Source organism: Novosphingobium album (ex Liu et al. 2023) (assembly GCF_029076845.1).
Taxonomy (GTDB): Bacteria; Pseudomonadota; Alphaproteobacteria; order Sphingomonadales; family Sphingomonadaceae; genus Novosphingobium.
In genome coordinates this window covers 338824-422945 of record NZ_JARESE010000001.1, presented here as the reverse complement: position 1 = coordinate 422945, position 84122 = coordinate 338824, and the positions used below count along the sequence as shown (strand labels likewise).

The window sequence follows — 84122 nt, the reverse complement described above, 5'->3', positions numbered from 1 at the left end:
GGCGCGGCCACCTATCGGCCATCAAAATTGACGCCGACCGGACTCCGTAATCGTCGCGCTACAGCAGCATCATCCACATGCCGCGCACGTATTCGCGGGCGTGGCCCCAGTCGCGCTTGGCGGAAAGGTTGCCGAGATAGAGCCGCTCCTGCCGGCCGAGCCTGATCGCGGCGGCGGCGCGGGTGATCTTGCGGGTCACGAAAGTCTCTCCCCGCAGCGGGCTTTCGTGATTGAACAGGATGCCGTTGGACGCATGCATCCCGTAAGCCTCGCGGTAGTTCACCACGATCCAGTAGGCATAGAGCTTGGCGGCGGCGTAAGGCGAACGCGGATAGAACGGCGTGGTCTCGCGCTGGGGCACTTCCTGGACGAGGCCGTAGAGCTCCGAGGTCGAGGCCTGGTAGAACCGGCAGGTCTTTTCCATCCCGAGAATGCGAATCGCCTCCAGGATGCGCAACGTGCCGATGCCATCGGCGTTGGCGGTGTATTCGGGGGTTTCGAAGCTGACCTGGACGTGGCTCTGCGCCGCGAGGTTATAAATCTCGCAAGGCCGTGTTTCCTGCACAATGCGAATCAGGTTTGTCGAGTCGGTCAAGTCTCCATAATGGAGGTGGAACCGCGCGCCCTCGCGGTGCGGATCCTCGTAGATATGCTCGATACGGCCGGTATTGAACGAGGAGGAGCGGCGCTTCAGGCCATGGACCTCATAGCCCTTTTCCAGCAGCAATTCGGCAAGATAGGCCCCGTCCTGTCCGGTCGCGCCGGTGATCAATGCAACTTTGGGTGATGACATCGCCGATCCGATTTCGCTGTTTCGCCTTGCCTTATCGCTCGACCTCGCCGCATTGCAAGCCGGACTTGCTGCGCTGCACCACGCGCGGGGCACATTCCCGCCCGCCGCGGAATTTTCCCGGGCCAATGGGGCAGTCCGGGCATCAGCCGCGACAAATGTTGCAGCGCATTATAATGGTGGTTGATTTTCACGCGATCTTAGGCGATAAGACGTACCAGCAAATTCGATCCAAATCGGAACAGATTAGCGGCGTTACCCACGGCGCAGTCCACGGAGTAGACGATGAAGAGATTTTCCAAAGCTCTCCTCGCCGCAGCGGCGTTGACGACCACAGTAGCGCCGATCGTGGCGAAGGCAGCAGACGTTCGCCCCGCCGATGCCCGCGTTTCCGTCAGCCCGGCAACGATTTCAGCCGCTCCCGAAGGAGTTCGCGCCAATGCCCGGGTCGATGCCTCGCAACAGAGCGAGATTGTCGGCATTCCGCTGGCTGCCCTGATCGCCTCGATCATCGCCGCGCTCGTCGCGCTCGGCATCATCCTGGACGACAACAAGAGCCCCTGAGCATCGCCTGATCGATGCCGGTTGAAGGAGAGCAGGCGAATCGCCTGCTCTTTTTTTTGCCTTTCCCCCATGTCGCGGCGTGTGATTCGCGGTTCCTTGCGTTGGTGGCCTGCGGCCGGGCGGTAAGTGGGGCTGAGCGATTCCGGTACAACCGGCTTTCCTACACTAACCGATATGGTTATATGATTCGACCTCTCTAACCAGGAGGTTGTCTTGAGCGAACCGACTCCCATTCTCGCACCCGGGCAGTTCGTCCCGATCGGCGCCTTGTCATTCGGGGCATTGGGCGGCCCGGCCACCGAAGTCACGCCCGGTACGCCGCTGCCTGTCGGCAGCGTCCTGCCCCCCGCCGCCAGCGCGCCGGTAGCCGGCACGACCTCCGCATCGCAAGTCGCCGGGCCTTTCATTCCCGAGCTGGGCCGGCCCGTCATCCTTGCCCTTTCCGGCGACTGGAGCGGCGCGGTGACGCTGCTGCGCTCGACCGACGAGGGCGAGACCACCCTTCCCGCGACGCTGGCCGGAGACGCGCTGGTATGGCGCGGCAACGCCCAGGAGGCCATCTGGCTCGAGACCGAATCGGGCGCGAGCCTCTGGCTCGACGTGGCTTTGACCGGTGGGGCCCTTTCCTATCGGATCGGGCAATGAACGGCGGGCTCGATATCGCGGCGCGTGGCCTGGCCGCCCGCGCCCTGCGCGCCTCGCGAGTCGCCATCGAGGCGATCGCGCCGCCGCCCGAAGCGGGCATCGTGCCGAGCGCCACGCCGCTCGTCTCGGGCAAGGCCCCGGCCTCGTCGCTCGTCACAGTCTATGTGAACGGCATCGCCAGCGGGACAGCCGCGGCCAGCCCGGATGGCACGTGGGCGCTGCAACTGCCCAGGCAGCTCAACGGCGACTACACGCTCGTCGCGCGCGCTGTTCCCGCATCGGACGTGCTGGCCGTCACGATCAACGACCCATTGCAGCCCCTGACCGACTATCTCGGCCGCGCCGCCCTGTTCGACATGAACCATGCGCGCGGCATCTACTGGACGGATGGCGCAGGGCACGCCGATGGCGCCGACCTGCTCGACGCGGTCGGCGCCAGCGTTTCGGGCATCACGGCGGCGTTCGGCGGGGTGGAGGATGGCGACAGCCCTCACGAGTATTTCCCCAACCCGACATTCGATGCGCTGCCGACGCTGGCCAGCGGCCTGGGCTTCACCGCATCGGCGGTGGCCGGGGAACTCAACATCGTCGCATCGGGTGCCACCAACGGTTACGTCAGCTATGCCCACGCCGGCTACAAGGGCCGCGCGTTCAAGATGACCGCGACCGCCCGGCGCGGCACGATCACGGTCAACCCGCCCGCTTTCGCGCATACGCTGCAAGGCGCCACGCTGGGGGGCAACCTCACGTCCACGGCGGTGTTCGGCGCTTCGGCCGCAACCCTGACGATCTTCGGCTCCGGCGCGGTGACGGGCAGCAGCTATTGGGGCGTGCGCGGCACCAATGCGGGCGACGGCACCTGCTATGTCGACGACTGGACGCTGCGCGAGGTCATGCCGCTGGCCGGATGGGGTGACTGGGCGGACGGGAACAGCGCGGCGGCCGCGCCGGGATGGTCCTGCCTGTTCGACGGCGTGCTGCCGGCGCCGCCGGGCAGCGGCAACGTCGTGCTGGCGCAGGCCGACTCGGGCAGCGAGAACAACCGCATCCTGCTGCGCCTGTCGAGCACCGGCAACCTGCAGCTGATCGTGGTCTACAACGCCGCCGTGCAGACCCCGGCGGTGCAACTGCTGCGCGCGGGCGTGGCGGGCGGCGAGCACGTGCGCGTGGCCTTCGGCATCACGCAGGCCACCAACGATTTCTCCGAAGGACTGACCGTGTCGATCAACGGCGAGCCGCGCCAGGAATACAGCGCCGTCAACCTCAGCGTGCCGGGGGTCTCGCACGTGCGCATCGGCCGCGACAGCGCGGGCACTTCGGTGTTCACCGGCACGATCAACCAGGTGGCGTTCCTCAAGGGCCGCGCGCCGGGCGACTGGTGCGAGTTCGCCTCGCGGCTCGACGATACGCCGGTGGTGACGGGCGGCGACAGCTATGTGAACGGGGCCAACGGCGTCTCGCTCAAGGCGTCGCTGGCCAGCGCGGCCGGCCTGAAGGTGATCGATATCGGCGCGGGCGGGACGACGCTGGCGCAGCAGGTGGCGCGCTATCAGGCCAAGCCCTATCTCGCGCCGCTGCGGTTCGTGCACTGGGACGGTTCGGACAACGGCTTTTCCAGCATCACCGCCGATATCGCCAATTACCAGGCGCTGGCCGACGCGCAGGGCGGCACGGGCCGGTTCGTGTTCCTGGCGCCGGTGGCGGTGCCGAACCCGGCCGCCGCGAGCAACCCGACGCCCGGCGCGCAGTCGATCCGCTGCGCCGACCGCCATGACGCGATGCTGGCGGCGTTCGGCGCGGCCCACGTGTTCGATCCGCTGCCGGCCCTGCAGGCGCTCTCGACCGGCGGCGCCGACGACCTGAACGACGTGGCCGCCGGGCTGGTGCCGCGATCGTGCCTGTTCGACGCAAGCAACGGGCAGGTGCACCTGAGCGGTACGGCGATGGACGCGGTGGCGGCCGCGCTGGTCGCCAGCGGCAAGATCGCGGCGCTGTGATGTTCAGACTACAGCAGGGCGGTCGCTGCTAGCCGGTCACTTGCCCGATCAGCCGGAGGCCGCGTAACCGGGATGCCAGAATGACACTGCAACGGATCGGTCTTGTCGCGTTGGCCGCAACGGCGGTGGTTTCCGCCGCCTACGCCGCGCACAACGCGCGCGAGCAGCCCTCCGTGGCCCGGCGCACCGCGCTGCGTATGCCGACATTGTCGGGGCAGGCCAGCGGGCCTGCCTCGACCTTCGTCCGGCGGGAAAGCCCGGACGAGGCCTTCGCGTTCCGCACCGCGACGCCCGGATCGCAGGCACGGCCAGTAATCGCGCATTACTTTCCGCCCTTTCCGATCACGATCGGCGGGCGCGGGCCAGGACGCGATTATTACGAGGTCCACTACCTGAAGCCCGAGGGCGAGAACGGAAAGTTCGCGCGGGGGGGCGGCTTCCTGCGCGAACGGCCGCTGCCGGGACCGCCGGCGAAGGAACAGTCGAAAGCCGACTTCCGCATCGAAGTGGCGCGCGCCGCCCGGATCGGGATCGATGCTTTCGGGGTCGACCTGCTGCAACTGGGCGGCAAGTCGGGGGGGACGGTGCGCGGCCTGCTCGACGCCGCCGCCACGACCGACCCGCGCTTTCGCATCGCGATCGAACCCGACATGATGGCGCTGAAGACAGCGACACTTGAGGAACTGGTCGCATACCTGACCCGTCTGGCCAAACATCCCGCGGCGATGCGCACCGCCGACGGGCGGCTCGTCATCATGCCTTTCGCCGCCGATGCGCGCGACGCCGCCTTCTGGACAGGCTTTGCCCAGGCCATGGCGAAGGCGGGGGAGCCGATCGCGCTGATACCCGATTTCGTCGATTCGCGATCCTCGGCCGCGCTCGCGGGCATTTCCGCCGCCGGGGCGACCTGGGGATCGCGCGCGAAGAGCGCCGGTGACGGACAGCGCGGCTTCGCGGCGAGCGTGCTGCGGCAGGGCTATCCCGCCTGGGTGGCGACCGCCGCGCCGCAGGACATGCGGCCCAAGAGCCTGGTCGCGCAGGAAGCGCAGGGCAGCCTCTCCTTCGCCGGCAGCCTGCGTGCCGCGATCGACGGCGGCGCCGCCGCCCTGCATCTCGTGACCTGGAACGATTACAGCGAGGGTTCGGAACTGGCACCGTCGAGCGCCACGCGCTTCGGCTATTACGACCTTGCCGCCTATTACATAGCGTGGTTCAAGCAGGGGGCGCCTCCGGCCATTCGCCGTGACGGCTTCGTCGGCCTGCACCGCCGGCAGCTGTTCCGCCCGGCCGACACCAGCCGGGGCGCCGCATGGCAAGTGCGCGGCGATCGCTCCGTCGACCTGGTCGAGATGACGGCCTTCCTGACCGCGCCGGCAGAGCTTGTCATCACCACTGGCGGCAATACCTATCGCCAGGCGGTGAGCGGCGGCTTGCAGCGCGTGACCGCGCCCGCTGGCGCCGGCCCGGTCAAGATGGCGATCGAGCGCGGCGGCCGGACGATCACGGCTTGCAACAGCCCCTGGACGATCGAGGCCGCGCCCGATCGCCACGATCCGCTCTACGCGGGCTTTTCCAGCCTGCGCGGCTGTCACTGACGCGGCGTCAGGCCGCGCCTGCGTTGCCCTTCGGCGGTGTATCGTCAGGCGCGGAACGCATCACGCGCGGCTTGAGGAACCGTGCGGGATTGCCCGAATAGACGCTCCAGGGCTCGATATCGCGCATGGCGACGCAGCGGGCGCCAAGCACCGCGCCATCCCCCACCGTCACGCCCGGCCCGACGAAAGCCTCGGCCGCGATCCAGGCGCGCGCGCCAATATGGATCGGCCGCGTCACGAGCTGGAAATAGGGGTCGGCAATGTCATGCGTGCCGGCGCACAAGTGCGCGCCCTGCGAGACGACGGTGTAGTCGCCGATGCTGATCGGCCCCTGGCAATAGACCGTGACGCCCGGTCCGATACAGACGAAATCGCCGACCGTCAGGTTGCGCGGATGCCAGACCCGCGCACCTGCATAGATCCGCGTGCCCTTGCCCACCCGCGCCCCGAAGCAACGGAGCACAAAAGCGCGCCAGCCCCGGAGCGGCGGGGGCGTCCATGCGGCGAGCAGGGTCCAGGCGACCATCCAGACCAGCCGGAACACGCGGTTGCCCAGCGAAAAGCTGGCTCCGCCGCGATGCTGACCCGTGCTGCGGGCGTCAAGAACGCTCATCCCCTGCTGCCTTTCACGCTGGCGGCCAGCTCGCGATAGAACGCGATCCAGCGCGCGGCGACCACTTCGGTGGAAAAGTGCCCGCTCGCAAGCCCACGCGCGGCACGGGCCCTGACCGCCCATTCGGCTTCCGGCAGATCCATCGCCACCCGCAGCCCCTCGGCGATCTCGTCCGGCCGCGCGCCGATGCGGATCGCGGCCCCGGCGGCAAAGCCTTCGGGCAAATGGCTCGCCTCGGTCATGATCGTCGGCACGCCGGCGGCCCAGGCCTCGAGGATGGCCATGGGCAGGCCTTCGCTGTGCGAGGGCAGGATCACGCAGCGGGCCGCGCGCAGCAGCCGCTCCTTGTCATCGCCGAAGACCGGGCCCAGGAACGTCATGCCCTCGGCCTCGGGCGCCGCGCCCAGGGCCGCGCGCAAGGCGGCGACATCGCTGTCCGCGCCCCAGCCGGCGATCACCAGCTTCCAGCCGCGCTTTCCCGCGCCCGCCTCGCGCCAGGCTTCGACCAGCGCAAGGATGTTCTTCTTGGGATGGATGCGGCCGATCGAGAGCACCGTGGGCGGGGAAAGCGGCAAGCCGGCCGCTTCGGGTATGGCGATGCCGTTGGGAATGACCGTGATCGCCTCGCGGCCGGTCGCGCTGGCGATATCGCCTGCTTCCGCCCCGGTCAGGGCGTGGAACGCGCTGGCCGCGCGCCAGCTCCCGCGTTCGAACCATGCCCTTGCCAGCGCCTTCTTCGCGCGCCCGCGCCCGACGATCCACGGATCGAGCATCCCGTGCGGAGAAATCACATAGGGCCGCCCGGTCCGGTCCGCCCATCGCGCGCCATCGGCCGAAAGATGCGTCCAGATCCCGTGGAGGTGCAGCAGGTCGAGGTCGGCGGCCCGCAGCGCGCGGCCGACCCCCGATCCCCAGCCCAGCGCGGCCGGCCCCAGCACCGGCACGGTGGTGATGGCGATCCCGTCGAACCGCGCGCGATCGCGCTCGTCATCGGGATGGGCGAGCGCAAAGACGTGCGGTGTCATCCCCCGCTCGCGCAGCATCGCCGCGTGCGTCGCCACGGCTTCGAACACGCCGCCATTGGCGCGATTGGCCCACGCGGTCAGCAGGCCGACGCGCATGTCAGGATTGACGCTGGGCGCGGCGGCCGGTCTGCGGAAGCGGTCGCGCGAAGTCCCTGCGGCGATGTCGCAGGAGCAGCTTTTCGGGACTGCGCAGCCCCAGGGTGATGATGGCGCCGACACCTGCCGAGAAGACGACGATCGGCGGAACGATGCCCAGCAACGTGCCGCGCATGAGGATGACCCCGAAGGCCACGACGACGCCGGCGATCAGGCGCGCGCGCGGTCCCGCGTCCCAGTTGCGATTGATCCATCCGTCAAGGCGGGCAATGCCGAAACCCAGGAGGAGCGACAGGGCGGCCGCGCCGTAGATGCCGAAATCGACGTAGAACTCGCTCGGCAACGGCTGCGAGATATTATTGAATTCAAAGCCGGCCGCTTTCGAGGTTATCGCGCCGGTCGGCTCGCCCTTCTCGCTCCAGATGCTGCGCGGAACAAAGAAAAGCGCCGCGGAGATGATCTGCCGGCCGTTCGTCGTGCCTTTCGAATCGTGGTAGATGATCGCGTTCTGGATCGATTGCAGGCCGTCGAAATCGCCCGATTCGAGATAGCTGGTGTAGGACTGCTGCAACGAGCCCGCGCTGCCTTCGCTCACATGCCGCGTCAGCGAATCGACATAAGGCATGGCGAACAGGGCGCCGAACACGAAGGCGACCGTCAGCACGGTTCGCGCCATCGCGCCGCGCAGGTTGTACGTCTGCACCACGAAGAACAGGACGATCCCGAACAGCGCGAAGCGCGCCAGCGCCAGGGGGAAGTTGGTGACAAAGAAGAATGGCGTGTTCAGCAGCAGGAAGTAAAGCGCGATACCGGCCTTTCGCGCCCGCAGGAACAGGATGTAGCAATAGGCGAACGAGACGAAGGTGACGATGCGGGGCAGCGTGACGAGCAGCCCGACCGCGGCCTTGCTGCCCCCGCCCCCACCCGTCTCACCGCGCAGGCCGAACGCGCCGCCGAAGCCGACCGTGGCAAGGAACACCCCCGTCGCCGCGACGGCCGCCACAGTGAAGGCGATCAGCAGCACCTTGTTCGGAAAGATGATCTCGCGTCCGATAAGCTTGGGCGCCCTGCCCATCCGCTGGGATTGATCGCCGATCATGTAGCCGATCATCAGCGAAATGATGAATACCGAGATCAGGCCTGCGGCGCGCAGGCGGATATCCTCGGGATAATGCATCCCGTAAAAGGGAAAGGTGTTGTTCGACCCGTGATGGTAGCCGGGCAGGATCAAGTAGATCGTGAGATAGATCATCACCATCTGCAGTGCCAGATGCATGCGCGCCGATGTCGAGGCCAGGAACAGGATCAGGCTGGCCGCGATGAATTCAAAGGCCAGCAAGCGCACCGAGGCGTCCGGCCCGAAGATGACATCCTCGCGCGCGGTGGTGATGGTCAGAAGCAGGACCGCGATCGCCACCGTGAGCAGGGCACCCGCCAGCGCTGCGAGCGGCCGGTTGCTCACCCCGCTCGCCAGCGCCTGCCGCTGCAGCGCGCCGCGCCTTTTCGCGACCGCGGAAACACGGGCCATCAGGTCGTCTCCCTGCCACGCAAAGCCTGCGCCGGCCTGAACAGCAGGCCGGCCAGAAAACCGAACATCACCATCATCGTGATCGCGCGCAGGGGATAATCGACCAGGCTGTGCGCCATTATCAGCACGATGCCGAAGCCCGCCGCCAGCGCCATCCGCCGCATCTCGCCCGAAAGGCCGGCAACCGCCTTGAGGCGCAGCAGGAACAAGGCGATGAAAACCGCCACCAGCGCGATGGCCGCGATCCCGCCTTCGATGGCGAGTTCCAGGTAATCGTTGTGCGCGTGATTGACCCGGTATTCGTCGATCGCGCCCAGCCGCTCCTGCGTCGCATAGACCGAGGGGAAGGTTCCGATGCCGGTTCCCGCCGGCCAGAACCGCCGGGCCGTATAGACCACGTCGGGCCAGAACTGCAGCCGGGCATCCTGCCCGAAGGTGAAGCGATCAAGCACCTGGCGCGCCACGGGATTGAGCGACAGGAACACCACCAGCGCGAACATCACCGCGAAGGCGCCCCCGGCGGCGTGGCGCCAGTTCACCTTGAGGCCGATGTTCCCGCGCCCGATGAGGAGGAACAGAACAGGGAACGAGACCAGCAGGAGCAGCAGGCCAGCGCGGGAAGCAGCGATCAGGATGCCGGCGGCCAGCCCCAGCAGCAGGGCATAGCGCAGCACTTCCAGCGCCGGTTCCTCGCGCCGTCCGCGCACGAAGATCGCCGCGGTCGCCAGCACGAGAACGACGAGCATGAACAGCGAATGATGGTTGCGGTTGGCGAAGAAGCCGGTCGCCGCCAGCCGGTGCGGGGTATCGTAGATTTCCGCGAAAGTACCGCTGCTGGCCACTTGCAGCCCGCCCACGACGAAGGCGAGCATGGCCATGGCGATCCAGGCCGTCAGCGCGCGGCGGCGCCAGCGCGCCGAGCAGCGCAGCGTCACCGCGAAAGCGGCGATGCCCGGCACCAGCGAAAGCGCCGAGATGATCGTCTGGTCGGGATCGAGAGTAAGCGGCAGATAGCCCTGCGGCCCGGCCTGGGCGCGAATGTCATTGGCCAGCTCGCGCCCCGGCAGGCCCGCGGCGAAGCCGGCGGGCAAGGGCAGCAGTTGCGCGAGCGGCAGCAGGAACGCCAATGCCGCGAGCACCAGCCAGGCCCGCGCCGCCGGATCGATCCGCCATTGGCCGCCGGTCGCGACGAGCAGGGCGATCACCACGAAGCCGGCAAACTGGCACGCGGCATCGAGGTGGGGAAGCGCCGACGCGCCGCCGCCGCCGATCAGGACGGCAAGGACGATCAGCGCGATGGCCGACCACCCGACCAGGGCTTCGTTGGGGGCACGCGAATCGGTGTCCCTCGAACTCACCCGATCCAGCCCGGCAAGTAGAACAGATTGCGGAAGAACTTCCACGTCTTGCCGAGGAAACTGCCTTGGTCGGCGTCGCGAATCAGGCCGGTCACGACGAACTGCTGCAGCACGAAAGTGGCGCCGAGGCCGCTGTACGTAACGTATTTGCGATCCCCCTTGATCGTCACCAGGTCGGGATTGCCCAGATGGTGGCCAATCGCATCCTCCCCCTCGCCGATGCCGATGCCATAGAGCTCAGGACAGCTGTTGGGCTCGGCGGTCGCGCTGAAGCAGGATATGCGGCTGACGCTGCGGTCGCCCGAGAACATCACCGAGAAGGTCGCGCCCGCCTCGACCGGGTAGGTCCACGTCGCGTTGGCCTGATCGATCCGGGCCGGGGCACCGAGCGCGTAGCGCACATCCGCCTCGGTGTCGGAAACGCCGACCACGCCGTAGGCATTTACCCGGAAGTACCACTCCACCAGCGATACGACCAGGTAGAGGCCGACCAGCACCGCGATCAAGGCCTTGACATTCCGCCCCGTTATGAACCCTTTCAGCGAACGCCGCAAACGCGGCCACGTGCCCGTGGGTTTGCTGGGGGTACGCACTCTCTGGCGAACTTTCATACCTCGGTATTGCGCTCCCTATCGCCAAAAATACTCCGCGCAGCCGGTACCGCTTTGAGCCTTGCTGGACTACCTTCGCTCTTGCACAACGGATGTCGAACGGGCAAGAGCAAACCAGCTGAACATTCCGATTTGGAGATAACGGAGCTTGATCCTAAAGCAAAAAACGATGCTGGTTAGCCGTTTACTTTGGGCAAGCGCACTAGCGGCTTTCCTGAGTGGATGTGGCGCGACGCAGCATCCGGATCTCCCGCTCGGCACTGACATGGCCGAGACGTTTCCGGTCCCCACGCTTGCGCAGGCGATGGCGCAGCTTCGCCTCAAGCCTTATGATACCGTTATCGTCAGGGTCTATCAGGAACCCCAGCTCGGCGTCGAGAACGGGACCATTGATGCGGCCGGAAATCTGGTGGTGCCCATCCTGGGCGAAGTCCCGGCGGCGGGCCGCTCTCCGTACGAACTCTCGCAGGACATCGCAGGGCGCCTGGGCGCCAACCTGCTGCGCCATCCCAACGTGACGGTGGAACGCACCGGCGGCCTGCTCGACCGGGTGACGGTGACGGGCGCGGTCAAGAATCCCGGTGTCTACACGGTGAAGGGCCCCGCAACCCTCGTCGATGTCCTGGCGCTGGCGGAAGGGACCACCAACGTGGCGCGGCGCAGCGACGTGGCCATCATCCGCCAGGTCGACGGGCGGCGCGCCGGCGCGATCTTCGATCTGGCGGCGATCGAGCGCGGCGAGGCTGACGATCCCGCAGTGCTGCCAGCCGACAAGATCGTGGTGGGAACGTCCGCCATTCGTCAGGGCTACAGGGATCTGCTCACGGCAACTCCGCTGATCGGCATCGCGTTCAGGTATTTCTAGATAATGGGGGACGCCATCAACCAGATGAACCCGGGCAAGGCCGCGATCCTTCCCGACGAGATCGAGATCGCCGATCAGTCGCGTCTCGATCTGCGGCGGATGTGGGCGGCGGTCTACCGAAACCGGCTGATGATCATCGCCACGATCGCCATCAGCCTGCTCATCGGCCTGCTCGTGACGATGTTCACGACGCCTATCTATCAGGCTTACGCCACCATCCAGATCGACCCGCGCAACGCGCAGGTACTGAGCAAGAGCGCCGACGTCGAGCCCGACATCGATGGCGGCACGGCGGCGGAAGAGCGCTTCCTCAAGACGGCGGTGGACGTCATTCGCAGCCGGGCGCTGGCCGAACGCGTCGCCGAGAGCCTCAAGCTCTACACCAGCAACACCTTCTTCCAGTCGATGCAGATGCCCGAACCCGCCGCCAACCCCAGCGGACTCGCCGGCGTCAGCGAACAGCGCCGGCGCGCCGTTCTGTCGGCGCTGATGTCCTCGCTCGAGGTCCAGCCAAGTCGCGAATCGCGCATCGTCTCGCTGAACGTCTCGAGCCCCGACAACCGCCTCGCGACCGAGATCGCCAATGCCTATGCGCAGAACGCGATCTCGTACAATCTGCAGCAGAAGGTCGAGGTGACGGCCTACGCCCGCAAGTTCCTCGAGGAGGAACTGGCGACCGCCAAGCTGCGCCTCGAGGATTCGGAACGCGCCGCCATCGCCTATGCCCGCGAGGCCGGCCTGCTCGATCTCAACATCACCAAGGCCTCCGACAAGACCAGCAACAGCACGGCGCAATCGCTGGTCAGCGGCAACCTGCTGGCAATCAACGAAGCCCTGAGCGCCGCCACCGGACAACGCATCGCCGCGCAGGAACGCTATGTCGCGGCACGCACCAGCCCGACGAGTTCGCTGCCCGAAGTACAGGGCAACCCGACGGTCCAGTCGCTCATCCGCGACCGTGCCGCCCTGCAGGCCAACTATGCGCAGATGGCGGAACGCCGCCAGAGCGAGTTCCCCGAAATGCGCCAGATCCGCGCGCAGATCGGCGAGCTGGACTCGCAGATCGCCCAGATCTCCAAGGGAATCGTCGGCGGGCTCAAGCAGAACTACGATTTCGCCGTAAGGCAGGAAGACGAGCTGCGCGGCCAGCTCAATGCCTTGCGCTCGACCGCTCTTTCCGAGCAGGAACGCAGCGTGCGGTACAACATCCTGCGGCGCGACGCGGATACCAACCGCTCGCTCTACGATTCGCTGCTCCAGCGCTATCGCGAAGTCAGCACGGTCGCGGGCATGAGCGCGGCCAACGTCGTCCTGCTGGACAGTGCCCAGGTTCCCACCGCGCCGATTTCCCCCCGACCGCTGATCAACCTGCTGGTGGCCCTGCTCGCCGGCACGGCGATCGCGGTGGCGCTTGTCTATCTGCGCGAGACCTTCGACGACGCGGTCCGTTCGCCCGAGGAAGTCGAGGAGAAGCTGGGCACCCAGTTCCTCGGCGCCATTCCCAAGCTGCAGGACGACGAGACGCCCTTCGAACAGCTCGACGATCGCCTCTCGGCCTTCAGCGAGAGCTATCTGGCCTTGCGATCGGTGCTCAGCTTCTCGACCGCCGAGGGCTTGCCCAAAGTCATCCTGTGCACCAGCAGCCTTCCCTCGGAAGGTAAATCGACCACCGCCATCGCCTTGGCCCGCAGCTTCGCCGCCATCGGCAAGAAGACGCTGCTGATCGATGGCGACTTGCGCAAGCCGACCGTCCACTTCGCGCTCGAACTCCCGCGCGAACCTGGCTTCAGCAACGTAATCGTCGACCGTGACACATTCGCGCAGGCGGTACACACCGAAATCCGGCCCAACCTCGACGTGCTGACCTGCGGCACCATGCCGCCCAACCCGGCGGAACTGTTCGGCGGCGAACTGGTCGCCGGCACGATCGACCTGGTGGCGGACAAGTATGACGTGGTCATTCTCGACGGACCGCCGGTCATGGGCCTTGCCGACGGGCCGCTGCTGGCCTCGATCGCCGATGGCACGCTGCTGGTGGTCGAAGCCGGGCGTGGCCACCGCGGCCAGACCAAGGTCGCCATCCGGCGCCTGCGCGCGAACAACGCGCGCATCATCGGCGCGGTCCTTACCAAGTTCGACGCCAGGCAGAGCGGCTACGGCTATTCGTACGAATACAGCTACGCCTATACATATCATTATGGCCATCAGGCCAAGGAGAGAGCCAGGTCCTTCTGGCCCTGGTCCAAGAACCGGAAGTAATGCGGCCGCGGCCCCTTACCCTGACGCGGGTCGGCTTCGCGATCGGGCTGCTTGTCGCGGGGGGATTTGGCTGCCTCCAGGCCTTCTCGACGACGATCATCCGCTACAACCCCGCCGCCGTGCTGGTGATGGGGCGCAAGGATACGCCGACCGGCCGATCCGCCACGGCGCAGATGGCACTGCTCATCGGCCAGCCGGGCACGGCGATCGCGCTGGCCCGCGCCAGTCTGGCGGCACGCCCGCTCGATCCGGCGACGCTGCGCACGCTGGCACTCGCGCAGTTGCGCGGCGGCGCGGTCGACGACGCAGCCCGGACCCTCACCCTGGCCTCGCAGCTCGGCTGGCGCGATCGGGCGATGCAGAAGCTGCTGCTGGGCTTCGCCTTGCGCGCGGGCGATGTCAACGCGGCGGCGATCCGCATCGACGCGCTGGCGCGGCAGAAGATCGACCCCGCCGGAACGGTCGCCGCGATGCGAGCCATGCTGCTTCTGCCAGGGGCCGCCGAAGCGCTCGCGCAGCGGCTTGCCGAGCGGCCGGCGTGGCGCATCGATTTCCTGCGGGCGACCGATGACCTTCCCCAGCAGGCCTATGCGCCCTGGATGGCGATGCTGGCCGAGCTGGCCCGGCTCCACGCTCCCGCCGCGCCAGAAGAGATCAATGTCTTCGAGCGCACGCTGATCGCCAAGAGCCAGCCCACCCTGGCCATCACCGCGTCACGCCGTTTCGGCACGCTGGGTTCGCCGTCACCGTCGGGCCTGGAGCGGGTGTTTCAGGGGCTGGATCTTTCGCCTTTCGTCTGGGCTGTCAGCCCCGGCCGCGAGGGTTCGGTCACGCAGGAGCGCCCCGGCGCGATTACGGTGACGAGCCAGGGCCAGAACCGGCAGGCGCTCATCAGCCGCATCTTCCCCATCGCGCCCGGCGAGCATGTGCTCAAGATGCGCGTCACCGATCAGGCGGGCGATGCCGACCGCGCGTTCGCATGGAGCGTCAAATGCCTGTCGGCGAGCGGCGAACTCCCCACCCGGATTCGCTCGCAGCCCGTGCCCGACGGTAACATGGCGCAGATCGCGTTCACCGTCCCGTCCGACTGCACGGCGGCAAGCGTCACGCTGATCGCCCTTCCCGGACAATTGCCCCGACAATATTCCGCGACCATTTCCGACCTGCGTATCGACTAGCCGTCGGCCTTGTCCTCAACGAACGTCGCCAATGAACGGAAAGATTGTGCCCTTCGTCTACGCCAGCCTGCCATCGCGGCACGACTTTGGCCTGATCCGGCTTGGCGGAGCAGGCTTGGGCAATTGCTTCTTCGTCTATTTCGCCGCCTTTGTCATGGCACGGAAACTCGGCCGGCCGCTGGTCGCGCCCGAATGGTCGCATCTGCGCCTCGCGGCGATGCTGCGCGGCGTGCGGGACTTGCGCCGTTACGGACTGCTGCTGCGCGCCGCGCCCGACGAATGGACCGGCGAGGCCCGCCTGCGGGCATTGCTGCGGTTGCTGCGCCCGCACGAGACAGTGGCGACCGGGCCCGCGATCACGCGGGAAGCGATGGCCGAGGGACCGCTCAGAGTGGTCCTGGGCGATTATACCTTTGACGGCCTCGGTGCCCATCGTGATGCCATCCGCGCCCGCTTGATCGAGATCTCGCGATCGCCGCGCCCGATGCCGCGATGGGGCAGTGAAGGCTATGCGGCGGTTCATGTCCGGCTGGGCGACTTCTTCCCGCCGTCCGAGGACCCGAACGAACGCGACGATTTCAATCGTCGTATCGCCTTCGACTGGTACCGGGGCGCGATCGCGGGTGTGCGCCGCCGCCGGCCTGACATGCCCATCCGGCTCTATTCCGACGGCAGCGACGGCGAGCTTGCGCCCCTGCTCGATCTGCCGGGCATCTCGGTCCGACGCGGGCCGGACGCCCTTTCGGACCTTATCGGCCTCGCCAGCGCGTCGCTGCTGATCGGTTCCAACTCCACCTTTTCGCGCTGGGCGGCATTCCTGGGTGATATGCCCTCGATATGGCGCGCACCGCCCGGCGGCGGCGAGAGCCCGGTTTCCCGGGACACGCCCCTGCTGGTGATCGACAACGATTTCGGCCGGATCAAGGGCCTGCCGCCCGGTCCGCCATGCTGACGGCCGCGCGCGCGCGATCGCCATCGCACCGCACCAAGGCGCAGTTCTCGCTGGCGCTGAACTTCCTGTCGCGCGCGCCTTCGTTCCTCGGCCTGCTGTTCTTCATCCCGCTCATCCACGAGGGACTGGGCGACGCGCGCTATGGCGAGCTGATGGCGGCGATGGCGCTGGGCGGCCTGGCCTCGGTACTGTTCAGCGGCGGCAACATCCTCGGACGGCGCCGGATCGGCGAAGCCATGCTGCAGGCACGGCACGAGCAGGAAGCCCGCGCCTTCCGCACGCTGGCCCGCGCCTCGCTGCTGGCCGCCCTGACCGGCGCGGTCGCGGCGGCGGCCTATGCGGTGTGGGAAGATCGGGGCACGCTGTTCTTCGCCATTGCCATGCTGCCGATCATCAATGGGCTCACCGGCGCGATGGACGAGGCACGGGCGGCGTACAACGAACACTACTTCACCGCCGGGGCGCAGATCTGTTTCCAGATCCTGGCCTATGCCCTCGGGCTCGGCATCGGCTGGGTATCGCGCAATCCGCTGGCGGCGGCCCTGGTCATGATCGGCCCCGGCATTTTCGCCAGCCTGCTGACCGGGGCCTTCCTGCTGATCCGGCGGCCCTACCTGCTCCACGGCTCGGCGCCACCGGCCTGGAGAGCACTGGGCGAAGGCCTGCCGATCGGCCTGATCGATGGCCTCGTGATGATGGCGGTCAATTTCTCGGTGGTCATGGTGCAGACCGACCTGCCGCCCGAGGCCGGGGCCTGGTATGTCACGATCGTGCGCCTGTTCATGATCGCGCTGGCGCCGGTCCTGCTGACGCTCGTGCCGCTGACCAGCTACATCCGGGGAATCTGGGACCAGCACCATGCCAGCCGGCAATCGCGGATCATGACGGCCTGGCTGGCCGTCTCGCTGCTCTACGGCACGGCGACGGCGCTGGCGCTCTGGCTGGCCAATACCTTCTATGTCGATCGAGCGATGGGTGTCGCGGCACCCATGAGCCAGTTGCAGGCCCTGCCGATCTACGCGGGGCTCGGCGCGGTGGTGGTGTTCAAGTGCTTCTCCGGCCTGAGCTACATGGTCTTGGGCCCGCGCCGCCTCAACCTGGCGCTCGGCGTCACGCTCACCGTATCGCTTGCCGCCGCGATCCTCGGGCATGTCTGGCACGGCGTCCTCGCCGCCGTTCAGTCGGGTGGCGCCGCCTTCGCCATCGGCCTTCCCCTGGCGATCCTGGCGGTCCACTCGCGCGGCGCCGAGGATACCGCACCCGAGCGCTGATGCCCGAGTATACGGCGGGGCCGGTGCGTATCAGGGAATCGAACCCTGGAGCCCCAACAACTCCAGCACCGCATCGGCGAACCGGGCGGAATCGGCATCGTGCGCGCGGTCGTGCGAACCTTCCACGAAACGACGCCACAGCGCTTCGTCGGTGTCGAGCGCGTGCATCGCCAGCGCCCAGGCGTGGATGTCGTCGCAGTTGAGAATGAAGCCGTTGACGTAGTTGGCGATCAGCAGGTCCTTGGCACCGACATTGTCGCCGGCGATGATCGGCAGGCCCAGCGCCAGCGCCTCGTTCACCACCAGCCCCCACTGCTCCTCGCTGCTGGGCAACACGAGACACAGCGCGCCGGCCATCTCGCGCGCGACGACTTCCTGCGAGACCGAACCGAGCAGGACGACGCGATCGGCGATGCCCAGATCGCGGATCTCCGCCGCCAGCGTCTCGCGCAAGGGCCCATCACCACAGATACGCAACGCGCGGTGCGTCCGGGGCATCGCGGCGAATGCGCGCAGGGCGGTCTGGATATTTTTCTTGGGCACCATGCGCGCCACGATGAGGAACGGACGCTCCCGCCAGGGCGGGGCCACGCCCTGAGCCAGCGTGCGCATCCGCTCGATCGAAAGCGTATCGTAGCCGACCGCGATCGGCCGCCGTTTCAGCCCGAGAAAGCGCATGTAGGCGACCGCCCGCGCGCCGGACGCGAAGCCCGCGCGATAAGGCATGAGCAGGAACCGCTTGAGCAGTTCCAGCCGCAAGTGACGCGGCTTGTCGTCGAACTTGGAATCGAGCATGATCACCGGCGCGCGCCCTTTGAGCGCTTGCCAGACAGCCAGCGCGAAGCGCGCGGGATGCTCATAGCCGGCCACGAAAAGCTGATCGATGCCGGCCCGCCGGATCGCCGCGTTCAGGGCGAACGCGGTGGCCAGTTCGCCCACGTCCTCCGCCAACTTGCCGGGGAACAGGGTGATGCGCGACACCTGGTCGCTCGGCCGGCATTCGGGCCAGTCATAGACCCGACTGCGGGTGGTGATCTCGATAATGCTGACCCGGCCCCTCTCGCCCAGCGCGCACGCGACGGCTTCGGCGCGATCCATGTGGTAGTCGCCGCTTTGGTCCCACAGAAAGGCGACATGGCACGGGCGCGAGGTCATGCACGCTGCCCCCGCTTGCCGGCCAGGGCGACGAGGTCCGCCTCGAACCGGCTGAGAATCGCATCCGCGCTCCAGCGTTCGCGCGCGCGCAGCACCGCTTCGCGCCCCATCGCCTCGCGCCGCGCCGGATCGTCGGCCAGCGCGGCGATCGCCGCCGCCAGGGCCGCGGCATCGCCAGGCTCGGTGGCGATGCCGCAGCCGGCGATCTCCTCGGCGATGCCGGTGCCCGCGGCCGCCGTGGCGATCACCGGGCGGCCCGAGGCGAGCATGTTGCACAGCTTGGAAGGCAGCACGAGATCGGCCGCTTCGGGCCGTTGCGGCAAGAGGTGGAGATCGGCGCAGGCCAGCATCGCGGCAAGATGCTCGCGCGGCTGCAGGTCATGGAACTCGATGTTGCCGAGGCCCTCGGCCGATCGCACCAGTTGCTCGCGATTGGGCCCCTCGCCGCAAACGACAAAGGCGATGTCCGCGCGCTCGCGCAGCAGCCGCGCGGCATCGACGATGATGTCGATCCCCTGCTTGTTGGCGATATTGCCCGAATAGAGCGCGACGATCCGGTCCCCCAGCCCCCAGTCGCGCCGGTAATCGGGCGCGGAAGCGAGCGGCGGCGCGGGCGGATCGGACCAGTTGCGCAGTTCCGACACCCGGTCCGCGGGAACGGCCTTGTCCACCAGCCGCGCGCACATCTGCGGCGAGATGCTGCTGGCATGGTCGAAGCGCCGGAAAATGCTGCGCTCGACCGCCGCGCCGGTCCGCGCGAGCAGGCTTCCCTTGCCGAGCAGATCAGTCGCCAGCGCGGCCTCCAGCTCGAAATCCTGCACATGCACCCACGATCGCGCCCGACACGAGCGCGCCGCCAGCACCGCGACCGGCGCCGCCATCAGCGAGGGCGCCACCGCGACGACCGCATCGAACCGCCCGCGCATCCGTTCGCGCAAGGCGGCAAGGCCACTGGTGAGCAGGAAGCTGACATGGTGCACAAGGCGCTTGAGGCCGCTGGGGCTGGCCGGCACATAAAGCGGGCACCGCACCACCCGCACGCCGCCCTCGCGGCTAACGCGCCATCCGCCGCGCCATTCGCGATCGACCCGCCAGCCAGGGTAATAGGGCTTGGCCGCGATCACCGTAACCTCGTGCCCCCGGGCCGCCAGCGACTGCGCCATTTGTGCCGAATATGGACCAATTCCAATGGGCTCGGGAGCATAATTGATAGTTAAGACGGCAATCCGCACGTCGGCTCCTGCACAATAAATCCATAACGGATATAGCTGTAGCGCAGCATGGAAGGACCGCAAGATGCCGCAAGCGCGATATTGCGCTGCAACAGCGTTGTCTTGCCGGTATGGGATAGGTATGTTTCCGCGAGTCCAGCGTCTCGCCGGATCGACGCACCTCAGGAGATTTCGTGGTCAAGTCGGTCGTAATCCAGCGCGTCGTCCCACACTATCGCGTTCCCGTTTTCCGCAAATTGCACGAGGAGCTGGGCTGGCAGGTCGCCTGCGCGAACGTCGGACCGTCGCATGGCCTGAATTGCGCCTTGCCCAAGGACCACGCCTGGCTGACCGGGTTCGATTTCCAGCGGCAGAAAAGCAACGAGTATCGGGCGAAAGTGCCGCTGGCCCAGATCTTGCGGGAAACCGGCGCGGAAGCGCTGGTGTGCGAATTCTCGCTGCAGCTTTCGAGCACGTGGCGGCTGGCGCTGGGCGGCGCGGCGATTCCCTTCGCCTTCTGGTCGCAAGGCTGGAATCGCGAGCGGGGGTTCGAACGGCTGAAGGACCGCATCGTCCAGAAGACGCGGCTGCTGCTGCTCGGCCGCGCCGACGCCCAGCTCGTCTACAGCGAGGAAAGCGCCCGGTACCTGAACCGGGAACTGGGCGCAAAGATGCCGGTCTTCGTGGCCCGCAACACGCTGGCGATGGACGAGATGCCCGGCCGCGCGATCGATGCCAGCCCGGTGGATCCGCTGGCGCCGCATATCGTCAGCGTCGGCCGGCTGACGCCCGAAAAGCATGTCCCCCGCGTGATCGAGGCGTTCCTCAGGCTGCGCGCCAGCTTTCCCGGCGCGCGCATGACCGTGGTGGGCGACGGGCCGGACCGGCCGGCGGTGGAAGCAGCCGCCACACCCGGCGGCGAGGCGGTGACGCTGCGCGGCGCGGTCTACGATGAGGACGAGATCGCCAAGGTGTTCCAGAGCGCGAGCCTGCTGGTAATCGGCGGCAGCGTGGGCCTCAGCGTCAATCACGCGCTGGCCTATGGCGTCCCGGTGATGATCTTCGACGATGCCTTCGCCAACCATCACCACCCGGAACATGCCTATGTCATCGAAGGGACCACGGGCTTCCGGGTCCGGGACACCGGCGTCGATGGCCTGGCGGCGGCGATGCGCCAGGCGCTGGCCCCGCCCGGCCCGCGCGCCGCACTGAAGGAGAAGCTGAGCGCCTATGTCGAGCACGAATTGAGCATGGATCGCATGATCGACGGATTTCGCGGGCTGGACGAGCATTTCGCCCGGACGCTCAAGAAGCCGCGAGCCTAGCATCGCTTTCAGCTCGGCGCCCGCCGGTGCAAGGATTCCGATAATGCCCGAGATACCCTTCGTGGACACCAGCGAGGCCATCCCCCTGACGATCCTCCTGTCGCTTGCCCCGCCCGACGGGACCACGCGCTATGTCGATCAGGTGACCGCCGCCGCGCCGCCGCAGGTCAGCTTCCGCTTCTTCTCCTGGCGGGAGGCGCTGTTCGGCCGGTACGACGCCTTCCATGTCCACTGGCCCGAGTTCCTGATCCGCGACGGCCATCCGGCCCGGCGCATGGCGCGGCTGGCGCTGTTCCGCCTTCTGCTGGCACGCCTGCGGCTGCGCGGCGCGGCGCTGGTGCGAACGCTGCACAACCTGCACCCGCACGAACCGGGCGACGCCTTCGAACAGCGCAGCCTCGAGCGGTGCGACCGCCATACCGATCTGTTCATCCGGCTCAATGCCGCGACCCCGCTCGAGGGGAAGACCGGGGTCACGATCCTGCACGGCCACTATCGCGGGCGCTATCGCGGGGTGGAGGGGCTGGCGTTCGAGCCCGGCCGCATCCTCTATTTCGGGCTCATCAAGCCGTACAAGGGCGTCGAGCGCCTGCTGGAGGTGTTTCGCGGCATGTCCGACGCCGATCTGCGCCTGCGCGTCGTCGGCAAGCCGAGCGGCAGCTTGCGCGAACTGGTCGAAGGGCAGTGCCGGGATGACCCGCGCATCACCGCGCGGCTCGAATTCGTGCCCGACGACGTGCTCGCGCAGGAAGTGTGCGGGGCCGAACTGGTCGTGCTGCCGTACCGGGAAATGCACAATTCGGGCGCGATCCTCGTCGCGCTATCGCTCGACCGGCCGGTACTGGTGCCCCGGTCGCCAAGCAACGCGATGCTGGCCGCCGAGGTCGGCCCGGGATGGATCAACATGTTCGAAGGCGAACTGACGTCAGACATCCTGCGCGATTGCCTGGCCCGCGTGCGCGACACGCCGCGCGCCGCGCGCCCAAGGCTGGAAGGGCGCGACTGGAGCGTGGTGGGAGACCTCCACTACAAGGCCTACCGTACCGCGATCGCGTTGCGGCGCCAGGAGGCGGCATGTCCGGCATGACACCGAACTTGCGCGCTTGCCGGCCATCGCGATGACCGGCGCCGCCCCGCACGGCCTGCTGCCGGCCGACCTGCTCGTCCCCGATGTGTGGAAGAGCGCGGAACCTACTTATGTGTTCAACCCCTGCATCGTCGCGGTCGATGCGCGGATCTTTGCGTTCTACCGCGTGGTGCGGGCAGACCTCGGCCGCAGGATAGCCGCCTGCGTCATCGATCCGCTGACGCGGCAACCGCTGCCGGGATCGGCCACGCCCTTTTCCGACGCGATCGGGGCGGACAGCGACTGGTATGCCGACCCGCGCGTCTATACCATCGGCGGCGAGATCCTTGTCTATTGGAACACCGGCTTCGCGAACGAGGGCGAGAACGATCAGTTCCTGATCCGCGTCGACTGCGATCGCCTCGCGCCCGCCGGCAAGCCCATCCGCATCGAGATCGACGGCCCGCGCCAGAAGATCGAGAAGAACTGGATCCTGTTCGAACAGGGCGGCAGCCTCTTCGCGATCTATTCCATCGCGCCGCATCGCGTTCTGAAGCTCCGGCACTGGCACGAAGACCGGATGATCTTCGCCGACTTCGCGACGACTTACTGGAACTCGCACCCGATCAGCGATCGCTTCGGCCTGCCCCGGGGCGGTGCGCAGCCGGTACAGCGCGGCGACAAGCTCTATCATTTCTGCCACGCTTCGCTCCGGCGCCCGACCGGCTCGGTCTACGTCGCCCAATGCTACGAGTTCGAGGCCGAGCCGCCCTTCGCCATCCGCCGCTTCACGCTCGAGCCGCTGCAATTGCCCAATCCGCTGGGCGAACGCTTCACGCTTCCCAAGCTCAATCCGAAAGTCAGATCCGTGGTCTATCCCGCCGGCAACCTGCCGCTCGACGGGGACCAAGTGCTCCTGTCCTACGGTCTCAACGATGAGGCCTGCGCGCTGGCGCCAGTACCCTTCGCCGATCTCGACCGGCAACTGTGCCCGGTCAGCGCGGTGAACGGTATGCGCTGGCGATCCGAGGACCGGCTGATCGACTTGTGGGAACGAACCAGCCGACGCTTCCCCGCGCTCGGGCGGGTGCGGCCGGCACGATGAGCGAGGCTCCTCCCGCCTCCGTCGGCCAGGCCGTCACGCGCGGCGCGGGCTGGATGATCTCGGCCACCGTCATCGGCCGCTCGATCGACGCGCTCAACATCATGATCCTGGCGCGGTTCCTGATGCCGAAGGATTTCGGCCTGGTCGCGCTGGCCACCACGCTGTTCACGATCCTGACGATCATCACCGAGTTGCAGATTTCCAACGCGCTGCTGATCATCAAGAACAGCGAGAAGGACCACTACGATACCGCCTTCACCCTGTCCGTGCTGCGCGCGCTGCTGGTGGTCGTGGGCCTGACCTTGGGCGGCTTCGTGCTGAGCACGATCTACCACGATTCGCGCCTGCAGTGGATTTGCCTCGCCTTGTGCCTCTCGCCGCTGGCCGGCGCGTTCCAGAGCCCGCGCTATGTCCTGATGTCCCGCAAGCTGCAGTTTTCCAGGATCGCGGGCATCGAGATGTCGAGCAAGGTCGCGGGCTTCATCGCCACCGTGACCACCGCCTTCCTGACGCACAGCTATTGGGCGATCGTCGTCGGGCCGATCGTCGGGTCGGTGACGCTGAGCGCGATCGTCGGCGCGATGCTGCCGTTCCGGCCGCGCTTCACGATCGTGCGCTGGCGCGAGTTGCTGAGTTTCTCGGTTTGGACCAACCTCATCTCGATCACGACGACGCTGTCGGGGCGGCTCGACAACTTCTTCGTCGCCGGGATCCTGAGCCGGACGATCCTGGGCTATTACACACTGGGCGATACGCTGGCGAACATCCTCTACAGCGCCATCCTCAATCCCCTGCAGCGCGTGCTGTTTCCCGGCTTCTGGCAGCTCGTCCACGCGCCCGAGCGGCTGAGCGCCGCCTTTGCGCGCAGCCAGCAGATGCTGGCGATGCTGGTGCTGCCCACCGGCGTCGGCCTGGCGCTGGTGGCCGATCCGCTGATCGCGCTGATGCTGGGGCCGAAATGGCACGTCGCGGCAACCGTGGTGCAGTTCGTCAGCCCGATTTTCGCGCTGCAATCGATGATCGCGCCGATCAACGCGGTGCTGCTGGCGATGGGCAAGCAGAAGATCCTGTTCTTCCGGTCGCTGACCGTGCTCTTCGTCAGGCTGCCACTGATCCTGGCGGGCTTGTATTTCTGGGGGCTGTATGGGTTTTTGTGCATGAGAGTGTTCAGCGGCGGATTTGTCGTGGTGCTGCTCAATTCCACGCTCGTAGCGCGGTTCCTCGGCATTTCGATTGCCGCGCAATTCCGCATGATCTCGCGCTCGGTCGTCTCGGTCATCGCCATGGCCGCCGCCTGCATCGCGCTGCGCGGCGCCATGGGGACCGGGCATTCGCCGCAGATCCTCGTGCTTCAGCTGGGATCGATCGTGACGCTGGGGGTCTGCGTGTTCTTCGCCAGCCATTTCGGGCTCTGGCTGGCGAGCGGTCGGCCCAAGGGGCCCGAGACGGAAGTGCACACGCTGCTTTCCGCCTTGCGTTCCAGGTTGAGGACGCAGCCCAGATGACCACGTTCACCCTGGGCTATCACAAGTCGGCGATCGGCAATGTCGGTGATGATCTCAATCCCTGGCTGATTGAAAGGATGCTGCCCGACCTCCGCTTTGGGGAATCGGGATCGGTGCTGCTGTGCATCGGCTCGATCCTGGTTTCGGAAAAATGGGATGGGTTCGATCGCAAGCTGGTGCTCGGCACCGGCGCCCGCTCGAAGGCGCGGGTGCCGGCGCTCGATGAAAGCTGGGATATCCGCTTCGTGCGTGGACCGCGTTCGGTCGAGGCGCTCGGTGCGGGCGAGGCGATCTCTGATCCTGCGCTGCTGCTGGCGCGCTATGTGCGGCCCTCGCCCAATCGCAAGGGCATCGGCATCGTCCCCTATTTTCGCACCAACCATGCGCTGTGGCGAGTCATCGCCGCGCAGCTCGGCGCGCGGCTGATCTCGCCCCGGATGCCGGTCGAGCCGTTCCTCGAGGCGCTCAATTCATGCGAGCGGGTGTTCTGCGAGGCGATGCACGGCTCGATCTTCGCCGATGCGCTGCGCATCCCCTGGCGGCCGGTCACCTTCCGCAACGTGCGCAACGAGGGCGAGACCCACCACTTCAAGTGGAGCGACTGGGTCGGCTCGGTCGAGCTGGACTTCGATCCGGTGGTCCAGCCGATCGACCGGATGAAGGACTGGCCGCAGGCAGGCCTCTGGGGCAAGGCGAGCACCGGCTGGAACTGGCTGCAATGCAGCCGCGAACTGGCCGGCCGGCTGAAACGGGAACTGCGCGAAGATGCGTTCCAGCGCAGCGCCGACAGCGTTTTCGAGGATCGGATCGAGCGGATGGCCGCCGTCTTCCGGCAAGTGAACGAGGAATTTCGTTGATCCGGCCCACCGGCTGACCCGGCGCCGCCCGCCTCACGCCCCGGCGATGCGCGCCACTTCGCGCTCGACGGCGCGAACCGCCTCGCGCGCCTTGTCGCAGGCCGCGACGAGTTCGACCCGCCGCGCGAACTGCCGCTCCAGCAGGGCGACGCGCGCCTCGACATCCGGGCCGCTCGCGGTCTGGGCGGAGCCCGGAAAGCCGATCGCGTCGAAATGCCGGCCGATCTTCTCTTCCTCGCGGTCGAGCAGGCAGAGCGGCACCGCGCCTTCGGTCGCGGCGATGATGAGCACATGCAGCCGGTCGCTCACCGCCATGGCGGTGCGGCGGTAGAGCGCGCGCAGCGCGTCCTCGGTGGCGACGAAATCACCTTCCACCCACGGCGCCAGCGTGCCGCCCAGCCTGGCCGCGAGCATCTCGCAGCGCGGCATGTCGCGGGCGACCTGGCAGACCACGGCGATGCCAAGCTCGCGACGCTGCGCGAACAGGCGCAAGGCTTCCAGCCATTCCTCCGAGGGTTCGGGCCGGTCGATCCGCAGCGAGACGACCAGCTGGTCGCGCGGGCCATCGCCCTGTTCCGCGCCGGGCGTGCCATCGCCGAAGGCCCAGTCGGGCATCACTTGCCCGATCTTCATTTCCCGCGCCGTGCGCACGTCGCGCCAGCCGACCAGCGCATAGGGCGCGAATGCCAGACGCAGCGCCAGGCGCCGCCACGGGTTCGCCGGACTGCGGGCACCGACGCCCAGCACGAAGCTCGCCCCGCCGCGCCGGGCGATGCGGCGAAGCGTGAGCGAATGGAGCAGATCGCGGCCGAGCCGACGCCCTGTCAGCACCAGTTCGCCCGGCTTCTGGAAGTAGAGGATCCGCTCCCGGCCGAGGGCCGAGCGCAGCGCCGAGTTCCAGGCTTCGGCATCGGTCTGGACGTCATCGCGCTCGCCGTCGACCACCGCGCCCACATAGGGCGCGTCGAGAGTGTGGGAGACGATGTGCAGCTTGCCGAGCCCGCGCAGCGCCTTCAGCATGGAGCGGTGAAGCACGACATCGCCGAGGTTGTCGTGCTGCCCGGCAATGCTCACGAATATCTTGCTCATTCGAAATTTCCGCTAGTTTGCAACGCCCGGCCCGGTCGCAAGCCGAGACGGAGCGCGGTCGTGACCTCCCGCCCGGATGCGGCGCAAGGACACCGCGAGCCGGGCAATCGCGCCTTCGTTCCCGTCCGGTTGATCCGATAAACCAATCTGATCTGGATGTTTCAACGCCGATATGGATATATTCTTCGGCGGGATTGTCGCGCGGAATTTTGCGTCGCAGCAAAATTTGTCGGCAATCGCTGCGCGGCGGGATCGCCCGTACGCAAGGGGCGGGAGCGAAGAGACGATGGCAAGCGAACCGGCCCGCGATGGGGGCGGGCAGACGGGGTCGTGCGAATGACGCAGGAGCGAACGAGGCGCGACGATATCCAGGGCCTGCGCGCCATCGCGGTGGTGTCGGTGCTGCTGTTCCACGCCTTGCCCCGGACCTTCCCCGGCGGATTCATCGGCGTCGACGTGTTCTTCGTGATTTCGGGCTACCTCATCACCGGGATCATCCATCGCGAGGCGATGGAAGGCCGGTTTTCCTTCGCGAACTTCTACAGCCGCCGCATCCGCAGGATTTTCCCGGCGCTGTTCGCCATGCTCGTTCCCACGCTGGCCGTGGGTATCGCCATCCTCTCGCCCGACGAGTTGCAGGCGCTGGCGCGATCGACGATCGCGGCGATCTTTTCGGTGTCCAACATCTATTTCTGGAGAACCTCGGGCTATTTCGCGACGGCGGCCGATTTCCTGCCGCTGCTGCATACCTGGTCGCTCGGCGTGGAGGAGCAGTTCTACATCTTCCTGCCCGTGGTGGTGCTGGCCGTCGTCCGCTTCGCGAGGGGCTACGCCGGATGGATCTTCGCCGCCGCCTTCGTCGCCTCGCTGGCGCTTTCGCAAGCGGTGCTGCACGTATCCGCCAGCGCTTCGTATTTCCTGCTTCCGACGCGCAGCTTCGAATTGCTGGCGGGATCGATCCTGGCGGTTGCGCGGCTGCCGCTGCCGTCATCGCCCCATGCACGCAACGCGATGGGCCTGGCCGGCATTGCTCTGATGATCGGGCCCGTCTTCGCCTTTTCCGAAGCGACGCCGTTTCCCGGCCTCAACGCGCTGTACCCCACGATCGGCGCCGCGCTCGTCCTCCATGCCGGCTCGGGCGCCGGCCGGCCATGGGCCTCGCGGCTGATCTCGACGTCGGGCTTCCGCTTCTTCGGCGATATCTCCTATTCGCTCTACCTGTGGCATTGGCCGATCCTGGCCTATCTGCGCGTGCTGTACGGCAACCACCTGCCTTCCCCGCTGGCCGGCGCCGCGCTGATGGGCGCGACTGCGCTTGCGTTTCTGTCATACCGGTTCATCGAGCAGCCGATCCTGCGCTGGCGCGCCGGTCCGTTCCCGTTCGTCCGCGCCGGGGCGCTGGCGATGGCTTGCGGCAGTCTCGCGGTCGTTCCCATTCTTCTGGCGAAGGGCTTTCCCGCGCGGTTCCCAGCACGGAGCCTGGCGCTGTTCGATACGGTCAACGATCACAATCCGGTGCGCGCGCGGTGCCACAACGATGGCGGCGCGCCCAGGCCCTATGCGCGCAACTGCATCTTCGGCGATCAGGGCAATGACCGGCTGATCGCCGTCTGGGGTGACAGTCACGGCGCCGAGCTGGCCTATGCGCTCGGCCAGCAATCGCGCGAACTGGGCCGCAACGTGATCGAGGTCACCGCATCCAATTGCCCGCCAGCGCTCGATTACCGGCCGGCCGACCGACCGAACTGCATCGCCCACAACCGCGCCGCGCTCGACGCGATCATCGCCGATTCGCGGGTCGATACCGTGATCCTCGCCGCCAACGGCATCAGCTACGACGACGATCCCGACGGCTTCCGGCAAGGGTTCGAGGCAGCGATGACGAAGCTGCGCGATGCCGACAAGACGCTGTTGGTGGTCACCCAGTTTCCCTGGTTCCAGGCCGATCCTCCCATAGCGCTGGGCTATGCGGCGGCGCGGGGGGAGGAACTGGACGGGTTCGGCCGGCCGCTCGCGGAATACGAGAGCGGCGCCTCGCAATGGAACCGCGACCTTGCCGACATGGCCGCGAGGACCGGCGCGCGGCTTGTCTCGACGACCGACGCCCTGTGTCCGGGCGGCTTTTGCCCGATGCACCGGGAGGGGGTCGGCGCGCTCTATTTCAACAAGAACCACGTCAGCCTGCGCGGAGCGCGCCAACTGACGAGCCGGCTCGTGCCGCTGCTGCGCTCCGCCGACGATCAGGGCACGGGCAACGGCCACACTCTCGCCGCCGGATCGAACCCGTTGCGTTGAACCCGTCCGCCATGCGCGCGGCCGCCGCGGTTCGCGGGCGCGCGCGTCAGGAAGCGAGCGGCACGGGCGGCGGCGAGGGCTCGGCGGGCGTCGACGGCCCCGGCAAGCGCTGCGCGAGGCGCTGACCAAGCTTGATCCCGGCCCGCTCAACCGTGAAATACATCAGGATGCTGAGCGGGATGGCGATGAGGATCGCCGCGAACTGGATGACCACCATCGACCATTGCGTCACTGCAAAACCCGTCATGATCGCGCTGGCGAGCGCGATCTGCACCGGGCGGTGGACCAGATAGAGCGAATAGCTGGCCTCGCCCAGCAGCTGGAACGGCCGCGTGGTGGTGAAGAAGCGAAAGATCGCCCCCGTAACCGGGGCATTGCGTTGCCAGAGCATGTACGAAAAGAACACCGCCCACAACGCGATCGGCAAGGGTTCGGGAATGACGAGCATCACCGCCATCGCGATCGGCACGCCGACCAGCAGCGGAGAGAGCGAAAGCCGCGACAGCCGCTCGAAGCCCAGGCGCGAGACAATTCCCACGATGAACCAAGGCGTGGATGCCGCCAGCGAGGACTGGATATCGTAATGGCCCAGCAAACCCAGTTCATAGGCCGCGAAGGCGCCCAGAGCGATCGCCACGACCAACAGCGTCTGCCACGGCTTGCGGAACGCCGCGATCACCAGCGGGGCGACGAGATAGAACTGCCATTCGAGCGAGATGCTCCACGCGGCCGGCACGAAAGTCATCGCCGCGCGGTTGAGGACGGCATCGGGCACCGCGCCATGCATCATGATGCCGTGCAGCAAGAAGTGAGGCCAGAAGTTCCGGTCCATCTCCCCCCTGATCTCGACGATCTGCGCCGAATACCGGGCCCATGACGGGGACGACCAGGGCACGTTGCGTACGATCCACGCCCAGTCGTCCCAGATGAAATATCCCGCCGTCAGGCACAGGACATAGGCCGGGTAGAGGCGGAAGAACCGGCGGACGATGTAACGCGGATAGGTTTCGCGCTTGACCAGCAGCAGGTTGGTGATGACGAACCCGCTGATGATGATGAAGACCATCACGGCGGAATGCCCGTTGAGGAGGACTTTCAGGATCGCGTTGGACTTGTCGAGGAAGCCGGCAAGCTGAAGCCCGTGACCGACCGCCACCCACAGCGCGAGATATATCCGCAGCCCAACGATCTCGTTGAAAAACATCGGCTTCGAAGCGATCATCGGCCACCCTCCCCAGGCAGATCCACGCGCGCGGTAACGGCGTGGAGGTTCTGCCGCATCACCGCGAGCACGCGCTCGACCATGTGAGCGGCAGTGAAGTGTGCCAGCGCGTGGGCTCGGGCCTGCGCGCTCATGTCCGGCCAGCGCGGGCGATCGGCCAGCACGCGTTCAAGCGCGGCGGTGAATGCTTCCAGGTCCGGCGAGGGGATCAGCCAGCCGGTCTTCCCGTCGACCACCGTCTCGGCGGGCCCGCCGGCGCGATGCGCCAGCACCGGCTTGCCCAGCATCATGCCCTCGATCACCGACAGGCCGAACGGTTCGGGATCGAGCCGCGAATTGGCCACGATATCGCTGACCTGATAGAAGCCGAGCATGTCGTTCTGCTCGCCCATCAGGTGAATCCGGTCGGCGATGCCGTGGGCGGCGGCCTCTTCGCGCAGCTTCGCGACATAAGGCGTGTCCATCGGGCCGCCGCACAGCAGCAGGTGCACGTCCCGCGCCTTTCCGCCCAGCGTGGCGATGGCGCGCAGCATCTGCAACTGGCCCTTGTTCTCCACCATCCGGGCGAACAGGCCGATCACCACCGCCTCGTCGGGTATGCCCAACCCGGCGCGGGTGCGGTTGCCGTCCAGCGCAGGGTCGAACTCGGCCGGATCGATGCCGAGATGGCAGACGTGGCGCTGAAAGGCGCCGGGGCCGAGCGACGCATCGGTGAAGCGGCTGTTCGCCAGCGGGACCAGGTTGCCATGGCGAAACAGCGCGCGATAAAGGCGCTTGTTGAGATCGAGCGGATAGCCCGAGTTGATCTCGTTCGGGACCATCCAGAACGCTTTCACCCCGGTCATCCGCGCGGCGGCCGAGGCGGCGAGGGTTTCCAAAGGGCTGCACAGCAGGATCGCCTCGCTCCCGGTCTCCCGCACGCAGCGCGCCAGCCGGCGAGCGGCGGCGATCTGCGCCCCGCCCCGCGATCCGATCCCGACGAGCTTGCCCAATCCGCCTCCGCTCACGCTTCTGGGTGGCCCTTCGGCAAAGACCGTCGCCGGCCATTGCCGCTGCTTCAGCACATCGGCGAGGCGCCCCGTACCGCTGAGCGCCGCGAAGTGCACCGCGACCCCGCGCGCGGCCAGGCCCTCGGCCATCGCGACAAGGCATCTGCGGATGCCGTAACCTTCGGTGCCGGTTGCGAAAACAGTGATCCGCTCGGGTCTCAGCCGTTCAAATTCCATGCGACCCTTGTGCCTGTCTGTCTGCCCGCCGGCTCCGGTCGGCGGGGTGACGCTAGTCCCTGCTCGGCTCGCCACCCTTGCCGAGACGGCGCAATTCTTGAAGCTGCACCTGAAACACCTTGATATCGACCACGGCGATCCTCGCCTTGCGGCGCAAGTCCAGATCGGACAGGGCCAGCCGCTTCATGCGCGCCGCCAGTTCGATGGCGAGCTTGCGCTTCCAGCCTCCCATCGAAACCTCGGCATATTTCTGCCACCGGCCGCCCATGGTGCGCCTTTCCTTCTGGAACAGTTCCGCGCGCGTGCCCCTGGCGGGATGCTGGACCACGGCCTGCGGGGCGAAGACGACCTTGCGCGATTGGCCAATGCGGTTGGCCAGTTCGGAATCCGCAGTCGATTTCAGGCTACTGTCGAATCCTCCGCGTTCCTCCAGCACCGCCCGGGGGCTGAGCCAGTTCGCCGTCATGCAGCCATTGGCGCTGGTCATGCGCTGCTGGTTGAGCGCGTGCAGGCGCTCGTAATCGGCGACCAGCGGGTCCGCGTCGGCCCCCGACTGGAAAAGGCGGATGTCCCCTCCGGCCACGCCCGCGTCGGGATGCTGGAGCAGCGTGGCTATCCCCTTCTCCAGCCAGTCGGGCTCGGGAATGCAGTCGGAATCGGTGAACGCGACATAAGGCGCGGTCCCATGCCGGATGCCGGCATTGCGCGCGCTGTAGGAGCCGGGCGCGGGCTCGCTGAGCAGTGTCGCCCAGGCGAACCCGCGCACCACGTCGGGCGTGTGGTCGGTCGATCCGTTGTCGACCACAAGCACGTTCATGAGCTCGCGCGGGTAAGTCTGCCTGCCGATCGCCTCCAGGCAAACGCGGATATCATCGGGCCGGTTCCAGACCGGAATGATCACGTCGACGGGGGGAAGCGCGTCCCCGTTCAGCATGGGTTACCCGATGCCGCAACCAGAGCGCCTTGCGGCTCCGTGATGGTATCGGTCCACCGGAACTCCAGGCGCGCCGTCATCCCGGAACGCCGTGCGAAAGCCGCGACGGCAGCCGCGAACCGATGGTCACAATGCGAGAATCGCGCGGGCTTTTTCATCCGATATGGACCATACCCAGTCAGGGCGCCGGGGCCAAGGCCCCACGTCGGGCGATCGCGATCCGCGCGCCGACCGGGGGCCGGATTCCCGCCCGGATCAACGCCATGGCGGCGGCGGCGGCCGCGACGATCTCCTTGCCGCCCGGTCCTATCTGTGTTTCTAGAACGGGCGACCCGTCAGATTTATACCTCCGCTTGGGCAAAAATGTAACCTAGATGGAAATCCCCTATGTCTTGTCCGGCGCGGCCGTCGGCTTCCTGGTAGGGCTGACGGGCGTGGGCGGCGGATCGCTCATGGCCCCCATCCTCATCATCCTGTTCGGCTATACCCCGGCGCTCGCGGTTGGCACGGACCTGTGGTTCGCCGCTATCACCAAGCTGGTGGGCGGCACTTTGCACGGCCGGATCGGCACGCCGAGCTGGCAAGTCGTGCGGCGGCTGGCGCTGGGCAGCGTTCCGGCGGCGGTGCTGACGCTGCTGTGGCTGGGCCTGTTCCACGGCGGCCGGCTGGAAGCGGGCATGCTGATGCGCATACTGGGCGCGGCGCTGGTGGCCACGGCCTGCATCACGCCGATGAAAGAGCGGCTGAGCGGCCCGCTCAAGCAGTTGCGCGTTCGCATCGGGCCCCGGTTCCGCTCGCACCAGCTGGTCGTGACGGTCGTGGGCGGTGCCCTTGTCGGCTGCCTCGTCACGCTGACCTCGGTGGGCGCGGGCGCGCTGGTCGCCGTTTTCCTCATGCTGGTGTATCCGCTGCGGATGGACGGCAAGACACTGGTTGGCACCGACATCATCCATGCCATCCCGCTGGCGCTCGTCGCCGCGATCGGACATTCCTGGCTGGGCAATGTCGACTGGTCGCTGCTGGGCAACCTGATCGCCGGCTCCATTCCGGGCGTCACGCTCGGGACTTTGGCGACGGGCCGGATCAAGGACACCGCGATCCGGCTGTGCCTTGCGATCATGCTGGCGATTTCCGGGATCAAGCTGCTGTGGGGCTAGGCCGCGCGAAAAAGCCTTTCCTTCGCGCCCGCGCTAAGGCAGCGCGCGGCGAGGATCGCCCACCGGCGGTTGATTCGTCCCAGCGGCGGTTTCGCGCCCGGCCCAACCCGAACTGTTCGAAGTGGTGTTCATGACCGATAAAGTCCCCGTCCTCGTAACCGGCGGCGCCGGCTATATCGGCAGCCATGCCGTGCTCGCGCTGGTCGATAGCGGCTGGCCGGTCTGCGTGATCGACAACCTTTCCACCGGCTTCCGCTTCGCCATTCCCGAAGGCGTGCCGCTGTACGAAGGCGATATCGAGGATGGCGCACTGCTCGCCCGCATCTTCGCCGAGCGGGGCTGCCGCGCGGTGATGCACTTCGCCGGGTCGATCATCGTGCCCGAATCGGTCGAGAACCCGCTGAAATACTATCACAACAACACCGCCAAGAGCCGCGCGCTGATCGCGGCGGCGGTGACGGCGGGCGTGCCGCATTTCATCTTCAGTTCCACGGCGGCGACTTACGGCATTCCCGAAGTCTCCCCCGTGACCGAGGACAGCCCGAAGATCCCGATCAATCCCTACGGCATGTCCAAGCTGATGACCGAGACGATGCTGGCCGATACCGCCCGCGCCCATCCGTTCAACTACTGCGCGCTGCGCTATTTCAACGTGGCCGGCGCCGATCCGCAGGCGCGCACCGGGCAATCGACCGCGGGCGCGACGCATCTCATCAAGGTCGCAGTGGAAGCCGCGCTGGGCAAGCGCGATCATGTCAGCGTCTTCGGCACCGATTACGCCACGCCTGACGGCACCGGCGTGCGCGACTATATCCACGTTTCCGATCTCGCCGCCGCACATGTGCTCGCGCTGGAAGCCCTGATCGCCGAGCCGGCGCGTTCGCTGACGATGAACTGCGGCTATGGGCGCGGCTTCTCGGTGCTCGAAGTGCTCGACGCGGTCGACCGCGTGACCAACCACACGATCGAGCGCCGGCTGGAAGGGCGCCGCGCGGGCGATCCCGATTCGCTGATCTCGGACAATCGCCGGATCAAGGCGACGCTGCCGTGGGAACCCCGCTATGCTGATCTCGACACCATCGTCGGCCACGCGCTCGCCTGGGAACGGCGCCTCTCGGAGATTCGCGGCTGAGCCGATCGCCGCCGCCGATGAAGTCTTTGCTTTTGCCCGGCCGCTCTGACAAGCATGGCCGCCCGGCAACGCATTGCGAGACAGGCCCATGACGATCACGCGCGAGGCGGTGCTGGCGATCATTGCCGAGGAATCGCGCATCCCGCTGGAAAAGCTCGCGCCCGAGGCGACGCTGATCGACCTCGACATCGGCTCGATCGACATCGCCAGCGCCGTGTTCGAGATCGAGGAGCGGTTCGGCGTCACGATCGAGCCTGACGCCATTTCGCGCGATTTCACGCTGGGCCAGTTCGTCGATCACGTCATGAGCCTCGCGCCGGGATGAACCGCAAGGTCGTCGTCACCGGCACGGGCTGCGTCAGCGGGCTGGGCGTGGGGACCGCGGCCAACTGGACGCGCGCCGTGACGGGCCAGGGCGCGATCCGGCCGATCGAGCGGGTGATCTGGCAGGATGAGCCTGACTTCACCATCCGGGGCATGGCCGCCTGGATCGCGCCGGAGATGCTCGCGGCCGCGATGCCGGCCCGTGACTTGCGCAAGCTGGGCCTGCTCGACGATTTCTCGCGCTTCGCGCTGATCGCGGCCGATGAAGCCGTGCGCATGGCCGGGATCGACGGCCATCCCGCGCTGGCCGAGCGGACCGCGGTGGTGATCGGCTGCGGCAGCAATGGCAACGCGCTGGTCGATGCCGCGTTCGAACGGCTCTATGCGCGCAAGACGCGGCGGTTCCATCCGCAGACGATTCCGGCCTCGATGATCTCGGTCCCGGCCAGCCACGTCGCGATGATGCTGGGCGTGCACGGGCCGACGCTGGTGCTGGCCAGTGCCTGCGCCTCGTCCTCGCACGCGCTGGGCGAGGCGATGCGCATGGTGCGCGAAGGCCGCGTCGATGTGGCGATCGCCGGCGGGACCGAGGCTTGCATCACGCTGGGAGCGTGGTTCGCGTGGAATTCGCTGGGGGTGCTGGCGCCCGATACCTGCCGCCCGTTCTCGACCGGCCGCAAGGGCATGGTGCTGGGCGAAGGCGCGGCGATGCTGGTGCTGGAAAGCGAGGCGCACGCGCTGGCGCGCGGCGCGACGATCCTGGGCGAGCTGGCCGGCTATGGCGCGACATCGGATGCCGGCCAGATGACCGCGCCCGACCAGCGCACGGTCGAAGCCGCGATCCGGCTGGCGCTGGCCGACGCCGGCATCGGCGCCGAAACGCCCGCGCTGGTTTCCGCCCACGGCACCGGCACCGAATTGAACGATGCCTGCGAGGCGGCGGCGCTGCGCGCGGTCTATGGCGATCGGATGGCGGACAACCTGGTGATCGCCACCAAGTCCGCGCATGGCCACCTGATCGGCGCCTCGGGCGCGCTGCAATTCGCGCTGGGCCTGCGCGCGCTGGCCGAGGGCAGGGCCCCGCCGGTGCTGGGCCACGTCGCCGCCGATCCGGCCTGCGCCATCCCCCTCGCGCTCGCCCCCACGCCGATCGCGCACGACGTGCTGGTGGCGAACGCCTTCGCCTTCGGCGGGCTCAACGCGGTGCTGGTGGGCCGGCGGTATTGAGAGATTGTTGGGAAATGCGCCTATCAGCGCATTTCCAACCAACTTCTCAGGCGCCCGCGTCCTGCACCACGCGGCGGCGGGCGCGGTCGATCACGAAGCGGCGCGGCGCGGCGGGATCGTGCGATTGCCAGCACAGGCCCGGCGCGTGCTGGTCCTGCCAATGCGCGTCGGTCTTGGGGGTGCCGTCCAGCGTCAGCCAGATGCCGTCTTCGGGAAAGATGCGGAACCAGTCGAGATGCGCGGCGCGGAAGGCGGCAAGCTGGGCGACATGGTCTTCCAGCGCCCGGTCGCGCCCTTCCCAATCGACCCAGCCGATCGCGTTGTCCTGCGCATAGGCGTTGTTGTTGCCTTGCTGGCTGCGGCCGAACTCGTCCCCGGCGGTCAGCATGATCGTCCCGGTCGAGGCGAACAGCGTGCCCAGCAACGCGCGCAAGTCCGCGCCGCGCGCCGCCAGCACCGCCGGATCGTCGCTCGGCCCCTCGACGCCGTTGTTCCACGAGAAGTTCTCGCCGTGCCCGTCGCGGTTGTCCTCGCCATTGGCCCAGTTGTGCCGCTGGGTATAGGACACCGTATCGGCGAGCGTGAAACCGTCATGCGCGGCGAGGAAATTGACCGTGCGGCAATTTTCCGGCACGCACTGGGGGCCGAACACGTCGGACGATCCAGCCATGCGCGTGGCCAGCATGTCGATCCCGCCATCGCCCCGCCAGAAGCGGCGCACGTCGTCGCGATAGCGGTCGTTCCATTCCAGCCAGTTCGCGGGGAACCGGCCCAGCTGATAGCCGCCCGGGCCGATATCCCACGGCTCGGCGATCATCACCCGGTCGGCCAGCAGCGGATCGGCGGCGATCTCGGCAAAGATCGGCGCGTCGGCGGCAAAGCCCGGCTCGCGCGCGAGCACGGTCGCCAGGTCGAAGCGGAACCCGTCGATGCCGCATTGCGCCACGAAATGCCGCAGGCTCGCCAGCGTCAGGCGGCGCACGGCGGGATTGGCGAAATCGAGCGTGTTGCCCGTGCCGGTATCGTTGATCAGCGAGCCGTCGGGCGCGCGGGCATAGGCGGCATCGTCCAGCCCGCGCAGCGAGATCACGCCGCCCTGCAAGTCGCTTTCACCACTGTGGTTGAACACCAGATCGAGGATCACGCCGATCCCTTCGGCGTGGAGCGCCGCCACCGTCTCGCGCAGCTCGGCGACGCCGCCGGGGCACAGCCCCGGATCAAGCGCCATCATCGCCACCGGGTTATAGCCCCAGGCATTGACCAGCCCGAGCGGCAGCAAGTGCCGCTCATCAATCCAGGCGACGATCGGCATCAGCTCGATCGCGGTGACGTGCAGCTTCCTGAAATGGGCCAGCACCGCCGGGTGACGCAGCGCCGCGATCGTGCCGCGCTGGCTGGCCGGCACGGCGGGATGGAGCATGGTGAACGCGCGGACATTGAGTTCATAGACCAGCCCGGCGCGGGCAAAGCGCGGCGGCCGCGCGGCCAGCGGCGGGCGCGGCGCGGGCACGATCGCCCTGGGCACGATGTCAGCGGTATCCTCACCGAAAGTGGCCAGGCGCGGGCTCTGGACGAAGCGGCGGTCCAGCTCCACGGCATAAGGATCGACCAGCAGCTTCGCCGGATCGAACCAGCGGCCGGCCTCCGGCGCCCATTCGCCCGCCGCGCGATAGCCATACCGCGCGCCGGACAAGTCCCCCGGCCATTCCAGTACCCAATCGGCCCCGTCGCGCGCCATGGCGTGGCGCGTTTCGGCCGGGCCATCGAACACACAGAGCCAGAGCATGTCGGCCAGCGGCGCGCGTACCGCGAAGCGCGTGACACCGCCCTCGACCCTTGCCCCCAGCGGCAAGCTCATGCGGCAAGCGACCGATAGAGATCGGCATAGGCCCTGCCGCTGGCGGCCCAGGAAAAATCGCACTTCATGCCGTTGCGTTGCAGCCGTTCCCATTCGCCCGGCTGCCAGTACAACGCGACCGTGCGGTTCAGCGCGGCGGCCAGGCTATCATAGCTGACCGCGCCGTGCTGCACGCCGGTGGCGACGCCGGCCGCCAGCGCGGCCGGATTGGCGTCGATCACCGTATCGGCCAGCCCGCCGGTGCGCGCCACCACCGGCACGCAGCCATAAGCCAGGCCGTAAAGCTGGGTCAGCCCGCAAGGCTCGAACCGCGAAGGCACCAGGATCGCATCGCCACCGCCCTGCATCCGGTGCGAGAGATCCTCGTCATAGCCGATGCGCACGGCGATGCGCCCCGGATGGCGCGCCGCCGCTTCGTGCAGCCCCTGCTCGATACGCGGATCGCCCGAGCCGAGCAGCGCCAGCCGCCCACCGATGCCGACCAGATGATCGAGCACTTCGAGCAGGACATCCATGCCCTTCTGCCAGGTCAGCCGGCTGATCACGACGAAGAGCGGGCCGTCATCGTGATCGAGCCCGAATACGGTTTCGATCGCGCGCTTGTTGGCCGCGCGGCGCGGCAGCGTGCGCGGGGTGTAGTGCCGGGCCAGCGCGGGATCGGTCGCGGGGTTCCACAGCGCGGTGTCGATGCCGTTCAGGATGCCCACGACATCGTGGCCGCGCGCCCGGATCAGCCCTTCCAGGCCCATGCCGAACTCGCCGCTGCGGATTTCCGCCGCGTAAGTCGGGCTGACGGTGGTGATCTTGCCGGCCGATGTCAGCCCGGCCTTCAGCATCCCGACGCCGCCGTGATATTCGACCCCATCGACCGACCATGCCTCGTGCGGCAGGCCGAGCCAGGGGAAGATGCTGGCATGGCAATAGCCCTGGAAGGCCATGTTGTGCACGGTCTGCACGCTGGGCACCGCCTGGCCGCCTTCGGGCGGGGCATAGCGCAAGTAGGCGGGCGCCAGCGCCGCCTGCCAGTCATGCGCGTGCAGCACGTCGAACGCCTTGCGCTTCACCGCGCCGCCGGCGATGTCGGCCGCCGCCCGGCTGAACGCGGCGAAGCGGCGCCAGTTGTCGCCCCAGTCATGCCCGGTGGAATCGCTGTAAGGCTGGCCGCCGCGCGCGAAGAAGCCCGGCGCGTCCAGCACCAGCAGCGGATGATCGCCGATCCGGCCGGCCAGCAGCCGCGCCGGCTCGCCCAGCAGCGCCGGCCAGGTGTGGATCGCCCGGACCTTGCCCAGCGACTGCATGACCGCCGGATAGCCCGGCAGCAGCGTCGTCATCTCCACGCCGTGGCCGGAAACCGCCGCGGGCAAGGCGCCCGCCACGTCGGCCAGCCCCCCGGTCTTGACCAGGGGAACGGCTTCCGACGCGACCGAAAGGACTTTCAGCGCCATGGCTCAGTTCGACAAACGGTCGATCATCGGCTTGGTGATCAGGCAGATGCCATTGTCGGTGCGGCGGAAACGGATCGCGTCAAGCTCCGGGTCTTCGCCCACCACCAGCCCTTCGGGGATGCGCACGCCCGAATCGATGATCACGCGGGACAGGCGCGCGTGGCGGCCGATGTTGCAATACGGCAGGATCACGCCTTCGTTGACGCTGGAATAGCTGCCCATCTTGACGCCGGTGAACAGCAGGCTGCGCCGCGCGGTCGCGCCCGAGACGATGCAGTCGTTCGAGATCAGCGAAGAGATCGCCGATCCGCGCCGGCCATCCTCGTCATGCACGAACTTGGCCGGGGCGGAGACCACCGCATCGGACCAGATCGGCCATTCGCGATCGTAGAGATCGAGCTTGGGCACGGTGTCGGTCAGGTCCAGGTTGGCTTCGAAATAGGCATCGATCGTGCCGACATCGCGCCAGTATTCCTCGATCTCCTCGGCGGCGCGGATGCAACTGTCGGTAAAGCGGTGGGCCTGCGCCTTGCCGTGCTTGACCAGATAGGGGATGATATCCCCGCCGAAGTCCCGCTTGGAAGCGGGATCGGCGGCGTCGCGCCGCAGCTGATCGAACAGGAACTGCGTCTCGAACACGTAGATGCCCATCGAGGCGAGGGCCTTGTCGGGATCGCCCGGGATGCCCGGAGGGTTCTTGGGCTTTTCCACGAACGAGGTGATCCGGTCCTTGCCATCGACCGCCATCACCCCGAACCCGCTGGCTTCCTTGCGCGGCACGACCAGGCAGCCGACCGTGACGTCAGCCCCCGAATCGACGTGCTGGCGCAGCATCAGCTCGTAATCCATCTTGTAGACATGGTCGCCCGCCAGGATGACCATGTACTTGGGGGCGTGGGCCTGGATGATGTCGATGTTCTGATAGACCGCGTCGGCCGTGCCTTCGTACCACAGCAGCTCGGAAATGCGCTGCGAGGCCGGCAGGATGTCGAAGCTCTCGTTGCGTTCGGGGCGCATGAAGTTCCACGCGCGCTGCATGTGCCGGATCAGCGAATGCGCCTTGTACTGCGTGGCGACACCGATGCGGCGAATGCCCGAATTGATCGCGTTCGACAGCGCGAAATCGATGATCCGCGCCTTGCCGCCGAAATAGACCGCGGGCTTGGCGCGGTTGTCGGTCAGTTCCTTGAGGCGACTGCCGCGCCCGCCGGCCAGCACATAGGCCATGGCTTCGCGTGCGAGCGGTTGACCGATATGGCTTCTCATCCCGGAATCTCCTGCATCAGCCCGCGTACTCCAGCATGATCGTCGCGAGCGGTGGCAAGGTTACATCCGCTCCGCCATGAATTGCATTGACCTGCCCCAAGTTCCCGTGTCCTCCGCCGCCATAGACTTGCGCGTCGCTGTTCAGCACTTCGCGCCAGGGGCCATCGTGGGGCAGCGGCACGCGGTAATGCGAGCGCAGCGCCGGCGTCATGTTGGCGATCACCGCGATCGGCGCCGCGCCGGGCGCCTTGCGCAGCCAGGCGAAGACCGAGTTCTCCGCATCGTCGACGATCAGCCAGGCAAAACCCTCGCCCTCGCAATCGCGGGCGTGGAGCGCGGGCCGGTCGCGATAGATCCGGTTGAGATCGCGCACCAGGTTGCGGATGCCTTCGTGCGCCGGGGCATCGCGCAGGCCCCAGTCGAGCGCGCGTTCCTCGCTCCATTCGCGGCGCTGGGCGAATTCCTGGCCCATGAACAGCAGCTTCTTGCCGGGATAGCCCCACATCATGGCATAGTAAGCGCGCAAGTTGGCGAACTGTTGCCAGTCGTCCCCGCTCATCTTGCCGAGCAGCGACCCCTTGCCGTGGACCACTTCATCATGGCTGAGCGGCAGGACGAAATTCTCGCTGAAGGCGTACATCAGCCCGAAAGTGATATCGTCATGGTGGAAGCGGCGATGCACCGGATCGCGGCTCATGTACTTCAGCGTATCGTGCATGAAGCCCATGTTCCACTTGAAGCCGAAGCCCAGCCCGCCTTCGTGCGCGGGCAAGGTCACGCCCGGCCAGGCGGTCGATTCCTCGGCAATGGTCATGAAGCCGGGATGCGTGCCATAGACCGCGCGATTGGTGGCGCGCAGGAATTCCACCGCTTCCCAGTTCTCGCGCCCGCCTTCGGGATTGGGAATCCAGTCGCCCGGCTCGCGCGAATAGTCGCGGTAGAGCATCGAGGCGACGGCATCGACCCGCAGGCCGTCGACATGGTACTGCTCGGCCCAGAACAGCGCGTTGTTGACCAGGAAGCTCGACACCTCGCGCCGCCCGAAATTGTAGATCAGCGTGTTCCAGTCCGGGTGGAAGCCCAGGCGCGGGTCTTCGTGCTCGTACAGCGCGGTGCCGTCGAAGCGGACCAGGCCATGCTCGTCGGTGGGAAAGTGCGCCGGCACCCAGTCGATCAGCACGCCGATGCCCGCGCGATGCGCCCCGTCGACGAAGCGGGCGAAGCCGGCCGGCTCGCCAAAGCGCGCGGAAGGCGCGAACAGGCCCGTGGTCTGATAACCCCACGAAGGATCGTAGGGATGCTCCGACACCGGCAGGAACTCGATATGGGTGAAGCCCATGTCGACGACATAGGGGATGAGCTGGTCGGCCAGATCGTCCCACGAGAGGAACCAGTTGAAGCGGTCGCGCTGCCACGATCCGGCGTGGACCTCATAGATCGAGATCGGCGCGCGGCGCGGATCGATCGAGGCCCAGTGCGCGCGGTGCGCGGCATCGCCCCAGTCCAGCTTGCCGGGCTGCACCGTCATCGAGGCGGTCTTGGGCCGCAGTTCCGAGGCGAACGCGAAAGGATCGGCCTTCAGCGGCCGCACCACGCCGTCGGCGCCGACGATGTGGTACTTGTAGGCCCGGTAATCGGCGATATCGGGAATGAAGATTTCCCACACGCCGATGTCCTTGCGGTTGCGCATCGGGTGGCGGCGCGAATCCCAGTCGTTGAAATCGCCGACCAGGCTGACGAGCCGCGCGTTGGGCGCCCAGACCGCGAAATGCACCCCGCTGGCGCCCTCATGCCGGATCAGGTGCGCGCCCAGCTTGTCGAAAAGGCGAAAGTGGGTGCCTTGCGCGATCAGCAGATCGTCGACCGGCCCCAGCACCGGGCCGAAGCTGTAGGGATCGGTGACGAGCCAGTCATAGCCGCCGGCCGAGCAGCGGTAGCGCACCGCCTGCGGCTTTCCGGGAAGGGCGCCTTCGAACAGGCCGCGCGGATCGACCTGTTCGAGCTGCCCCAGGAACTGGCCGTCAAGCGCGAAGGCCTCTACCTGCTCGGCGCCCGGCAGGATGGCGCGGGCAAAGCTGCCCTTGGGCGCCGGATGCATACCGAGCAGCGAGAACGGATCCGCATGGGTTCCATCGAGGAGAGCTTCAATCGCACTTGCCGGTGGCTTCACATGACTTTCCAGATGTCTCGCGCGTATTCGGCGATCGTCCGGTCGGACGAGAACCAGCCGACATTGGCGATATTGCGGATCGCCGATTCGCGCCAGCCGGCCCCGTCTTCCCAACGCGTATCGACCGCGCGCTGGGCAGCGGCGTAGCTGTCGAAATCGGCCGCGACCATGAACCAGTCGTGATCGTAGATGCCGCCCATCAGGCCGGTGTAGCGATCGGGATCGTCGGGCGAGAACACGCCGGTGGCGATCGCCGAAAGCGCCTGGCCCAGTTCGCGCGAGCTTTCGATGATCTCGCGCGGGTCATAGCCGTCGGCGCGGCGCGCGGCCACTTCCTCGGCGGTGAGGCCGAAGATGAAGATGTTGTCGTCACCCACCCGGTCCTTGATCTCGATATTGGCGCCATCGAGCGTGCCGATGGTGAGCGCGCCGTTCAGCGCGAACTTCATGTTGCCGGTGCCCGAGGCTTCCATGCCCGCGGTCGAGATCTGTTCGGACAGGTCCGCCGCCGGAATGATCCTTTCGGCATAGCTGACATTGTAGTTGGGCACGAACACCACCTTGAGCAGGCCGCCGACCGAAGGATCCGAATTCACGCGCCTAGCGATGTCGTTCGCCAGTTTTATGACAAGCTTGGCGTTGTGATAGCTGGGCGCCGCCTTGCCACCGAAGATCTTTACGCGCGGCACCCAGTCGCGCTCGGGATGACTACGGATCTGATCGTAAAGCGCCACGGTCTCGATCAGGTTGAGCAGCTGGCGCTTGTATTCGTGGATGCGCTTGATCTGCACGTCGAACAGGGCATCGGGATCGAGCCGGATGCCCATCGTCTTCTTGATGTGATCGGCCAGCGCCACCTTGTTGGCGCGCTTGACTTCGGCCACCCGCTCACCCAGCGCGGCATCGCCCGCCAGCGCGTTCAGCGCCGAGAGCTTTTCCGCATCGTCCAGGAAGCCGTCGCCGATCGCGTCCTTGATGATCGCGGTCAGCCCCGGATTGCACTGCTGCAGCCAGCGGCGCGGCGTGACGCCGTTGGTCTTGTTGTTGATCCGCGCGGGATAGAGCTTGTGCAGCTCGGCGAAGACCGTGACTTTCATCAGGTCGGTATGCAGCGCGGCCACGCCGTTGACGCTGTGCGCACCGGCGAAGGCCAGGTTGGCCATGCGCACGCGCCGCTCGCCGCTTTCCTCGATCAGCGAGATCTTGGCGATCGCGGCATCGTCCAGCCCGGCCTTGCGCGCCTCGCGCAGGACGCGGCTGTTGATCGCGTAGATGATCTGCATGTGGCGCGGCAACATGCGCTCGAACAGCGGCAGCGGCCAGGATTCCAGCGCTTCGGGCAGCAGCGTGTGGTTGGTGTAGCTGATCGTGCGCTGCGTCACCGCCCAGGCCTCGTTGAATTCGAGGCCATGGACATCGACCAGCAGCCGCATCAGCTCGGCCACCGCGACCGAGGGGTGCGTGTCGTTGAGCTGGATCGCCGCCTTGTCGGGCAAGGTGCGCACATCGCCATCGTATTGCACATGGCGGCGCACGATGTCCTGGATCGAGGCGGCGGAGAAGAAATACTCCTGCCGCAGCCGCAGCTCCTGCCCGGCCGCGTTCGAATCGGCCGGATAGAGCACGCGCACCAGGCTGTCGGCGCGCACCTGATCGGCCAGCGCGCCGATGTGATCGCCCGCGTTGAAGGCATCGAGCTTGATCGGATCGAGCGCGGCGGCGGTCCACAGCCGCAGCGTGTTCACCCGCTTGCCGCGCCAGCCGACCACCGGGGTATCGACCGCGATCGCCTCTACCTCCTCGGCCGGTTCCCAAACCACGCCGTCCCCTTCCGCGATCACCTCGCCGCCGAAGCCGATGCGGTAGGAGCTTTCCAGCCGCTCGAACTCCCAGGGATTGCCGTGGGCCAGCCAGTTCTCGGGCAGCTCGACCTGCCAGCCATCGTCGATGCGCTGGCGGAACATGCCGTTCACATAGCGGATGCCATAGCCATAGGCCGGGATGTCCAGCGTCGCGAGGCTTTCCATGAAGCAGGCGGCCAGCCGGCCCAGGCCACCGTTGCCCAGCGCGGCGTCAGGCTCCATCTCTTCCAGCGCGGCCAGATCGAGGCCCTGCGCGCGCAGCGCGTTCTCCATGTCCCTGGTCATGCCCATGTTCGACAGCGCATCGCGCAGCAGCCGGCCGATGAGGAATTCCATCGAAAGATAGTAAACCCGCTTGCCGCCTTCGTCGTACGTGCGGCGGGTCGATTCCATCCAGCGGTCGATGATCGCGTCGCGCAGCGCGAGGATCGTGGCGGTATACCAGTCATGCGTCTTGGCGGCGCGTTCGTCCTTGCCGACGCGGTGGCGCAGGACATCGACGATATGTTCGTCCATGGAAAGGGGACTGGCGGTCTTGATCTGGGTTGCCACGGGCGAACTCCTTCAACGCGCCGTGAGTGGAGCGCCCACTCGGCCGGCTATGGTTAACCGCCTCCCAGAGCCGGTCCGGTACCATTCGGGAACATGGCGTGACAATCGCCCGCCCCCGCAGGCAGAGAGACCTTGAAGCTCCTCCTCCACCCCCATCGCTAGCACAGACCGCCCTTGCGGCAATAGCGATTGTGCAGTGCGAAAGAAAAATCGCCCGGGAGGATAATAAAGCCACTGACGGGCCGGCGCCCTGGCCTTGCGGCATCGTCGGCGCGCGTCGCGAAGCCGGCTTGCCTGCCTCTGCCGGCGATCGCGCTTGCCTGTGGCGACAGGCGGTGGCGATCGCATCGGCCCGGCGGTAATCGGGGCGGAAGACCGGACCGAAGGAGATGCCCGGATGAGCGCAAGCCAGATGAGCGCAAGAGTGATGAGCGCAAGAGTGACGCGAAGCGACAGCGAGGGCCTGTGCACGCTCATGCTGAACCGGCCGGACAAGCGCAACGCGCTCGACCGGCGCGCGTTCGAGGAACTCGACGCGCATTGCGCCGCGCTCGAAGGGGAGACCGCAACGATCGGCTGCGTGGTGCTGCGCGGCAAGGGCCCGGTGTTCTGCGCCGGCGCGGACATCGCCGAGCTTGGCCCCGGCTTCACCGACAGCGCTTTCCGGCCGCACGTGATCGAGCGGCTCGCGCGGCTGCCCCAGCCGGTGATCGCGGCCGTGCATGGGCTGTGCTTCACCGGCGGGCTGGAACTGGCGCTGGCGGCCGACCTGATCGTTGCCGAGCGCGGCGCGCGCTTTGCCGACACCCACGGCAAGTGGGGGCTGGTCGGCGCCTGGGGCATGACGCAGCGCCTGCCGCGCCGCGTCGGCCTGGCCACGGCCAAGCGCCTGATGTTCACCGCCAGCCCGATCGACGCCGGGGAAGCCGCCACGATCGGGCTGGTCGACGTGCTGGCCGAGGAAGGCGGGCTGGATGCCGCGGTCGCTACGCTGACGGGCGATATCCTGGCCAATTCATGGCACACCAATATCGCGACCAAGCGCCTGCTTGGCGAGACCGACGGCCTGCCGCTGGCCGAGGGCCTGGCGCATGAACACTATCGCTATCCCGGTTTCGCGCCGGACCATGCCGAACGGATCGCCGCGTTCAGCCGCAGATAGGAACGCGACTGGCGGCACATGGCGGCACCGGCCCGCAGCGCCTTGCCCGACACATTCCGCCCCCTTACCAGGAGGTGCGCCCCGCCATCAGCAGCCGCACGACCTCGGCGCCGAACTCGCGGCGTTCGGCGCCCGAAACCGCGCGCATGGACACCACCGCCTCGGAGAAGAAGCCGCGCAGCGCCATGACGAAGACCGATGCGACACTTTCGGGCTTGCCGCAGGCAATGCCGTCGCGCTCGGCGCAATAGGCGATGTAATCGGTGATCGCGCCAATCGATTGCCGGCGCAATTCGGAGGAAATCCGGGTCAGTTCGGGAAAGCGCGCGCCCTCGCTGTGGAGCAGCTTGTCGAACAGCACCCAGTCCCTGGCCAGCGCCGTTGCCAGCGCCCGGTCGGCGAAGCTTTCCAGCGCTTCGCCCAGCGGCGTGTCACGCTCGCACTCCAGCAGCGCGGGCAGCGCGGGATAGCTGCGCTCGACAATGTAGCCCAGCAGCGCGCGGAACAGATCTTCCTTCGAGGAAAACCGCGCATAAAGCGTGGTCTTCGACATGCCCGCCGCCTCGACGATGTCCGCCATCGACGTGCCCGCATAGCCATGGGCAAGGAACTGGTCCGCCGCGGCGGCGAACAGCTCCCGTTCGATTTCCACGACTTCGCTGGCTTTCGGCCGCCCGCGCGAACGCCGGGAAGACGGCGTCGCGCGCCGGCCTCGCCGGCCGGCGCCACGCTGATCCTCGACACTCAACCCGTATACTCCCGATCCGGTGAGGCGACCCAGATCTCCTTGCAGCGCGGCTTGTCGGCGAAAGGACGGCAAGGCCATGCTGCATGGCGAAAGCAGCATCGTGGCTTTGCCGCCGGATGGCAATAGGCAGGCCACGTCTGTGGAAAATAACTTGCTGAGATGCCGGACAAAGCCGGCCGATCGGCCCGGCGATCGGGCGCCTAGCGATCCTCTTCCCAGGTGCAGTCCTTCTGCTCGATGCCGAGCCGTTCGACGACCTGGCGGATGCCGATGATGTCGAACAGCACTTCGCCATCGGCGATGCGCTGGCGGAAGGTCACTTCCTTGGCCGCCCGCGCCTCGGCATTCTCCACCGCCAGCCGCAGCAGCGCGCGCGGGATCACCAACACCCCGTCGCCATCGCCGCAGATGATGTCCCCCGGCTCGACCAGCACGCCATCGACCACCACCGGCACGTTGACCGCCGCCGGCCCATTCTTCTCGGGGTGTTCGACCGAGATCGCGGTGGCCCAGACCGGATAGCCCAGCTCGCGGATCGCGTCGGTATCGCGCGTCGCGCCATGGACCACGGTGCCGGCCACGCCTTTCTTCACCGCGAAATTGCAGGCGACATCGCCCCACAGCGCGCCCTGGTGCCCGCCGCCGTTGGTCAGCACCAGCACGTCGCCCGCCCCGGCGACGTTGAGCGCGGCGTGGATCGCCAGGTTGTCGCCCGGATAGTTGAACGCGGTCACGGCCGAGCCGCAGACCTTCTGCCCCGGCGCGATCGGCCGCATCGCCGGGCTCATCAGGCACATGCGGCCCGCGACCGCGCCCAGCCCCTCGTGCAGATCGGCGATGCCGAATTGCGCGGCGCGCGCGATCAGATCCGGGTCGCTGCGCGGAATCCGGCTGTAGATGACCGATTGGGTGGGAATCATGCAAGGGCCTCCGGGTTGAGCAGCGTGGCGGGGGTTTCGCCCCGGCTGACGGTTTCGATCACTTGCGCGACGTGCAGCGCCATGTGCTTCATCCCCGCCTCGGTCACGCCGGCGACGTGGGGCGAAAGGATTGCGTTGGGCAGCGCGAACAGCGGATGGTCGGCCGGCGGCGGCTCGCTTTCGAACACGTCGATGCCCGCGCCGCCGATGCTGCGCGCCTTCAGCGCCTCGACCAGCGCCGCCTCGTTGACGATGCCGCCGCGCGAGCAGTTCACCAGGATCGCCTTGGCGTGCATTTGCGCCAGTTCGGCCGCGCCGATCAGGTTTCGCGTGCCCTCGGTCAGCGGGGTGTGGATCGAGATGACGTCGCGCTTCAGGATATCGGCGAGCGCCATCGGCTCGACCCCGGCGGCGCGGATGTCCGCATCGGCCAGCATGGGATCGTAGGCCGCCACTTCCGCGCCGAAGCCCGCGCCGCAGATCGTGGCGACGCAGCGCGCGATGCGGCCGAAGCCGATCAGGCCCACTTTGGCGCCGGTCAGGTCGCCCAGGCGGATGCCCCAGCGCTCGTTCCAGCGGTCCTCGCGCACCAGCGCGTCCATCTCGCGCACTTGCCGCAGCAGCGCCAGCATCAGCGCCACCGCGCCTTCGGCGACGGCGGTGGAATTGTTGCCGCCTGGCGTATTGGCCACGATCACGCCGCGCCGGGTGGCGGCCGGAATGTCGATATTGTCCACCCCGGCGCCGTGCTTCACGATCGCCTTGAGGCCGGGCATCCGGGCGAACAGGTCATCGCCGATGTCGCTGGTGCGGATGACGATCACGCTCGTATCCGCAAGGCGCGGATCATCGCGCCAGCCCTCTGCCCCGATCACGTCATGCGCGGCGGCGATCCGCTCGACGCCGACGGGGTGAATCGGATCAATGATGCAGACGCGTTCGCGCGTGGCCACGCCTTTTCTCTCCCATGCCGGCAGCGCGCCGATGTATACCATTTGCCCGATCAGGGCCCGATTCCAACTGAAAGCTCTTTGCCCGCGCGTCAACTCATAATAGGGGCTTTGAGCCCCAGAGAAGGAGAGAGGAAGCATGTTCGCCGCCCCGCCCGCAGTCATGGCCGAAGTGTTCTGCCGCATCCCCGAAAAGTTCCGCCGCCATGGCGAGACCACCGAATGGGCGCAAGTCCAGCTTCACGGCGCGCCGGCACCCGTGTTCCTCGAAGGCCCGGTGTTCGACAGCGCGGGCAACCTGTGGGTCACCGACATTCCCTGGGGGCGGCTGTTCAGAATTTCGCCCGATGGCGAATGCGAGCTGGGCTTTGAATACGATGGCCAGCCCAACGGCATGAAGTTCCTCGACGACGGGCGCCTGCTGGTGGCCGATCACCATCGCGGCATGATGATCTGCGATCTGGCCACCGGCAAGGCCGAGCCCTGGTTCGAACGTTACCTGCTGGAACCGTTCCTGGGCTGCAACGACCTGACGATCGCGAGAAACGGCGACATCTATTTCACCGATCAGGGCCAGAGCGGCTGGCACAATCCCAACGGCCGCCTGTTCCGGGTGAAGCGCGGCACCGGCCAGCTCGAACTGCTGCTCGACAAGATCCCCAGCCCCAACGGCCTCGTGCTCAACAAGGCGGAGACCGCGCTGTTCCTGGCGGTGACGCGCGCCAACGCGATCTGGCGGCTGCCGCTGGTGATGGACGGCGCCGTGGTCAGCAAGGTCGGCACGTTCATCCAGATGTCGGGCGGCAGCGGGCCGGACGGCGTGACCATCGACCAGGAGGACAACATCGTCGTCTGCCACGTCGGCTTCGGCGCGGTCTGGCTGTTCAGCAACCGGGGTGAGCCGATGCTGCGGATCGACGTCCCCGAAGGTCGCTTCACCACCAACGCGGCTTACGGCGGCCCGGACAACAAGTGGCTGTTCTTCACCGAATCGAGCACCGGCGCGGTCTACAAGACCGAGATGCCGGTGCCCGGACGCGAGATCTATTCCACCAGCATCTGAGGCGCGGGCGCGCCGGCCTAGCCGGCGGCCAGCCCCGCGGCGGCGATCCCGGCGAAGGCTGCTTCCTCGTCCTTGTCGGACAGGTCGCCGCTGACGCCGACCGCGCCCAGCAGGCTGCCGGCCGCGTCCTTCACCAGCACGCCGCCGGCCGCCGGGATCAGCTTGCCGGCCCAGGCCGCGCTCAGCGCCGCCAGGAATTGCGGGCGTTCGGCCGCCATGTCGCCCAGCTTGCGGCTGGACACGCCCATGGCGAGCGCGCCCGCCGCCTTGCCGCCGGCGATATCCGGGCGGCCATAGGCCGAGCCGTCCTCCCGCTCCATCGCCACCAGATGGCCGCCCGCGTCGAGCACCACCACGGTGAGCGGGTTGAGGCCCATCTCGCGGCCCCTGGCGCGCGTGGCGGCGATGATGGCGCGGGCCTGTTCGAGGCTGATCATGCGGCGGTCCTTTCCCTGTGCGATTGCCCGCGCCGTCTAGCCGCGCGGGCCCACACCGGCAACCGCCAATGTATACACGAATCCCCCGTCAGGCCGCGCCGATCAGCTCCCGGCCGATCAACATGCGGCGGATCTCGTTGGTGCCGGCGCCGATGTCGAGCAGCTTGGCATCGCGCAGATAGCGTTCGACCGGCCAGTCCTTGGTATAGCCGGCGCCGCCCAGCGCCTGCACCGCCTCGCCCGCGACGCGGAACGCGCTCTCGCTCGCCAGCAGGATCGCACCGGCCGCGTCGAAGCGCGTCGTCTGCCCGGCATCGCAGGCCCGCGCCACCGCATAGACATAAGCCCGCGCCGATTGCAGCGCGACGTACATGTCCGCCACCTTGGCCTGCATCAGCTGGAACGCGCCGATCGGCTTGCCGAACTGCCGCCGCTCGCGCACATAGGGAATCACCGTGTCGAGGCAGGCCTGCATGATGCCAAGCTGTAGCCCGGCCAGCACCACCCGCTCATAATCAAGCCCGCTCATCAGCACGCGTACACCGCCGTGCAGCGGGCCCATCACCTGCTCCTCGGGCACGAAGCAATCGTCGAACACCAGCTCGCAGGTGGGCGAGCCGCGCATCCCCATCTTGTCGATCTTCTGGCCGATCGCAAAGCCGGCGAAGTCCTTCTCGATCAGGAAGGCGGTGATGCCCTTCGATCCCTCGCCGGTCTTGGCATAGACCACCAGAGTATCGGCATAAGTGCCGTTGGTGATCCAGAACTTGGTGCCGTTCAGCCGGAAGCCGCCGGGCACCGCATCGGCCTTCAGCTTCATGCCCACCACGTCCGAGCCCGCGCCCGCTTCCGACATCGCCAGGCTGCCGACATGCTCGCCAGTGATCAGCCTGGGCAGGTACTTCGCCTTCTGCTCCTCGTTGCCCCAGCGGCGGATCTGGTTGACGCACAGGTTCGAGTGCGCGCCATAGCTCAGGCCCACCGAAGCACTGGCCCGGCTCACTTCCTCCACCGCGATCACATGTTCGAGGTAGCCCAGGCCGATCCCGCCCCAGTCCTCTTCCACGGTAATGCCGTGCAGGCCCAGCTCGCCCATTTCCGGCCAGAGCGCGCGGGGAAACCAGTCCTCGGCATCGACTTTCGCCGCCAGCGGCGCGATCCGTTCATCGGCGAAGCGCGCGGTGCTTTCGCGGATCATCTCCGCATTCTCGCCCAGCGCGAAATCGAACGGCGGTGTCGCGCGGCTCATTCGGCGGCGTCCAGGATCGGAGTGCCGGACACGGGCGCGGGCTGGCCGCTGCCGGCCAGCAGATGGCCATAGCGCACCAGCCCCGTGCGGGTGCGACGGATATGCATGACCAGCGCGGCTTGCGCGGTCTCTATTTCTCGATTGCGAATTGCGTCAAACATCAGTTGGTGCTCGATATCATGAGTGCGGTTGCCACCGGACATGGCCAGCTTCAGGTAGGCCCGGCGGTAGCTTTGGGTCGTGTCCCAGACCCGTTCGACGATCTGCGCGAGCAGAGGCGTGTTGTGGCGACGATAAGTGATCCAGTGGAATTCGCGCCCCAGCGCGATCGCCTCGTCGATGTCGGTCACGCGTTCGTTGCGTTCCATCACCTGACGCAGATCCTCGATATCCGCGTCGGTCAGGTTCGGCACGCTGTCCGCCAGCAGCAGCGGCTCGATCCTTTCGCGGATCTCATAGGAAATGATGAGGTCGCGATTGGTCAGGCTGGTGACGCGCGCGCCGGCATTGACACGCATGGTGACGAGCCCGCGCGCTTCCAGCATCCGCAGCGCGTCACGCACCGGGATGCGGCTGGTGTGCAGTTCATCGGCCAGTTCGTCCTGCTTGATCCGCGCGCCCGGCACCAGCTCGCCGGAAAGGATACGCTCGGCAAGGATATCGGCGACCCGCTGGCTCGCGACGGTTTGCTGATCCTTGATCATTGGACTCCTTGGAAAATCGCTGGGGCGCGGACCATAGCGGCAACACCGCGCTTCGCCAAATCGCGCGCCGCGCTCATCCGGCGACGATCGCCTCCAACCGGGCGACGGCCAGCCAACGCTCCCGCTCGGCCAGCCGCCGCGCCTCGTGCAGCGCGACGACATCGAGCCCCGGCTGGCCCAGGATCAGCCGGCGCGGCGGCGCGGGATCGGCCAGCGCGGCCAGCAGCGCTTCGGCGCCGGCGCGCGGATCGTCGCCCGCGCCCCAACCGGCGTTGCCCGCCTCGCGCGACAGCGCCGCCAGATCGTAATGCGCCGCAGGCGGGACGATATCCATCGCCCCGGCAAAGCCGGTCGCGAAAGGGCCCAGCTCGGCCAGCGTCACCCGGATGCCGAGCGGCGCCAGCTCGGCCGCCATCGATTCGGTCAGGCCGGCAAGCGCGAACTTGGACGCGCAGTAATAACCGATCACGGGAAAGCCCACTTGCCCCGCGACCGAGCCGATATTGACGATCTGCCCGGACCGGCGCGCCAGCATCCCCGGCAGCACCGCCTTGATCATCCCCAGCGCGCCGAAATAGTTGGTTTCCATCATCGCCCGCGCATCGGCGACCGGCGCGTCCTCCACCGTTCCCATGTGGCCGTGGCCGGCATTGTTGACCAGCACGTCGATCGCGCCGAACCGTTCCAGCGCGCGGGCGACAGCGGCCGCGATCGCTTCGGGCCGCGTGACGTCGAGCGCCAGTGCCAGCGCGCGATCGCCATAAGGCGCGGCCAGCCCCTCCAGCAAGGCCACGGCGCGCGCGGTGGCCACCACCCGTTCGCCCCGTTCCAGCAGCGCTTCGGCCAGCACGCGGCCAAACCCGCGCGACGCGCCGGTGACCAGCCAGGTTCTTTCAGACATGCACCATCTCCTCCCCGCCCGTTGTCGGCGAGCGGAGCGGCACTCGTCAATACCGCGACCAATGACGAGTGCCGCATCGTGCGCATCCCGGTGCGCGATTGAACAGTCGTACAGTCAATCCGCTTGCCCGCCCGCGCCGGCCTCGTCCATAGATTTGCCGACAAGATACCAATGGGAGAGTCGGGAATGGGATTGCTGGAAGCGCATCGGGCCATGGCCGGGAAGATCGCCGTCGTGATCGGCGGCTGCGCCGGCCATATCGGGCGCGGCGTCACGCTGGGGCTGGCGCACGAAGGCGTGCGGGTGATCGCCTGCGACAACGATCGCGAGGGGATCGCGGCCATCGTTCCCGAAGTGGAAGCGCTGGGCGGCACGATCTCGGCGCATTGCGCCGATGTGGCCGACGAAGCCTCGCTCGATGCGTTCTGGGACGCGGTCGCGGCCGAGACCGGGCGGGTCGATATCCTGGTCAACGTCGCCGGTCTGGTCGAGCGCAACCTGTTCGCCGATACGACCCGCGCGCTGCACGCCCGCGATATCCGCATGAATTACGATTACATCGTGCAATCCTGCCACCGCGCGTTGCCGCTGCTGCGCGCAAGCGGCGAAGGCGCCGCGATCGTCAATTTCACCACGATCGAGGCGCATCGCGGCGCCGCCACCTTCGCGGTCTATGCCGGGGCCAAGGCGGCGACGACCAATTTTACCCGCGCGCTCGCGGTCGAACTGGGCGCCGACATGATCCGGGTGAACTGCCTGGCCAGCGACACGACGCTGGCCCGCGCCTCCAACGCCGCGCTGGCGGCGGAGGACTTCGCCCGGCTGGCCGAACTGGGCGAGGATGCGCTGAACAAGTCGATCGAATTCTACGTGCCGCAAAAGCGCCCCCCCAGCGTTGGCGAAGTGATCGACGGCCTGCTGTTCCTCGTCAGCGACCTGTCGCGCACGGTGACGGGGCAGACGCTCCATGTCGATGGCGGCACCAGCGCCTCGTGGGGCTTCCTCGACTGGCCGGAAGGCGACGGCTTCATGCCCGCGCCGCTGGGCGGGACGCTGAAAAAACTGCAAGGATAGGCACGCTTTCGCCCGATCCTGTGCGTTTTCGCACCGACGGGAAACGAATCGCCGCCTAGGCGTTCCCTTATTGAAAGGGGACGATGAATGAGCGGAGTGATGTTTGCCCTGGCCCTGTTCGGCTGTTCGGACGACGGCACCGCCTGCCAGCGCCTGGCCGGCCCGGTGCAAGGCTACGAAAGCCGCACAGCCTGCCTTGCCGCCCGGGAAGCGGCGCTGGGCAGCGACACGGCCATGGCCGCCGACTATCCCACCGTCTTCGCGCAGTGCCTGGACAGCAGGCAACTCGCACGGCTGGGCAAGGGCACGATCGACCTGACCCGGCACGCGGCGGCTTTCGCTTCGGCCAACTAGGCGGGATCGAGCGCGCTAGCCGCGGCCGCGATAGCCCGGCACGCCCTGATCGGGCACCCACAGCCCAGCGGGCGCCGGGCCGGATTGCCAGAACACGTCGATGGGAATGCCGCCCCGCGGATACCAGTAGCCGCCGATGCGCAGCCAGAGCGGGCGCATCTCGTCGCACAGGCGCTGGCCGATGCCCACCGTGACATCCTCGTGGAAGCCGCAATGGTTGCGGAACGCGCCAAGGAACAGCTTCAGGCTTTTCGATTCGACGATGGTTTCGCCGGGCGCATAATCGATCACCAGATGCGCGAAATCGGGCTGGCCCGTCACCGGGCATAGCGAGGTGAATTCCGGCGCGGCGAAACGCACGAGATAAAGCGTGCCCCGGCGGGGATTGGGCACGTAATCGAGAATGGCCTGCTCGGGAGATGCGGGCAAGGCGCTCTGCCGGCCAAGGTGCAGCGGCGGGGAAGGCGTATCGCTCATCCCCCCGGCCATGCCGCCATCGCGCGCGCGACACAAGCCGGCGTTGCCATGCCGGCCAATTAAGTCGAGGTTCAGCCGGCCGGCCGAAGGAGACTGGCGGGATATGAGGGCCGACCGCAAGATCACCGCGCACGTTGCCCGCCTCGCGCTCGCGCTGGGGCTTGCCTGGCCCAGCGCGCTGCCGGCGCAGGATGCCGGCGGGGTCGGCAGCTATCAGTTGCCGCCCGCCCCCGGCCCGACCGGCGCGCCCGTGGAAGGGCCGGTCGATCCCGAAAACCCCTTCCGCACGCGCCCCGGCGCGGCGCCCTCACCGACGCCCGCACCGACCACCGCGCCGACGCTGGCCATTCCGCCGGCAACGGGCGCGCCCGCGTCTCCGCCATCCACTCGCCCCCGGCCCACGGCCTCGCCGCCAGCCCCGCGCGCGACGCCGACGCCGACGGCCACCGCGAACCCGGCTCCGGCCAGCGCAAGCGCCGCGCCGCTCCCGATGCCAGCACCCGCGCCCGCCCCGGCCAGCGAGGTGCCCGCGACGCAGGGCCGCGATGCGTTGCCATGGATCGCCGCCGGCCTCGCCGCGCTGGTGCTGGCCACAGGCGGCGCGCTCGCCTTCCGGCGCCGCAAGAAACGGGGCCCGGCCCGTGCATCCGAAGCCGCGCCGCCCACGCCGAGCGCGCCCGCCGCATTGGCCGATCCGCGCCGCCGCCTCCCAGCCGCTCCGGCAGGCAGCCCGGCCCCCGATGGCGCCTTCGCGCTGCGGCTCGAACCCGAGAGCCTGCGGCTTTCGCTGGTCTACGCCACGCTGCGCTACCGCCTGGATCTGGCCGGCGACGGCGCGGACGGGCCCTTGCGCGTGGTGGCCGACATGATCGGCGCGCACGCCTCGCTCGACAGCCGGGCCCAGCTCGCGCCCGACCCGCAGGCGCTGGACACGCGGCACGAAATCCCCGCCCCGGCGGCGGGCGAAACCCTGGCGCTCAACGGCGAACTGCGGCTGCCGATCGAGGCGATCCGGCCGATCCGCAACGGGCAGAGCCAGTTCTTCGTGCCCCTTGCCCGCTTCTGCGTGCTGGGGCCCGAGGGGCATCGCGCCACGCGCGTCTTCACCATCGGCCAGCCCGGCGCGCGGGCGGACGAGCCGCTCGGCCCGATCCGGCTCGACGGGCCAAGGCTGATCCAGACGCTGGCCGCGCGCGAGATCGAGGCGGCACGCCGCTTGGCCCTCGACCCGGTGCGCGCCGCCAGCTAGGTTCCGCCCGCATGAGCGAGCAGAACAAGACAGGCAAGGTCGGCACCGGCACCAGACTGGTCGGCGCGGGGCGGCGGCGGGAATGGACCGGGCCGGTGGTCAATCCGCCGGTATGGCGGGCCAGCACGCACCTTTACGAGAACATGGCCGCGCTGGCCGAAGGGCCCCGGCGCAACGAGGACGGGCGCTTCTTCTATGGCCGGCGCGGCGCGCCGACGCAGTGGGCGCTGGCCGACGCGCTGACCGGGCTGGAGCCGGGCGCGGCCGGAACCGTCCTCTATCCCTCGGGCGTGGCGGCGATCGCGGGCACGCTGCTGACGGTGCTGCGCCCCGGCGACGTCCTGCTGATGACCGACAATGCCTATGATCCCAGCCGGGCCATGGGCAAGGGCCTGCTGGCCGACTTCGGCATCGAGACGCGCCTGTTCGATCCATTCGACCATGCGGCCTATCGCGCGCTGTTCTGCGACCGCACGCGCGCGGTGCTGCTGGAGACGCCGGGCAGCCTGACCATGGAAGTGCCCGACGTGCCCGCGCTGGCCGCGATCGCGCGCGAACACGGCGCGCTTTCGGTGCTCGACAACACCTGGGCCGGGCCGACCGGCTTTGCCGCGCTGGCCCATGGCATCGACATCACGGTGATGGCCCTGACCAAGCACGTGGGCGGCCATTCCGACCTGATGATGGGCAGCGCCAGCGCCGGGCCAGAGCTTTACGAGGCCTTGCGCAAGCGCGCGCAGGGGCTGGGCATCGTCGTTTCGCCCGATGATGCGGCGCTGGCGCTGCGCGGGCTAAGGACATTGGAATTGCGGCTGAATCGGGAAACCTCAAGTGCACTTGAGATCGCTTCGTGGCTGGCCGGACGCGATGAAATCGCCCGCGTCCTTTGCCCGATGCTGCCCGGCGCGCCCGGCCACGAGATCTGGCGGCGCGATTTTGCCGGCGGCTGCGGCCTGTTCAGCTTCGTGTTCCGCGGCGGCGACCGCGCGCGGCGTGACCGCTTCATCGACGCGCTCGAACTGTTCGGCATCGGTTATAGCTGGGGCGGCTTCGAAAGCCTGGCCGTGCCGGTCGATCCCGCGCCGCTGCGCGCCGTCATGCGCTGGCCGCCCGCCGGGCTGGAACCGGGCGACCGGCATGGCGTGCGCCTTGCCATCGGGCTGGAAGACCCGGCCGATCTGATCGTCGATATCGCGCAGGCGCTGGCGGCCGCCATGGCCGGCGGATGAGCAAGGCCAGCGACCAGCCCGTCGCGGGCGCGGAAGGCATTCGCGACGCGGTCGCCTCGCATAGCCAGACGATGGGCGGCGTGGTCGATACGCTGGACCGGCTGGCCTTGCAGGTGGGCCACACGCGGGTCTCGGTGTGGGACATGATCGTGCTGGTCCTGGTGGTGGTCGCGGTCATCGCCATCGCCTGGTCCGTCAGCAAGCTGGCCAACCGGCTGCTGCGCCGCATGACCCGCCTGGACGATACCCAGAAGCTGCTGGCCGAAAAGCTCATCAGCCTGCTGGTCTGGGCGATCGCCATCCTGGTCGGCATCGACGTGCTGGGCATCGACCTGACCGCGCTGACGGTGTTTTCCGGCGCCTTCGGCCTTGCCATCGGCTTCGGCCTGCAGAAGACCTTCGGCAACCTGATCGCCGGGATCATCCTGCTGCTCGACAAGTCGATCAAGCCCGGCGACGTGATCGCCATCGCCGACCAGAGCGGGCAATCCACGTTCGGCCAGATTCGCAAGATCGGCATCCGCGCCGTCTCGCTCACCACGCGCGACCAGAAGGAATACCTGATCCCCAACGAGAACCTGATGGTCAATCAGGTGGAGAACTGGTCCTATTCCTCGCGCAACGTGCGGATGCAGGTGCCGGTGGGGATCAGCTACCACGCCGATATCGAGAAGGCCGAAGAGCTGATGCTGGAAGCCGCCCGATCGGTGCAGCGCGTGCTCAAGGCCCCGCCGCCGACGGTCTGGCTCGATTCCTATGGCGACAATGCGATCCGGTTCGTGATCCACTGCTGGATCACCGATCCCGAGGAAGGCATCGGCAACGTGCGGTCCGACGTGCTGAAAAAGCTGTGGTGGCTGTTCAAGGAACACGGCATCGAGATCCCCTTCCCCCAGCGCGATCTCAACTTGCGCGACAGCGCGGCCTGGCGCGAGCTGGTGGATGCGCTGCGCCAGCCGGCGGCGAACGCGCCGCTGCGCGATCCTTCCGAGTAGGCCGCGCGACTAGCGCGGCACATTTCAAATCATTTCCGGCATCGCCGGCCGATTGACCTGGCGGCCCGCGAGTGAGACCGAACCGGAAAGGCGCGGCCGCCAGACAAGAGAGCCGCGTATCGCGCGGCCGGCGGGCAAGGCCGTCCGCGCGGCAGGACGAGAGGATCGATACCAGGTGCGCCGACCCTTTACCCCGCGCTTCGCGGCATACGTGGCGGCGATCTTCGTGCTGCTCGGGCTCGTGCAGCTGGTCGGCAGCCTGCTGTTCTATCAGGCGATCGACCGCCAGTCGCTGAGCGACGACCATGCCCGCCGCGTGGCCGAGCTGCTGGTGGTGAGCGACAGGGTCCACGCGATCGATCCGGCTCTCACCGCCTTCACCATGAGCACGCGCCACCTCGCCGCCGATGTGGCCCCAGCGCCCGCGGTGCGCGCGCCGGCCCGGATCGCGACGCTGGAGCGGATCGCCCACCGGATCGTCGAGTGGGAGCCGAGCCTGGCGAACCGCTCGCTGCGCCTGGCCACGCGCCATGCCGCCGATGGCAAGCAGGATCTCGTCGGCTCGATCCGGCTGGCGAACGGGACCTGGCTGAACTTCCGCTCGCGCGACATCTCGTCGATGTGGCCTGTCGCGCTGCGGGCCACCGTGCTGACGCTGGGCACCACGATCATCCTCATCGGCATCGGTCTGGCCGCGCTGCACATCCTGGCCCGGCCGCTGCGCCGGCTGACCGACGCGGCCGAAGCGATCGGGCAAGGCAGGCGCGTCGCGATCAGCGAGGGCGGCTCGAACGACCTGCGCAATCTGGCGCACGCGATGAACGTGATGCAGGACCGGATCGAGCGGCTGCTGCAGGATCAGGCCCGGTCCTTCGAAGCCATCAGCCACGATCTGCGCACGCCGCTTTCGCGCCAGAAGATCGCCGCCGAACTGATCGGGGACGAGGAACTGGCGCAGATCGTCCTGTCGAGCGTGGAGGAGATGGAAGCCCTGCTGGCCTCGCTCCAGCGCTTCCTGCGGGCCCAGCACCTGACCGCGAGCGCAGAGACTATCGAGCTGAACCCGTTCGTGCGCGAAGTGCTCGCCCCCTTCGGCGACCGGGCCCGGCTGATCGAGGGGAAGGAAGGCAGAGTGCGCACCTTCCCCGAGCCGCTGTCGCTGGCGCTGGCCGCGCTCGTCGAAAACGCGATCCAGTTCGGCGACGAAGCCCGCGTGACGATACACGGCGGCAAGGCCGGCTGGACGATCGCGGTGGCGGACGCCGGCCCCGGCATCCCGCCGCGCTATTTCGATGCCGTCCTGGACCCGTTCTTCCGCCTGGACGAAGCCCGCGCGCGCGACACCAAGGGCTTCGGGCTGGGCATTCCCACGGCCCACCGCCTGATGATGCGCTTCAACGGCCACCTTTCGTTCGCGAACGCCGGCGACGGCAGCCTGATCGCCTGCCTGCGCGTGCCCGAGACGGTGGAAGCATAAGCGCCGGTTCGGCCTCGCCGAATTCGTCCCTAAAGCTCCGCTTACCCCCCGCGAAGCCATTCTGGCTGGAAGTTCGCGGCCGCCGAAGGCATCTGGGCGGCCATGCAACAGCGCTCATCCTCCATCGGCACCGTCCATCTGGTCGGCGCCGGCCCCGGCGATCCCGACCTGCTGACATTGCGCGCGGCGCGGCTGATCATGGCCGCTTCGCTGATCGTGCATGACGGGCTGGTCGATCCCTCGATCCTGGCGATGGCGCATCCCGGCGCGCGCCTGATCTCGGTGGCCAAGAGCCGTTCGCGCCACACCATGGCGCAGGAAGCGATCAACGCCCTGCTGGTGCGCGAGGCGCTGGCCGGCAACGATGTGGTGCGCCTGAAGGGCGGCGATCCGTTCATCTTCGGCCGGGGCGGCGAGGAAGCCGAAGCCTGCCGCGCGGCGGGCGTGCCGGTGCGGGTGGTGCCCGGCATCTCTTCCGCGCTGGGCGCGGCGGCGGCGGCGCAAGTGCCGCTGACGCACCGCGACCATGCCTCGATCGTCTCGTTCGTCGCCGGCCAGTGCAAGGGCCTGGCCGAGCAGGACTGGGCCGGGCTGGCCGGCAAGGGCCGCACGCTGGTGATCTTCATGGGCATCGCCACCTCCGCCGCCATCGCCGAAAAGCTGATGGCCGACGGGCTGGCGCCCGACGCGCCGGTCGCCGTGATCGAAAATGCCACGCGCCACGGTATGCGCGTGCTGCGCTGCCCGCTTGCAGGCTTGCCCGATCTGATCCAGGGGGCGCGCGTCAAGAGCCCGGCGCTCATCGTCATCGGCGATGTCGCGGCCGAGCCCGACAACACCATTCGCGAACTGGCGCTGGAGGCTGTGAAGTGAAGATCCTGACAGGCAACGACCTGAAGACCGGCGCGGTCGTCTGGTGGGACGGCGAAGGCTGGTCGCTCCATGTCGAGCAGGCAGCCGACGTGACCGATGCCGGCGCCGACCTGATCGCGCGCGAGGAAGCGGCCCGCCGCGTCGTGGGCGCCTATGTGATCGATGGCCAGAACACGGCCGATGGCGTGCGTCCCGCGCACATCAAGGATCGCATCCGCGCGCTGGGCCCCACGGTGCGCCCGGACCTGACGCTCAAGCCCGCCGACCCGCAAGCCATTGACTGGGTGATCTGATGTACAAGTATGACCGATACGACCAGGAAATGGTCGATGCCCGCGTGGCGGAATTCCGCGACCAGGTGCGCCGCCGGCTCGACGGCAGCCTGACCGAGGACCAGTTCCGCCCGCTGCGGCTGCAGAACGGCCTCTACCTGCAGCTTCACGCCTATATGCTGCGCGTCGCGGTGCCTTATGGCACGCTGTCGAGCGCGCAGATGCGGATGCTGGGCGACATCGCCGACAAGTACGATCGCGGCTATGGCCACTTCACCACCCGCCAGAACATCCAGTACAACTGGATCAAGCTGGAGGACACGCCCGACATCCTGGCCGATCTCGCCTCGGTGGAAATGCACGCGATCCAGACCAGCGGCAACTGCATCCGCAACATCAGTTCCGACCAGTACGCCGGGGCGGCGGCCGACGAGATCGTCGATCCGCGCCCTTATGCCGAGCTGCTGCGCCAGTGGTCGAGCTTCCACCCCGAATTCCTCACCCTGCCGCGCAAGTTCAAGATCGCGGTGATCGCCAGCGAGACCGACCGCGCGGCGATGAAGCTGCATGATATCGGTATCAGGCTGGTGCGGAACGACGCGGGCGAGATCGGCGCGCGGTTCTATGTCGGCGGCGGCATGGGCCGCACCCCGATGATCGCGCCGCTGATCCGCGACTTCGTGCCGCTGGACCAGCTCATCACTTATGCCGAGGCGTGCCTGCGCGTCTACAACCGCTATGGCCGGCGCGACAACAAGTACAAGGCGCGGATCAAGATCCTGGTCCACGAGCTGGGCCGCGAGGAATATACCCGCCAGGTCGAGGAGGAATTCGCCCACCTGCTGACGCAAGGGATCGAGCCGCCGATCGCCGAGTTGGAGCGGATCAAGCTCTATTTCACCGACCCCGCGTTCGAGGCGGGCCTGCCGGACGATCTCGACCTGTCCGATCCCGACTTCCGCCTCTGGGTGGAGCGCAACACGCAGGCGCACCGCCAGCCGGGCTATGCCATCGCGACCGTCAGCCTGAAGCCGGTGGGCGGCATTCCGGGCGATGCCTCGGCCGACCAGATCCGGCTCATGGCCGATCTGGCGCGCGACTATTCGTTCGACGAGCTGCGCGTCACCCATGCGCAGAACATCGTCTATCCGCATGTGCGCAAGGCCGATCTCTACACGCTGTGGCGCAAGCTGGACGAAGCGGGGCTGGGCACTGCCAATCTTGACCGGATCGGCGATATCATCGCCTGCCCCGGCCTCGATTATTGCAGCCTGGCCAATGCGCGCTCGATCCCGGTGGCGCAGCGGATATCCGAACTGTTCGCCGCGCCGGAAAAGCAGGCGGCGATCGGTGAGCTGAAGCTCAAGATCTCGGGCTGCATCAATGCCTGCGGCCACCACCACGCCGGCCACATCGGCATCCTGGGGGTCGATCGCAAGGGCGTGGAGAACTACCAGCTCCTGCTTGGCGGATCGGAAGGCGCGGACACCTCGCTGGGCACGATCACCGGGCCCGGCTTCGACGAGGCCGGCATCGTCAACGCGGTCGAAAAGGCCACCGAAGTCTATCTGGCCAACAAGCAGGGCGAGGAACGCTTCCTCGATACCTATCACCGCATCGGCATGGCCCCGTTCAAGGAGGCGCTCTATGGTTGATGTCCAGTTCCGCTTTCGCGACGATGACGCCGTCAACGATCCCGCCGTCACGGTCGATTCCTTCGCCCAGCAGTCGAACGCATCGGCCGTGCGGATCGAGCCCGGCGACGATGCGCGCGACCTGCTGCCTTATCTTGACCGGCTGCGCCTGATCGAGGTGAACTTTCCCGTCTGGACCGACGGGCGCGGCTATTCCGCCGCCCGGGTGCTGCGCGAGGCGGGCTATGATGGCGAGCTGCGCGCGGTGGGCGACGTGCTGATCGACCAGCTCGCGCTGTTGCGCCGCTGCGGCTTCGATGCCTTCGCGCCGGAACGGCCGCTCGATCCGGCCGACGCCGAGGCGGCGTTCACCCGCTGGCACAACGTCTATCAGGCGACCGTCGATGGCCGCCCGCCGATCTGGGCCAAGCGCCACCAGGGATAAAGCCATGCTCGAATCACGCCGCGCCGAAGAACGCATCCGCGACCGCATCGACACCGGCCCCCGCTTCAGCGAGGCCGATGCCGTGCGGCTCAACCGGCTGTTCCGGGGCACCGACACGCTCGAAATGCTCGAAACGCTGCTGCAGGAACGCATGGCCGGCGATGTCGCGATCGTTTCCAGCTTCGGCGCCGAAAGCGCGGTGCTGCTGCATCTGGTCAGCCGCGTCGATCCGGCCGTGCCGGTGCTGTTCCTCGAAACCGGCAAGCACTTTCCCGAAACGCTGGCCTATCGCGACCTGCTGGTCGAGCGCCTGGGGCTGACCGGCCTGCACAACCTCACGCCCGATCCCGCCGAACTGGCGAAGAAGGACGAAAGCGGCTTGCGCTGGTCCTACGATCCCGACGGCTGCTGCGAGATTCGCAAGGTGAAGCCGCTGGCGCGCGCGCTCGCCGGGTTCGATGCCGCCTTCACCGGGCGCAAGGCGTTCCAGGCATCGACCCGGTCAAGCCTGCCGCGCTTCGAGATCGACATGACCGACGCGCAAGGCCGGCTCAAGATCAACCCGCTGATCGACTGGTCGCCCGAACGCATTGCCGCCTATATCGCCGAGCATGACCTGCCGCCGCATCCGCTGGTGGCCGAAGGCTATCCCTCGATCGGCTGCTCGCCCTGCACCAGCAAGGTCGCGCCGGGCGAAGACCCCCGCTCGGGCCGCTGGAAGGGCTGGGACAAGGTCGAATGCGGCATCCACGTACCCGGACAGGACGATGGCACGCCGCCGGGCTACGATCCGGTGTTCTGAGAGTTTGTTTGGAAATGCGCGGAAAAGCGCATTTCTCATCATACTTTAAAACATTCGCAGCCTAGCGGCCCGCGCTTTTCGCTTCGTCCTTCGCCGCATCCTTGCTCGCATCCCACGCCTTCTGGCCATTGATCCAGGTTTCCAGCACACGCGTCTGGCGCAGGGTTTCGGGCGTGGCGGTGGTGGGATCGCGATCGACGAACAGGAAATCCGCGCGCATCCCCCTGGCGAGCCGGCCCAGCCGATCCTCGGCGAACATCGCATAGGCCGCGCCGGTGGTATAGGCGGCCAGCGCCTGTGGCAGCGTCAGCCGTTCCTGCGGCTGCCAGCCGCCCGCCGGCTGGCCATCCGCGCCTTGCCGGCTGATCGCCACGGCCAGGCCCACGAACGGCGCGGGCGGCTCGACCGGGGTGTCCGAGCCGAAAGCCAGCGTCGTCCCGCTCGCCGCCAGCGATTTCCACGCATAGGCCCCGGCCAGCCGGTCCGGCCCCAGCCGCGCCTCGGCCATGATCCGGTCAGAGGCTTCATGCTGCGGCTGCATCGAGGCGATCACGCCATGCTGGCCGAAGCGCGCGATATCGGCGGGATCGACGATCTGCGCGTGCTCGATCCGCCAGCGCCGATCGCCGGTATACGTGTGCGACAGCTCGTCGATCGCGCTCAGCACGGCGGCATTGGCCTTGTCGCCGATGGCATGGACGGCAACCTGGAAACGGTCGATCGCGGCGCGGCTCATCAGGTTTCCCAGCTTGGTGTCGCTCATCGTCGGCAGACCGGTGGTGCCGGGCGCGTCGGCGTAAGAGGACTTGAGCCAGGCCCCGCTCGAACCGAGCGCGCCATCAAGGTACAGCTTCACTCCGGCCAGCTTCAACCGATCGTCATAGAGCCAGGGCGATGGACCGGGCCCGCCAATCAGCGCCATGTCATCGACGCCGGCCGCATAGGAAACGATGCGCACGCGCAAGTTGCCCAGATCGGCGGCGCGGCGGAAGGCCTGCCAGGCCTCGATCGTCGTGCCCATGTCGGCCACGGCGGTGACGCCGTTCTTCAGGAACACGAGCTGCGCCTCGGCAAAGGCAGTATCGAGATCGGACGCGCGCGGCGGCGGCACCTTGCCTGCGACCAGCGGCACCGCGCCATCCACCAGCACGCCCGCCGGCGCCTTGCCGCCATCCCGGCGCACGATCTGCCCGCCGGCCGGATCGGCCGTGGCGGCGCTGATGCCGGCGGCGGCAAGCGCGGCGCTGTTCGCCCAGCCGGCATGGCCATCGACGCGGGTGAGCCAGGCGGGGCGCCCGCCGGTGGCCTGGTCCAGTTCGGCGGCGGTCGGCATCCGGCCAAGCCCCCAGTCCACCTGGTTCCAGCCGCCGCCCAGCAGCCAGGGCACATCGGGATGCGCGGCGGCATAGGCGGCGATCCGCGCCAGCGCCTCGTCGAGCGATTTCGTGCCCGAAAGATCCAGCGTCATCCGCGCGAAACCAGTGCCCATGACATGGACATGCGCGTCGATCATGCCCGGCACCAGCACGCGGCCCTTGCCGTCCAGCTTGTAGGCGACGCGTTCGGGCGGCTTCTCGCCCTTGTGATAGACCTCCCGGATCCTGCCGTCCTCACCGATCAGCAGCGCTTCGAAGCGCTCCAGCCCGCCCTTGCCGTCCGGCGTGATGCCGGCGACGTTCTCGATCAGCGTGCCCGCAGGCGGCGTATTGTCCTTCTTCCTCGCCCAGGCCGGCTGGCCCGTGCAGGCCAGCGCCAGCGCCGCGGCGATGGCCGCGACCGAACCGCGCCTCACTTGCCGCCTTTCCGGGGCAATCGCTTGATGATCGCGCTGGTATCCAGTCGCCCGCCGCCCATGGCCTGAACCTCGGCGAAGAACTGGTCGATCAGCGCGGCGACCGGCAGCGACACGCCCAGCCCGCGCCCTTCTTCAAGGCTGAGGCCCAGATCCTTGCGCATCCAGTCCACCGCGAAGCCGAAATCGAACCGGTCCTCGTTCATCGATTGCCAGCGGTTGTCCATCTGCCAGGATTGCGCCGCCCCGCCCGAGATCGCTTCATAGACCTTGTCCATATCCAGGTGCGAGGCTTGCGCGAAGCGCACCGCCTCGGCCAGCGCGGCGACATTGCCGGCGATGCAGATCTGGCAGGCCATCTTGGTGATCTGCCCCGCGCCGGCCTTGCCGACATGGACGATGCGCTGCGAATAGGCCTGCATCACCGGGCGCGCCGCCTCGATCGCGTCCTTGCGCCCGCCGCACATCAGCGTGAGCGTGCCCTTCTGCGCGCCGATCTGCGATCCGGTCATCGGCGCGTCGACGCAGTGCACCTGCAAGTCGCGCGCCTCGACCGAGATCTGCCGGGCGATGCGCGCGGAAACGGTGGTATGGTCGATGAAGGTGCCCCCCTGGCGCAGCGTCTTGAACACGCCGCTGGGGCCCAGCACGACATCGGCCAGATCATCGTCGTTGCCCACGCAAGTGATGACGAATTCGGCGCCTTCGGCCGCGTCCGCTGGGCTGGTCGCCACCCGTGCCGCCAGGCCCGGATTCGCTTCCAGCCAGCGCCCGGCCCGATCGGGCGAACGGTTGTAGACGGTCAGTTCGTGTCCGGCCTCGCCGATGTGGCGGGCGATCTCCCCTCCCATCACCCCGAGGCCGAGGAAGGATACCTTGCGCTTTTCGCTCATGCCCGCCGCTATAGCCGGGGATGCGGCAAAGCTGAACCGATTACGGCGCGCGCTTCCAATCCGCGCCGCTTTCCGTTACGCGCGGGCGCCATGGACCAGCCAATGCTCAAGCCCGCCGAGGAGGCCCCGCAAGCCTTGCTCACCGCCGATGACGTGCACGCGGCGGCCCGGCGAATTGGCGGCGCGGTGGTGCGCACGCCCACGCTGTACAGCCGCACGCTGAGCGGGATCGCCGGCGCCGACATCTGGCTGAAGTTCGAGAACCTGCAATTCACCGCCTCCTACAAGGAACGCGGCGCGCTCAACGCCATGCTGCAGCTGGACGGAGACCGGGCCAGCCGGGGCGTGATCGCCGCCTCGGCCGGCAACCATGCGCAGGGCCTGTCGTATCACGGCACGCGGCTGGGCATCCCGGTGACGATCGTCATGCCCAGGACGACGCCGATGGTGAAAGTGATGCAGACCGAAAGCGTGGGCGGCACCGTCGTGCTCGAAGGCGAGACTTTCGACGAGGCCTATGCCCATGCCCGCCGGCTGGAGATCGAACTGGGGCTGACTTTCGTGCATCCTTTCGATGATCCGCATGTCGCCGCCGGGCAAGGCACGGTCGCGCTCGAAATGCTGGAGGACGTGCCCGAGATCGATACGCTGGCGATCCCCGTGGGCGGCGGCGGGCTGGCATCGGGCATGGGCACGATCGCGCGCGCCATCCGCCCGGACGTGCGGCTGGTGGGGGTGGAGGCCGAACTGTTCCCCTCGATGTACAACCTGCTCAAGCACGAAAGCCTGCCGGTGGGCGGCGACACGCTGGCCGAAGGCATCGCCGTGGCCGAGCCGGGCAAGTTCACCTCGCGCGTGCTGGGCGGGCTGCTCGACGATTTCGTGCTGGCGAGCGAGGCCGAGCTGGAATCATCGGTGGCGCTGCTGCTGCAGATCGAAAAGACCGTGGTGGAAGGCGCGGGTGCGGCCGGGCTTGCCGCGGTGCTGGCGCATCGCGCGCTGTTCGCGGGGCGCAAGGTGGGCATCGTCCTGACCGGCGGCAACATTGACACGCGCCTGCTGGCGAACGTGCTGCTGCGCGATCTCGCCCGATCGGGCCGCCTCGCCCGCCTGCGTATCCACCTGCAGGACCGCGCCGGCGCGCTCTACAAGGTGGCCAAGCTGTTCCACGAGCACAACGTCAACATCATCGAAGTCTGGCACCAGCGCATCTTCACGCACTTGCCGGCCAAGGGCCTTGTCACCGACATCGAGTGCGAGGCGCGTGACCGCGAGCAGCTCGAAGCACTGGTGGGCGCGCTGCGCGAGGCCGGCTATCAGGTCAGCCAGGTCGAGGCGAACTGAGCCGTCGGGCCGGCGGCCCTGCCCCGCGCCGCGCCGGATCTTCGCAATTACCGCCGCGTCCGGCCCATCGCGGGACAGGGCGGCGGCCAAAGCGCCACCACTGTGCAAAATAACCGTTCGTTAACCAAATTTCTTGGTTAAAACGCTTTCAACCCCGCTATGCGGCGGGCATATTCGCCTTCATTCACAAGGTTGTTCAAGGCAGCTGCAGAGGAAGAGCGCCCCCGTGACGGCTCCCGTTCGCTTTCCCCGGTTTTTCGTCACCAGCCCCGCTCCCTGTCCCTATTTGCCGGGCCGCAGCGAGCGCAAGGTGTTCACGGAACTGAAGGGCCCGCACGCGGATTCGCTGAACGATGCGCTCGGGCGGATCGGTTTCCGCCGCAGCCAGACGGTGGCGTACCGGCCGTCCTGCCTCGATTGCGCGGCCTGCATCTCGGTGCGCGTCGTCGCCAGCGAGTTCGCCCCGTCCTCCACGCAAAAGCGCAACTTGCGTCGCAACAGCGACCTGATCACCACGGTCTGCCGCCCCTGGTCCACCAGCGAGCAGTTCGAACTGCTGCGCCGCTATCTGGGCGCGCGCCATCCCGAAGGCGGGATGACGACGATGGACGAAGTCGATTTCGCCGACATGGTCGAGCATACGCCCGTCACCAGCTATGTGATCGAATATCGCGAGCCATCGGATGACGGCGTCACCCCGGGCCGCCTGGTCGGCGCCTGCCTGACCGACCGGCAATGCGATGGCCTGTCGATGATCTACAGCTTCTATGAGCCCGAGCATGAGGCGCGCGCGGGCCTGGGCAATTACATCATCCTCGATCACATCCGCCGCGCGGACGATCTGGGCCTGCCTTATGTCTACCTCGGCTACTGGGTCGAGGGTTCGCCCCGGATGCAGTACAAGGTACGCTACCGCCCGCTCGAACGGCTGAGCCGGGCCGGCTGGGAACGCATTCCCGCCGCCGAGCAGGACCGCCTGATCGCCGAGACCGCGAACACGCCGCGCCCGGCCGCCGGCGATGGCCAGGGCAAGGACGGCATCAAGGCCATGGCCGACGTCTGCCGCCTGGGCGACTGACGGGCCACTTGATCTTGGATTGCGTTTGGCAATGCGCCTGCCGGCGCATGTCCCGGCGGACTCCGATTTAAAGACCCAGCGATTGCGCCACGGAGGAGGACGTGGGAACGGCCCGCTCGCCGGCCCGGCTGAGCACCGCGTCGATCGGGATGGCGATGCTGCGGCCGCCGGTGATCGCCTCGCCATTGATCACGCCCTGGATGCCGTTCGATGACGAGACGGTGATCGTGCCGTCGCCTCGGGCGAAGATCAGCACGGTGCCGCCGACAGTGCGCATCCGCACGGCATGGTCCGGGCTGGCCGCGATGGCCTCGGCCAGCGATTTCGGCGTGACGTAGCCCCGGATGATGTGGGCCTCCAGCAGTGTGGTGAGCGCGGAGAAATCGTCCGATCGGGTCAGTTCCTTGCCCTTGTCGCCCAGCCGCGCGAACGCCTCGTCATCAGGCGCGAGCAGGGTGTAGCTCGCCGGCCCGGCGAAACTGGCCTTGAGCCCGGTCTGCTTGAGCGCCTCGGCCACCGTCTGCAGGCCGTCGGCATTGTCGAGCGCGGCCGAAAGCGATGTGTTCTGCGAATGGGTCGCGACCGGCGCTTCGGTCTCCGGCTCCTTCGCGCAACCCGACAGCGCAATGCCCGCGACGACAAGCAGGGCCAGCGCGGGCTGCCAGACATTCATGCTGCGAATTCCCTCATGGCGACGATGGCGGCCCATCCCGGATTGCCCCGCAATGGCGAACTGGCCTTCCCTCGCCGAAGAACGCCCGAGGCGAAAAGACGTTCCCACGCCGCGCGCTTTTGCGTGCCCCAAAACAGGTGAGCAGCGAAAAGGGCGCCCGGATCGCTCCGGACGCCCCCTCTCGGTGATCAGTCTTGCTGGTACTTCGGCCCCTGGATCAGGAGCTGTAATACATGTCGAATTCGCAAGCCGCCGGCGTGGTCTCCCAGCGGAGCACTTCGGGCCACTTCAGTTCGAGGTAGGCCTCGATCTGGTCTTCGGTGAAGACGCCGCCTTCGAGCAGGAAGGCATGGTCGGCCTGGAGGCATTCCAGCGCTTCGCGCAGCGAACCGCAGACGGTCGGCACTTCGGCCAGTTCGGCCGGGGGCAGATCATAGAGGTTCTTGTCCATGGCTTCGCCCGGGTGGATCTTGTTCTTGATCCCGTCGAGACCGGCCATGAGCAGCGAGGCATAGCACAGGTAGGGGTTGGCCATCGCATCGGGGAAGCGGAACTCGACGCGCTTCGCCTTGTCGCCCGCGCCATAGGGGATACGGCACGAGGCGGAGCGGTTGCGGGCCGAATAGGCCAGCAGCACCGGCGCTTCATAGCCCGGCACCAGGCGCTTGTAGCTGTTGGTGGTCGGGTTGGTGAAGGCGTTCAGCGCCTTGGCGTGCTTGATGACGCCGCCGATGAAGTAGAGGCAGGTGTCCGACAGGCCGGCATAGCCGTTGCCGGCGAAAGTCGGCTTGCCTTCGTTCCAGATCGAGATGTGCGTGTGCATCCCCGATCCGTTGTCCTTCATGATCGGCTTGGGCATGAACGTGGCCGTCTTGCCATAAGCCTGCGCGACCATCCACACGACGTACTTGTAGATCTGCATACGATCGGCGGTGGTGACGAGCGTGCCGTAAGTCAGGCCCAGTTCGTGCTGCGCGGCGGCCACTTCGTGGTGGTGCTTGTCGCAGGGCAGGCCCATTTCGAGCATGGTCGAGACCATCTCGCCGCGGATGTCGGTGGCGCTGTCGACCGGCGCGACGGGGAAGTAGCCGCCCTTGGCGCGCGGGCGGTGGCCCAGGTTGCCGGTGTCGTATTCCTTGTCGGTATTGCCGGGCAGCTCGATATCGTCGAGCTTGAAGCCGTTGCCGTCGTAGCCGTCATAGAACTTCACGTCGTCGAACATGAAGAACTCGGCCTCCGGGCCGACATAGACGGTGTCACCGAAACCGGCCGACTTGACGTAGGCTTCGGCGCGCTTGGCGGTCGAGCGCGGATCGCGGGCATAGAGATCGCCGGTCGAAGGCTCGACGATGTCGCAGAACAGGATCATCATCGGCGTGGCCGAGAACGGATCGATGTAGACCGCGTCGAGATCGGGCTTGAGGATCATGTCCGACTCGTTGATCGCCTTCCAGCCCTCGATCGAGGAACCGTCGAACATCAGGCCGTCTTCCAGTTCGTCCTCACCCAGGACCGAGGACACCATGGTGAGGTGCTGCCACTTGCCCTTGGGGTCGGTGAAGCGGAGGTCAACCCATTCGATTTCCTCGTCCTTGATGCGCTTGAGGACGTCCTTTGCACTAGCCATTAGCGTTGTTCTCCAGATTTACTCTTCCGATCCCGAAAGAGGCTAGGGGTGGATGGGCAGTTCCGGGAGGCAGGCTGGCCCCCCGTGCCCGCCCGTCCCGTCATTTCCGGCTTGCGCCGGTGTCCCTCAGAGCGCGGCGTCGTCCCGCTCGCCAGTGCGGATGCGCACGGCGGTTTCGACGGGCATGACGAAGATCTTGCCGTCACCGATCCGGCCGGTCTGCGCGGCGTCGGCGATCGCCTCGACCACGCGCGGGGCCAGGGCATCGGAAACGACGACCTCAAGCTTCACCTTGGGCAGGAAATCGACCACGTATTCGGCGCCGCGGTACAGCTCGGTGTGCCCCTTCTGCCGCCCGAAGCCCTTGGCCTCCGTCACCGTGATGCCGGAAACCCCTACCTCATGAAGCGCCTCCTTCACTTCGTCGAGCTTGAACGGCTTGATGATCGCTTCGATCTTTTTCACGCTTTATCTTTTCCCTGCATATGGGTGCCCAAAGCCGCCCCCTGACGGCACGGCAACCGGATGCCTCACGCGCGATCCCATCAAGAATCGTGCCAGAGCCGATGAGTCGGTGGTAGGCCAAGTGTGCAACCGCGAAAAGACTGGAATCGCATGACTTGGCGCTTCGCCCCGCCGGCGTGCGCGAAAGACACGCGGCACGAACGCGGGAGCGGCACGGCAATCTGGCTAAATTTGAGGCATCGCCTGCCTAAATTTTGTGCTGAACCGGCTGACGGGGTCCAATTTGACCACGGCGCACGAGCACCGGGACGGATCGCCGTTCGAGGCTGGAGTTGGTTGGGAAATGCGCGGAAGAGCGCATTTCTTGGCGGCACCAGCCCACGCCCCCACCCGGCCTCCCAACGAAATGGTAATCTATGGGAGGCCGGGTGGGGGCGTGGGCTGGTGCCGCAATGCGCCGACAGGCGCATTGCCAAACCATCTCTTAAAGCCGCAGCCCCGCGGTATTGGGCAGGCCGGCCATGATATTGAGGTTCTGCACCGCCGCTCCGCTCGCGCCCTTGCCGAGATTGTCGAGCACCGCCACGAGCCGCGCCTGCGTGCCGTCGCGCGATCCGAAAACCGAAAGCTCGAGCGTATCGACCGGCGCCATCGAACGGCGCAGCAGCAGTTCGTCGGGCGCATCCTGACGCACCGTGACGATCGGGCTGCCGAGATAGGCGTCGGCCAGCGCGGCGCGCAGCACTTCGGGCGCGGCGGCATTGGGCATCGCGGCCAGCGGCAACGGCACTTCCACGATCATGCCCCGGTGTGCCGGCACCACCGCCGGCGCGAAGACCGGCACGTGCGCCAGCCCGACATGCTTCTGCATCTCGGCCACGTGCTTGTGCCCCATGCGGAGCCCATAGGCGCGATAGGCGATGTCGGCATCGCTTTCAAAACGCGCGATCAGCGACTTGCCGCCACCCGAATAGCCCGAGACCGCATGGCAGATATAAGGCCAGCCGCCCGGCAGCAGCCCGGCGCTCACCAGCGGGGCGAGCAAGGCGATGAAGCCGGTGGGATAGCAGCCGGGATTGCTCACCCGCCGCGCCTCGGCGATCGCCTTGCGGCCGATCACTTCGGGAAAGCCGTATGTCCAGCCGATCGCCGTGCGATGGGCCGAAGAGGCATCGATCACCCGGACCGAATCGTTGGCGATCATCGCCACCGCCTCGCGCGCGGCCTCGTCGGGCAGGCACAGGATGACGAAATCGGCCTGGTTCAGCGCTTCGGCCCGCGCCACCTCGTCCTTGCGCCGCTCGTCATCGAGCACCACCAGGGTGAATTCGCGGCGCCCCGCCAGCCGGTCGGCGATTTCCAGGCCAGTGGTGCCCGCCGCCCCGTCGATGAAGACCCGCGCGGTCACGATGTGATCGCCTCAAGGCCGGCCAGCGCGACATAGCCGACCGGGCCATCCTCGCCGAACTGGCCCCAGGCCCAGGCGCCGGCGATATCCAGCACATCGAACACCGATCCTTCGGGCAGCACCGCGATCACCTCCGCATCGTCATGTTCGGTGGCCAGCAGCACGGCGCCGGCCCTGGCCAGGTGGGGCATCGGCACGGCATAGTGCGGCACGAAATAGCGGCCGGCCAGCCGGATATGCGCCAGATCGCCGCGCACGGGCAAACGCCTCCGATCCGCCGTCACGCTCGGCCCGGTCATGGCGAGCAGGCCCGTCGGAGCGGGGTGACGCGTATGGGAATCCTCGATCGCCAAGTGGCAGGTATCTCCAAATCCAAAGACGGGCGCGCTTAGACCCGGCATGGCGGACGCGCAAGTTCAGCCATAGCGCTGGCCCAGCATGTGCCAGGCCGCGCGCAGTCCCAGCGCGTCGCCGCCCTTGGGCCGGCCCGGCTTGGCGACGGGGCGCCAGGCGAAAGTATCGAAATGTGCCCAGTCGCTGTCCTTGGGCACGAAGCAGTCCAGGAACAGCGCCGCCACGCTCGCGCCGGCAAAGCCGTTGGTGTGCGCGTTGTTGATGTCGGCGATATCGGATTTCAGGTATTCGCGATAACCGCCGTAAAGCGGCAGGCGCCAGCAGGGATCGTCATGCGCCTCGCCCGCTTCGAGCAGGGCCCGCGCGGTCGCGTCCTCGCGCGCGAAAAGCGCCGGCAGGTCGGGCCCCACCGCGACGCGGGCAGCGCCGGTCAGCGTCGCGAAATCGAGGGTCAGGTCGGGCTTGCCCTCGCCCGCGCGCGCCAGCGCGTCACCCAGCACCAGCCGGCCTTCGGCATCGGTGTTGCCGATCTCGACCGAGATCCCCGCGCGCGAACGCAGCACGTCGCCGGGGCGGAAAGCATTGCCCGACACCGCGTTCTCCACCGCGGGCACCAGCATGTGCAGGCGCACCGGCAGCGCGCGCGAAATGATCAGCCGCGCCAGCGCCAGCGCATGGGCCGCCCCGCCCATGTCCTTCTTCATCAGCAACATGCCCGAGGACGGCTTGATATCGAGCCCGCCCGAATCGAAGCACACGCCCTTGCCGACGATGGCGACGCGCGGATGCGCCGGGTCGCCCCATTCCAGCTCGATCATGCGCGGCGCGTGGGCGCGGCCGGCGGCGCGGCCGACCATGTGCACCATGGGAAACTCGCGCTCCAGCACATCGCCGCGCGCGACGCGGACTTCCGCCTTGAACGCCTTGGCCAGCGCTTCGGCCTCGGCCTCGAGCTGGGCGGGGCCCATGTCCTCGGCCGGGGTGTTGACCAGATCGCGCACCAGCTCGACCGCGCCGGCCTCGGCGGTGATCGGCTCGATCGCCTTGGCATCGCGGCTGAGCAGCACGCGCGGGCCTTCGTCGGGCGCATCGCTGCGATAGCGGTCGAACCGGTATTGTCCGGTGATCCAGCCGAAGGCCGCCGCGCCCGGATCGCCGCCCTCGCGGCGATAAGTGCCGGCGGGCAGGACTTCGGCGAGGCGGGCCATGCACCAGCTCGAAAGCACATCGGTCCGGGCGACGCCGGCGACCACGGCCCACTCGTCACCTTCGGCGACGATGGCATGGCTGTTCGGCTCGGCTTCGAACTTCTGCGCGGCCAGCGCGGCGCGCTGGGGCGCCGGGCGGCCCTTCAGGAAATCCGCGAGGCCTTCCTTGTCGACCAGATGGAGGGGAATCGCCTTCTGGCCCCGATCGGGCTGGATCAATGCGTTCTTGTCGGTCATTGCCTTGCCCTCTAGCCCTAGCGGCCAGTCCAGCGCGAGAGGAAAAACGATGCGTCGAACCGGGTTTGCCTTGTCAGTCGTGCTGCTGGCCGCCGCCTGCCAGCAGGAAGCGCCCGCGCCCGGCCCGTCCGACACGGCCGGCGACTCGCTGGCCGCCGATACCATGTCGCTGGAATCCGACGCGCCGGTGGAAGCGCCCACCCCCGTGGCCGAAGGACGCGAGGAGAAGCTGTCCAACGAATATTTCGAGTTCGACTATTCCTATCCCGCCGCCGCCGCCCGCTATCCCTCGCTCAAGACGCTGCTCGACCGCCGGCTGGTGGAAGCGAAGCTGGAACTGGAAGCGGCCGCCCGCAAGGACAAGCGCGAAGCCGAAGCCGACGGCTATCCCTTCCGCCCGCACAGCGCCGGCACGGCGTGGAAAGTCGTGGCCGACCTGCCCGACTGGCTGTCGCTGTCCGCCGAAATCTATGCCTTTTCCGGCGGCGCCCACGGCATGAGCAATTTCGCGACCCTGCTGTGGGACAAGCGCGTGTCGATACCGCGCAAGCCGGTGGACCTGTTCGCTTCGGGCGCGGCGCTGCGCGGCGCGATCCAGCAGCCGTTCTGCGACGCGCTGAACCGCGAACGCGGCAAGCGGCGCGGGCAGCCGGTCAACCCCGCCAGCGGCGACGAATTCGACGCCTGCCTCGATCCGCTGGAAAGCACGCTGATCCTGGGCTCTTCAAACGGCGCGACGTTCGACCGGATCGGCGTGCTGATCGCGCCTTATGACGCGGGGCCTTATGCCGAAGGTTCCTACGAAGTGACATTGCCCGTGACGGACGCGGTGCTTGCGGCGGTGAAGCCGTCGTTTCGCCCGGCCTTCGCGCTCGGGAGTTAGGTTTGGTCGGTAATTGGCGCATACCCGTACCGGCCCGCTCCTCCACCCGGCCTGCCATCGGAATGATACGCTGTGGGAGGACGGGTGGGGGAGCGGGCCGGTGCCGCCACGAAATGCGCTCTTCCGCGCATTTTCCAGACAAACCCCAACCCACTCGCATTTCTGCGGCCCTGACGCTACATAGCCACGATGACCGAATACCAGACCATCACCGCCGAAGAAGTCGTCCTGCGTGACGGCACGATCAAGCTGCACGGACCCGAAGGGTTCGCCGGGATGCGCAAGGCCGGGCGCCTTGCCGCCGAGATCCTGGACGAGATCGCCCCCCTGGTGCAGCCGGGCGTGACCACGGCGGCGATCGACGATGCCGTGCGGCAGATGACGCTGGACGGCGGCGCGGTGCCCGCCACGCTGGGCTATCGCGGCTATGAGCACAGCTCGTGCATCTCGATCAACCATGTCGTGTGCCACGGCATTCCGTCGGAAAAGACGCTGAAGGAAGGCGATATCGTCAACATCGACGTAACGCCGCTGCTCGATGGCTGGCACGGCGATTCGAGCCGGATGTACCTGGTCGGCGATGTCGCGCTGAAGGCGCGGCGGCTGGTCGACGTGACGCACGAGTGCCTGATGATCGGCATCGAGCAGGCCCGCCCCGGCGCGCGGCTCGGCGATATCGGCGCCGCCATCCAGACCTATGCCGAACAGAACCGCTATGGCGTGGTCCGCGAATTCTGCGGCCACGGCGTCGGGCGGCTGTTCCACGATGCCCCCGAAGTGGTGCACGCGGCGCGTCCGGGCACCGGGCCGGTGCTGCGCCCCGGCATGTTCTTCACGATCGAGCCGATGATCAACCTGGGCAAGTCGCCGGTGAAGCTGCTGGCGGACGGCTGGACGGCGGTGACGCGCGACAAGTCGCTCTCCGCGCAGTTCGAGCATTCGATCGGCATCACCGAGGACGGCTGCGAGATCTTCACGCTGAGCCCCAAGGGCCTGCACAAGCCGCCGTATTAAGCACGGGCAGAATAGCCCTCTCCCCTCCAGGGGAGAGGATTGGGAGAGGGGCCGCGTCAGGCCCCACCCCGCTCAGCTTCGGCCAGGCTCGCTACTCTCGCAAGCCTGCGTATCTCTCCCCGGCGGGAAGCGAGCGTCAGTCCCGCGCGGCCCGCACCGCCGCGCCGCCGGCGAACGGGGCGATCGCCAGCAGGACCAGGCTGACCGCGCCGGTCAACGCGATGCCGCCCTGGCCGCCGGTCGAAAGGCTGCCCGCGCCGAAGATCAGCAGCGGCACCGCCATCGGGATCACCAGCAGGCCCGACAGCGCCGTGCCGCCGCGCAGCCCCGCCGTCAGCGCCGCGACCGTGACGCCCAGCGCGGCGAGGCCCGGCGTGCCGGCCAGCAGGCCCAGTTCCACCGTGCGCAGCGCAGCGCCTTCCAGCCCCAGCAGCGCGGCGGCGGGCAAGGCGGCGAGCATCAGCGGCGGGCCGAAGCTCAGCCAGTGGGCCAGCACCCGCACCGCGACGATCCATTCCTCCGATATGCCGCGCAAGGCCCACTGATCGAACAGGCCAAGCTCGATATCGGGCTCGATCAGCCGGTCGAGCGGGAGGATCGCGGCCAGCAGCGCCGCCACCCAGATCACCCCGCCGCCCGTGCGCGCCAGCAAGGGCGCATCGGGCCCGACCGCGAAGGGATAGAGCATCGCGACCGCCAGGAAGAACAGGATCGGCAGCATGGCCCCGCCGCGCCGTCCGCCGAAGGCCAGCCGCGCCAGATCGCGCGCCAGCAAGGTCCCCATGCGGCCGATCACGCCGCGAACTCCGCCAGATCGAGCCGGCGCATGGCGGCCAGCGCGAAAGGCTGGTGCGAGGCGACCACGGCGATCCCGCCCGCCCGGCAATGTTCGGCCACCAGCGCCTCGACCAGCGCGACCGCGTGGGCATCCAGCCCGTTCAGCGGCTCGTCGAGCAGCCACACCGCCGCCTGCTGGCCGATCAGCCGGGCCAGCGCGGCGCGCTTGCGCTGGCCGGTGGAAAGATAGCGCACCGGCACGTCGCTCAGCCCGGCAAGGCCCAGCCGGGCGAGCTGGTTGTCCACCGCACCGTCGAGCCGCTGCCAGAAGCGTAGCGCACGGCCGAGCGGCATGTGCGGATCGAGCGCGGGACGCTCGTCGATCAGGCCGATCGTCCCGGCCCGCTCCACCGAGCCGGCGAAAGGCCGCATCAGCCCGGCCAGGATGCGGATCAGGCTGGACTTGCCGATGCCGTTGGCCCCGGCCACCTGCAGCGCCTCGCCGCCCGCAAGCTCAAGCGCCAGCCCACGGAACAGCACGCGGTCGCCGCGCCGGCAGGCCAGGTCTGTTGCGGCGATGCGTACCCCTTGCATGGCCAAGGGCGATAGTTGAAAGCACGCGCACTGCCAAGGAGAGCGCCATGGTCCCGACCCGATTGACCGATACGCAGCGCGATGCCGCGCTGGCCGAACTGCCCGAATGGCGCTTGCGCGGCGATGGCCTGGCCATCGAGCGCAAGCTGGCCTTCGCCGATTTCGCCGAGGCGTTCGGCTTCATGGCGCGCCTTGCGATCCATGCCGAGAAAGTCGATCACCACCCCGAATGGCGCAATGTCTACAACCGGGTGGAGATCACGCTGACCACGCATGACGCGGGCGGCCTCAGCCTGCGCGATGTCGCCATGGCGCGCGCCATCGACGCGATGCTGTGATGCGCCGCACCCCGCCCGCGCTGGCGATCTTGGCCGTGCTGGCGGCGCCGGCCGGCGCGGCCGAGCCATCGGCGCCGGCCTGGGCCGGGGTGTGGCAAGGAACCATCGGCAACCTGCCGGTGCGCGTCTGCCTGCAAGCCTCGCCAGGCGGCTACAGCAACGGCTCGTACTATTACCTCAGCCGCAAGCGGCCGATCGTGCTGGAGCGCGAGGATGACGGCAACTGGAGCGAGCGCGACGGTGGCGACGTGACCGGGCACTGGAACCTTGCGGCCCGAACCACCGACAGCCTGGCCGGCGATTGGCGGCAAGGCGCGCGCCGCCTGCCGATCGCGCTGACGCGCATGGCTTTTTCGCAGGCGGATGACCGGCCCTGCGCCAGCGATGCCTATTCCGCGCCGCGCGTGGTGCCAGCGCGGGTCTTGCGCAGGCCCGCCCGGCTTGGCGCGTTCGCCTATACGGAGTTGACTTACGATGTCGGGCCGAATTTCGAAGATGTCTCGATCGTCAGCTTCGCCTATCCCGAAAGCGAGCCGGGAGACCGCGCGATCAACGCGGCGTTGCGGTTCGATCCGGCCTTGCGCGATGGCGATGCCGATTACCTCGGCTGCTTCGAAGGCGCGCTGGGCAGCCTGGGCGTCGATGGCGATTTCCAGGCCGCGCGCGTACCCAAGCTGGCGAAGCGCGATTTCCTGGTGGTTCAGGAAAGCTTCGGCGGATCGTGCGGCGGTGCCCATCCCGATTACGGCTATGAATGGCGGGTGTGGGACCGCCGCGATGGGCACGAGATCGACCTGGCCGGCTGGCTGACCGACAAGGCCATTGCCGAGCGCGGCGAAGGCAAGGGCGCGCGCCGGATCACGCCGGCCCTGCGCGCGCTGGCGATGCGGCACATGGCGATCACCGATGCCGAATGCCGCGAGGCGGTGGCGCGGGAAGACTACTGGTTCCTCGGCCTGGCCGAAAATGGCTTCCTCATGACCCCGGCGCTGCCCCATGTCGTCGTCGCCTGCGCCGACGATGCCCTGGTGCCGTTCAGCGCGCTGGCGGCGTTCCTGGCCCCCGCCGGCCGGCAAGGCCTTGCCCGCCTGCGCGGCGCAAGGTGATCCGCCGGTTCAGAACGTGCCTTTGATCGAAAGGATGAAGATCGGCCCGATCAGCCGGTCCCGGCTTTCGCGAAAGGCGATGGGCGAGGCCCCGCGCATGCCGGTATAGACCACGCGTTCGCGGCGGGAGCGGGCATTGGCGATATTGTTCACCGCCGCGCGCACCGTCAGCCCCAGGATATCCTTGTTCTCCACGAAAGCGTCGATCCACATCGGCCCTTCCCACACGCGATCCTGCTGGTTGCTGCGATATCCGGGCTGGATGTGCTCGTGATAGAGGCCGCTGCCCCAGGCCCAGTCGCCACCGGGAATATCGTGGCGCAGGTTCAGTTCCACCAGGCGGTCGCTGAAGCCGTTCCAGTTGCGCTTTTGCCCGGTGAAGGGATCGCGCAGGCTTGAATCCTGCAACAGCACATGCGTGTCGAGCCGCGCGCCTTTCCAGCCGAGCGGCGCGAGTTCGAGCGTCGCGTACCAGTCGAACGCGGCCGCCCTGGCCTTGGCGATATTGCCCACCGCCTCGCCGCCGCCGGCAACCGGAATGATATCCACCCGGTCCTCGACATCGCGATAGGTCAGGATCAGCTTGGTCGATCCCCAGCGGCCCAGCCGCTTGTTCGCCTCCGCCTCGATCGACCAGTCCTGTTGCGGGCGCAGGTCCGCGTTCGAGGCGTTCTGGTTGTTGTCGTTCAGCGAGACGCTGGCGAGGAAATCGTAGAATTCGAGCTGGAGCACGCGGCGCTGCAGCTTGACCGACAGATCGAAGTCCTTCGCCGGCTTCCAGGCGAGCGAGACCGTGCCCTTGGGCCGGAAGAAGCTGCGCGTCGCGCCGCCCAGCCCAGTCTGGCTGATCGTCGAATGCTCGGCCCCGGCGGTGATCTGGAGCGAGAGCGTCTTGCTGATCGGCCGCCCGAAGCTGAGCATCGCTTCATAGCGATCCTCCCGCACCCCGCCGGTGCCATCGGGAAAATCGACGCTGACGAAGGCCGCGCGCACGGGATCGAATTCCGCCAGCGTCGCCACGCTGTCGAGCGTGTTGAACGCCGCCTCGCCCGATAGCTGCCAGTCGCCCCCCAGCATCGTCCAACCATATTCACCGCGCGCGATGGTTTCCGCCAGGTCGCTGGTCTGCGTGAAGCGATCGCCGCTGGCCGCCGACCCGTCGATCGGACGGTCGATCACCTCCTGCCGATAGGGTTCGTGGCGCGCGTTGGTCAGGCCGATCAGCTTGAGCCGGCCGGGGCCGAGCGCGAATTCATAATCGCCGCTGATCTCCCAGTTGCGCGTGTCGTTGTTCTCACGAATGCGACGGCGCCGATCGGCAAGGTCCGGCGATCCGGTGCGCAGGCTGGTTTCACGGTAGTGGTCCCAGCTGCGCTGGACGTGGCCGGCAAGGTGCCCGACCGAGGAACCCGGCCCATCGAGCGTGAGCCGCCCGGTGAGCTTGGGCGCATCGTAGTTCGAGGTCCATTCGTCGCGGCGCCGCTCGATGATCAGGCCCGCGGCATCGCGGATCAGCGTCGGCCCGCCCGCCGCGCTGCGGCCCGCGTCCGCGTTGTTGAGCCCCAGCTCGAACTCCACCGCGCCGCTGCGCCCGCTGACCGAGATGTCGCCGAACGTATAAAGCGCGTCGGCATAGTGCGCCCGCATCCGCCCGACCCAGGAAAACTGGCCGGAGAAGCCGTCGGCCTTGTAGACCACATCGGCGACCTGGCCCGAAAGCCCCGGAATATCGAGCGTGGCGCCATCGAGGATCTCGATCCGCTCGACATTGGCGGCCGGAATCCGGTTGAGCTGGGTGTAGAGATCGTCCGACTTGTTGGACGGGCGCGCGCCGTTGAACAGCACGTTGCCGGTCGCCTGGCCCAGCCCGCGCTGGGTATCGCTCTCGCGGATCGAGAAGCCGGGCACACGCGTGAGGATGTCCCACGCGTTGCGCGGCGCGAAGCGGGCGAAATCGGCCGGAACGAAGACCTGCCGCTGCGCCGCATCAGGCCTGGCGGGCGCGGGCGCCTCCGCCGTCACCGGCAGCTCGGTGCCCGCTTCGGCCCGGGCAGGTGCCGGGGCCAGAGGCAGGCCGGCCCCGATCAGCAGGGGCAAGGCGCGGAAATGTCGTCGCATTGTCCCTCCCTATGGCGTCAAAGCGGGCACGCATCGCCCTTCTACCGAAAAGTGCCAAATATTCCCTTGCCCGCACTGCCCGCGCGAACCGGGCCCGGCGATCCCCGATCGACCAACGGCGGACAACCATCTACGAATGTAGTCGGTTTGCAGCCCTTGGCCTACAGCCAGCCGGCCTGGCGATACCACTGCGCCGTCGCCTTCAGCCCCGCGTGGGTTTCGATCCGGGGCGTCCAGATCCGGCCCGGCACTGCGGCGCCCCGGCTGACGATCCAGTCCGGGTGGCTGAAATAGGCAGCGCGGTCGGCCGTCATCTTCGCGCGCGGGCCGCGCAGCATCCGATCGAGCCGGGCGGCGCGTTCCAGCGCCGCGCGCGACAGGCCGATGACGCGCGGCTGGCGCCCCACCGCCGCGCCGATCGCGCGGGCCAGCTCATGGTGGCTCCAGCCGCCGATCCGGCCATCGTCGGGCTCGAACCTGGCGCCGACAGGAGCCGTCCCGGCGCTGGCCAGCGCCACCAGCAGGTCGGCCAGATCCTCGACATGGATCACCGAGGCCCGGCCTTGCGCCGGCACCGGCACGAAGCCCCACTTGGCCGCGCGGAACAAGTCGAGCATCTCGCGATCATGCGGGCCATAGATCGCCGGCGGGCGCACGATCGTCCAGTCGAGCCCGCTGGCCGTGACCAGCTTTTCCGCCCGCGCTTTCGAGGCGCCATATGCCGAAAGCCCCGGCTCGCGCGCCGAAAGCGAGGAGACGAAGATGAAGCGGCGTACGCCTTCGGCCAGCACGGCTTCGATCAGGTTCATCGTGCCGGTGACATTGCCTTGCTCGAAGCCATGCGGATCGGGCGCGTTGACCACGCCCGCGACATGGATCACCACCGCGCAGCCGCGCACCAGCGCCGCCAGCGCCTGAGGGTCAGCCAGATCGCCCGGCACCCAGGCCACGCCCTCGCGCGGTTCCTGCGGCTGGCGCGCCAGCGCGGAAAGCCGGCGGCCGCTCGCCAGCACCCGGTCGATCAATGCCTTGCCGACGAAGCCCGTGCCGCCAGTGAGCGCGATGGTCATTTGAGGACGAGCTGGTCGCGGTGGACCACGGCCGAACGCGGCGCATAACCCAGCAGATCGGCGTGCGCGCTGGTGTGATGGCCCATGATCCGCGCGCATTCGCGCGAATCGTATTCGGCCAGGCCATGCGCGACGATCCGGCCTTCGGCGCCGGCGATGGCGACGGGATCGCCCCGCTCGAAGCTGCCTTCCACCCCGACGATGCCTTTGGCGAGCAGGCTGGAGCCGCGCGTCAATGCCGCCTCGGCGCCCGGATCGACCCGCAGCGTGCCTTTCAGCCGCAGTCGCCCGCCCAGCCACGCCTTGCGCGCGGCGGCCTTGCGGCGGGGCAGGAACAGCGTGCCGGTGCCGGTTGCCAGCGCGCGCGCGATCGGCGTTGCATAGGTGCCGTTGATGATGGCGAGCGAGATGCCCGCCAGCTCGGCGATCTGGGCCGCCTGCAGCTTCGATGTCATGCCGCCCGAGCCCATGCCCGAGCCCGACGTGCCGCTGGCCATCGCGTGGATTTCCGGCGTGACGCCTTCGACCAGCGGCAGCAGGCGCGCCGCCGGATCGCGCGGATCGCGATCGTAAAGCCCGTCAACGTCGGACAGCAGCAGCACCGCGCTGGCCCGCGCGGCCTGCGCCACGCGCGCGGCCAGCCGATCGTTGTCGCCGAAGCGGATTTCCTGCGTGGCCACCGAATCGTTCTCGTTGATCACGGGCACGGCGCCCGCATCGAGCAGCCGGGTCAACGTCGCGGTGGCGTTGAGGTAACGGCGGCGATCCTCAAGATCCTCCAGCGTCAGCAGCAACTGC

Annotated in this window: 75 protein-coding genes and 1 pseudogene (1 of these 76 running past the window's edge); 38 read left to right on the top strand and 38 right to left on the bottom strand. The window is 67.8% G+C overall.

Annotation, left to right across the window (positions count from 1 at the left end; translation table 11 throughout):
- Positions 1–64: 64 nt before the first annotated feature.
- A pseudogene (gene gmd, locus PYV00_RS01985) lies at positions 65–793 on the bottom strand (GDP-mannose 4,6-dehydratase); the annotation flags it as partial.
- Between the two features lie 345 nt (positions 794–1138).
- Here gmd and PYV00_RS01980 point away from each other — a divergent pair.
- The 4 genes from PYV00_RS01980 to PYV00_RS01965 all read left to right on the top strand — a co-directional run bounded on the left by PYV00_RS01980 (position 1139) and on the right by PYV00_RS01965 (position 5591).
- A complete protein-coding gene (locus PYV00_RS01980; RefSeq protein WP_275226565.1) occupies positions 1139–1354 on the top strand; it encodes a hypothetical protein in 216 nt (71 codons plus the stop codon).
- Positions 1355–1567: 213 nt separating this feature from the next.
- On the top strand, positions 1568–1999 hold the full coding sequence (locus PYV00_RS01975) for a hypothetical protein (protein ID WP_275226564.1): 432 nt from the start codon (positions 1568–1570) through the stop codon (positions 1997–1999).
- On the top strand, positions 1996–3996 hold the full coding sequence (locus PYV00_RS01970; protein WP_275226563.1) for a hypothetical protein: 2001 nt from the start codon (positions 1996–1998) through the stop codon (positions 3994–3996). The genes PYV00_RS01975 and PYV00_RS01970 overlap by 4 nt, the downstream gene beginning before the upstream one ends.
- An 80-nt stretch (positions 3997–4076) precedes the next feature.
- Positions 4077–5591 carry an endo-1,3-alpha-glucanase family glycosylhydrolase gene (locus tag PYV00_RS01965; RefSeq protein WP_275226562.1) on the top strand — a complete coding sequence of 505 codons (1515 nt, stop codon included), beginning with the start codon at positions 4077–4079 and terminating at the stop codon, positions 5589–5591.
- 7 nt (positions 5592–5598) lie between these two features.
- Here PYV00_RS01965 and PYV00_RS01960 read toward each other — a convergent pair whose 3' ends face one another.
- The 5 genes from PYV00_RS01960 to PYV00_RS01940 are packed head-to-tail and all read right to left on the bottom strand — an operon-like array spanning position 5599 to position 10717.
- Positions 5599–6204 (bottom strand): putative colanic acid biosynthesis acetyltransferase, encoded by a 606-nt coding sequence (locus PYV00_RS01960; RefSeq protein WP_275226561.1) that lies wholly within the window; start codon positions 6202–6204, stop codon positions 5599–5601.
- Positions 6201–7325 carry a glycosyltransferase gene (locus PYV00_RS01955; protein ID WP_275226560.1) on the bottom strand — a complete coding sequence of 375 codons (1125 nt, stop codon included), beginning with the start codon at positions 7323–7325 and terminating at the stop codon, positions 6201–6203. The genes PYV00_RS01960 and PYV00_RS01955 overlap by 4 nt, the downstream gene beginning before the upstream one ends.
- A gap of 1 nt (position 7326) precedes the next feature.
- Positions 7327–8853, bottom strand: a complete 1527-nt coding sequence (locus PYV00_RS01950) for a hypothetical protein (protein ID WP_275226559.1) — start codon at positions 8851–8853, stop codon at positions 7327–7329.
- On the bottom strand, positions 8853–10211 hold the full coding sequence (locus PYV00_RS01945) for an O-antigen ligase family protein (protein WP_275226558.1): 1359 nt from the start codon (positions 10209–10211) through the stop codon (positions 8853–8855). The genes PYV00_RS01950 and PYV00_RS01945 overlap by 1 nt, the downstream gene beginning before the upstream one ends.
- The gene (locus PYV00_RS01940; protein ID WP_275226557.1) at positions 10208–10717 is read right to left on the bottom strand and encodes a hypothetical protein; all 510 of its coding nucleotides are present in this window, start codon (positions 10715–10717) and stop codon (positions 10208–10210) included. Before PYV00_RS01940 ends, PYV00_RS01945 begins: the two co-directional genes overlap by 4 nt.
- 370 nt (positions 10718–11087) lie before the next feature.
- Between PYV00_RS01940 and PYV00_RS01935 the strand changes: the two genes are divergently transcribed.
- From PYV00_RS01935 to PYV00_RS01915, 5 genes are read left to right on the top strand one after another with little or no spacing between them, the layout of a single operon-like run.
- Positions 11088–11687: a polysaccharide biosynthesis/export family protein gene (locus PYV00_RS01935; RefSeq protein WP_275226556.1), complete on the top strand. Its 600-nt coding sequence runs from the start codon at positions 11088–11090 to the stop codon at positions 11685–11687.
- A gap of 3 nt (positions 11688–11690) precedes the next feature.
- Positions 11691–13946 carry a GumC family protein gene (locus PYV00_RS01930; RefSeq protein WP_275226555.1) on the top strand — a complete coding sequence of 752 codons (2256 nt, stop codon included), beginning with the start codon at positions 11691–11693 and terminating at the stop codon, positions 13944–13946.
- Positions 13946–15124: a hypothetical protein gene (locus PYV00_RS01925; protein ID WP_275226554.1), complete on the top strand. Its 1179-nt coding sequence runs from the start codon at positions 13946–13948 to the stop codon at positions 15122–15124. The genes PYV00_RS01930 and PYV00_RS01925 overlap by 1 nt, the downstream gene beginning before the upstream one ends.
- Before the next feature lie 31 nt (positions 15125–15155).
- Positions 15156–16076 carry a hypothetical protein gene (locus PYV00_RS01920; protein ID WP_275226553.1) on the top strand — a complete coding sequence of 307 codons (921 nt, stop codon included), beginning with the start codon at positions 15156–15158 and terminating at the stop codon, positions 16074–16076.
- Positions 16070–17347: a hypothetical protein gene (locus tag PYV00_RS01915; RefSeq protein ID WP_275226552.1), complete on the top strand. Its 1278-nt coding sequence runs from the start codon at positions 16070–16072 to the stop codon at positions 17345–17347. The genes PYV00_RS01920 and PYV00_RS01915 overlap by 7 nt, the downstream gene beginning before the upstream one ends.
- Positions 17348–17377: 30 nt before the next feature.
- Here PYV00_RS01915 and PYV00_RS01910 read toward each other — a convergent pair whose 3' ends face one another.
- Together PYV00_RS01910 and PYV00_RS01905 are read right to left on the bottom strand one after the other, a co-directional pair.
- The gene (locus tag PYV00_RS01910) at positions 17378–18502 is read right to left on the bottom strand and encodes a glycosyltransferase (RefSeq protein WP_275226551.1); all 1125 of its coding nucleotides are present in this window, start codon (positions 18500–18502) and stop codon (positions 17378–17380) included.
- A complete protein-coding gene (locus PYV00_RS01905; RefSeq protein ID WP_275226550.1) occupies positions 18499–19734 on the bottom strand; it encodes a WcaI family glycosyltransferase in 1236 nt (411 codons plus the stop codon). Before PYV00_RS01905 ends, PYV00_RS01910 begins: the two co-directional genes overlap by 4 nt.
- A gap of 173 nt (positions 19735–19907) precedes the next feature.
- Here PYV00_RS01905 and PYV00_RS01900 point away from each other — a divergent pair, with 173 nt between their 5' ends.
- The 5 genes from PYV00_RS01900 to PYV00_RS01880 are packed head-to-tail and all read left to right on the top strand — an operon-like array spanning position 19908 to position 25571.
- On the top strand, positions 19908–21038 hold the full coding sequence (locus PYV00_RS01900; RefSeq protein ID WP_275226549.1) for a glycosyltransferase family 4 protein: 1131 nt from the start codon (positions 19908–19910) through the stop codon (positions 21036–21038).
- 43 nt (positions 21039–21081) lie between these two features.
- Positions 21082–22125: a glycosyltransferase gene (locus tag PYV00_RS01895; protein ID WP_275226548.1), complete on the top strand. Its 1044-nt coding sequence runs from the start codon at positions 21082–21084 to the stop codon at positions 22123–22125.
- 31 nt (positions 22126–22156) lie between these two features.
- A complete protein-coding gene (locus tag PYV00_RS01890) occupies positions 22157–23209 on the top strand; it encodes a hypothetical protein (RefSeq protein ID WP_275226547.1) in 1053 nt (350 codons plus the stop codon).
- Complete coding sequence (locus PYV00_RS01885) at positions 23206–24714, top strand: lipopolysaccharide biosynthesis protein (protein WP_275226546.1); 1509 nt, start codon at positions 23206–23208, stop codon at positions 24712–24714. Before PYV00_RS01890 ends, PYV00_RS01885 begins: the two co-directional genes overlap by 4 nt.
- Entirely contained in the window at positions 24711–25571 is an 861-nt protein-coding gene (locus PYV00_RS01880) for a hypothetical protein (protein ID WP_275226545.1), read from the top strand. The genes PYV00_RS01885 and PYV00_RS01880 overlap by 4 nt, the downstream gene beginning before the upstream one ends.
- A gap of 33 nt (positions 25572–25604) precedes the next feature.
- Here the strand turns inward: PYV00_RS01880 and PYV00_RS01875 are convergent, their stop codons facing one another.
- On the bottom strand, positions 25605–26660 hold the full coding sequence (locus PYV00_RS01875) for a polysaccharide pyruvyl transferase family protein (RefSeq protein WP_275226544.1): 1056 nt from the start codon (positions 26658–26660) through the stop codon (positions 25605–25607).
- Positions 26661–26996: 336 nt separating this feature from the next.
- On the opposite strand from PYV00_RS01875, the gene PYV00_RS01870 reads away from it, so the two are divergent.
- Positions 26997–28955, top strand: a complete 1959-nt coding sequence (locus tag PYV00_RS01870) for an acyltransferase family protein (RefSeq protein WP_275226543.1) — start codon at positions 26997–26999, stop codon at positions 28953–28955.
- 46 nt (positions 28956–29001) lie between these two features.
- Here PYV00_RS01870 and PYV00_RS01865 read toward each other — a convergent pair whose 3' ends face one another.
- From PYV00_RS01865 to PYV00_RS01855, 3 genes are read right to left on the bottom strand one after another with little or no spacing between them, the layout of a single operon-like run.
- The gene (locus PYV00_RS01865) at positions 29002–30177 is read right to left on the bottom strand and encodes an acyltransferase family protein (RefSeq protein WP_275226542.1); all 1176 of its coding nucleotides are present in this window, start codon (positions 30175–30177) and stop codon (positions 29002–29004) included.
- Entirely contained in the window at positions 30174–31403 is a 1230-nt protein-coding gene (locus PYV00_RS01860) for a glycosyltransferase family 4 protein (protein ID WP_275226541.1), read from the bottom strand. Before PYV00_RS01860 ends, PYV00_RS01865 begins: the two co-directional genes overlap by 4 nt.
- 52 nt (positions 31404–31455) lie before the next feature.
- Entirely contained in the window at positions 31456–32337 is an 882-nt protein-coding gene (locus PYV00_RS01855; protein WP_275226540.1) for a glycosyltransferase, read from the bottom strand.
- 374 nt (positions 32338–32711) lie between these two features.
- Between PYV00_RS01855 and PYV00_RS01850 the strand changes: the two genes are divergently transcribed.
- The 4 genes from PYV00_RS01850 (at position 32712) to PYV00_RS01835 (ending at position 36177) form a co-directional block, all read left to right on the top strand.
- Entirely contained in the window at positions 32712–33494 is a 783-nt protein-coding gene (locus tag PYV00_RS01850; RefSeq protein WP_275226539.1) for a sulfite exporter TauE/SafE family protein, read from the top strand.
- A gap of 130 nt (positions 33495–33624) precedes the next feature.
- Positions 33625–34626, top strand: coding sequence for a UDP-glucose 4-epimerase GalE (gene galE, locus PYV00_RS01845; protein WP_275226538.1), 1002 nt, complete (start codon positions 33625–33627; stop codon positions 34624–34626).
- Positions 34627–34714: 88 nt separating this feature from the next.
- Entirely contained in the window at positions 34715–34951 is a 237-nt protein-coding gene (locus PYV00_RS01840; RefSeq protein WP_275226537.1) for an acyl carrier protein, read from the top strand.
- Positions 34948–36177 carry a beta-ketoacyl-[acyl-carrier-protein] synthase family protein gene (locus PYV00_RS01835; RefSeq protein ID WP_275226536.1) on the top strand — a complete coding sequence of 410 codons (1230 nt, stop codon included), beginning with the start codon at positions 34948–34950 and terminating at the stop codon, positions 36175–36177. The genes PYV00_RS01840 and PYV00_RS01835 overlap by 4 nt, the downstream gene beginning before the upstream one ends.
- A gap of 46 nt (positions 36178–36223) precedes the next feature.
- On the opposite strand, the gene glgX is transcribed toward PYV00_RS01835, so the two are convergent.
- From glgX to PYV00_RS01810, 5 genes are read right to left on the bottom strand one after another with little or no spacing between them, the layout of a single operon-like run.
- Positions 36224–38035, bottom strand: a complete 1812-nt coding sequence (gene glgX, locus PYV00_RS01830; protein ID WP_275226535.1) for a glycogen debranching protein GlgX — start codon at positions 38033–38035, stop codon at positions 36224–36226.
- Positions 38032–39480, bottom strand: coding sequence for a glycogen synthase GlgA (gene glgA / locus PYV00_RS01825; protein WP_275226534.1), 1449 nt, complete (start codon positions 39478–39480; stop codon positions 38032–38034). Before glgA ends, glgX begins: the two co-directional genes overlap by 4 nt.
- Before the next feature lie 3 nt (positions 39481–39483).
- The gene (gene glgC / locus PYV00_RS01820) at positions 39484–40746 is read right to left on the bottom strand and encodes a glucose-1-phosphate adenylyltransferase (RefSeq protein ID WP_275226533.1); all 1263 of its coding nucleotides are present in this window, start codon (positions 40744–40746) and stop codon (positions 39484–39486) included.
- A gap of 16 nt (positions 40747–40762) precedes the next feature.
- Entirely contained in the window at positions 40763–42916 is a 2154-nt protein-coding gene (gene glgB, locus PYV00_RS01815) for a 1,4-alpha-glucan branching protein GlgB (protein WP_275226532.1), read from the bottom strand.
- The gene (locus tag PYV00_RS01810) at positions 42913–45294 is read right to left on the bottom strand and encodes a glycogen/starch/alpha-glucan phosphorylase (RefSeq protein ID WP_275226581.1); all 2382 of its coding nucleotides are present in this window, start codon (positions 45292–45294) and stop codon (positions 42913–42915) included. Before PYV00_RS01810 ends, glgB begins: the two co-directional genes overlap by 4 nt.
- 433 nt (positions 45295–45727) lie before the next feature.
- On the opposite strand from PYV00_RS01810, the gene PYV00_RS01805 reads away from it, so the two are divergent.
- The gene (locus PYV00_RS01805) at positions 45728–46492 is read left to right on the top strand and encodes an enoyl-CoA hydratase/isomerase family protein (RefSeq protein ID WP_275226531.1); all 765 of its coding nucleotides are present in this window, start codon (positions 45728–45730) and stop codon (positions 46490–46492) included.
- Between the two features lie 64 nt (positions 46493–46556).
- Here PYV00_RS01805 and PYV00_RS01800 read toward each other — a convergent pair whose 3' ends face one another.
- The 3 genes from PYV00_RS01800 to PYV00_RS01790 form a co-directional block, all read right to left on the bottom strand.
- Positions 46557–47144 (bottom strand): TetR/AcrR family transcriptional regulator, encoded by a 588-nt coding sequence (locus tag PYV00_RS01800; RefSeq protein WP_275226530.1) that lies wholly within the window; start codon positions 47142–47144, stop codon positions 46557–46559.
- A gap of 296 nt (positions 47145–47440) precedes the next feature.
- Complete coding sequence (locus tag PYV00_RS01795) at positions 47441–48160, bottom strand: 4-carboxy-4-hydroxy-2-oxoadipate aldolase/oxaloacetate decarboxylase (protein ID WP_275226529.1); 720 nt, start codon at positions 48158–48160, stop codon at positions 47441–47443.
- Positions 48157–49113, bottom strand: coding sequence for a hydroxyacid dehydrogenase (locus PYV00_RS01790; protein ID WP_275226528.1), 957 nt, complete (start codon positions 49111–49113; stop codon positions 48157–48159). The genes PYV00_RS01795 and PYV00_RS01790 overlap by 4 nt, the downstream gene beginning before the upstream one ends.
- A gap of 136 nt (positions 49114–49249) precedes the next feature.
- Here PYV00_RS01790 and PYV00_RS01785 point away from each other — a divergent pair, with 136 nt between their 5' ends.
- Positions 49250–50173 carry an SMP-30/gluconolactonase/LRE family protein gene (locus tag PYV00_RS01785; protein ID WP_275226527.1) on the top strand — a complete coding sequence of 308 codons (924 nt, stop codon included), beginning with the start codon at positions 49250–49252 and terminating at the stop codon, positions 50171–50173.
- Between the two features lie 17 nt (positions 50174–50190).
- Here the strand turns inward: PYV00_RS01785 and PYV00_RS01780 are convergent, their stop codons facing one another.
- From PYV00_RS01780 to PYV00_RS01765, 4 genes are all read right to left on the bottom strand, one after another.
- Positions 50191–50610, bottom strand: a complete 420-nt coding sequence (locus PYV00_RS01780; RefSeq protein ID WP_275226526.1) for a GlcG/HbpS family heme-binding protein — start codon at positions 50608–50610, stop codon at positions 50191–50193.
- Between the two features lie 88 nt (positions 50611–50698).
- Positions 50699–51859 carry an isovaleryl-CoA dehydrogenase gene (locus PYV00_RS01775; RefSeq protein WP_275226525.1) on the bottom strand — a complete coding sequence of 387 codons (1161 nt, stop codon included), beginning with the start codon at positions 51857–51859 and terminating at the stop codon, positions 50699–50701.
- Positions 51856–52563, bottom strand: a complete 708-nt coding sequence (locus tag PYV00_RS01770; protein ID WP_275226524.1) for a GntR family transcriptional regulator — start codon at positions 52561–52563, stop codon at positions 51856–51858. The genes PYV00_RS01775 and PYV00_RS01770 overlap by 4 nt, the downstream gene beginning before the upstream one ends.
- A 73-nt stretch (positions 52564–52636) precedes the next feature.
- Complete coding sequence (locus tag PYV00_RS01765) at positions 52637–53464, bottom strand: SDR family NAD(P)-dependent oxidoreductase (RefSeq protein ID WP_275226523.1); 828 nt, start codon at positions 53462–53464, stop codon at positions 52637–52639.
- Between the two features lie 171 nt (positions 53465–53635).
- Here PYV00_RS01765 and PYV00_RS01760 point away from each other — a divergent pair, with 171 nt between their 5' ends.
- Both PYV00_RS01760 and PYV00_RS01755 read left to right on the top strand, forming a co-directional pair.
- Positions 53636–54538, top strand: coding sequence for an SDR family NAD(P)-dependent oxidoreductase (locus PYV00_RS01760; protein WP_275226522.1), 903 nt, complete (start codon positions 53636–53638; stop codon positions 54536–54538).
- Positions 54539–54625: 87 nt separating this feature from the next.
- Positions 54626–54892 (top strand): hypothetical protein, encoded by a 267-nt coding sequence (locus tag PYV00_RS01755; protein WP_275226521.1) that lies wholly within the window; start codon positions 54626–54628, stop codon positions 54890–54892.
- A 15-nt stretch (positions 54893–54907) separates the two neighbouring features.
- On the opposite strand, the gene queF is transcribed toward PYV00_RS01755, so the two are convergent.
- Positions 54908–55369 (bottom strand): preQ(1) synthase, encoded by a 462-nt coding sequence (gene queF / locus PYV00_RS01750; protein WP_275226520.1) that lies wholly within the window; start codon positions 55367–55369, stop codon positions 54908–54910.
- Between the two features lie 103 nt (positions 55370–55472).
- Here queF and PYV00_RS01745 point away from each other — a divergent pair, with 103 nt between their 5' ends.
- From PYV00_RS01745 to PYV00_RS01705, 9 genes are all read left to right on the top strand, one after another.
- A complete protein-coding gene (locus PYV00_RS01745) occupies positions 55473–56618 on the top strand; it encodes a hypothetical protein (RefSeq protein WP_275226519.1) in 1146 nt (381 codons plus the stop codon).
- 11 nt (positions 56619–56629) lie between these two features.
- A complete protein-coding gene (gene metC / locus PYV00_RS01740) occupies positions 56630–57847 on the top strand; it encodes a cystathionine beta-lyase (protein ID WP_275226518.1) in 1218 nt (405 codons plus the stop codon).
- Positions 57844–58842 (top strand): mechanosensitive ion channel family protein, encoded by a 999-nt coding sequence (locus tag PYV00_RS01735; RefSeq protein WP_275226517.1) that lies wholly within the window; start codon positions 57844–57846, stop codon positions 58840–58842. Before metC ends, PYV00_RS01735 begins: the two co-directional genes overlap by 4 nt.
- A 175-nt stretch (positions 58843–59017) precedes the next feature.
- Complete coding sequence (locus PYV00_RS01730; protein WP_275226516.1) at positions 59018–60319, top strand: ATP-binding protein; 1302 nt, start codon at positions 59018–59020, stop codon at positions 60317–60319.
- A gap of 102 nt (positions 60320–60421) precedes the next feature.
- On the top strand, positions 60422–61192 hold the full coding sequence (gene cobA / locus PYV00_RS01725; RefSeq protein WP_275226515.1) for a uroporphyrinogen-III C-methyltransferase: 771 nt from the start codon (positions 60422–60424) through the stop codon (positions 61190–61192).
- Positions 61189–61485, top strand: a complete 297-nt coding sequence (locus PYV00_RS01720) for a DUF2849 domain-containing protein (protein ID WP_275226514.1) — start codon at positions 61189–61191, stop codon at positions 61483–61485. Before cobA ends, PYV00_RS01720 begins: the two co-directional genes overlap by 4 nt.
- Positions 61485–63119, top strand: coding sequence for a nitrite/sulfite reductase (locus PYV00_RS01715; protein ID WP_275226513.1), 1635 nt, complete (start codon positions 61485–61487; stop codon positions 63117–63119). Before PYV00_RS01720 ends, PYV00_RS01715 begins: the two co-directional genes overlap by 1 nt.
- Complete coding sequence (locus PYV00_RS01710) at positions 63112–63543, top strand: DUF934 domain-containing protein (protein ID WP_275226512.1); 432 nt, start codon at positions 63112–63114, stop codon at positions 63541–63543. Before PYV00_RS01715 ends, PYV00_RS01710 begins: the two co-directional genes overlap by 8 nt.
- Before the next feature lie 4 nt (positions 63544–63547).
- Positions 63548–64345 carry a phosphoadenylyl-sulfate reductase gene (locus tag PYV00_RS01705; RefSeq protein ID WP_275226511.1) on the top strand — a complete coding sequence of 266 codons (798 nt, stop codon included), beginning with the start codon at positions 63548–63550 and terminating at the stop codon, positions 64343–64345.
- 61 nt (positions 64346–64406) lie between these two features.
- Here the strand turns inward: PYV00_RS01705 and PYV00_RS01700 are convergent, their stop codons facing one another.
- A complete protein-coding gene (locus PYV00_RS01700; protein WP_428981601.1) occupies positions 64407–66095 on the bottom strand; it encodes an amidohydrolase in 1689 nt (562 codons plus the stop codon).
- 38 nt (positions 66096–66133) lie between these two features.
- Positions 66134–67030, bottom strand: coding sequence for an NAD(P)-dependent oxidoreductase (locus tag PYV00_RS01695; protein ID WP_275226510.1), 897 nt, complete (start codon positions 67028–67030; stop codon positions 66134–66136).
- Between the two features lie 90 nt (positions 67031–67120).
- Here PYV00_RS01695 and PYV00_RS01690 point away from each other — a divergent pair, with 90 nt between their 5' ends.
- Positions 67121–68374 carry a threonine ammonia-lyase gene (locus PYV00_RS01690; protein WP_275226509.1) on the top strand — a complete coding sequence of 418 codons (1254 nt, stop codon included), beginning with the start codon at positions 67121–67123 and terminating at the stop codon, positions 68372–68374.
- Positions 68375–68600: 226 nt separating this feature from the next.
- Complete coding sequence (locus PYV00_RS01685) at positions 68601–69452, top strand: arginyltransferase (protein ID WP_275226508.1); 852 nt, start codon at positions 68601–68603, stop codon at positions 69450–69452.
- A 67-nt stretch (positions 69453–69519) separates the two neighbouring features.
- On the opposite strand, the gene PYV00_RS01680 is transcribed toward PYV00_RS01685, so the two are convergent.
- The 6 genes from PYV00_RS01680 to PYV00_RS01655 form a co-directional block, all read right to left on the bottom strand.
- A complete protein-coding gene (locus tag PYV00_RS01680) occupies positions 69520–70125 on the bottom strand; it encodes a fasciclin domain-containing protein (RefSeq protein ID WP_275226507.1) in 606 nt (201 codons plus the stop codon).
- A gap of 217 nt (positions 70126–70342) precedes the next feature.
- On the bottom strand, positions 70343–71752 hold the full coding sequence (glnA, locus tag PYV00_RS01675) for a type I glutamate--ammonia ligase (RefSeq protein ID WP_275226506.1): 1410 nt from the start codon (positions 71750–71752) through the stop codon (positions 70343–70345).
- 126 nt (positions 71753–71878) lie between these two features.
- On the bottom strand, positions 71879–72217 hold the full coding sequence (locus tag PYV00_RS01670; RefSeq protein ID WP_275226505.1) for a P-II family nitrogen regulator: 339 nt from the start codon (positions 72215–72217) through the stop codon (positions 71879–71881).
- A gap of 484 nt (positions 72218–72701) precedes the next feature.
- Positions 72702–73625: an N-acetyl-gamma-glutamyl-phosphate reductase gene (gene argC / locus PYV00_RS01665; RefSeq protein ID WP_275226504.1), complete on the bottom strand. Its 924-nt coding sequence runs from the start codon at positions 73623–73625 to the stop codon at positions 72702–72704.
- On the bottom strand, positions 73622–73882 hold the full coding sequence (locus PYV00_RS01660) for an SH3 domain-containing protein (RefSeq protein ID WP_275226503.1): 261 nt from the start codon (positions 73880–73882) through the stop codon (positions 73622–73624). Before PYV00_RS01660 ends, argC begins: the two co-directional genes overlap by 4 nt.
- 159 nt (positions 73883–74041) lie before the next feature.
- A complete protein-coding gene (locus PYV00_RS01655) occupies positions 74042–75424 on the bottom strand; it encodes a leucyl aminopeptidase family protein (protein WP_275226502.1) in 1383 nt (460 codons plus the stop codon).
- A 49-nt stretch (positions 75425–75473) separates the two neighbouring features.
- On the opposite strand from PYV00_RS01655, the gene PYV00_RS01650 reads away from it, so the two are divergent.
- Together PYV00_RS01650 and map are read left to right on the top strand one after the other, a co-directional pair.
- Positions 75474–76307, top strand: a complete 834-nt coding sequence (locus tag PYV00_RS01650; protein ID WP_275226501.1) for a DUF4163 domain-containing protein — start codon at positions 75474–75476, stop codon at positions 76305–76307.
- 189 nt (positions 76308–76496) lie between these two features.
- Positions 76497–77321, top strand: coding sequence for a type I methionyl aminopeptidase (gene map, locus PYV00_RS01645; RefSeq protein WP_275226500.1), 825 nt, complete (start codon positions 76497–76499; stop codon positions 77319–77321).
- 136 nt (positions 77322–77457) lie between these two features.
- On the opposite strand, the gene PYV00_RS01640 is transcribed toward map, so the two are convergent.
- Positions 77458–78105: a heme exporter protein CcmB gene (locus PYV00_RS01640; RefSeq protein WP_275226579.1), complete on the bottom strand. Its 648-nt coding sequence runs from the start codon at positions 78103–78105 to the stop codon at positions 77458–77460.
- 8 nt (positions 78106–78113) lie between these two features.
- Positions 78114–78692: a heme ABC exporter ATP-binding protein CcmA gene (gene ccmA, locus PYV00_RS01635; RefSeq protein ID WP_275226499.1), complete on the bottom strand. Its 579-nt coding sequence runs from the start codon at positions 78690–78692 to the stop codon at positions 78114–78116.
- Between the two features lie 47 nt (positions 78693–78739).
- On the opposite strand from ccmA, the gene PYV00_RS01630 reads away from it, so the two are divergent.
- On the top strand, positions 78740–79030 hold the full coding sequence (locus tag PYV00_RS01630) for a 4a-hydroxytetrahydrobiopterin dehydratase (protein ID WP_275226498.1): 291 nt from the start codon (positions 78740–78742) through the stop codon (positions 79028–79030).
- Positions 79030–80136 carry a hypothetical protein gene (locus tag PYV00_RS01625; protein ID WP_275226497.1) on the top strand — a complete coding sequence of 369 codons (1107 nt, stop codon included), beginning with the start codon at positions 79030–79032 and terminating at the stop codon, positions 80134–80136. The genes PYV00_RS01630 and PYV00_RS01625 overlap by 1 nt, the downstream gene beginning before the upstream one ends.
- Before the next feature lie 9 nt (positions 80137–80145).
- Here the strand turns inward: PYV00_RS01625 and PYV00_RS01620 are convergent, their stop codons facing one another.
- The 3 genes from PYV00_RS01620 to proB form a co-directional block, all read right to left on the bottom strand.
- A complete protein-coding gene (locus PYV00_RS01620) occupies positions 80146–82254 on the bottom strand; it encodes a TonB-dependent receptor plug domain-containing protein (RefSeq protein WP_275226496.1) in 2109 nt (702 codons plus the stop codon).
- 161 nt (positions 82255–82415) lie between these two features.
- The gene (locus PYV00_RS01615; protein ID WP_275226495.1) at positions 82416–83324 is read right to left on the bottom strand and encodes an NAD-dependent epimerase/dehydratase family protein; all 909 of its coding nucleotides are present in this window, start codon (positions 83322–83324) and stop codon (positions 82416–82418) included.
- A protein-coding gene (gene proB / locus PYV00_RS01610; RefSeq protein ID WP_275226494.1) for a glutamate 5-kinase crosses the window boundary here: on the bottom strand, positions 83321–84122 show its 3' portion. It continues 329 nt past the right edge of the window; only the last 802 of its 1131 coding nucleotides appear in the window; its start codon lies off the right edge, out of view; its stop codon occupies positions 83321–83323. Before proB ends, PYV00_RS01615 begins: the two co-directional genes overlap by 4 nt.

What these genes read in the sequence shown, in the direction of transcription:
- PYV00_RS01755 (WP_275226521.1), top strand. Translation starts at nt 54,626, where the DNA reads ATGAGCGGAGTGATGTTTGCCCTGGCCCTGTTCGGCTGTTCGGACGAC.
- galE (WP_275226538.1), top strand. Translation starts at nt 33,625, where the DNA reads ATGACCGATAAAGTCCCCGTCCTCGTAACCGGCGGCGCCGGCTATATC.
- PYV00_RS01970 (WP_275226563.1), top strand. Translation starts at nt 1,996, where the DNA reads ATGAACGGCGGGCTCGATATCGCGGCGCGTGGCCTGGCCGCCCGCGCC.
- PYV00_RS01620 (WP_275226496.1), bottom strand. Translation starts at nt 82,254, where the DNA reads ATGCGACGACATTTCCGCGCCTTGCCCCTGCTGATCGGGGCCGGCCTG.
- PYV00_RS01805 (WP_275226531.1), top strand. Translation starts at nt 45,728, where the DNA reads ATGAGCGCAAGCCAGATGAGCGCAAGAGTGATGAGCGCAAGAGTGACG.
- PYV00_RS01640 (WP_275226579.1), bottom strand. Translation starts at nt 78,105, where the DNA reads ATGGGGACCTTGCTGGCGCGCGATCTGGCGCGGCTGGCCTTCGGCGGA.
- metC (WP_275226518.1), top strand. Translation starts at nt 56,630, where the DNA reads ATGAGCGAGCAGAACAAGACAGGCAAGGTCGGCACCGGCACCAGACTG.
- PYV00_RS01865 (WP_275226542.1), bottom strand. Translation starts at nt 30,177, where the DNA reads ATGATCGCTTCGAAGCCGATGTTTTTCAACGAGATCGTTGGGCTGCGG.
- PYV00_RS01835 (WP_275226536.1), top strand. Translation starts at nt 34,948, where the DNA reads ATGAACCGCAAGGTCGTCGTCACCGGCACGGGCTGCGTCAGCGGGCTG.
- PYV00_RS01870 (WP_275226543.1), top strand. Translation starts at nt 26,997, where the DNA reads ATGACGCAGGAGCGAACGAGGCGCGACGATATCCAGGGCCTGCGCGCC.
- PYV00_RS01855 (WP_275226540.1), bottom strand. Translation starts at nt 32,337, where the DNA reads ATGCTGAACGGGGACGCGCTTCCCCCCGTCGACGTGATCATTCCGGTC.
- PYV00_RS01630 (WP_275226498.1), top strand. Translation starts at nt 78,740, where the DNA reads ATGGTCCCGACCCGATTGACCGATACGCAGCGCGATGCCGCGCTGGCC.
- PYV00_RS01715 (WP_275226513.1), top strand. Translation starts at nt 61,485, where the DNA reads ATGTACAAGTATGACCGATACGACCAGGAAATGGTCGATGCCCGCGTG.
- PYV00_RS01885 (WP_275226546.1), top strand. Translation starts at nt 23,206, where the DNA reads ATGAGCGAGGCTCCTCCCGCCTCCGTCGGCCAGGCCGTCACGCGCGGC.
- PYV00_RS01615 (WP_275226495.1), bottom strand. Translation starts at nt 83,324, where the DNA reads ATGACCATCGCGCTCACTGGCGGCACGGGCTTCGTCGGCAAGGCATTG.
- ccmA (WP_275226499.1), bottom strand. Translation starts at nt 78,692, where the DNA reads ATGCAAGGGGTACGCATCGCCGCAACAGACCTGGCCTGCCGGCGCGGC.
- PYV00_RS01770 (WP_275226524.1), bottom strand. Translation starts at nt 52,563, where the DNA reads ATGATCAAGGATCAGCAAACCGTCGCGAGCCAGCGGGTCGCCGATATC.
- PYV00_RS01850 (WP_275226539.1), top strand. Translation starts at nt 32,712, where the DNA reads ATGGAAATCCCCTATGTCTTGTCCGGCGCGGCCGTCGGCTTCCTGGTA.
- queF (WP_275226520.1), bottom strand. Translation starts at nt 55,369, where the DNA reads ATGAGCGATACGCCTTCCCCGCCGCTGCACCTTGGCCGGCAGAGCGCC.
- PYV00_RS01920 (WP_275226553.1), top strand. Translation starts at nt 15,156, where the DNA reads ATGAACGGAAAGATTGTGCCCTTCGTCTACGCCAGCCTGCCATCGCGG.
- PYV00_RS01840 (WP_275226537.1), top strand. Translation starts at nt 34,715, where the DNA reads ATGACGATCACGCGCGAGGCGGTGCTGGCGATCATTGCCGAGGAATCG.
- map (WP_275226500.1), top strand. Translation starts at nt 76,497, where the DNA reads ATGACCGAATACCAGACCATCACCGCCGAAGAAGTCGTCCTGCGTGAC.
- PYV00_RS01880 (WP_275226545.1), top strand. Translation starts at nt 24,711, where the DNA reads ATGACCACGTTCACCCTGGGCTATCACAAGTCGGCGATCGGCAATGTC.
- PYV00_RS01910 (WP_275226551.1), bottom strand. Translation starts at nt 18,502, where the DNA reads ATGACCTCGCGCCCGTGCCATGTCGCCTTTCTGTGGGACCAAAGCGGC.
- PYV00_RS01760 (WP_275226522.1), top strand. Translation starts at nt 53,636, where the DNA reads ATGGGAGAGTCGGGAATGGGATTGCTGGAAGCGCATCGGGCCATGGCC.
- PYV00_RS01765 (WP_275226523.1), bottom strand. Translation starts at nt 53,464, where the DNA reads ATGTCTGAAAGAACCTGGCTGGTCACCGGCGCGTCGCGCGGGTTTGGC.
- PYV00_RS01780 (WP_275226526.1), bottom strand. Translation starts at nt 50,610, where the DNA reads ATGATCAGCCTCGAACAGGCCCGCGCCATCATCGCCGCCACGCGCGCC.
- PYV00_RS01915 (WP_275226552.1), top strand. Translation starts at nt 16,070, where the DNA reads ATGCTGACGGCCGCGCGCGCGCGATCGCCATCGCACCGCACCAAGGCG.
- PYV00_RS01745 (WP_275226519.1), top strand. Translation starts at nt 55,473, where the DNA reads ATGAGGGCCGACCGCAAGATCACCGCGCACGTTGCCCGCCTCGCGCTC.
- cobA (WP_275226515.1), top strand. Translation starts at nt 60,422, where the DNA reads ATGCAACAGCGCTCATCCTCCATCGGCACCGTCCATCTGGTCGGCGCC.
- PYV00_RS01965 (WP_275226562.1), top strand. Translation starts at nt 4,077, where the DNA reads ATGACACTGCAACGGATCGGTCTTGTCGCGTTGGCCGCAACGGCGGTG.
- PYV00_RS01925 (WP_275226554.1), top strand. Translation starts at nt 13,946, where the DNA reads ATGCGGCCGCGGCCCCTTACCCTGACGCGGGTCGGCTTCGCGATCGGG.
- PYV00_RS01690 (WP_275226509.1), top strand. Translation starts at nt 67,121, where the DNA reads ATGGACCAGCCAATGCTCAAGCCCGCCGAGGAGGCCCCGCAAGCCTTG.
- PYV00_RS01875 (WP_275226544.1), bottom strand. Translation starts at nt 26,660, where the DNA reads ATGAGCAAGATATTCGTGAGCATTGCCGGGCAGCACGACAACCTCGGC.
- PYV00_RS01955 (WP_275226560.1), bottom strand. Translation starts at nt 7,325, where the DNA reads ATGCGCGTCGGCCTGCTGACCGCGTGGGCCAATCGCGCCAATGGCGGC.
- PYV00_RS01935 (WP_275226556.1), top strand. Translation starts at nt 11,088, where the DNA reads ATGGCCGAGACGTTTCCGGTCCCCACGCTTGCGCAGGCGATGGCGCAG.
- glgX (WP_275226535.1), bottom strand. Translation starts at nt 38,035, where the DNA reads ATGAGCTTGCCGCTGGGGGCAAGGGTCGAGGGCGGTGTCACGCGCTTC.
- PYV00_RS01650 (WP_275226501.1), top strand. Translation starts at nt 75,474, where the DNA reads ATGCGTCGAACCGGGTTTGCCTTGTCAGTCGTGCTGCTGGCCGCCGCC.
- PYV00_RS01890 (WP_275226547.1), top strand. Translation starts at nt 22,157, where the DNA reads ATGACCGGCGCCGCCCCGCACGGCCTGCTGCCGGCCGACCTGCTCGTC.
- PYV00_RS01735 (WP_275226517.1), top strand. Translation starts at nt 57,844, where the DNA reads ATGAGCAAGGCCAGCGACCAGCCCGTCGCGGGCGCGGAAGGCATTCGC.
- glgA (WP_275226534.1), bottom strand. Translation starts at nt 39,480, where the DNA reads ATGGCGCTGAAAGTCCTTTCGGTCGCGTCGGAAGCCGTTCCCCTGGTC.
- PYV00_RS01785 (WP_275226527.1), top strand. Translation starts at nt 49,250, where the DNA reads ATGTTCGCCGCCCCGCCCGCAGTCATGGCCGAAGTGTTCTGCCGCATC.
- PYV00_RS01710 (WP_275226512.1), top strand. Translation starts at nt 63,112, where the DNA reads ATGGTTGATGTCCAGTTCCGCTTTCGCGACGATGACGCCGTCAACGAT.
- glnA (WP_275226506.1), bottom strand. Translation starts at nt 71,752, where the DNA reads ATGGCTAGTGCAAAGGACGTCCTCAAGCGCATCAAGGACGAGGAAATC.
- PYV00_RS01680 (WP_275226507.1), bottom strand. Translation starts at nt 70,125, where the DNA reads ATGAATGTCTGGCAGCCCGCGCTGGCCCTGCTTGTCGTCGCGGGCATT.
- PYV00_RS01950 (WP_275226559.1), bottom strand. Translation starts at nt 8,853, where the DNA reads ATGGCCCGTGTTTCCGCGGTCGCGAAAAGGCGCGGCGCGCTGCAGCGG.
- PYV00_RS01705 (WP_275226511.1), top strand. Translation starts at nt 63,548, where the DNA reads ATGCTCGAATCACGCCGCGCCGAAGAACGCATCCGCGACCGCATCGAC.
- glgC (WP_275226533.1), bottom strand. Translation starts at nt 40,746, where the DNA reads ATGAGAAGCCATATCGGTCAACCGCTCGCACGCGAAGCCATGGCCTAT.
- PYV00_RS01960 (WP_275226561.1), bottom strand. Translation starts at nt 6,204, where the DNA reads ATGAGCGTTCTTGACGCCCGCAGCACGGGTCAGCATCGCGGCGGAGCC.
- PYV00_RS01795 (WP_275226529.1), bottom strand. Translation starts at nt 48,160, where the DNA reads ATGATTCCCACCCAATCGGTCATCTACAGCCGGATTCCGCGCAGCGAC.
- PYV00_RS01655 (WP_275226502.1), bottom strand. Translation starts at nt 75,424, where the DNA reads ATGACCGACAAGAACGCATTGATCCAGCCCGATCGGGGCCAGAAGGCG.
- PYV00_RS01810 (WP_275226581.1), bottom strand. Translation starts at nt 45,294, where the DNA reads ATGGACGAACATATCGTCGATGTCCTGCGCCACCGCGTCGGCAAGGAC.
- PYV00_RS01930 (WP_275226555.1), top strand. Translation starts at nt 11,691, where the DNA reads ATGGGGGACGCCATCAACCAGATGAACCCGGGCAAGGCCGCGATCCTT.
- PYV00_RS01625 (WP_275226497.1), top strand. Translation starts at nt 79,030, where the DNA reads ATGCGCCGCACCCCGCCCGCGCTGGCGATCTTGGCCGTGCTGGCGGCG.
- PYV00_RS01860 (WP_275226541.1), bottom strand. Translation starts at nt 31,403, where the DNA reads ATGGAATTTGAACGGCTGAGACCCGAGCGGATCACTGTTTTCGCAACC.
- PYV00_RS01695 (WP_275226510.1), bottom strand. Translation starts at nt 67,030, where the DNA reads ATGAGCGAAAAGCGCAAGGTATCCTTCCTCGGCCTCGGGGTGATGGGA.
- PYV00_RS01895 (WP_275226548.1), top strand. Translation starts at nt 21,082, where the DNA reads ATGCCCGAGATACCCTTCGTGGACACCAGCGAGGCCATCCCCCTGACG.
- PYV00_RS01775 (WP_275226525.1), bottom strand. Translation starts at nt 51,859, where the DNA reads ATGAGCCGCGCGACACCGCCGTTCGATTTCGCGCTGGGCGAGAATGCG.